We start from the raw sequence: 114,725 nt of genomic DNA, 5'->3' as shown, positions 1-114,725 counted from the left end.
CCAAATCATTCTCATTAATGATTCCGCCCCTGCCTACATTGACCAAAATCGCATTATCTTTTAAAAGTTTTAACTTCTCATAAGTAAGCAAATTTTTCGTTTTTTCATTTAAAGGAGCGTGAATGCTAACAATATCGCAAGTTCTTAAAAGCTCTTCCAAATTTAAGCATTCAAATTCGGCATTTTGATTGAGTCCGCTTGTTGAATAATAACAAATTTTAGCCCCAAAAGCACTAGAAATTTTAGCCACTTCTTTACCTATACTGCCCAGTCCTATAATACCGTGCTTTTTTCCTTCCATTGAATTTAAAATTCTACCAAAATCTGTAAAGATAGGGCTATCGCACCATTTGCCCTCTTTGCTCCATTTATTATAGTAAGGAATATGATTTAAAAAAGCAAAAATAAATGCAAAAGTATGCTGAACTACGCTCATAGTAGAATATCCAGCAGCATTTTTAACGATAATGCCCTTTTCTTTAGCATATTCAACATCGATATTATTTACACCCGTAGCTGTTTCTAAAATAAGCTTTAAATTAGGGCAAGCATCCATAACTTCTTTATCAATAACAACTTTATTTGTCATAACCACATCCGTATCTTTTAAACGCTCTATGGTTTCTTTTCTATCTGTTAAAGCATAACTTTGAAATTCTCCAAAATTCTTAAAAATACTTAAATCATAATCCCCTAAAGTTGCCGCATCTAAACAAACAATTTTCATTTTTCAATCCTTTATAATATGTCCTACAAATTTAGAATAATTATCAAGCACAAGTCCTCCTTTTCTAAATCCTAAACCACACCCTTCATAAGCAAAGAAAACACCTGCTTGATAATATTCGTTTTCACATGAATTAAACTCTACATATTCTTGATAAATTGCTTTATTATTCCCATAAGGACCTACATTTTCATGTAAAGTTTTTCCATCTTTAATTATACTGATATTTGCGCCTTCTCTACCAAAAACAGGTTTTTTAACATAGTTTTTACCCTCTAAAGGAGTATCTTTTGTTTCTAAAAGTAATGGATGATTTGGATAAAGCTCCCATAAAATTTTTAAAATTCCCTTAGATTGAAATAAAAGCGTATAAGCAGGATTTAAAATAATCGCTCTTTGATTACGCATGATCTGAGTTAAAAGCATGGCAAGTTCACCCTCTTCTATAGCTATATCTTCCCAAGGAATAAGCTTAAACCAATACTCATAATTTTCACCCTCTTTAAAAATTCCTTCTTCGCTAAATTCTACCTCATCTACAAAGGAAAAATTAGTTTGAAAACCTGCTTCATTTGCAATATGTGCAAGCAATTTTGTAGTGATTTCCTCTTCTTTACTTCCTGCAACACTTGAAAAAAGAATTTTCCATCCTTGATAATGCTCTTCAAACCCTTCAACACTTTCATCAAGAGTAATAAGTCTTTTAAAATTATCCATCAAACTTTCATAAATACTGTTAAATTGTGCACTTTCATCCATTCCATTTTGTTTTAAAAGCGCCCATTGTAAAATCGCACTTTCAAAAAGAGCAGTAGGGGTATCAGCATTAAATTCTATAAGTTTTATAGGCTTGCCATCAAGCCCACCCGCTAAATCAAAACGCCCATATAAATGCCAATGCACTTCATTTTCCCAACTCATCTTAATCGCATCAATAAGATTAAAAGGAATTCCAAGTTCATCAAAACGATCATTATCAATCACTTCTTGCGCTGCAGCAATAAACATATCATAAAGCTCATTGACTGCCTCATAATAAGCATTGGCTTCATTTTCACTTACACATACTAATTTATCACTTATATAATCACTTCCATCTTCATCTGTATGCCAAGAAAAACCTATATTCTCTAAATAATCTTTTTGAAGTTTATCCACTTGTAGTAATTGCATTATTTATCCTTAAGAGCCAAAAGAGGAACTAGAACTTGCAGCTTTAGAGCCTCCACTAAAAAAACCTGATTTTTTAGCACTTGAAGCAGAGCTTGTTGTGCCTGCTTTATTAAAACTATTAACACTCCTTTGATAAGCACTTTGATTTGAAAAAGCACCGCGTTGTTGGTTAGCAAAATTTTGATTATTGAAAAGTTTTGAACCTATCCAACTTCCTAAAATAGCACCTGCAGCACTTGCGAGTAAAGTTTCTCCTAAACTCAATCCCCCACTGCTAATTTGTCCATTGTCTTTAGTTAAATTTGAAGTTCCATTATCAATTTTAGCTGCTTCTTCCTTAATTAAAGCATCCATTTCTTCTTTAGATAAAATTCTTTCTGTGCCATTAAGATCTTTTAAAACTACCCTTGTTTCATCACTTGGATATTGATCTTTGATTTTATATTGCCCTGGAGCTATTTCTTCGATAATTACAAAAGCTCCTTGAGCATTAGCTGCTTGATTTAAAGTATCTGCATTGTCATTATTACTTCCACAACCTGCTAAAGCACCCCCAGCAACAGCTGCTAAACCACCTATCATACCAATTTGAATGATTTTTTTGATTTTTTTCATAAGTTTATCCTAAAAACAGAAAATTTAAATTAGAAATTTTAACAAAAAATAATAAATACTTTTTAATACCGAATGAAGATTTGTAGGTATAAAAAAAGCCCTTTCGGGCTTTTGGGTTAGAGTCTTGACTCGTAGCGTCTAAGCATATAAAGTCTTTTAAGCATTTTTTTGCGTGCTGAAATTTTTTGTTTTTTGCGAATTTCAGTCATAGGCTCGAAAAATCTTCTTGCTCTTACTTCAGTTACAACTAGATTTCTATCTACTTGTTTTTTGAATTTACGATACGCTTCATCAAAAGACTCATTAGGATGTACCTTGATTCCTGGCACAGTCCTCACCACCTTTCTGTGTAAATTTTTGTTGTGAAATATAATTATAAAACACTTCTTATTAATTCTAACTTAGAAAGCATTTAAAAATTGTTTTAGTTTTTATCGGTTATAATCCTTAATTATAAAGTGCTAAAAATTATAATTAAGGTCTAAAAATGCAAGGACACATTACAAACTATACAAAAAAACGATATTTTGTATATTTAATTGCAAGTATTATCATATTTGCCCTACCTTTCATAAAAATTAATGAAAACCATTTTTTTCTTTTAAGTTTTGATCACTCTAAATTAAACCTATTTTTTATTTCTTTCTCAACACAAGAATTTTATCTCATGCCTTTTGTTCTTATATTTCTTTTTTTATTTATTTTTTTTATTACAACTTTAGGTGGAAGAATTTGGTGTGCTTGGAGTTGTCCACAAACGATTTTTAGAGTTATATATAGGGATATTATACAAACTAAATTTCTTAAAATTCGCAAAAATATTAATAATAAACAAAAAGAATATGAGGGACAATATTTTAAAAAATTTCTTGGAGTAATAATTTTTTATTTTATATCTTTAGTTGCTATTAGTAATTTACTTTGGTACTTTATTCCTCCTGAAGATTTTTTCAATTATATTCAAAACCCTGGCGAGCATCTACTTTTACTTGGAATTTTATTTTGTGCTAGCTTACTTTTTACTTTAGATATTACCTATTTACAAGAAAAGTTTTGTGTTTATGTCTGTCCTTATGCAAGAATACAATCTGTAATGTTTGATCATGATACAATGCAAGTGATTTACGATGAAAAACGCGGGGGCTTGATCTATGATGGACATACCAAACTTCATAAAAAACCACCTGAGGGAGAATGCATAGGTTGCGAAGCCTGTGTTAGCATCTGTCCAACTCATATTGACATACGCAAAGGAATGCAACTTGAATGTATCAATTGTCTTGAATGCGCCGATGCTTGCTCTAAGGTGCAAAGCAAATTTAATCGTCCAAGTTTGATCAATTGGACAAGTGCAAAAGCTATTGAAACGCGTTCTAAAGTTCATTATTTAAGATTTAGAACGATAGCATATTTTATAGTTCTTTTAATTGCTTTACTGGCTTTAATCATCATGGGAAGCAAAAAAGAAAGCATGCTTTTAAATATCAATCGTAGTAGTGAATTATATAATATTTCAAATGTTAAAGGTGAATTAGTCATTTCAAATGCTTATACCTTTTTGTTTCAAAATACAGATTCTAAACCTCATGAATATTATTTTACAGCAAATTTAGAAGGAATAAATGATGGAATTGAGATCATAAGACCAAACAAACCTTTTAAATTAAAAGCAGGAGAACAAGTCAAAAAAATAGTTGTTATCAGGGCTACAAAAAATTTAGCAAATAATGATAAAAAAGATGTAATCTTTCCTTTACATATAAAAGCTTACGCAAAGGATAATGAAAAAATTTCGGTTTTTAGAAAAAGTATATTTGTATACCCTAAAAGCACTCTTATAAAGGATAAAAATGAACTCAAATAGAACACCATCACAAAAAGTTTTAGCCAGACAAGAAAAAATCAAAGCAGTGGCCTTAGAGCTTTTTTTAACAAAAGGATACCAAGAAACAAGTTTGAGTGATATTATTAAATTATCCGGAGGATCTTATTCTAATATTTATGATGGTTTTAAAAGTAAAGAAGGGCTATTCTTTGAAATTTTAGATGACATATGTAAAAAACACTTTCATCTTATTTATTCCAAAACACAAGAAATTGAAAATGGCACTTTAAAAGAAATTTTAACTTCTTTTGGTTTAGCTTTTATAGAAATTTTCAATCAACCAGAAGCTGTAGCTTTTGGTAAAATTATCTATTCTCAAGTTTATGACAAAGATAGACATCTTGCCAATTGGATAGAAAACAATCAACAAAATTTTTCCTATAACATACTTATGGATTTTTTCAAGCAACAAAATAATTCTTATATGAAAAAAAATGCAGAAAAACTTGCTGTTCTTTTTTGTACTATGTTAAAAGAACCTTATCATCATCTTAATGTTTTAATTAATGCTCCTTTGAAAAATAAAAAAGAACAAAAAGAACATGTTGAATTTGTTGTAAATGTTTTTCTAAATGGAATCAATAGCTCCAAAGCTTAAAAATAATTTTATTAACCAAAATTAAGATATAATTAGCCAAAAATTTTTGTGATAAAAATTACAATTTTTAATTTAATTTTTCAAGGCAAAACCATGAAATTATTTCAAAAAAATACTATTTTAGCTTTAGGTGTTGTGCTTTTACTCACTGCTTGCAGCAAAGAAGAAGCACCTCAAAAACAAACACTCCCTCAATCCGTTAGTACAATGAGTGCTAAAGCTGAAAATTTACCGCTTAACTTTACTTATCCTGCAAAACTTGTTAGTGATTATGATGTTATCATCAAACCTCAAGTAAGCGGTGTTATCGTGGAGAAACTTTTCAAAGCGGGTGATTTAATTAAAAAAGGACAAACACTTTTCATTATCGAACAAGATAAATTTAAAGCAAGTGTAAATTCAGCTTATGGAAAAGCTTTAATGGCTAGAGCAAATTTTGACAATGCCAGCAAAGATTATAACCGTTCAAAAACTCTTTATAATAAAGGAGCAATCTCTCAAAAAGAATATGATAGCGCCTTAGCAAATTTTAACAACACAAAAGCAAATCTCACCAGTGCTAGAGCAGACTTAGAAAATGCACGCATTGATTTAGCTTATACTGAAATTAAAGCTCCTTTTGATGGTATTGTAGGAGATGCTTTGATTAATATAGGAGATTATGTTAGCTCCTCTTCAACTGAACTCGTAAGAATTACAAACCTCAATCCAATCTATGCTGATTTTTACATTTCAGATACGGATAAACTCAATATCGTTCGCAATACTCAAGATGGAAAATGGGATTTAAGCAATATCTATGCAAATTTAAATCTTAATGGAGAAACCGTTCAAGGCAAACTTTATTTTATTGATTCTGTTATAGATGCTAATAGTGGAACAGTAAAAGCCAAAGCTATATTTGACAACAACAACTCAACACTTTTACCAGGTGCTTTTGCAACAATTACTTCAGAAGGTTTTATACAAAAAAATGGCTTTAAAGTGCCTCAAATAGCTGTTAAACAAAATCAAAATGATGTTTATGTTCTTCTTGTTAAAAATGGAAAAGTAGAAAAATCTTCTGTACATATAAGCTACCAAAACAATGAATATGCCATTATTGACAAAGGATTACAAAATGGCGATAAAATCATTTTAGATAACTTTAAAAAAATTCAAGTTGGTAGCGAAGTTAAAGAAATTGGAGCACAATAATGTTTTCTAAATTTTTTATCGAAAGACCTGTTTTTGCTTCCGTTGTAGCCATTATCATCTCTTTGGCTGGAGCTATAGGTCTTACAAATTTACCTATAGAACAATATCCTTCTTTAACCCCTCCTACAGTTAAAGTAAGTGCAACTTACACAGGAGCTGATGCACAAACCATTGCTTCAACAGTTGCAAGTCCTATCGAAGATGCAATCAATGGCGCAGATAATATGATTTACATGGATTCAACTTCAAGTTCTTCAGGAACTATGAGTTTGACTGTTTATTTTGATATCGGTACAGATCCTGATCAAGCCACCATAGATGTTAATAATAGAATTTCAGCCGCAACTGCAAAAATGCCAGATGCAGTTAAAAAACTTGGAGTAACAGTTAGAAAAACTTCCTCAGCAACACTTGCTGCAATTTCTATGTATTCAAGTGATGGCTCAATGAGTGCAGTAGATGTATATAACTATATCACTTTAAATGTTTTAGATGAGTTAAAAAGGGTTCCAGGAGTTGGAGATGCAAACGCTATAGGAAATCGTAATTATTCTTTAAGAATTTGGCTCAAGCCTGATTTATTAAATAAATTTGGAATCACAGCTACTGATGTAATTTCTGCGGTTAATGACCAAAATGCCCAATACGCAACTGGTAAAATTGGCGAAGAACCTGTAACCCAAAAATCCCCTTATGTTTATTCAATCACTATGCAAGGAAGACTACAAAATCCTAGTGAATTTGAAAACATTATTTTAAGAACAAATAATGATGGATCATTTTTAAGACTTAAAGATGTAGCTGATGTGGAAATAGGATCACAACAATACAGCTCACAAGGACGATTAAATGGCAATGATGCAGTTCCAATTATGATCAATCTTCAATCAGGAGCAAATGCACTCAATACAGCAAAACTTGTAGAAGCTAAAATGCAAGAACTATCAAAGAGCTTTCCTGAGGGTTTAGAATATAAGATTCCTTATGATACGACTAAATTTGTTATCGAGTCTATTAAAGAAGTTATAAAAACCTTTGTTGAAGCGTTGATTTTGGTTATTATTGTTATGTATATGTTCTTAAAGAATTTCCGTGCAACGCTTATTCCTATGATAGCTGTACCTGTTTCATTGTTAGGAACTTTTGCTGGACTTTATGTTTTAGGCTTTAGTATTAACCTGCTTACACTTTTTGCCTTGATTTTAGCTATAGGGATCGTTGTAGATGATGCGATTATAGTTGTAGAAAATATTGATAGGATTTTACATGAAAATGAGCAAATAAGCGTAAAAGATGCTGCTATCCAAGCGATGCAAGAAGTTAGCTCTCCGGTTATTTCAATTGTTCTTGTGCTTTGTGCTGTTTTTGTACCAGTTTCTTTTATATCAGGTTTTGTTGGAGAGATTCAAAGACAATTTGCTCTTACCTTAGCTATATCTGTAACCATATCAGGTTTTGTAGCTCTTACTTTAACACCTTCTTTATGTGCACTCTTTTTAAGACGCAATGAAAGCAAGCCTTTTTATATCGTTCAAAAATTTAATGATTTCTTTGACTGGAGCACTTCTATATTTAGTGCAGGCGTTGCTTATATGCTTAAAAGAACCATTCGTTTTGTTTTAATTTTTTGTATTATGCTTGGAGCAATTTTTTATCTTAATAAAGCAGTACCAAATTCTTTAGTTCCTGAAGAAGATCAAGGTTTAATGATAGGTATTATCAACCTTCCTTCAGCTTCAGCACTCCATAGAACAATCTCAGAAGTTGATCACATAAATCAAGAAGTTTTAAAAACTAATGGAGTTAAAGATGCAATGGCTATGATAGGATTTGATCTTTTTACAAGTTCACTCAAAGAAAATGCCGCTGCAATGTTTATAGGCTTGAAAGATTGGAAAGATAGAAATGTGAGTGCTGATGAAATCGCCATGGAGCTTAATAAAAAATTTGCTTTTGATCGCAATGCTTCAAGTATATTTATAGGCTTACCTCCTATACCTGGATTAAGTATCACAGGCGGTTTTGAAATGTATGTTCAAAACAAAAGCGGAAAAAGCTACGATCAAATTCAAGAAGATGTAAATAAACTTGTAGCAGCAGCCAATCAAAGAGAGGAATTATATGGGGTTCGAACTACTCTTGATACGAGCTTTCCTCAATATAAACTCATCATTGATAGAGATAAACTAAAGCATTTTAATTTAAATATGCAAGATGTTTTCAGTACAATGAATGCAACCATTGGAACATATTATGTTAATGATTTTTCTATGCTAGGTAAAAATTTCCAAGTAAATATCCGCGCAAAAGGTGATTTTAGAAATACACAAGATACATTAAAAAATATTTTTGTAAGATCAAATGATGGAAAAATGATACCACTTGATTCTTTCTTAACTTTACAAAGAAGTTCAGGGCCTGATGATGTAAAACGATTCAACCTTTTCCCAGCAGCACAAGTTCAAGGTCAACCCGCACCAGGTTATACTTCAGGTCAAGCTATAGAAGCGATTGCTCAAGTAGCAAAAGAAACTTTAGGGGATGATTATTCGATAGCTTGGAGTGGATCAGCTTATCAAGAAGTTTCTAGTAAAGGAACAGCAAGTTATGCTTTTGCTTTAGGTATGATATTTGTCTTTTTAATTCTAGCTGCTCAATATGAAAGATGGCTTATACCTTTAGCTGTTGTTACAGCTGTACCTTTTGCCGTTTTTGGTTCGTTTTTACTTGTATACTTAAGAGGATTTACTAATGATATATATTTTCAAACAGGACTTTTGCTCTTGATTGGACTTTCAGCTAAAAATGCTATCTTAATCGTAGAATTTGCAATGGAAGAGCGCTTTAAAAAAGGTAAAGGAGTTTTTGAAGCAGCTGTTGCAGCAGCAAAACTTCGTTTTCGTCCTATCATAATGACTTCTTTAGCTTTTACTTTTGGGGTCTTGCCAATGATTTTCGCAACAGGAGCAGGAAGTGCTTCAAGACACTCTTTAGGAACAGGGCTTATTGGTGGAATGATCGCAGCATCAACTTTAGCGATATTCTTTGTGCCTTTATTTTTCTATCTTTTAGAAAATTTTAATGAATGGCTAGATAAGAAAAGGGGTAAAGTTCATGAATAAAATAATTTCAATAAGTGTTATAGCAAGCTTAAGCCTTTTTATTTCAGCTTGTTCTTTAAGTCCAAATTTAAATATCCCAGAAGCAAATTATAGTCTTGATAATAAACTGGGCGCCCTATCTTGGGAAAAAGAAAACAATCATACTCTTTCTAAAGAATGGTGGAAAGAATTTGATGATGAGAAATTAAATCACGTAGTTGATTTAGCTCTTCAGAACAATAATGATTTAAAACTTGCTTTTATTCATATGGAACAAGCTGCTGCCCAATTAGGCATAGATTTTAGTGATTTATTACCAAAATTAGATGGTAGCGCTAGTGCAAATCGTGCAAAAACACCTACAAATGCTCCAAACAACCGCACTGGGGGAGTAAGCTATGGCAATGATTTTAAAATGGGACTGGATTTAAGCTATGAAATTGATCTTTGGGGAAGATACCGCGATACTTATCGCGCTTCAAGATCAGGCTTTAAAGCCAGTCAGTATGATTATGAAGCTGCGAGACTTTCTATAGTTTCAAGCGTGGTTCAGACTTATTTTAATTTTGTAAATGCAAATGAAAATGAAAAAGCTTTAAAAGATGCTTATGAATCTGCACAAGAAATTTATCAAATTAATTATGAAAAATTTCAAGTAGGAGCAGTAGGAGAATACGAAATCGCGCAATCAAGAGCAAATTTAGAAAGTACTGCTTTACAATACAATGAAGCAAAATTAAATAAAGAAAACTATCTTAAAGCTTTAAAAATTCTAACTTCAAATGATTTAAACGATATTCTTTATCAAGATCAAGCTTATCAGGTTTTTAAACTCAAAGATTTTGATATACCGAGCGGAATTTCAAGCACTATACTCTTGCAGCGTCCTGATATTGGATCTTCTTTAGAAAAACTTACTCAACAAAATTATCTAGTAGGAGTAGCTCGCACAGCTTTCTTGCCTAATCTTTCTTTAACAGGCTTATTAGGATTTGAAAGCGGGGATTTAAATACACTTGTGGAAGCGGGCTCTAGGACTTGGAGTATAGGTGGGAATTTCGTAATGCCAATTTTCCACTGGGGAGAAATTTATCAAAATGTGAATTTAGCAAAACTCAACAAAGATGAAGCTTTTGTAAATTATCAAAATACCTTAGTTGCAGCTTTTGGAGAAATTCGCTATGCTTTAATTGCAAGAAAGACTATTCGCTTGCAATACAATAACGCACAAGCAAGCGAATTATCCTACAAAAGAATTTATGAAATAAGTAAAGAGCGTTATGATGTGGGCGAAATGTCTTTGCAAGACTATCTACAAGCGCGTCAAGACTGGTTAAATGCTACAGTTGCTTTTAATAATACCAAATATTCTTATGCTAATTCTATAGTCAATGTTATCAAAGCTTTTGGTGGCGGATTTGAACAAGGTGAAAATATCAGCAAAAATATAGAAGAAGAATCAAAAACTTTAGATATGTCCTTTAGAGAGTAAAACTTACTCTCTAAATTAGAGCTTATTTTTAAAAATCTCTATTTAAATCAGAATCACTAACCTCATATGCTTTATAAATAGCTGGTAATAATTTTCTCATCGCATAATCTAAATGATAAAATTGCTTATAAACTTCCTCTGCATTTAAGTCCTTAGCATTACTAAAGTCAAATACTTCAGTATTGCCAACTTTTGAAATATTCTTATCAAAATAAGAATAAAATTCCGCCCTTTGTTTAAACAATGCGTTTAAATTTTCTACTACTTTTGTTTTATCCATAAGCCATCCTTTCTAATTATTTTGAAAGTTATAGCATTTTTTTGCTAAAAATAAAAAAAATTTACACTTGATTTAATAAAAAATTGATAAAGTTATATTATATTTTCTACTTTAAGGTGGGTTAATGAATTTATTTCAAAATTTGGCTTTAAAATATTCTCATGCTATGATGGAAAAATCTCTACATAAAAGTTTCAATGTCGAACTTTTGAAAAATCCTCAAGAAAAACAAGCCAAAAAAGATAAAACTTATATGCTTTATGCTCACATACCCTTTTGCCATACCTTTTGTCCTTATTGTAGTTTTCATAAATACTATTATGATGAGGAATTGGCTAAAATTTATTTTGAAAATTTAAGAAAAGAGCTTATGCTTATAAAAGATAAAGGTTTTGATTTTAGCTCAATGTATGTAGGGGGCGGAACAACATTGATTAATGAAAATGAATTACTAAAAACTCTAGAACTTTGTAAAAAACTTTTCAATATCAAAGAAATTTCTTGCGAAAGCGATCCTAATCATATAATTCCTGAAAAACTCTCTATGTTTAAAGGTATAATCGATCGTTTAAGCTGTGGAATTCAAAGTTTTGATGATGAAATTTTAAAAAAAATAGCAAGATATAATAAATTTGGTTCTTCTAAACAATTACAAGAAAAAATTTCAAAAGCTTTGGGAATTTTGCCAATTTTTAGCCTTGATTTAATTTTTAATTTCCCCTCACAAACAGAAGAACAGCTTTTAAATGATTTAAAAATCGCTAAAAATTTAGCTCCTCAACAAATCACAACCTATCCTTTAATGAAATCCAATCTAACCAAAGACAATATAGCCAAAAGTCTTGGTGTTGAAACTAAAGATAATGAATTTAAATACTATCAAATGATACGAAATTTTTTCAAGGATTATCAGCAAAATAATGGCTGGAGTTTTTCTTTAGAAAAAAATCAACTCAATGATGAATATGTAAGCTCTCACCATGAATATTTAGGCGTTGGAAGTGGAGCTTTTAGCTTTTTAGATGGGGAGTTGCTTATCAATGCTTTTGATTTAAATGATTATGCAAAGATGATACAAGAAAAACAAAATGCCAATATAGCAAAAGCGAGTTTTACACGAAAAGAGATTATCAAATACATATTTTTAACTGAAATGTTTGCAGGGAAAATACAAATTGATAAATTCAATCAAACCCTTAATTGTGATCTTGAAAAAGAACTCTTCAAAGAACTTTTAGGACTTAAAATAAGCAATGCTATCAAAAAAGAAAATGGCGCCTTAATCACAAGTGAATTTGGACAGTATCTCTTTGTGGTCTTAATGAAGGATTTTTACACAGGAATGGATCTTGTGCGCGCGGTATTTAGAGATAGTAAGCGCTTAAAAAATAAAGATTTTATCAATATAATGAAAGAAAATATAAGTTCTATTTAATTTCTTTTTTTTGAAATTAAATAGAAATGAAAATTAAAACGGACGAATCACCATCATTAAAGCAATGATAATAAACATTAAAGTAGGAAATTCATTATAAATTCTAAAATATCTTCCGCTTTTTGTAGAAGTATCATTCGCCAAAGCTTTTAAGCAAAAATAATTATGTATATGAAAAATGATTAAAAGCGTAGCACAGGTAAGTTTTGCATGCATAAAGCCAGAACCCACCATCAAAACTTCTTTATGAGCATGTAACATTAAACTCCCACTAATAACCGTTGCTATCATCGCTGGATTTTGTATACCAAAATAAAGTCTTCTTTCTTGTATCTTTACAACATCAACAAAACCTTTATTGTTTTTATTTTCTGCATGATATACAAACAAACGAGGCAAATAAAAAAGTCCTGCCATCCAAGAAACAAATGCTAAATAATGCACCCATTTAATCCAAGAATAATACTCATTAATCCATTCTGTCATTTTTTTCCTTTTTTATAAAAATTTCTTTTATTAAGATTAAGGCAACGCTTATGTTTATCATCACATCTGCTACATTAAAAATAGCAAAATGAAACCATTTATGCCAAAAAAACATATCCACTACTCCCCCGTGTATAAAACGGTCAAGCAAATTCGAACACCCCGCCCCTAGCATCATACCAAAAGCCACTAAATGTTCTCTTAAGAATTGTTTTTGCCACAAAAGGTATATAACAAGCGCCAATATCAAGGCTAAATGTAAATATTTTAAATAATGCTCTAAAAAACTAAACATAGAAAAAGCAACTCCTGTGTTTAGAGCATAAGTTAAATCCAAATACTCACTTTGCCAACGCAAACCCGATAAAGTTAAAGATTTTACCCACTGATCAAAAGCAAAAACTGCAATAAAAACTAAAATGAAGATCAAGATAGTTTTATATCTTTTAACCATTTAATGCTTTCTTGAAAAATTCAACTACATTTTTCATTTCTTTTTCTAAAATTTTAGCATCTTTAGCTTCTAGTAAAAGTCTGATCAAATTTTCTGTTCCAGAATAGCGAAATAACACATTAATATTTTTATTTTCCAAATCTTGTTTTAATTCCTTCAAACCTTTAATTTTATCCAAATCTTTTTTTTCTGAAATTTTAAGATTGGTTAAAAGTTGAGGATAAGGTTTGATTTGTCCTAAAATAGTACTTGCGGACTTTTTCTTGCAAAGCATCAAAGCACTAAATTGCAAAGCTGCTATAAGACCATCGCCTGTTTTTGCATAATCGCTAAAAATAATATGCCCACTTTGCTCTCCGCCAAAGTTTCCACCCCTAACTTTTAATTTCTCAAGTACATATTTATCGCCTACATTACAAGTATCGAGCTCTATACCATGTCCATTTAAAAATTCTTTCAAAGCCCCATTGCTCATGATAGTAGCTACCACACTGGATTTTAATTTGCCCTGTTCTTTTAAGAAAAGAGCTAAAACTCCAAGCAGGCTATCTCCATTTGCTACTTCACCCTTTTCATCTACCACTACCAAACGATCCGCATCTCCATCAAAAGCAAAACCAACATCTGCACGCAAACGCTTTACTTCAGCGGCTAAATTTGAAGGATACAAGGCTCCACAATTTTCATTGATATTAAGCCCATTAGGTTTATCACTCATCACTATAACTTCAGCTCCCAGTTCTTTAAAAACAGTCGGAGCTACCTTATAAGCCGCTCCATGAGCTACATCTAAAACTACACGCAATGATTTTAGAGTTAAATCCTTAGGGAAGGAATTCTTAATAGAAACAATATATCTTCCTATAACATCATCAATTCTTTTAGCCTGGCCAATTTTCTCCATATCAACTTTAGAGCTTTGGATAAGCTTATCATCATAATAAATTTCTTCAATCTTTTTTTCTATATCTTCGCTAAGCTTATTCCCATGTGCATCAAAAAATTTAATCCCGTTATCATAATAAGGATTGTGTGAAGCTGAAATCATAATACCCGCATCACAACGCATATCTTCAGTTAAAAATGCAATTGCAGGTGTTGGCATAGGGCCTATTTGTATCACATTATATCCTATAGAAGTAAGACCTGAAACAATAGCATTTTCTATCATATAACCACTTCTTCTTGTATCTTTACCTACTAAAATATTATTTGTAACACTCTTATCTTTAAAATAAATTCCAGCGGCCATAGCAAGACGCATAGCTAAAAAACTATCTAAAAATTCGCCCGCTTTTCCACGAACGCCATCTGTCCCAAAAAGTTTCATCATTAAACCTTTCTCAATGAAATTCTAGAAATTATAGCAAAGCTAGGATAAAGAAATTTAAACAAACCCTAAAAAGATTTAGGGTTTGATAAGCCTTATAGTTCAGGCTTTGGAGTTTTTTCTGTAGAAACAGGGAGTTGAGGATAAACCACTGCTGGTTTAGTTCCAGTTAAAGATTTTAAGAAAGTTTCTATACTTTTTGCCTCTTTATCAGAAATTTGAATGCCAAGTTGCACACTACCCATTTCTTTAATTGCATCGGTTAATTTCCATATCGCACCATTGTGGAAATATGGAGCTGTCTCAACTACATTTCTTAAAGTTGGAGTTTTAACCATGCCATTTTCATCTCCTTTAAAATCACCCAAATTTGCAAATTTATACTTACCTGCAACCTCAAATGCTTGCATATTTCCACCTAAATTCACACCATTATGACAAGCTACACAACCTTTGTCAATGAAAAGTTTTAAACCTTTTTGCTCCTCTTTAGTTAAAGCTTTTTCATCTCCATTTAAGAAATTATCAAAGCGAGATGGAGTGATTAAAGTTCTTTCAAAATTTGCTATCGCATCAGCAATATTGTCAAAATTCACACCGCTTTTGCCATAAATTTTCTTAAATTCTTTAACATATTCAGGTAAAGAAGCGATTTTTTCTACAGCTAATTTTGCTGGAGTTGCCATTTCAGCTTCAGATTCAATAGGTCCTTTGGCCTGATCCGCTAAAGTTCCTGCACGCCCATCCCAAAATTGAGTCGTGTTTAAAACAGCATTATATACAGTTGGGGAATTTAAATGATGAGGGTTTGCAGTCCATTTATGTCCCACTGCCGCACTAATACCATCAGCTCCACCAAGTCCTAGATTGTGACAGGTATTACATGAAATAATTCCACTTTTTGAAAGGCGAGGCTCAAAATAAAGTTTTTTACCAAGCTCAACTTTATCAAGAGTAAATTCAGTAGCCTTTACTCCATTTGCTTTCAAAATCTCATCCACGCCTTTTTGATCTTTTGGTAAGGCAACTAAACCTGAATTTTTAGCCTCTTCTATAAGACTTTGAGCATTTAAACTTGAAAAAGCAACTAATGATGCAATCAATAACGATTTGACTTTCATTTACAAACTCCTTTACTTTTAGATATAAACTTAAACTAAAATAATATAGCTTTATTACTTAAATATTTATAAAAATTATTAAATAATATTAATAATTAATTAATACAAAATATATCCTATTTTTTTGATTTATTTATTTTTTTTGCATATAATGCTTCAATTATTTCTTAAGGTTAATAATGGAAAATTTAATCATTTATGCAATTGCTTATCTTTTAGGCTCTATTCCTTTTGGTTTAATTTTAGCCAAGCAATTTGCTCAAATCAATATACAAAATCAAGGCTCAAAAAGTATAGGCGCAACCAATGTATTAAGGGTTGTTAAAGAAAAAGATCCAGCTTTAGCTAAAAAACTTGCAATCGCTACTATTGTTTTAGACTTTGCAAAAGCAACTATACCCTTACTCGTACTTAAATTTTTAAATTATGATTTAAATTTACTTTGGACTGTCGCAGTTTTAACGGTATTTGGACATTGCTTTTCCATCTATCTTTTATTTGAAGGCGGCAAAGGGGTTGCAACTGGAGCGGGTGCTATGATAGTACTTTTACCTTTGGAACTCATAACAGCATTTATAGTTTGGTTTATCGTGGGTAAAATTTTTAAAATTTCATCCTTAGCGTCTTTATTGGCTTTATTAGTTTTTATAGGAAGTTCTTTTATCTTTAATTATGATATGCAAACTATAAAAACGCATGCACCTGTATTTATTATAGCTTTTATAATCATTTATAAACACTTACCCAATATCAAAAGATTGGTTTTTAAAGAAGAATGCAAAGTCATATAAATATCAAAATGCAGTTTAAATGCATTATAGGAATATTAAAATTTGAACGCAAGAAAAAACAAAAGGTTTGTATTTATCTTACAGCTAAAGCAAATGATTTTTTAGATTATGCCAAGGTATCAAAAAAAATCAAAAAATACTATAAAAAAGAACAATTTCTTACCCTAGAAGAATCTTTAGAATTTGTTTGTGCGAAATTACATAGAAAATTTCCGCAAATTTACTATATTAAAATCAAAACTTATAAACCTGAAATAATCAAAAATGCAAGAGTTGGTGTAAAATTAAAAAAATTTTATTAAATTTTGTTTAAAGATATCTAAACATTTACTTAAACTATGTTATACTTTTTTAAAAATTTCTTAATGAAGGATATAATGATGAGGATTTTAGTTATAGAGGATGAGATTAGCCTTAATAAAACTATTATAGATAATCTTAATGAATTTGGTTATCAAACTGACTCTTCAGAAAATTTCAAAGACGGTGAATATTTTATCGGTATAAGACACTACGACTTAGTACTTGCAAGCTGGAATTTGCCTGATGGCGATGGTGCAGAACTTGTCAATACAATTAAGCATAAGTCTCCAAGAACTTCTGTGATGATCATGTCTGCAAAAGCAGATAAAGATACAGAAATTAAAGCACTCAAAGCTGGAGCAGATGATTTTGTAAAAAAACCTTTAGATTTTGATATTTTATTGGCCAGAATAGAAGCAAGACTTAGACTTGGTGGTACAAATGTAATCAAAATAGAAGATTTAGTTATTGACCCTGATGAAGAGAAAATAACCTATAAAGGCCAAGATATAGAACTTAAAGGAAAGCCTTTTGAAGTTTTAACTCATTTAGCAAGACATTCAGATCAAATTGTATCTAAAGAACAACTTTTAGATGCTATTTGGGAAGAACCTGAACTTGTTACGCCTAATGTAATTGAAGTAGCGATCAATCAAATACGCCAAAAAATGGATAAACCTTTAAATATCTCTACTATAGAAACTGTTAGACGCAGAGGATATCGCTTCTGTTTTCCTAAAAAATCCTAAGCATTTTGCACCCTTTGGTGCAAAATTTTTATCTTTATATTTATTTTTTATATTTTATTTAAGTTTTGTTATTGTATAAACTAAAAATTATTTTTAAAATTTTGAAAGGTGATAATGGCTCTTTTGATTACTAAAGATTGCGTATGTTGTGATGCTTGTAGAGAAGAGTGTCCGGATGAGGCTATTTATGAACATAGTCCTATCTATGTGATTGATGCTGATCTTTGTTCAGAGTGTGTTAATGATTTTTCAGAACCTGCTTGTATAGTGGCATGTCCTTATGAATGTATCATACCTGATCCTGATAATGTTGAAAGCATAGAAGAGTTAAAATTAAAAAATCGTAATAGAGAATTTTAATGGCAAAAAAAACCGCTGTTGTAGACTTAGGATCAAATTCCATTAGAATGGTGGTTTTTGAAAAAACTTCGAGATATAGTTTTTATACTACTTGTGAATACAAACGCAAAGTTAGACTTGGAGAAAATGCTTATAACAATGGCAAAATTCTTCAAGAAGACTCTATGCAAAGGGCTGAAAATGCTCTAGCTTTTTTTAAACAATGTGCGCTCAAACACAAATGTAAAAAAATATTCATTATAGGTACTTCAGCTTTAAGAGATGCTCCAAATTCTAAAGATTTTATTAAAAGAATTAAAGATAAGCTAAACTTAAATATTCGATGTATTGATGGAAAAAACGAAAGTTATCTTGGCGGTCTTGCAACCTTAAATTTATTAAGTCCTTTTAAAGATGGCACCACACTTGACATAGGTGGAGGTTCAAGCGAACTTTGTCTTATAAAAAACAATAAAATCATCTCTTGTATTTCATTAGACTTAGGAACGGTTAGATTAAAAGAATTGTTCTATGATAAAGGTAAAGCAGATGCTTTAGATGATTTTATCAAACCCATTTTAGAACAAATCCCTTCTGAATTTTGCAATCAAAATCTCATTGCAATAGGTGGAAGTTTAAGAGCCATTTCAAATTCCATTATGCAAAAAAACTCTTATCCCTTAAAAAATATACATGATTTTAGATATATGCTCGAAGATGAAAAAGAGCATATCTTGAAGATTTTTAACTCTAAAGCAGATGCATTGATTAATTTTGGTATCAAAAAAGATCGTTTTGATACTATTAAAGAGGGTATTTTTATCTTTCTAAAAATAGCAGAAAAACTCAAAGCCAAACAAATCATTACTAGCGGGGTAGGCATTCGCGAGGGTGTGTACTTGCAAGATTTGCTACGCCCTAAACACACTTTTCCTGTAAATTTTAACCCTAGTTTAAAATCTCTACAAGATAGATTTCTTCAAGGAAATATAAACAACAAAACACCTTATTTTTCTATACAAATTTTTAAAGTCTTACAGGGTCTTCATAAAATCCATGAAAAATATCAACAAAGCCTATTAAATGCCGCAAAACTTTGTCATTTGGGTGAATATTTGAATTTTTACTTTGCTAATGAACACTCTGCATATTTTATTTTAAATGGATTAAATTATGGCTTTTCACACCAAGAAAAAGTGTTGATTGCAACTCTTATTAAATTAAATGGCAAGAAGGTAAATCCTTATAATCTTGAGCCCTATAGACAGCTTTTGCCAAACACGCATATCATTTCTTGGTTGAATTTTATTCTTAGCTTAGCTAAAATACTAAGCACAAATGAAAATAAAATCGAAATTGCTTTTGCCAACAATACACTTTATATTTATAGTGAGTCAAAAATTCTTGATCTACCTAAAGATGAACTGAAAAAAATCACCAAACCAGCCACGATAGCCTTAGCTATCAATCAAAAGCCTTAAGATTTTTTATTCTTTTGGCGTTGCTCTATAAGACTTTGGATACGCTTTTTATTCTCTTCAAAGAAAGAATCAAAATTTTTTTCAGATTTTTCTGTAACCTTTGGCTCATAATCTGGAATTTCAATCTCTTCTAATACAATATTAGAATTGCCCACTATCATAGTATAACGCTTGCTTGCGTATTCAAAAACTATCAATTGATTATTTTTATCTAAAAATCTTTGAAATACCATACGAAAATCTCTAGAAACACCCGTATTTTTAAAAGCTAAAGTTCTCTTAAGCCACCAAAGCACTATAAGCAAGACAAATAAAACCAGCATTACTAAAATGTAATTTGTATAATCATAGCCTTCTAAGCTTGTCTTTTTAGAATTTAAAATCGGCTCTTCATTTGTACTTAAATTGCTTTGTTCAGGATTTATGCTTTCTTTACCTTGCTGAACCGCTCTTATCCTAACTCCAAATTTATCATTAATAGAGCTTAATTCTAAGGAGATTGGCTCTTTGTTCTGTAGCATGATATATGTATTATTATCTTTAGAACTGATACTGATCTTATCCACAAGTCCTGAATTTAAACTTTTGAGTTCTTCTTTGCTGTATTTTAAATCACTCAAGGTTAAAAGAGTAAGATTTTTTTCTTTTTTCTGAGAAATTTTACCCCCATAAGCACTATCAAAAGATAGCATTAAATCTACTCTATCATTTCTATCGTAAATATTATAACTGATTAATTCTACAGCAAAAAGGGGCAGTGCGAGTATGCTCAATAATAAAACTTTCATTAAATTTCTTTTTTGAAATATTGAAGTACGGTTTTAGAATCTAGAATTTCATTAATTCTAATTGCTAAATTTTTCTCATAAACCATAACTTCGCCCTTACCAAAGATGCGCTTATTGATATACAATTCAACACTTTCCCCAGCAGGTTTTTCAAGATCGATAACCGAACCTACTTCAAGTTTTAAAAGTTCAGCTACACTCATATTGGTAGTGCCAAGCTCACTAACAAAATCTACTGTGATATCTAAGATATCTTCATAAGACTGCAAAAGTCCGTGACGATCTCCAAAATCAATGTCACTGCCCATTATTTACAATATCCTATTCTAAAATAATGATTTTCAAAGCTATAAGTTAAAGATTCATCTAATATAATAGATGAAAAATCAACCCTACCTAAATACTCTGGTATGCCAAGTTTATACTCATCATCTCCCTTAGCATCATTGAGTAAATTTTTTGCATAGCCTATGATTTGATTGGCGCATTCTTTACTTAAATCACACCAATCATCTTCTTTAAATTTTTCATCACGAACTAAAACATTAGCAATTGTTTGTAGAAATTCTTTTGGAAAAAATAAATAAAAATGATATTCTCTACCACTTTTTTCCATTACAGGAATACTGGCTCCATAAAGTTCACCTACTATATCTTCAGCCTTTTCGATATGAAGTCTTAGGATATGTTCAAAAAAATGTGTTATTGAATATTCAAGAACTTTCAACATAATATCACCTTTATAAAAAACTTAATTAAAAATTATAGTAAATATAAAATAAAAATATGTTTTAAAAAATTATTTTTCAAAAATTTCTTCTACACCTTTTAAAATTTGATTTACATCATTGCTTGCAAAAAGCTTTACTATATTCGTTCCTACTATCACTCCATCGGCTAGTTTACGCATATTTCTTACATCTGTGTTATTTTTTACCCCAAAACCAACATAAATAGGCAGTTGTGTGAAAGATCGGATTTCTTGTATTTTTTCTTGCAAAAGTTTATTATCCGCACTTTGTCCTCCTGTTATGCCTACACTAGCAAGTAAATAAATAAAACCCTTAGCATTTTTTACAAGTTCTTTAACACGCTCTTTAGGAGTTGTAATGCTTACAAGAGTAATCAAAGCTATGTCATACTTTTGACATTCTTTATACAAAGGCTTACTTTCTTCATAACTTAGCTCAGGAACTATCAAAGCAGAAATTCCCAAAGCCTTGGCTTTTTTAACAAAATTTTCTAAGCCGTAGGAAAAAATTAAATTATAATACACCATAAAAACAAGGGCTTTTTTTGTTTTTATTTTGGCTAAAAGCTCAAATATTTTATGAATGTCTGCGCCTTGTTCTAAGGCAATTTTTGCAGCATTGGCGATGATCTCACCATCAGCAATAGGATCACTATATGCGATTCCTAATTCCAAAACATCGATCGAACTTTCATCCAAACGCTTTAAAAACTCTTCACTAATTTTTAAATTTGGATAGCCTAAAACCATATAAGCTACATTTGCCTTATCCTTGTAAAATTTTGTAAAATCAACCATAAATTGTTCCTTTTTTATATTCTCTAATCGTTTGCATATCTTTATCGCCTCTACCTGATAAATTAACCACTATCACGCTCTTTTTGTTTAACTTAGGACAAAGTTTTTCCAAAAATGCCAAAGCATGAGAACTCTCAATAGCAGGGATAATCCCCTCTTCCTTACAAAGCATTTTTAAAGCCATCATGCATTCTTCATCGGTAATGGCATAATATTTTGCCCTACCGCTTTGAGATAAAAAAGCATGCAAAGGACCAATTCCTGGATAATCAAGTCCTGCAGAAACACTATGCACAGGTAAGATGTTTCCTAATTCATCTTGCAAAACCTTCGTTTTCATACCATGGATAATACCTGTTTTTCCCTTGGTTAAAGTTGCTGCATGATAAAGGGTGTCAACACCCAATCCCCCTGCTTCAATTCCAATAAGATTTACACTCTCATCTTTGATAAATTCGTAAAAAATTCCACCCGCATTACTTCCACCTCCTACTGCAGCGATGATATAATCTACTTTTTTACCTAATTTTTTAAGTTGACTTTTGCATTCTTTTCCTATAACACTTTGAAAATGTGTAACCATTTTAGGATAAGGATAAGGCCCTACAGCACTTCCAACTACATAAAAAAGATTTTTAATATCCCCCACCCAAGCTTGGATAGCAGCAGTTGTAGCTTCTTTTAAGGTTTTAAGTCCACTTTGTATAGCATTAACCTTAGCTCCTAAAAGCTCCATTTTATAAACATTTAAAGCTTGTCGTTGCACATCAGTCGCTCCCATGTAAATTTCACACTCAAGTCCTAAAAGTGCTGCAGCAGTAGCAGTTGCTAATCCATGCTGCCCTGCCCCTGTTTCGGCAATGATTTTTTTCTTACCCATTTTTTTTGCTAAAAGTGCTTGAGCTATAGCATTGTTGATTTTATGTGCTCCTGTATGGTTTAAATCTTCACGCTTAAAATAAATTTCATGTCCGTATTTTTTACTTAAATTTCGAGCAAAATAAAGCGGAGTGGGGCGTCCTACATAAGTAGCTAAAAGGCCTTGAAGCTCTTTTTTAAAGGCTTTATCTTGTGCAAATTTTAAAAAAGCATCTTCAAGCTCATTTAAAGCAAACATCGCACTCTCAGGCAAAAACTGCCCACCAAATTCACCATAATACGCCTTTTTCATTTTCTCATCTCCTTTAAAATATACTTGATTTTTTCCACATCTTTTAAATGATTTTCCTTTTCTATCTTTGAATTTAAGTCTATGATTTTTGGTTTTAAACTTAAAGCTTCATTGATATTATGAGTTCCTATGCCTCCTGCTAAGGCAAAATCTTTTTTAAAGTCTTTCAAAAGATCCCAGTTAAAACTTTCCCCATTGCCTCCATGAAATTTTCCCTTAGTATCAAATAAAATTAAATCCGCATAAATATTTTCTTCCAATTCCAAACGATCCCCTACACTTAAAACCTGCCAAACAAAAACTCCACTTTCTTTTAAGGTTTTAAACTCAAATTCACTGATTTTTCTATGAATTTGCACTCCATCAAGCTTTGCTTGTTTGATTGCTTTTAAAATAAATTCCAAATTTTCATCGACAAAAACTCCTACACTCTTTTTAAATCCCGCATGGATGATATCGCTTAAATTCATTGCTTGTTCTAAACTAAGCTGTCTAGGGCTTTTTGCAAAAATAAGCCCCATGAAATCGACATTTAATTCAGCGATTTCCTTGGCATTATTTTCATCCTTAATGCCACAAATTTTAAGCTTTGTCATTTAGACTCCTAAAATACTCCATCACCTTGCCAGAATATATAGCCTCTAAAATAATATCTTTTGCTTTTAAAGGTGTTGAAACTTTGTTGGCTGTATAAAGTGCGAACATAGAATTTAAAACCACGATATCAAATTTAGCCCCTTGTATTTTTCCACTTAAGATATCTTTTAAATCCTTAGCATTTTCATAAGCATTGCCACCCATAATCTCACTATGAAAAGCTCGCTTAAAACCAAATTGTTCGGGTGTAACGCCGTATTCATAAATTTCACCCTCTCTTACTTCAAAAATCTTTGTTTCATCGCAAATACTGATCTCATCCATGCCATCATTGCCACGCACCACCAAAGCTCTTTTTCGTCCTAGTGATCTTAAAACTTCAGCCAAAAGCTTATGCACAGGTGCATGATAATTTCCCATCATTTGATATTTAAGCTTTAAATTAGGATGAAGTAAAGGTCCTAAAACATTAAATACAGTTCTTATGCCAAGCTTTGCCCTAAGCTCTCTTAGCTCACCTACTAAAGGATGAAAATACGGGGCATGAAAAAAGGCTAAATTTTTATTTTGCAAATCATTTAAAGCACATTCTAAATTATCAGGAATTTTTACATCTAAAGCATCTAAAACATCGGTGCTTCCACTTGAACTAGAAATCGCTCTGTTTCCATGTTTTGCTACTTTTACCCCCAAAGCTGCTAAAATAAAAGCACTTGCTGTTGAAACATTGATACTTTTAAAATTATCTCCTCCAGTACCACATATATCTATCATATCGCTTTCATCACTAAAGGTTTTAGAATAACGCAAAATTTCACGCACAAGACTGCTTAATGATTTTTGATTGAGGGATTTTTCACTGATTAAAACAAGTAAAGCAGCCGCTTGTAAAGGCTCATAATCCCTGCTCATAATAATCTTGCAAATTTCTGAAAAATCTTCACTTTCTAAATAATGATTTTCACTCATTTTTTGCAAATAAAATCCAAGAGTATGTTTTTTATCCTGAACTGCTTTTTCTTGATTTAAAAAATTAGCAAAAATTTTGATTCCGTATTCGCTAAAATAACTTTCAGGATGAAACTGCACGCCAAAATAAGGTAAAGTTTTATGTTTTATAGCCATGATAACATTATCATCACTCAAAGCCAAAATTTCAAAATCATCGGGCAAATTTTTAACTTCTAAAGAGTGATAACGCATCACACTTACCTCATCTTCAAAATCTTTAAAAATTGTATCTTTATTATAAATTTTAATTAAGGAATTTTTTGCATGCATAGGGTTTTGCAATTTAGCAATTTCGGCCTTAAAACTAAAACCCAAAGCTTGATGTCCTAAGCAAATTCCAAGCGTAGGGATGTTGAGTCGTGATTTAAAAATTTCAAGACACACTCCACTATCTTTTGGGTGTTTTGGACCAGGACTTAAAATGATATAGTTTGGATTTAAAGCTTTGATTTCATCAAGAGTGATTTTATCGTTTCGAACAACTAAAATTTCACCCTTGTATACATTTTCGAGCATGGATTTGATATTGAAAACAAAAGAATCATAATTATCAATTAAAAGTATCATCTTAACTCCTTTTAGCCATTTTTTCAAAACTTACTAATAAAGCTTTACGCTTAGCGCAAATTTCTTCATATTCTTTTTGTGGATCACTTTGTAAAACTATACCCGCTCCACTTGCTATAAAAGCTTTATTTTCTTTAAAAAAAGCCGATCTTATGATAATAGCTAAAACCACATCTTCATTAAAATTTAAAAACCCAACAGCGCCTCCATAAACTCCTCTGTCTAAATTTTCAAGCTCATTGATAATTTCTAAAGCTCTAATCTTTGGGGCACCACTTAAAGTTCCTGCTGGAAAAACCGCTCCTATAATATCAAAAATATTGGCTTGCTTATCCATCGTCGCATAAACTTCACTGACTATATGCATGACAAATTTATTTCTTGTTATACTAAAAAGATTTTCAACTCGCGTATTTGTACCGAATTTAGATGCATCATTTCTAGCTAAATCAACAAGCATTTTATGCTCACTCAATTCTTTTTCATCGCTTAAAAGATCTTTTTCTAATTTTAAAATATCTGAATTTTCATCCAAATTTCGAGTACCTGCTATAGGAGCTAAAAAAATTTCTTTGTTTTTTATTTTCAGTAAAAACTCTGGAGAAGAACCTAACACAACCCCATATTGAGTCGGAAAATAAAACATATAAGCACTAGGATTTAACTCACTTAAAGTTTCATAAAATTCAAAACTATCAAAATTATGCTCTATGCAAAGCTGCTTGCTTAAAACCACTTGAAAAATATCTCCGCTTAAAAGATATTCCTTGGCTTTTTCCACACTTTGGATAAAATCTCTTTTTTCTTCTTGAAAATCCTGCAAGATTTTATATTCGCAAACTTTTTTATCGAAAACAAAATCTTCTTTTAAAAAATCAAAATACTTATTTTCTCCGTATTTAAAAAACATTTTGCTAGTTTTTTCATAAACCAAATAAGCTTTAGCATTGGCAAATAAAAAATTTGGAAAATCATAATTTTTATTTTCATTTGAGGGTAAATTCTCAAACAAAGAAATAAAATTTGCACTAAAAACACCAAAAAATCCAGAATATTTGCAAATTTGCTCCCTTGAAGCATTTTCATAAAATTTCGCCTTTAATTCGCTAAGAGTGATATCCTTAGCATCATAAAAATCGCAATCAATACCTATAATAACCCTAGTAGAATCTTCAGCAAAGTAAGAAGAAGGAAATTCTTTTAAAATTTGCCTATAATATAAATTTGCTTTCATTTCAAGCATAATACAACCTTTATAAAAAATAAAATAAAAAAATATTGAGAAGTTAAAAAAGAAGCTTAGAAGCGCCAAAAACGAAGAGTGTGTGTTGATACTAAAATTAAAGAATTATTTAAAAAATCGTTTTTATTCATCTTCTACCTTTCAAAAAATTAAGCCTCATTTTAAACTATGATGACTTTTATTAATTTTAGAGAAAAAAACATAAAATTATCCTTTAATATTTATTTCATTTTCAAAAAAATAAATCCATGTAACTCTGTGGAAAATATTTTGTCAAAATAAGCCTTGTAAAACATTATAAAAAATTTTAAAACTAAGATAAGCTTGATAAGATAAAATTACTCCTTATTTAATCAACAAACGATATAAATTTAGGAAAAAGTATGAATTTTACAGATTTGCCTTATATCTTTATAGGTATATTTTCAGGTATTACTTCAGGACTTTTTGGCATAGGTGGGGGAATGATTATCGTGCCCTCAATGTTTGCTTTAGGAGCAAGTGCTCATCATGCTATTGGAATTTCTGTATTACAGATGATCTTTGCGGCCATTTTTGGTTCTTATATTAATTATAAAAAAAAGAATTTAAATCTCAAAGATGGTATTGTTATAGGACTGGGCGGTCTTTTGGGGGCAAGTTTTAGTGGAATTTTATTACAAGCCTTAAGCGATGTAGCTCTTACTGCTATATTTTTAGGAGTAAGTTGTGTATTTTTTATCAAATATGCCTTTGGCATCAAAGAAAGTGTTGTAAAAAGCCATAAAAGCGTATGGGTTAAAAATGGAATTTTATTTATAGCGGGAGCTTTTACGGGAATTTTTGCTATTTCTTTAGGTATAGGCGGAGGGCTTTTAATCGCTCCAATTTTAGCTTATTTCTTAGGCTATGATAGCAAAAAAGTGGTTTCGCTTTCTTTATTTTTTGTTATTTTTGCTTCAATCTCTGGTATCATCTCTTTTGCAAATTCAGGTGTAATTGACGCTGAAGTTATCCACAAAGGTGTTTTAGTAGGTTTTGCTTCTATGATAGGTGTTTTTATAGGTATAAAAATCATAGAAAAAATGCATATTTCAGCTCATAGAAAAATTTTACTTTGCGTATATGCTTTATCCATACTTGCAACCACTCTTTCTCTGCTTAGAAAACTTGGAATTTTAGCATTTTAATCCATTAAAATGCTAAAAAATTTAAAAACATAATTTTTATATTTTTATGTTAAAATGTTAAATTTATTTAATGCTTAGGAAAAACTTATGAATGATACGATAAAAATCATTGGCGCAAAGGAAAATAATCTTAAAAATATTCATCTTGAAATTCCAAAAAATAAACTCATTGTTTTTACAGGATTAAGCGGTAGTGGAAAATCAACCCTTGCTTTTGGCACACTCTATGCCGAAGGTCAACGCCGTTATATAGAAAGTTTGAGTGCTTATGCAAGACAATTTTTAGACAAGGTAGGCAAACCCGATGTGGATAAAATCGAAGGTTTAACCCCTGCTATTGCGATTGATCAAAAAACCACTTCTAAAAATCCGCGTTCTACAGTCGGAACCATCACTGAAATTTATGATTATTTAAGACTTTTATATGCAAGAGTGGGCATTCAGCATTGCCATCAATGCGGACAAAAAATCTCATCTATGAGTGCAAGTGATATAGTAGGAGAAATTTTAAAATTTCCAAAAGGAGCTAAAATCATCATCTACGCTCCTTTGGTGCGTGAAAAAAAAGGAACTTATGCGGATTTACTTGAAAATTTGCGCAATAAAGGCTATGTAAGAGCGCAAATTGATGGGGTTTTAGTAAGACTTGATGAAGATATAGAACTTTCAAAAACTAAAAAACATACGATAAAACTCGTCATTGATAGACTCGAAATACAAGAAGATCTACTTTCTCGCCTTGCAAGCGATATAGAAAAAGGTTTGGAAGAAAGCTTTGGAGAAATCGAGATAGAAGTCTTAAATCCCGATGAAGTAGGACTTAATAAGCACTATCACTTTAGCGAACACTCCGCTTGCTTTGCTTGTAAAATTTCCTTTGTTCCTCTTGAGCCTTTAAGTTTTTCTTTTAACTCTCCAAAAGGGGCTTGTGAAGCCTGTGATGGACTTGGAATTCGCTATACCCTAGATATGAAAAAAATCATCGATGAAAGCCTAAGTCTTGAAAATGGCGCGGTAAAAATAATGTATGGATTTAACAAAAGCTATTATTATAAATTTTTAATTGCTTTTTGCGAGCAAAATGAAATTCCTATTAAACTCCCTTTTGCTGAACTTAGCGAAGAACAAAAACGCCTTGTGCTATACGGAAATGCAAAAACCATTGACTTTTTTTGGAAAAGAAATCGCCTCAAACGCACCTTTGAAGGTGTGGTAAAAATGGCTTATGAAATGCTAAAAGATGAAAAAGACTTAGCAGAATACATGAGTGAAAAAATTTGCAAAGATTGTGCAGGTCATCGTTTAAAACCTGAAAGTTTAGCCGTAAAAATAGCCTCTAAAGGACTAGGCGAAATTTTAGATATGAGTATAGAAGATAGCACTAGCTTTTTTGCAAATAAGAAAAATTTCTCTTATTTAAGCGAGCAAGAAAGACTTATCTCTGAACCCATATTAAAAGAAATCAACGAAAGACTTTTCTTTTTATATGATGTAGGACTAGGCTATTTATCTTTAGGACGCGATGCAAGGACGATTAGCGGAGGTGAGGCACAAAGAATTCGCATCGCTTCACAAATTGGCAGTGGTTTAAGTGGGGTGATGTATGTTTTAGATGAACCTAGTATCGGACTTCATGAAAGAGATACAGCAAAACTCATTAAAACCTTAAGAAATTTACAACAAAAAGGCAATACTCTAATTGTCGTAGAGCACGATAAAATGACTATAGAAGAAGCTGATTTTATCGTAGATATTGGCCCAAAAGCAGGAAAATTTGGAGGCGAAGTGGTATTTGCTGGAACTTATAAAGAACTTTTAAAAAGCAAAAGTGAAACCGCACTTTATATGAACGGCAAGAAGCAAATTTCACAGCTTCAAAACAGAGAACAAAAAGAATGGCTAGAACTTAAAAATGTAAATATCAATAATATCAAAGATCTAAGCGTTTCTTTTCCTTTGCAAAATTTAGTCGCGATCACAGGTGTTTCAGGATCTGGAAAAAGCTCTCTCATACTTCAAACCTTACTGCCTTTTGCACAAGAAGAATTAAACCGCGCCAAAAAAGTAAAGAAATTAGGTGGGGTGCAGATTGAAGGGCTTGAAAAACTAGATAAGGTTATTTATCTTGATCAAAGTCCTATAGGACGAACCCCGCGATCAAATCCTGCTACTTATACAGGTGCCATGGATGAAATTCGCAATCTTTTTGCTGCTACCAAAGAAGCTAAAATGCGAGGCTATAAAGCGGGGCGTTTTTCTTTTAATGTTAAGGGTGGAAGATGTGAGAAATGCAGTGGCGATGGAGAGATTAAAATAGAAATGCACTTCTTGCCCGATGTAATGGTGGTTTGCGATACTTGCCATGGCAAACGCTATAATGATGCCACACTAGAGATTAAATACAAAGGTAAAAATATCAGTGAAATTTTAAATATGAGCGTTTTAGAAGCAAGTGAATTTTTTGCAGCTGTGCCAAAAATCAAACAAAAACTTGATACCTTAGTAAAAGTCGGACTTGATTATCTTACCCTAGGACAAAATGCAACGACTTTAAGTGGGGGTGAAGCGCAAAGGATAAAACTTGCAAAAGAATTAAGCCGCAGTGACACAGGAAAAACGCTTTACATACTTGATGAGCCGACCACAGGGCTACATTTTGAAGATGTCAATAAACTCATTTTAGTTTTACAACACTTAGTCGATCTTAAAAATTCTGTTTTTGTGATAGAGCATAATTTAGATGTGATTAAAAATGCTGATTATATTATCGATATGGGTCCAGAAGGCGGAGTAAAGGGTGGAAAAATCATTAGTACAGGAAGCGTGGAAAAAGTTGCAAAAGATCATAAGAAAACAAAATCTTATACAGGATATTATTTGGATTTAGAGCTTAAAAACGCAAAGAGTTAAAATGACACAGGAACAAAAAATATCATTTTTTAAGATTAAAAGATTAAGTATTTATATATTTTTTTGTGCTTTATATAATTTTTTTTACTTTTTTTCTTATGAAAATGTGGGAAGTTTACATTGTGAATTTCTTTGTATCAGCGGTAGATTTTTATGCTTTTTTTCTTGGATTTATATAGTTCTTGCTTTTATTTTTATGGTGGCAAGAATTTATTTTTTATTTTCTTCTAAGAAAATTTTAATTTATTTTTTGCTTGCCATTATAAGCCTTGGCTCATCTTTTTTTCTTTTGGAAAATAAAATTTTATTTTTAGGGCTTTTAGCTTTATTTTTCGTTTTTTATTTTTTATTTTCACTCACTCTTGCTTCGCTTTTTAAAGAAGTGAAAATGTCCTTTTATTTTGTGTTTTTATGTATGCTTTTAGCATTTTTATTTTTTGAGAAATTAAGCTTTTTATTTGTCTTTCTTGCTTTACATTTTTTAACTTTTGCTTATGCTTTTGATAGGTATGAAACTTTAAAAAAGCTGTATTGAGTTCAATTTTAAAGGAAAAAAATGTCAAATTTAAACTTTCATCAAATGTTTGAAATTCAAAGACAAAATGATTTTAAAAGTATCAAAAAGCTTGCGTGGGTAGTTTTTATAAGTTTTTTACTTTGTGTTTGTTTTCAGTTTTTACCCATTATTCTTGATTTTGCCTATGATTTAAAATTGTTGAAATTTAATTCTAACACTAATATTTTAGCTATGGTTTTTAATGCAATTTTTTTAATTTCTTATTTGATTATGATTTTAAAACTTTATTTTGTAAGTCAAAGTAAGGTTTTATTGATCAGTTTTTTTATAGCTGCATTTACTCAATTTATCGCTTTATTAAGCTTGAATTATCTTATTGCTAGTCCTGTTGTTGATAAGATATTACGTATTTTTCTATATGGCTTTTCTTTTTTATGTCTTGCAATAGCCATTTTTTGTACTTTTATATTTTTTAAGACTTTAAAAACTTTATGTGAAAATAAGATTTATTTTAAACTTTGTTTTATTTTCAAAAGTGCGATTTTGATAATTATCTATATACTTATGTTTGTTCTAATTTATAGCGAGCATTCTCTTGCTTTAATTATCGCTTATTTTATGATTTTTTTCTTTGCAGGCTTATTATTTACCATTTATTACGCACTATTTGCTTTCGCGCTTAGTAAAAACCAAAATATCAAATTATCCCAAACTTAAAGCTTATATCCAATGAAAAAGAAAATATTTAAATTTAGTATTTTATTTACCATTTTTATAAGTCTAAGCCAGAGTACTTTGGTTTTTATTTTTAATCATTATTTAATTATTGATTATAGTGCTTATGAAACACTGCCACAAAGCTTTGCAATGCTAAATTTAGCCGATCAAAAACTTTATCATTTAACGCAAAATTTACGCTTTTTACATTCTATTTTAGCTTTTTTATTAATAATATCATTTTTCTTTGTGCATTTATTTTTCTTTTATATTTCCAGAAAAGAAAAATTTATACCTTATTCCTTTTTTTGTTTTGTGCTTATGGTAATAAGTGCTATTGCTAATTTACTTGAAGGTATAGAGCAAAAAGAAAGTATTTTTTGGTATTACAAGGCATTTCTTGATGTTGGTGTTTGTTTAATTTATCTTTTGTTTTTAGATAAATTTTTTCAAAGTCACCTTTTTAAAATCTTTTTTGTATGTGCTTGCTTGTGTACAATTTTAACAAAATTTAAATTTATGGATTTTACCACGCCTTTTGTTTTGCCTATTTATCTTTTTATTTTATTGATTTTAATGCGTAAAAAGAGCTTTAATGTTTGATTTTTTATATAATGATATTAGCTACTTAGGGCTTTTTATCGTATGTTTTCTTTCAAGCACGCTTTTGCCTCTTGCAAGTGAAGCCTTTGTTGTAGCTTTTATAAAACTTGATTTTAATGCTCATTTGGTTTTATTTATAGCTACTTTAGGCAATACCCTAGGAAGCTTAAGCACCTATGCTCTAGCCTATCTTGGCAAAGAAAAAATTTTAGAAAAATATTTTTCCAAATCTTTAAAAAAGCTTGATAAATTCAATGCAAATTTTACTAAATTTGGAAGTCTTTATGCTTTTTTAACCTTTTTACCCTTAATAGGAGATATCTTTGCTTTAGGCCTTGGTTTTGCAAAATACCCTTTCATCAAAGCTTGTTTTTTCATAAGTCTTGGCAAATTAAGCCGCTATATTTTTATAATTTTTATCGCTAATTCTTTATAAAAATCATCAATCTTTAAAGTGAATTTTGGGATAATAATTTAAAACCCACTAAGAAAGACAACCATGAAAACTTTAACTATTATCGATACTTTTGGCTTCTTTTTTCGTCTTTATTATGCACTCAAAGGATTTAAAAATTCTCAAGGACAAGCTAGTGGAATGATTAGCGGTTTTGCTAATTTTATCTATAGTCTTAAAAACGAATATAAAAGCGATTATATTATTTTTGCACTAGATTCTAAGGGCAAGACATTTCGTAGCGATATTGATCCAAATTATAAAAAAAATCGCACCCCGCCCCCACCCGAACTTTTGGAACAAATTCCAATTTGTATAGAAATGATAGAAAAAATGGGCTTTATGAGTGCCTCTTACGAGGGTTATGAGGCAGATGATATCATCGCTTCAGTGGTTAAAACTTGTAAAGATAAAGATATTTTTGTACGCATTATAACACAGGATAAAGATCTTTATCAGCTTATAAAAGATGGTAAAACAAGTATTTATAGCCCTATTTCAAAAAATGACTATGATGAAGAAGCTTGCTTTGAGAAATACGGTGTCAAACCTTATCAAATTAAAGATTTTTTAGCCTTATGTGGAGATAGCTCGGATAATATCCCAGGAGTTAAAGGCATAGGAGCAAAAGGTGCTAAAACATTGCTTGATGAGTTTGGAAGTATCGAAGGCATTTATGAAAATTTGACTCTAGTACGCAATGAAAGAAGTCGTAAATTGCTTCTAGAAGGTAAAGAAAATGCTTTTCTTAGTAAAAAACTTGCTTCTTTGTATGAGGATTTAGAAGTAAGCAACTTGTTAGAAAAAGCTGATTTTCCTCAAGATGAGCCTCTTTTAAAAATTCTTGAAATTTTAGAGCATTATGAACTCAATGTCTTACTTAAAAAACTTCGCCAAAACCCCGATAATAAAGATAAAAATTTAGGCTTTAAAGCCACTCTTATCCAAGATGAAGACAAACTCTTTGAAATTTTAAATTCTCTTGAACAAGAAAGTATCATAGCTTTTGATACTGAAACCACAAGCATTGATACCAAAGAAGCAAAAATTGTAGGATTTAGTTTTTGTATGAGTGAAAATGAAGCCTTTTATGTACCTCTTACTCATAATTATTTAGGTGTGGGTAAGCAAGTATCATTACAAAGCGCTAAAAAAGCTATAGAGCTTATTTTTAAACATTTTATCATAGGGCATAATCTTAAATATGATTTTAAAATCATAGAAAATAATTTTAAACTCTCTTTGCCGCAAAAATATGCTGATACTATGATTTTAGCATGGCTTAAAAACCCTTCCTTAAGAGTCAATATGGATGATTTGGCTCTAAGACTTTTTAATTATGAAACCTTACATTTTGAAAGTCTTGTAAAAAAAGGAGAAAATTTTGCAAGCGTAGAGCTTGAAAAAGCTTGCAAGTATGCAGCTGAAGATGCTTATATCACTTTAAGATTTTATCTTTATTTTTTAAAAAATCTTGAACCTCATTTGCTTGATCTTGCTAAAAATTATGAATTTGATTTTATTAAAATTATTATGATGATGGAAGAAAATGGCATAAAACTCGATACGCATGCTCTTGAAATTCTCATGAAAAAATTTGAATCTGAAATTAAAATTTTAAGCGAAGAAATCTATGCTTTATGTGAAGATAGATTCAATCTTAATTCCCCAAAACAAGTAGGCGATATACTTTTTGAAAAACTCAAGCTTCCAAGTGGAAAAAAAGGTAAGACAGGGTATTCTACCGATGAAAAAGTCTTAAATGAACTTCTCGATAAACATCCTGTTATTTCTAAAATTTTAGATTATAGAGAACTGGCCAAGCTTTATTCGACTTATTGCGAGCCCTTGTTAAAACTTGCTTTAAAAGATGAAAATTCAAGAATTTATTCGAGCTTTTTACAAACAGGTACTGCTACAGGCCGTCTTTCATCTAAAGATCCCAATTTACAAAATATCCCCGCGCATGGACAATATGCAAAAGATTATAAATCCTGCTTTATAGCCAAAGAGGGATTTAGTTTTATCAGCCTTGATTATTCTCAAATCGAACTTAGAATGCTAGCGCACTTTAGCGAAGATGAAAAACTTTTAAATGCTTTTAAAAACGATGAGGATATACATGCAAGAACCGCTATAATGATATTTGGCGAGAGTAATTATGAAACAAGAAGTATAGCAAAAAGTATTAATTTTGGCTTGATTTATGGTATGGGTTATAAAACCTTAAGCAAAAATCTAAAAATTGAAGCCAACTTAGCTAAAACCTATATAGAAAAATATTTTGAAAATTTTACTAGCATTAAAAGTTATTTCGAAAAAGTAAAAAATGAAGCCAAGGCTAATGGTTTTATTAGCACCTTAAGCGGACGTAAACGCTATTTTGACTTTGAAAATGCTAAACCCATGCAAGTGGCTATGTATGAAAGAGAGAGTATAAATTCGATTTTACAAGGATCAGCTGCAGATATTATAAAATTTGCCATGCTAGAAATTGCTAAAATTTTAAATCAAGATAAAAGGCTTATCTTGCAAATTCACGATGAACTTATCTTTGAAGTTAAAGATGAATTATGTGAAAATTTTGTGAAAAAAACTAGTGATATTATGGAAAATATAGTAAAATTAAAGGTAAAATTAAAAACAAGCTCAAGTATCGCCAAAAAATGGGGCGATTTAAAATAATCAAGGAGTGATTTAATGGATCTTTCAACCATATTAGGAATGGTTCTTGCAGTAACTAGTATCTCAGTAGGAGATATACTCGAGGGAGGAAATCCTCTGCATGTTATCCACCTTTCTTCTTTTCTAATCGTTATGCCAACGGCAGCTTTTTGTGCCATGACTTCAACTCATAAAAAAATTGTAAAAGCAGCCTATAAAGAACTTAAAATCGTTTTTAAAGGTTCAGGTGTAAATCTACCTGAAAGAATAGCTCAGCTTATCGAATTCGCAATTATTGCACGCCGAGATGGTCTTTTGGCTTTAGAATCAAGAACAAATGAAATTGAAAATGAATTTTTAAGAAATGCTATGATGATGCTAGTAGATGGAAAAAGTTTTGAAGAAATTCATGAAAGTATGGAAATTCAAACCGAACAACTTGAAGAACACTATAAAGAATGTGCAGAATACTGGATAATCTTTGGTGAAACTTGTCCTACTATGGGACTTGTTGGAGCGGTTTTTGGGTTGATTTTAGCACTGAAACTTCTAGATAATCCTCAAGCAATGGCAGCAGGTATTTCAGGTGCTTTTACGGCTACGGTTACAGGTATTTTCGGTGCATATGCACTTTTTGCTCCTTGGGGAAGAAAGATGAAAGCTAATGGTATGGATCTTGTAAAAGAGCAAATTGTCATTACTGAAGCTATAAAAGGAATTGCAGAAGGTGCTAATCCTAGAGATTTAGAAGCTAAACTTTTTAACTTCTTAAGTCACGATGATCCAAGAATTTCACAATTTGACAAAGGTTAAAAATGGCTAAAAAACATAAATGCCCAGAATGTCCAGCAGGTGAAAAATGGGCTGTGCCTTATGCAGACTTTCTAAGTTTGCTTTTGGCGCTTTTTATTGCTCTTTGGGCAATTTCTAAAACAAATCCAGCTAAAGTAGAAGCACTGAAAACCGAATTTGTAAAAATCTTTGATTATACTGCAACCCAAACCGTGCAACAAGAAACACAAGATACTTATAAATATAAGGGTTCTCAAGAAGAAAAAGAAGATGAATTGAGCAAACTTAAACAAATGGCCGTAAATCAACAAGAAGTTATTAAAAAACTTCAAGCCGCTCTTGATCAATCCGAAAATCAAGAAATACTTAACCTACCTTCCAAGGTTGAATTTGAAAGAGGAAGTGCACAAATAGTATCTGCAGATATTCAAGATTATCTTAAACGCATTGCTCAGCTTATTTCATACTTACCTCCTCAAATAGAAATTGAAATCAGAGGTTATACTGACAATAGTGACTCAGCCTTAAGAAGCTATGATCTAGGCTATACAAGAGCAGAAAATGTTTTAAAATATCTTATAGAAGGCGGAGTTAGCACCAAAAATATAAACCTTAAAAGCTATGGATTAAATAGTCCCATCAATGGAAATCCACAAGCTTTAGAAAACAATAGAGTGCAAATTTATTTTAAAGTAGATATTAAGGATAATGACGCAAAACAATCAGTGCTTGATCTTATAGAAAAAAGCAAATAATAAAATTTATTTGCTTAATTATTTTTCTTGACCTGTCCTGCTAAACGACTTTTATTGTTAGTATTGTAAACAAATCCAAGTACCTCTGCTACAGCTTTAAACATTTCTCTAGGAATAAGATCATTAATATCACAAGCCTTATAAAGCTCTCTCGCTAAAGGCGGATTTTCATAAACAACTACATTATTATCATAAGCAACCTGTTTTATACGAAGTGCCAAAAAATCTACTCCTTTAGCCACAACTCTAGGAGCTTGTTCTTTTGTTGTATCATAACGAATCGCTACAGCATAATGCGTCGGGTTTGTAATAACCACATCCGCCCCTGCAACATCTTGAACCATACGGCGGCGTGCTGCTTCCATTTGTAAGCGACGAATCCTCCCTTTTACCTGAGGATCTCCCTCCATTTGCTTGTATTCATCTTTAATTTCTTGCTTGCTCATTCGCAAGCCTTTAAAATACTGAAAACGCACCAAAAAAATATCCAAAACAGCAATCACTAAAAATGCTATGATTACAATAGCTGCCAAAATAATAGCCCTATCCCTAAGCCAAATGAGTTGTCCAATGATATTATAACGCTCAACCAAAGGTAATTCTTGCATAAATTTTAAAAGCACTATAAAAGCTACAGTAAATACTACGCCTACCTTAAGCACGATCTTAACACTCTCGACAAGCTTTTTTAAAGAAAATAAATTTTTTAAGCCTTTTAATGGATTGATTTTTCCTAAATTAGGCATTATAGGTTTGGTCGTAAAAATAAAACCAAACTGCATAACATTACCTAAAATACCTGCGATCATAATACTCAAAACTATAGGTGCTAGCAAAATCAAAACTTCAAAAATGCTTTTAATCATAATGGCTTGGATAATACGCAAATCAAATTCAACACCTATAAAACTTTGATAATATCTATATAGATTAGTAATTCTTTCACCGATAAAACCCATCATAAAAAGTGTAATCACAAAACCAACTATTAAAGTAACAATAGCTGCTGCGTCTTGGGATTTGGGGACATTGCCTTCTTTTCTTGCGTCTTCTATTTTCTTGGACGTGGGTTCTTCAGTTTTTTCTTGATCTTCGCCTGCCATAATTAGCCTAAATTTAAGTTTATAAAATTAGATAAAATTATATAAAAAAATGATGAATTTTAATTAAAGTTAAGAGAAGAAATTTTATCAAGAAGAAAAGCCCTTTTTTAAGGGCTTGTTATTATAGTTTATCTTCGTTTTTATCAAGATACTCAGCAACACCTTTAGGGTTAGCTTTCATACCAGCATCACCTTTGTTCCAGCCTGCAGGGCAAACTTCACCGTGTTCATTAGTGAAAAGCATAGTATCTACCATTCTGATCATTTCATCAATATTTCTTCCAAGTGGTAAGTCATTAACTACAGCGTGGCGAACTGTTCCATCTGCATCAAGCAAGAAAGAACCACGAAGAGCAACTGCTTCTGCATAAAGTACATCAAAATTTCTAGCAATTTGTTTAGTTAAATCTGCAACAAGTGGGAATTTAACTTGACCAATACCCCCTTGATTTACTGGAGTGTTTTTCCATGCAAAATGTGAAAATTCATTGTCGCCTGAAATTCCGATTACTTCAATACCACGATTTTTAAATTCTTGATATCTTTTATCAAAAGCAATTATTTCTGAAGGACAAACAAAAGTAAAATCTTTTGGATAGAAAAATACTACCGCACCTTTTGGGCCTATATTTTTATAAAGATTAAAATCTTCAACGATTTCGTTATTTCCTAATACTGCTGGAGCAGTAAAGTCTAAAGCTTTTTTTGTAACTATCATGTTTTTCTCCTAATTAATAAATTTTATTGATAGCGAAATTATATCGTTTAAATCCTTTAAAGATTTTTAAATGATAATAAATTTTTGAAAATATTTTTTATAGTATTTTATATTATATTATAAATGATAATCAAAATCTAAAAATTATCAAATATATATATTTTTTGATTATCAAAATTATAGTTTTTTAAGAATACTTTGATAAAATGCTTAGTTGAAAAAAGTAAATTTCATATTAATCAAAAAGGAGACAAAATGGCTGTAAAAATTACAGATAGTTGTATTGCTTGTGGTTCTTGTATTGATGAGTGTCCAGTTAGCGCAATCGTTGACGATGCAAACAATCCAGAGGGCGAAGATAGATATTATGTCTATGCGGATAAATGTGTTGAATGTGTAGGACACAATGATCAACCAGCTTGTGCAAGCGCATGCCCAACTGATGGCTGTATAGTATGGAGTGAAATTGCTTCAGGGCAACCAAGTCGTGATAATATCGGTAGCGATATGAGAGATGGAACTACCCCAGTTTTTGCATAATTCTACAAAGGCTAGTTAAAAAGCTAGCCTCTTTTTAACTTTTTTTAAACAAATTCAAGTATAATTTTAAGCTTTATAAAAACCAAGGAGTATAATCAAAATGGAAAAAACCCTATCGATTATCAAACCTGATGCCGTAAAAAAAGGTGTTATAGGTAAAATTTTAGATCGTTTCGAAAGTAATGGATTAAGAATTGCTGCTATGAAAAAAGTTCAACTTAGCAAAGAACAAGCTGAAGCTTTTTATGCTGTTCACAAAGAAAGACCTTTTTTTAAAGATTTGGTTGAATTTATGATCAGCGGCCCTGTTGTGGTTTCTGTTTTAGAAGGCGAAGGTGCTGTTCTTAAAAATAGAGATTTAATGGGAGCAACAAACCCAAAAGAAGCACAACCTGGCACCATTAGAGCAGATTTTGCTGAAAGCATTGACGCAAACGCTGTTCATGGAAGCGATAGCTTAGAAAATGCAAAAATTGAAATTGAATTTTTCTTTAAATCTAACGAAATTTGCTAATGAAAATAGCCTTTTCTAGGATTAACAATACTAACTATCCTTTTAAACTCAATCTTGAAAATGTTGTTTTTGAAGGAAATTTAGTAAAAGTAAATCCTAAACTTGTTAAAATAAATGCCACAATGCAAGGTTTTGTTTATAGACCTTGTGATAGCTGTGGTGAAGAACTTGAGCTTGAAATAAAAGAAAATTTGGATCTTTTTGCAAGTGATGGTATTTTTAAAGATAATACGAATGAATTAAGCAATACCATTGAATTTTTTGATGGTCATATTGATTTAATAGAAGTTGCAGTTAGTGAGCTTGAAGCTTATTTGAGTGATTATTTTTATTGCAATAATTGCAAAAATAAAAGCTAACAAATTTTAAAAAAGGAGATAAAATGGCAGTACCTAAGAGAAGAGTGAGTAAAACTCGTGCAGCAAAACGCAGAACTCACTATAAAGTAAGTCTTCCTATGCCTATAAAAGACAAAGATGGAAGCTACAAAATGCCTCATCGTGCAAATCCAAATACTAAGGAATACTAAAATCAATGATTGACATTGCTATAGATGCAATGGGCGGAGATTTTGGAGAAAAGCCCATTATAGAAGGCGTTATCGAGGCTTTAAAAGAAAGGCCTTTTAATGCTATCTTAGTGGGAAATCCCAATATTTTAAGACCTCTAATACCTAAAAATTTAGAACAATACATTCAATATGAGAATGCCAATGAAGTTTTCTCTATGAATGAAAATGCAACAGATGCCCTAAAAAGAAAAGAAACTACGATTTATAAAACCATCGAACTTGTCAAAAATGGAAAAGCAAAAGCCGCTGTTTCAGCAGGACATAGTGGTGCAAGTATGTCTTTAGCAACTTTAAGATTGGGCAGACTCAAAGGAGTATTACGGCCCGCAATTGCAACCTTAATGCCAAATACTACAAGTAAAACTTTGTTTTTAGATGTGGGTGCAAATACCGACTGTAAAGCCGAAAATTTATTTCAATTTGCTATAATGGGCGATGCTTATGCAAAAGAAATTATGAAAATTTCAAAACCTCGCCTGGCTTTATTGTCTAATGGCGAAGAAGAGTGTAAAGGCAATGAACTTACTAAAGAGGCTCATCAGCTTATGAAACAAATTCCTAGTTTTGTTGGAAATGCTGAAGGTAGAGATATTTTTAATGGTGAAGTTGATGTCTTAGTTTGTGATGGATTTGATGGCAACGTAATCCTAAAAGCCTGTGAAGGCGTAGCTACAGCAATTATCCACATTTTAAAAAATGAAATCAAGCAATCTTTGATATCAAAAATAGGCGCATTGCTAATGAAACCTTCATTTAAAAGACTTAAAAAACATATTGATTGGCAAGAATATGGCGGCGCCCCACTGCTTGGTGTCAACGGCTGCGTTATTATAAGTCATGGAAAAAGCGATGCTAGAGCAATCAAAAATGCTATTTTTCAGGCTATTAACTTTAGTGAATCAAATATCAATCAAATAATAGAAAAGGAGCTTGAGAAATACAATGCCTAAAGCGAGTTTAAAAAGTATAGCTTCTTATATACCTGAACAAATTTTAAGTAATCACGATCTTGAAAAGATTATTGATACAACAGATGAGTGGATCACAAGACGCACAGGTATAAAAGAAAGACGCATTGCAAGCAAAGATGAAAGCACAAGTGATTTAGGCACCAAAGCAGCTATAAAAGCTATAGAAAGAGCGAATTTAAAACCACAAGATATTGATGCGATACTAGTAGCTACCTTAAGCCCTGATTATTTTACCATGCCTTCAACTGCTTGTAAAATCGCAGCAAATTTAGGACTTAATGGAATCAGTGCCTTTGATATTTCAGCAGCCTGCTCAGGTTTTATCTATCTTTTAGAGCAAGCTAAGGCTCTTGTAGAAAGTGGTTTGAAAAAAAATGTTTTAATCATAGGAGCCGAAAAGGCAAGCTCTATCATGGATTATACCGATAGGAGTATTTGTATACTTTTTGGCGATGGTGCAGGTGCTGGAGTAGTAAGTCTTGATGAGAACAATCCTATAATCGATGTACATACAGCAAGCAATGGAAATTATGGTGATTTACTAATGACAGAACGCTCTCAAGAATCAAAAGAAGCTTCAAGCCTAGCAATGAAAATGAAAGGTAATGAAGTCTTTAAAATAGCGGTGCAAACTTTAAGCAATGATGTCGTTGAAATTTTATCTAAAAATCAAATTTTGCCTGAACAAATTGATCTTTTTATCCCACACCAAGCAAATTTACGCATCATTAAAGCTGTGCAAGAAAGACTGAATTTAAGCGATGAAAAATGCGTTGTAACTGTGCACAAATATGGCAATACCTCAGCTGCTTCTATCCCTATGGCGATGAATGATGCCTATGAAGAGGGTCGTCTTAAAAAAGGGAATTTGATCCTGCTTGATGCTTTTGGCGGTGGTTTTACTTGGGGTTCTGCCTTACTTAAATTTGGTGGTGAGAATTTCTCCTAAAACCTTAAATTTACATTTTAACACTGTGTAAAATTTACCTTAAAAAAGATTTGAACCAAATCTAATTAAACTTTCTATATCTTAATACTAGATATTTTATTGGATTAAATTTATTTTGAAAATTTACATATTTCTATTTTTACTTTTTTGGGATTTTTTATTTAAAACTTGAGTAAATTTTCTGCCACCTTTGAGTGAATTTTATGCAAAGTGGCAGAAGGATTAGTTTAGTTATATTTTTTAGCAAATTCTTTCATAAATTCACACAGGGTTTTAACCTGATCTAAAGTAACAGCATTATAAATACTTGCGCGAATTCCTCCTAAAATTCTATGACCTTTAAGTCCTAGCATACCCACTTCTTCAGCTTCTTTTACAAATATTGGTTCAAGTTCTGAATTTTTAGCGATATTAAAGCTTACATTCATCAAGGATCTATCTTTTTTATCAGCATGTCCCTTGTAAAATCCTTCACTTGAATCAATACACTCATAAAGCATCGCAGCTTTTTGAGAATTTTTAGCATCGATAGCATCTAGTCCACCTTGATCTAAAAGCCATTTCATTTCAAGATTAAACATATAAATTGCAAAAGTCGGAGGAGTATTAAACAAAGATTGATTTTGTGCATGTATGGAGTATTTTAACATACTTGGCAAGTTTTTATTTTGAGATCTTTCTAGCATATCTTTGCGTATAAAAAGACAGCTGATGCCCGAAATTCCTGCATTTTTTTGTACTCCGCCATAAAAAAGCGCAATATTTGAAAAATCAACTTTTCTTGAGAAAAAATCACTCGAAGCATCGACGATTAAAGGGGCTTTGGTTTTAGGATAGTTTTTAAATTGTGTGCCATAAATAGTATTATTTGAGCAAATATAGGCATAATCGGCATTATCACTAAACTCAACTTGAGGTATGTGATCAAACTTACTTTCTTCACTACTAGCAACAACCTTGACATTTACCCCTAAAATTTGAGCTTCTTTTATAGCTTTTTGAGTCCAAACTCCTGTATTTGCATACTCACAAACCCCGCCTAAAGATAAATTCATAGGTATCATAGCAAATTGCAAACTCGCACCACCTTGCAAAAATAAAACCTCATAGTCATCATTTAAGCCATAAAGTTCTTTTGCTTTTTGCATTGCTCCAAAATGCACTTCTTCAAATACTTTTGAACGGTGAGAAATTTCCATGATAGAATAGCCCTTGCCCTGATAATCACAAAGCTCATTTTTGGCATATTCTAAAAGCTCCAAAGGTAAAGTAGATGGACCTGCGCTAAAATTAATTTTTCTCATTATTTTTCCTTATAGAATTTTTGCTTCTTTTTGTAAAGTTTGAGAACTCAAAGTGATGATATCTTCACTTTTTAGCTCTTCTAAATTTGCTATTTTACCATTTTTTTTAATGGAAATTAGGTTTTTGCTTTTTTTAAAAAAATTTTCATGCTGAAAAAAAGCATTTTGGAGTTTTTGCAGTTCTAATTCAGCTTTTTGAATTTTGCTTTCTATTATGATTTTTGCTTGCTTAAGCAAAAATGCAAGCTGTTTTTCTTTTGCCTCTATCATAGTTTCTAAAGATTTTGCTTTAAAAAATTTGTGTAGATTGCTGAGTAAATTTTCACAATATTCTAATTTACTTTCCCAAAGCTTTGTCAATTTTTCTTCCAAAAGGTCAAGTCCTTGTTCTAAATCAAGTCTAGAATAAAGCAAAGTATCGATAGCAGCTGATGGAGTGGGTGCTCTAAAATCAGCTACAAAATCACTGATCACATAATCAATCTCATGACCAATTGCCGAAATAATAGGTGTTTTAGCTTTAAAAATTTCCCTTGCTAAGCCCTCATCATTAAAACAAAAAAGATCCTCTCTGCTACCACCCCCTCTAGCGATAATGATAACATCTAATCCTATCTCATCAGCTTTTTTTAAAGCTTGAATCAAAGAATAAGCTGCGCCACTTCCTTGCGTAAGTGCGTTAAAAACATAAATTTTAGCTAGAAAATATTCTTTTTGATTGATAAGTTTTAACATATCTTGCAAGGCCGCTGAAGTCTTTGAAGTGATGATTCCGATTTTTTTAGGGAATTGAGGCAAGGTTTTTTTATACTCACTATTAAACAATCCTTCTTTTTGCAAGCGCTCTTTTAATGCTAGAAATTGAGCCTCTAAATCTCCCATTCCCGCTTTTTTCATACTACTTGCAATAAATTGATAACGCCCACTTTCAGCATACAAACTCACACTTCCAACAAGCTCTAAAAAATCACCCACCTTAGGCTGAAAATCAACTTTTAAATTTGCACCCTTAAACATAGCACAAGCTATACTTGATTTTTCATCTTTTAGATCAAAATACCAATGTCCTGATCCGTGCATGGTGATTTTTGAAAGCTCTCCGCTTAAAACAATATCATTAAGATGTGTTTCCAATAAAGCCTTGGCTTTTAAATTTAATTCGCTTACTTTCATGATTTTCCATATATAAAGTATTACAAAAAGTATCAATTTAACTATATTTTGTATAATAAAGTTACATTTTTTTAAGAATTTTAATCTTTATCTTATAAAAATAGTAAATTTTATAAAAAAGATTATATATAATACTTATATATTTCAAACTTAAAAATTAAAGGATTTTATCATGAAATTAAAAATTTTTTGTTCTGTTTTGATTTTTGGTTTTTCGTTAACTTTTGCTAAAGAACCTAACCGTCCCGAGTGTATTGCCCCAGCTCAACCTGGAGGCGGTTTTGATCTAACATGTAAGCTAATTCAAGTAGGTATGCTTAAAGCTAACATTATTTCAACTCCTATGAGAGTTACCTATATGCCCGGAGGAGTAGGTGTTGTAGCTTATAACACTATGGTTAATAATAGATCTAAAGATGGTAATGTTGTTGTAGCTTTTTCAAGTGGGACATTACTGAATATAGCCACAGGAAAACATGGAAAATATAATGAAAATAATGTCAAATGGCTTGCTTCAGCGGGTGTAGATTACGGAATGATAGCCGTCAAATCAGACTCTCCTTATAAAAATTTAGAAGATCTAATAAATGCCTTGCATAAAGACCCAAATTCTATTAGTATAGGTGCGGGAGGTTCAATAGGAGGACAAGACTGGATGCAAACAGCATTACTTGCAAAAACTATTAATATCGATGTAAAAAAGATACGCTATGTGGCTTTTGAAGGAGGAGGAGATGCTTTAACTTCTCTTTTAGGAAATCATATTGATGTGATTAGCGCAGGCATAGCTGAACTTGTACCTCAAATCGAAACAGGAACTATTAGAGTATTGGCTATCTTTTCCCCAAAGAGACTTCCGGGCACTTTAGCAAATATTCCAACCGCTAAAGAATTGGGCTATGAGGTAGAATGGCCAGTAATTAGAGCTTACTATATGGGGGCAAAAGTTTCAGACGAAGCTTATAATTGGTGGCTTGATGCATTTGATAAATTTCAACAAACCCAAGAATATAAAGATCAATTAAAACAAAGATCTCTATTTGAATTCGATAAAAAAGGTAAAGAGTTAGAAGATTTTGTCAAAAAACAAACTGATCAATACAGAATTTTAGCCAAAGAATTCGATCTTATAAAGTAAAATCATGTCAAGTATAAGAATTGTCGCTGGAATTTTATTGGTTATAAGTTTAATTGGAATTTACATAGGGTGGAATATACATTCAGATTTTAATTATGAGCCCTTAGGACCGCGTCCTTTTCCAGTAGGTACTTTAATTTTAATCGCCCTTTGTTCTATATTTCTTGTTTTTTTCTCTGAAGATACTAAGGTTAAATGGGGTGATTTTATTCTTTGGAAAAAGCTCATCGTTTTAACTTTAGCTTTTTTAATTTATGCGCTTTTTTTTGAGTTTTTAGGCTTTATAATTTGCACAATCTTTTTAATTTTTACAATAACTTTACTTTTTGGGGCAACTTTAATTAAAGCTATTGTTTTTTCTATCTCAAGTAGTATTATTTTATACTATCTCTTTAATACTTTATTGCAAATTACTTTGCCGTTTGGTTTTATATTTGATAATTTTTAATTAAAGGAAATTTATGGATACTTGGATGTATTTAATGCAAGGATTTAGCATAGCCTTAGATCCTTATAATATTCTTATAGCCTTAATCGGTTGTTTTATAGGTACTATTGTAGGTATGCTTCCAGGACTTGGACCCATTAATGGAGTAGCCATTTTACTTCCTCTAGCTTTTGCAATGAATTTACCTGCAGAATCCGCAATTATTTTACTTGCAACGGTTTATATGGGTTGTGAATATGGAGGTAGAATTTCTTCCATACTACTTGGAATACCCGGAGATGCAGCAGCTATTATGACAACCTTAGATGGACATCCTTTGGCTAAAAAAGGTCAAGCAGGAAAAGCTCTTAGCATCTCAGCTCTTAGTTCTTTTATTGGTTCATTTATAGCAATTTGCGGTATTATACTTTTTGCTCCACTTATTGCACAATGGTCGTTAAAATTTGGTCCTGCTGAATATTTTGCTCTTATTGTCTTTGGTTTAGCAACTTTAGGAAGTATGTTAGCCCAAAAACCTATAAGATCTTTTCTATCAGCTTTGATAGGACTTTTTTTAACCACTATAGGTATAGATGGAAATACAGGTGTTTATCGCTTTACTTTTGATAGTCCACATTTATATGATGGAATTTCTTTTGTTGTTTTAGTAATGGGACTTTTTTCTGTTAGTGAAATTTTTCTAATGTTAGAGCATACTCAAACAAGTCAAAACATCATCAATAAAACAGGTAAGATTTTGGTAAATATCAAAGAATTCTTCTTTTGCTTTTGGACCATTATAAGATCCTCTATTATAGGATTTTTTGTAGGAGTTTTACCGGGTGCTGGAGCAACTATAGCTAGCGCCATTACTTATATGAGTGAGAAAAAAATAGCCGGTGAAAAGGGTAAATTCGGCCAAGGAGATTTAAAAGGTGTGGCAGCCCCTGAAGCAGCTAATAATGCTTCAGCCTGTGGTTCTTTTATCCCAATGTTAACACTTGGTCTTCCAGGTTCAGGAACAACTGCGGTTATGATGGGCGCATTAACACTTTATAATATTACTCCAGGTCCTACAATGTTTACTGATCAAGTAAATATAGTGTGGGGACTTATAGCTTCCTTGTTATTTGCAAATGTAATTTTACTTTTAATGAATTTGCCCTTGGTAGGAATTTTCGTAAAAATTTTAAGCATACCTATGTGGAGCTTGGCTCCAATTATAGCAATTGTTTCAATTATAGGTGTTTATTCTATCAATAGTACTGATTTTGATATCATTTTAATCTTAATTATTGGTATTTTAGGCTATTTTTTAAGAAAACTTGAATTTCCAATGGCTCCACTTATACTCGGTTTTGTATTAGGAGAACAATTAGAAACCAATCTAAGAAGAGCTTTATCTATCAGCAATGGAGATTTTTCAATACTTTGGAGTGGGATCATAGCTCAAAGTTTACTGATAGGAGCTGTGCTAATTATACTAATACCCCTTTTAATAAAAAAGCTAAGAAAGTCTAAATTTTAGACTTTCTTAGCTATAAACATAGAACTTACGCCGAAACTAAAACTTTTAAATTCAAGCATTTCAAAACCTACCTGTTTAAGTTCGGCGATAAATTCCTCTTTACTTAAAAAACCTTCTATAGAATTAGGCAAGTATTCGTATGCACTTTTATTTTTGCTTATCATTCCTCCCAAGCTTGGTAAAATATTTTTAAGATAAAAATCCCTACAAGAGGCTACAAAACCTCCTTTTTCTCTTTTAGTAAATTCTAAAACTACAAAAATTCCATCTTGTTTAAGCACTCTTGAAAATTCTCTCAAGGCTTTTTTTCTCTCCACTACATTGCGTATCCCATAGCTTATACTTACGATATCAACACTTTCACTTTGCAAAGGCAATTCTTGCGCTCCAGCTTCTATAAATTCGATATTTGGGAATTTTTGTTTTGCTATATTTAACATACCCTCACTTGGATCAATACCTTTGATGTGGGCTATATTTTTATTTAATTTTTTCGCACTTTCTTGCCAAATTTCTATCATATCTCCTGTGCCACAAGCCACGTCAACTATGTTTAAATTATCCTTTTGGTAAAGCTTTAAAACTCTTTTACAAGCAAATTTACGCCAACTTACATCAACACCAAAACTCAAAATTCTATTAGCCTTATCATAGGTCGGAGCTATTTCATTAAACATTTTTATGATTTTATCTTGCTTTTGCATTAATATCCTTTATAAATTTTCAATTTCTTACTTGCTTTATGGATTAATTTTCCAAGTTTTTCTTTTTTCTTGGTTAATTTTAAAAGCGTCTTTTTTTCAAGATCGCAAATAAAATATTTATTATATAGTTTGCTCAAAATTTTCAAATTATATAAATTATGAAAATATTCTAAAAAAACTGAGAGTCCTAAAAAATTTTCTTCAAAAGTTTCGATTTCAAAATTTTTCAATAAATTTTTCTTAAACAATACAAGTCTTTTTCTTAACTGCATGGCAATCATTTGCTTAAAAAAATATTTTTCTTGCTCGCTCTTATAGAATGAATCTTCTTTGATAAAAAAATCAAAATCACTCAATAAATTTTGTAAATCTTCACTACCTAAAAATAAAAGTAAATTTTCATCTAGCTCATTATTTGCCAAAATACAATAAGATTGCTTTACCAAATCTTCAAATCTAAGAGCTAAATTTTTATTTAACTCCTCATCAAAAATTTCTTCTGTACTCATTAAGATAATGTAAATCTTTCTCGCATAAGAAAAAAACTCACAAAAAACCTCTCTTTGCCGGTTTTCTAAAGCTAAATTCCAATACAATTTTAATTTTCTAAATAGATAAAATAAAAAAATTCTATATCCATCAAAAGCTAAAATAGAACTTGGAAAATCTAGAGTAAAATTTTGATTTTTTTCTATAATTTTAAAACATTTTTCTATATCTATTTCTAAATTATTAAAACCATAAAGTATTATATTTTTAGAATCCAAAACCCCGCAAAGCTCTCTTTGAATTCTAAATTCTTTAGGTGGTGTGAAAAGATTTGCCATCTCTAAAGTCGGAAAAAAAACCTTTAAAACATACAAATTAAAATCCTCATATACATCAATAAGGCTTTTAAAAGAACAAAGTTTAAATTCATAGCGTTTTTTCTTGATGCTTTTTTCTATGAGTTTTTTACGAGCTTTTTCATAATCCTTTTTAGAAATCTTTTCTTCTTGATTTTGCTCTAAAATCGGGTTATTTAATCGGGTTATTTTATAAAAATTTCCATTTAAATTTTGAAATTTTACATCATAAAAATATGTTATCTTAGTATAGAATGTTTCAATTTCATAAATTTCAAAAACAATTCCATCTTTTTGTAATTTTTCTAAAAGAGTAGCATCAGGAAGTAAAAAAGTCTTCTGAATTTCATGAACCATTAAAATAACCCTTAAATTCTTTGGGTTATTTTAACTTTATTTTGCTTAATGGCACTTTTTACAAGTGCTAATATGAGCACAAACTGCTAAATGATCGATGATATTTCCCATTTTTTTCTCTAATTTTTCTTGATATTCATCAAGTTCAGCATCTTGAAAACTCATATCTTCGATATTGCCACATTTGTTGCAAATTATATGTATATGTCTTTCTTCATAGATATCATAACAAGTTTTTTGATTTGCTACATTGATTTCTACAACTAAGCCTTGTTCTTGTAAAGTGTTAAGATTTTTATAAACTGTAGCAAGAGAAATGGAAGGGTATTCTTTTTTGATTTCCTCATAAAGCTCTTCGATATTTGGATGTTCATGTCTTTTTAAAATTTTTAAAACACACAATCTTTGTGGGGTTGCCTTCAATTCATGTTTTTTAAGTATTTGTAACAATTCCATTCTTTTATCCTAGTTCTTTTTAACTAGGAATAATAATAAATTTTTTATTAAAAAAAGTTTATATCAAATGATATTTTTTATTAGATAATAAGAAGCTATGAAATTTTAAACATTTTTTTGTTGTTTTGGTTCAAATTTAAAGGATGTTATCGACCCAATTTATTTTTACCCTTTGCACCAAACCATCAATGTCAAGTTTTAAAGCTTTTTCCACTTCATTGGTTTTGCCGTGCTCAATAAAACTATCTTCATATTCAAAAGAAACAATTTTAATTTTTAAATCATTCTCCTGTACAAAGCTCTCTAGCAAACTCGCCACACCACCTATCCTTGCATTTTCGCTAAAAACAAACCAAATTTGACTCTGTTTTGCTAACTCTTTTAAAAGTAGTTTATCTAAGGGTTTAGCAAAAATCAAATCAATCAAATTAGCATTTTGCCCCTCATCTTGCAATTTTCTTAAAACCTTCCAAGCCTTACCCACCCCTTGTCCATAACCTAAAAAAGCGATATTGCTTTGATTTTTTACAAGCCATTGCGCCTTTCCAAGTTCTATCTTGGTAGGGTTAAATTCCTCATCTAAAATAAAAGATCCTCTAGGATAACGAAAAGCCAAACATCCCTCATGGGTATAAGCATACTCCATAATATTTTTCATCATAAGCTCATCTCTTGGAGCTATAAGGGTTAAATTAGGCAAGGGAGCTAAAAAACTTACATCAAAAGCTCCTTGGTGGGTTTCTCCATCTTCTCCTACTATACCTGCCCTATCCATAGCAAAAACCACATTTAAATTCATAATCGCACAATCATGGATAACTTGATCGTAAGCGCGTTGTAAAAAAGTGCTGTATATAGCAATAAAAGGTTTAAATCCTTCTTTAGCCATAGCCGCCATAGAAGTAACAGCGTGCTGCTCAGCAATACCAACATCCCAAAAACGATTTGGATATTTTTCTATAAGCTTATCAAGACCTGTTCCACTTGGCATAGCCGCCGTAACTCCAACAATATTTTCATATTTTGAGACTAAATCAAGCAAATTCTTAGAAAAAATTTCAGTAGCAGATTTTTTAGTATCACTTTTTTTAACACTCTCTCCACTATCTACATCAAAAGCACTGACCCCATGCCATTTAGCATTTTTTCCTTCGGCTAAACTATAACCTTTTCCTTTTAAAGTTTGCGCATGAACAATACAAGGTTTTTGCATAGCCTTTGCTTGTTTTAATGCAGAAATAACCTCACTTAAATTATGTCCATCAATAGGTCCTATATATTCAAGACCCAATTCTTCAAATAAGAGTCCTGGGGTTATTAATTTAAAGCTTTCTTCAAAACGCTTAGCCATATAAGTAGCAGAATCAGGTAATGCATCTAACATTTTAGCCACGCGTTTTTTGAAATTTTGATAAAACTGCGTTGCCATGGCTTGAGAGAGGTATTTTGAAATTGCACCTATGGGTTTTGAAATACTCATTTCATTATCATTTAAGATAACTACACAAGGAAATTTAGAATCTCCTAATTCATTCAAGGCCTCATAAGCCATACCTGCACTTAGAGCTCCATCGCCTATCAAAGCTACAGGAGTGCGTTTTTCGCCTTTTAGTGCTATGGCCTTACAGGCTCCTACAGCTAAAGAAATAGAAGTACTTGAGTGTCCTGCTACAAAATAATCCCCATCATTAGGCTTGGTATACCCACTAAGCCCACCAAATTGACGCAAAGACTCAAAAACATTTTCTTTTCCACTTAAAAGCTTATGTGTGTAAGATTGATGGGATACATCAAATATAAGAGGATCTATCCCATTATCAAATACCGTGTGCATAGCTATAGTAAGCTCAACTGCTCCCAAATTGGAGCTTAAATGCCCTCCATTTTTACTTACTACATCAATAATTTTTTCTCTAATGCGAGCCGCTAAATCTTCAAGCTGGGTTAAATTTAGCTTTTCTAACTCTTCTTTAGTATAAGCAAATTGATAATCTTTTTTAATTATTTCATTCATTATTAACCATTTTTTTGATTTTAATAAGACGCGCATTCAAATTGGATTCTATATTGCCACTATCGCTTAAAATGATAACACTACCCTTGCTAATAGCATCATCAAGAGTGATTTTAATATGAGAATTCTCACTAAAATGCTCTTTTAGATAATTATAATCTATAGAATTTACTTTTATTTCAATAGAACCTGCTCCTTTAAGCTCATTGATGAGATCTTTAGCTAAAGCATAAGCAATTTTGCTTGAGTTATTTTCAAGCTCTTTTAAAATAACCTCTTTGGCAATATCTATAGCTGTATCAGCAAGTTCTTTTTCATTTTTTTCAATAAAAGCATTAAGATTTACACAAGCTTCTTCTAACTTTGAAACACTTTTTAAATACTTATCGCGCAAGTCATTTAATTCTTTTTCAAATTCAGCTCTAGCCTGTTCATAACCCTCTTTAGAAAATTTTTCCTTAGCGCTTTCAAGCTCTGAATTTAAGCGGTTATTAAACTCATTTTCTTGACTTTCAATTTGCATTTGAAGCTTAATGATATTGCTTGACATTTCATCTGTTTTTTTAAGCAAATCCTCAACAAAACTAGGTTGAAATGCAGGAGTTTGCACCTCTTGTACTACTTGAGAGGGTGCGGGGGTTTGACTTTCTTCGACAGGACTTTCATCTTTTGAAGATGTAGTTATATTTTCTTCATTTGAAATCTGTGAATGCTGCTTCTCTTCTGCATGGTTATCAAATTCTGAAATTACCTTAAAACGATATCCTTCAACAACATGTTGATCAGAAGTTCCTCCTGAAATAACATTACTACGATTAACCATCACTCACCTACTCTATCATTTCATCAGCATCGCCTGTTTGTACAAGTCCTTGCTCTGCAAGTTTTTGCACCACTTCAACCACTTTTCTTTGGGCATCTTCAACATCTTTAACACGCACCGCACCTAAAAAGCCCATTTCTTCAAGGAAGGCTTCACTTGCACGCGTAGACATATTGGCTAAGAATTTTTGCTTTAATTCTTCGCTTGCACCCTTTAAACCTATCATTAAATCGCGCTTATCTGCAACTTTTAAAATTTCTCTTATAGCTTGAGTGCTAAGTTTTTGTATATCATCAAAAGTAAACATCAATTCTTTAATCGTTTCAGCCAAACGTTCATCGCTTTGTTCGATGTAAGTAATGGTAGATTTGCTTGCTTTTTGTCCTAAGCGATTAAGTACTTCTGCAACTGCTCTTGGGCCTCCCACTTCAACCTTATAAGAAGTAAGACTTTCGAGTTTGCTTTCAAGTACTGCAGACACTCTTTTAATGATACTTGGAGAAATATCACCTAGATTTGCCATTCTTATAACAACCTCAGCTCTTAACTCATCACTAAAATACTCTAAGGTTTCAGCTGCATGAATTGAATCCATATGAGCTAAAATAAGTGCAATGGTTTGCGGGTGTTCCTTAGTGATGAAGTCAGCAAGTTGTTGAGGTTTAATCTGAGCCAAATAAGCAAAGTTTTGGTTATTCTCCATACTTTTGGTAAGTTTTTCAAGAATTTTATTGGCAATTTCTGGACCAAAAGTACGGAAAAGTATTTCTTTAGCGTATTCCAAACCACCGCTTTTAATGTATTGATTAGATTGAAGCAGGGTATAAAATTCTTCCAAAACCGCAGTAGCTACAGCGCGGTCAACATTTTTTGCCGTAGCAATATAGCGTGAAATTTCGGTAATAACATCAATTTCCATATGTGAAAAAACTGAAGTCGTTGCATCCTCGCCAAGTTGTATGAGAAATATCGCTACCTTTTCAGGCATCGATAAATCATCATAAAGCATTTTTTGTTCTTCGCTAAGTTTTATCATCACATATCCTTTTCGCCGAATTCGGTATCATTTTGGATTAAGTTTTGCAAAAGTGCTGCAATTTCTTCGCTTTTATCACTTACTAAGCCTCTTAGTTTTTCAAGTAAAACTTCATATTGGATAGAATCCTCATTGAAATTCTCCCCAAAACCAAGCTGCTCTTCAACCTTTTTCCTAGCTGCATTAAATTTCTCTAACGCATCCTCAGCATCATCTAAAACAGCATTTGGACCTTGCTGCACTTCCTCTTGTGCTGCAACATCTTCAAGCATTTTTTGCGTAAATGGAGCAATAACTTTTTTGTAAAAAATAAAAAGCAAAATAGCCGCAATAATATATTTAACCGGTGGGATAAATGGCTCGATAAAACGGCCATAGAAAGTTTTAACCTTGCTTTCTACTCTAATAGACTCACGATGGAAAGGTAAATTCTGCACGACTACACTATCCCCTCTATTAGCACTATAATTAATAGTATTTTTAACTATGCTTTCTACACTTGCAAGCTCTTCTTTACTTAAAGGAACATATTCACTTTTCACATCCCCATTTTCATCCACAACATCTTGATATTTTCCATCTATTGTTACTGCTGCTGAAGTACGCACAACGGTTGCAAATTGTTTTTTGGTATTTGTGATAGTTTTTGAAAGCTCATTGTTTGTAGTAACTTGATTTTTCTTATAGGTATCAATTTGTCCTTTATTATCAAGTCCTTCTACTGGACCTATATTTGAAACCGCACCTGGCACACCTTGAATTTCAGGCTCTTTTCTGCCTGTTCTTTCTTCATTAAGAGTTTGCTCACTTCGAACTATAGGGTTTGGATCATAAATTTCACTTTGGGATTCTTGCTTAGAAAAGTCAAAATCTATATTGACACTTACCCTTACTTTATCTGTGCCTCCTGCATAAGGAGCTAGGGTTTCTATGATTTTATCTTCTAAAGCTCTTTCTTGATCGCTTTTATATTTAATTTGAGCACGAACCAAATCATCTTCATAAGCTTCTTGCTCATCTAAAGGCACACCACTTTGATCACTAATTCTTACATTTTCTTTGGTTAATTTCGGAATAGCAGCTGAAACTATATTTTTAATCCCATCGATTTGTTTTCTAGTAAGTTTTAATCCCTCGCGCACATTTACAACGACTGAAGCTGTAGGAGGAATTTGTCTTTCGGTAAAAACACTGTCTTTTGGAAAGGCTATATGCACTACCGCACTGCGTATAGGCTCTAGGGTTTCAATCGTTCTTGCAAGCTCTCCTTCTATAGCTCTTTGATACTTTACTCTTTGTTCTTCATTTGTAGCTCCAAAACTTTGCGTATCAAAAGCTTCAAAACCCACGCGACTATCTTTTATCAATCCTTCGCTAGCGATAAACATTCTTTGACGATATACCTGATCTTGTGGAACTAAAATTTTACTTTCGCTTTCTAGTATATAAGGTACATTATTTTGTTCAAGTTTAGCTACAATAGCTGCAGAAGAACTTGGATCAACATTATCAACTAAAACAGCATAGCCATTATTAGCACCACTGCCACTTCCACGAAATAGTGCCAAAAATACCAAAAATCCAACAACCACAACGATAGAAGCTGCGATAACTATACGTTGCTTTCGAGTCAAATTTTGATAAAGCTGTCCAATTTGGTGAAGCATATTTTTAAAATCCATTAATTCTCATCCCTTAGTTTAGTGAATCTTACCCATTTTATTCTAAATACCATAAAAATTATCCTTGATTTGAAAAATCAAGACTATTTTAAAATTCCTTCAAATTCTGTAAAAAATCTTTCATTTTCATAAGGCGTTCCTATGGTAATTCTCATAGCATTTAAACCATAACTTTTTAAATTTCTTACTATTATACCCTTTTTAAGCAATTTTTCAGACAAATCTGTGCTATTTTTTTCCTCAAAAAAATAAGTGATAAAATTTGTATAGCTTTCGATAAATTTAATATGATGCTTTTTGGCAAATTCCTTATAAAGCTCCATTTGAGAAAAATTATTTTCCAAAGTTTTTTTAGCAAATTCTTCATCATGTAAAGCCGCAACCGCTGCTTTTAATGCTAAATTGCTTACATTAAAAGGGGCACGAAGTTTATAAAATGCACTGATAATTTCTGCATTTGCTATACCATAACCTATACGCAACCCACCCAATCCATAAAGTTTAGAAAAAGTTCCTAAATAAAGCACATTTTTAAATTCTTGCACAAGATCACAAGGCTTTAGATACTTATTTTGATCCTTAAAACTTGCAAATTCATTATAAGCTGCATCAATTATCACTAAACAATTCTCATCAATACCGCGTATAAACTCAAACACCTCGTTTGTATCTAAGCACTCGCCCAAAGGATTGTTAGGCAAACATAAGAATATGATCTCAATCTCATCCTTATGTGCTTCATAAAGTGTTTTAAATTCAGATAAATCATGAGTGATACTTTGAGTTTTATAGCATTTTGCACCGCATTGCTTAGCATAAATTTCATACATAGCAAAGCTTACCCCTGCTTGCAAAAAAGCATTTTGAGGGTTAAGTTTAGAATGTATAGCAAATTCAATAACCTGATCGCTGCCCGCACCAATGATGATATTTTCATTTTTTACATTGTATTTTTGTGCTAACTCACCTTTTAGCTCTACCATACTATCATCTGGATAAAGATTTGCTTTAAAAGCATTTTCTTGCAAAACTTTAACCGCTTTAGGTGGAGCACCAAAAGGGTTTTCATTGCTTGCTAATTTTATCACTTCTTTTACGCCATATTCTCTAGCGATAACTTCAATATCCTTGCCCGGCTCATAATTGCTTAAATGATTTAAAAAGTCATTGAATTTCATTCTTTTCTCCTGATAAATAAGATCCAAGCCAAACTACCTCATCTGCGTTTTTCAAAGCGCGTTGAACATTTTCATCATCAATATGCCCTTCAAAATCTATATAAAAACTATGTAAAAATTCTTTTGATTTTACGGGACGAGATTCGAGTTTGGTAAGATTGATATTTTCTTTTTTAAATTGCTCCAGTAAAGAACTAAGACCGCCAGGCTTATGTGCAGTGTGAGCTAAAATAGAAGTTTTGCAATTTGGCATTTTTGGATTTTTAATATCACTTAAAATCAAAAATCTTGTACGATTTGCCGCATTATCTTCTATCTTATCAAAAAGTACAGGCACATTGTAAAGCTTTGCAGCTATTTTAGAACAAATTGCAGCCGAGTACTTATCTTGAGAGGCTAAATAAGCAGCATTTGCTGTAGATTTTGAAGGCACAAATTCTATATTGCTTAATTCGTGGCTTTCTAAAAATTTGCGACATTGATTATAACCTTGTGGGTGGGAATAAATGCGTTTTATCTCTTTTAAATTTTCATTAATTCCTACAAAAGAATGATGAATATCCATATAAATTTCACCAAAAATTTTAAGCTCATTATACTTACCTAAGCAATCTAAAGTTACACCTACAGCGCCTTCTGTATTATTTTCTATAGGAACAACGCCGTATTTTGCTTCTTTATTGCTAAGCTCTTTAAAAACATCCTCTATGGTTGCAAGTGCGATATAGCGACTCATAGCACCAAAACGACTTCTTGCTGCTTGATGAGTATAAGTACCTTCAGGCCCCAAATAAGCAACAATTTGAGGCATTTCTAAATTCCTTGAAACAGCAAAAATTTCTTGATAAATTGCCTCTATGGCATTTTGATCCAAAAGTCCTAAATTTGCATTTTTTAAGCGATTGATAATCGCTCTTTCACGTTCAGGACGATAAATCGCTCCACCACTTGTTTGCTTGATCTCTCCTATGCTTTTAACATAGCTCATTCTTTCATTTAAAAGTTCTAAAATTTTATCATCTACCATATCGATTTTATTTCTAAAATCTTCTAAGTTTAAATTTGGCATTTCAAATCCTTTAAAATTTCTAAAACACTAGGATAAACTCCATCAAGCAAATCCGTATCAAGCCCTTTTGTGTCGCTTATCTTTCCGCTTAAAACCAGCAAGGTTTTCATGCCAAGTTCTTTTGCCTTAAGCAAGTCACCCCTAAAATCATCACTAATGATTTTAATATCTTCAAAATCGATTTTTGAATTTTGTCTTCTTATTAAATTTAAAGCTTCTTTATAAAAAGCAATGCTAGGCTTACCCACAACCTCATATTCAAAATCAATAGCATTTTTAAGCATAGCCATAATGCTACCTACACCAGGATAAGGCCTACCATCTTTTTTATAAATACTAGTTTCGTGCATAGCTATAAATCTAACTTCTCTTCTAGCCAATTCTATCATAGTGGCAAAATCTTTAAATTTAAAATCATCATAACTAGCCACAAGCACAGCACTAGGATTTACAAAATCGAGCTCAAAACCAAGATTTTCAAGACTTTTTACAAACTCATCTGCACCAAAAGCCGCAACTTTACAAGGTCTTAAAAGGTGTTTTAAAACGCTGAAAGGATCAATATAAGCATTTTCTTTTATAGCCAATCCTTTTTGCTGTAATTTTTCTAAAAAATCAAGTTTTTTTGTATTGTTAGTGATGATAAGATAAGGAAGATTTTTTGCATTTAAAAAATCGATCAGTTCTTTAGCACCATGGATTAAAGATTTATCATGATCAGAAATTAAAGTCCCTTGAACATCTAAAAAAAACATTTTAAGCCTTTAAAAATTTCTCTTCTAAAGCGATTTGATCTTCAAAATTTTCTCTTTGACGGATCAATCTTACCTGTCCTTCTTCAAGGGCTAATTCGCAAACTTTATTACGAGTATTGTAATTACTACTCATGCTAAAACCATAAGCTCCAGTATTTTTAATAACCATTATATCACCACTTTGAGTGCTAGGCAAAGACCTTGCCTTGGCAAAAAAATCTCCACTTTCACAAATTCCACCCACAACATCGCAAGGACTTTCTTCTCCTTGATTATAAGGCAGTAAAATTTCATGATAAGCTTCATACAAACTTGGGCGAATTAAATCATTCATAGCCCCATCTACTATAACAAAACGCTTTGTTTTATTGTGTTTTTCATAAAGCACAGAGCATACAAATTCTCCACTATTGGCAACCAAAAATCTTCCTGGCTCCATTCCTATAGTTACATCCAGTCCGTGTAGTTGAGCAAGTATTCCTTGTGCATAATCATAAAGATCAGGCTCTACATCTTCTTTTTCATACCTTACTCCAAGTCCACCGCCTATATCAAAGAATTTAAGCTCTATTTGCAAGGCCTTAAGCTCTCTTACTAATTTTGCAACAATCGCAGCCGCTTCATGGATAGGCGAGATATCTAATAATTGAGAACCTATATGAAAATGCACTCCAATAGGCTCTAAATGGGGTGAATTTTTAGCATAAAGATACATTTTTCTTGCAAGGTCAATTTCTACGCCGAATTTATTTTCATTTAAACCTGTAGAAATATAAGGATGAGTTTTAGCATTTACATTTGGATTGACACGGATACTTATCCTTGCCTTTAAATTTAACTCTTTAGCTACACTTTCTAAAAGCATCATTTCAGCTTCGCTTTCAAGATTGATATATAAAATATCGTATTCTAAAGCAAGTCTTAATTCTTCTTGAGTTTTTCCTACGCCACTAAAAATTATCTTATAAGATTTTGCACCTGCTTTTAAAGCGCGTTTAACCTCTCCTATGCTTACACAATCAAACCCGCTGTCAAGCTTTACAAGCATTTGTAAAAGACTTAAATTTGAGTTTGCTTTTACCGCATAAAAAATTTGAGATTTTCTAGCTTTAAAAGCATTTTTAAGCTTTAAAAAACGCTCTTTAATAAAATCAAAATCATAAATATAAAAAGGGGTTTGAAATTCATCTTTGAGTTTTTTATAATCCATTTTTCACCTTTATTTTTAATTTTACTATATTAAAGCTTAATTTATCGGTGCTTGTAAAACATAAAACCACCTAAAAAAATTAACAAAACAATAGGCATAACAATGCCTAATTCACTTAAAATCACACCATTTTCGCTCAATCTTGATAGTAAAAATAACATACCCCAAGTAAGCAAAGTGACTACAAAAGCTACAAAAGCTACAAAAGCTAAATTAAAAAATCTTGCAATAACTGGGAAAAAATAATACATAATAAGCATTAAAAAGGGTGCAAAAAACGGCATAAATACAAGCTTATAAAGACTAATTTTAAGCGATTCTATGCTGATATTTTGTGTTTTAAAAAGCTCCAAACTTTCAAGTATATCTAAGATAGAATAATCACTATCACTAGCTACCCCTTCGATGATCTTAGGCTTAAAACCTTCAAGAGTATTAAGCTCTTTAAATTCGCTGATATTTAACCCCTTATTGCCAAGCTCATATTCTTTAGGAAGTAAGGTTAAATTTCCTTCTTTTAAAATCCAATTTTTCTTTTCAAAAATACCGCTCTTAGCTTCGATAAAAGAACTTAAATTTAAATCCTTAATATTAAAAATTTTAATATTTTGTGCGGTACTTTGTCCATTATTAACCTTAGAAATATAAATAAATTCGTTATTAAATTTTAAAAAAACTTCACCGCTTTGTTTTAGCATAGTGCCATTTTTTAGAATATTTCTTTTATAATCATTTGCATAAGCAAAAGGAGTAAAATTTAACCCCACATACACAAAACAAAAAAATAAAGCCCACAAAAAAGGAAATATTATGACCAAATTTTTACTAAGCCCTAAAGCATAAAGGCTTACAAATTCATTAGCCCTTATCATAGAAACCAAAGAAAGCACCAAAGCAAAGATTAAAGAAACAGGCAAGACATAAGTAACAGCAGAAAAAGCCAAAAAAATCACATAAAGCAAGCTAAGATTTGCTGCATCGGGTAAATCATTGAAATTTAAAAGCAAATCAATACCACAATAAAAACCCAGTAAAGACAGAAAGATAATAAAAAAATTCTTAAGATAAATTCCTGAAATAAAACGAAAAAATATCCACATCTTAAGCCTTTAAGCTATACTTTGAAGATATGGCTGATAAATCATCATTGCGGATAAGCTCAAGTAAAGCTTTTTTAGAATGCTCTAAAACCTTACTTAAAATTAACTCTTCTTCGGCTCTAAATTTACCTAAAACATGAGAAATAACATTCTCACCCTTGCCCACTCCTATACGCACTCTTTCATAATCACTTCCGCATAGATTATCTATGCTTTTAAGTCCATTATGTCCTCCGCTAGAACCGCCTCTTTTAAAACGCAAAGCGCCTAAATTGATATCGATATCATCATGAACGACTATGATTCTTTCACATTTGTAAAAATCATTTACCGCTTTTACGCTTAATCCAGAATTATTCATATAAGTATGAGGTTTAAGAAGTAAAGAAGAGCCCATTTTGAAAAGCTCTCCTTTGAATTTTGAGTTTGTGAGATTTGTGAAATTGCCTTCTTTTAAAAGCAAGTCAATAAGCATAAAGCCGACATTATGGCGAGTATCTTCATACTCTTTGCCTATATTGCCAAGCCCTACGACTAAGATCATCTAGCTTTTTCTACGCCCACTACCGCTACTCTATCAGCATCTATCATAGTTACTCCCGCAGGAACTACAATATCACGAACAAGTAAAGCATCACCCACATCAAGCTTACTTACATCAAGTTCGAAGAAATTTGGTAAATTTTCAGCTGCACATTTTACTTTTAATCTTCTTTTTGATTGGATTAAAACACCTTTATTTTTAAGACCTATAGCTGTTCCTGTGATTTTAACTGGAACCATGTATTTAGAAATCACACCTTTTTGTGCAACTTTTAAATCCACATGTTTAAGTTCTGCAGTCACAGGATCTTTTTGATAATCCACTACAACAACATTTAAAGTTTGCGAACCTACTTTTACATCAAAAGCTAAAGTTGTTTTTTTGCGAACTTCTTTGATAAAATCATTTACTTTGAAAGCAGCATTGATGTTTTCTAATCCTTTTCCATAGATGTTTGCGATTAGATAACCATCTCTTTTTAAAGCTTTAGCCGCTTTTCTACCGATACTCTCTCTAACGATACCTTCTAACATCTTTTTCCTTTCTTAAAAAATAAGCTTATAATTGTATCTAATCTTGGCTTAGGTAAAAGTAAATTTATGGTAGTTTTTTATTTACTTTGTTTTGGTTATAATTGCCGCGCAAAAAATATTAAGGAGCGCATAATGAATACCAATATCGCGTGGTTTATGGTTATTTTTGGTGGGCTTATAGAATGCTTTTGGGTAAGTGGACTTAAATATTCTACAGAAATTTGGCACTATATTTTAACAGCCATTGGGATTTGTATTTCTTTTACTTGCTTTTTAAAAGCTTGTGAAAGACTTGAAGTAAGTATTACTTATAGTGTTTTTGTAGGCATCGGCACTATTGGGGTGGTTTTAAATGAAATGTTTATTTTTAACGAAGCTGTTTCTATAATTAAACTTGTGCTTATAGCAATTTTACTTTTAAGTATTATAGCCCTTAAATGGGTAAGCAAGGAAACTTAATCTATGGAATGGTTTTATTTGTTTTTAGCTACCGCCTGTGAAATTTTTGGCGTGGTGATCATGAAAGAACTTGTAAGCACTAAAAACAAACTTTACCTTTTAGTTTTGATAGTGTGTTTTGGATTTTCTTTTACTTTTTTAAGCTTAAGTATGCAAAATATCGCTATGAGCGTTGCTTATGCTATATGGACAGGAGCTGGAACCGCTGGTGGGGTAATGATAGGAGTGCTTTTTTATAAAGAAAGTAAATGTTTTTTGAAACTTTTTTTAATCGCTGTGATTATTACTTGTACAGCGGGTTTAAAATTTCTTTCTTGAGGATTTTTTGTGCAAATTTATGTAAGTGGAATACATACTGATGTAGGAAAAACACATTTTAGCGCAGCTTTTTGTGCGAATTTTAGCTATGATTATTTTAAACTCATTCAAGCAGGAACTCCAACAGATAGTGAGTTTATTGCAAAATTTAGCCCAAAAACAAAGATTTTTAAAGAAGGTATTTTTTTGCAAACTCCAGCTTCTCCTCATCTTGGAAAAATCAAAGAAAAGCTTGATTATAAATCCTTAGATATCATTTTACCAAAAAGCAAAAACCTACTTATTGAGCTTGCGGGTGGGCTTTTTTCTCCTATGGATGAAAATTACACTATGATTGATTTTGTGAATATTTTCAAACACCCTACGATTTTGGTAGCAAAATACTATCTTGGAAGTATTAATCATATCTTGCTTAGCATTGAAGCTTTAAAGCAAAGAAATATCAATCTTTTGGCCCTTGTAATGATGGGTAAAAAAGATATCTTACAAGATGATTTTATAAAAAATTATGCAAAAATTCCTATAATCAATCTTGATTTTTTTGATGAAAATAGCATTTTAAATAAAGATTTTAAAGAGCAAATGCAAGAAATTTTACAACTTAAAATTCCTTAAAAATCTGCTCTAAACTCTCTAGTACATAAACGATTTGTTCTTTTGTGATGATGTAAGGAGGCATAAAATAAATCGTATTTGCTAAAGGTCTTAAAAGCAAACCTTTTTCTAAGGCTTTTTGAAATACAAAAAGTCCTACGCGTTTATACTTGGTGCTTAAAATATCAAAAGCACTGATCATCCCGCAAGTTCTAAAATTACCCAAAAAGTCAAATTTTTCAAGTCTTGAAAATTCTTTTTTGATAAACTCGCTTAAAATTTGATTTTTTACTAAAATATTTTCATCCTCAAAGATATCTAAAACCGCATTTGCTGCCGCGCAAGCTAAGGTATTTCCCGTATAGCTATGAGAATGTAAAAAAGCCTTTTGGCTTTCATAAGTATCATAAAAAGCATTATAAATTTCATCTCTTGTAAGCACTACAGAAAGTGGCATAAATCCACCCGTTATCCCTTTTGAAAGGCAGATAAAATCGGGGCTTTGTTTGCATTGATGTAAGGCAAACAAAGTTCCTGTGCGTCCAAAGCCCACTGCAATTTCATCAAAAATCACTTGCACTCCAAATTTATGGCAAAGCTTTATGGCCTCATCAATAAACCCTGCTTGATACATATGCATATTTCCTGCACATTGCACCAAGGGTTCAAGTATAAAAGCACAAATTTCACTTGCATTTTTTTCTAAAATATCTTTTAAAATTTCAAGCTCTTTAGTGTAGTCTTTGCCTTGTGGCACAGGCGTGCTTAAACACTCTAAAAGTAAAGGCTTATAAGTATCTTTATAAAGCGCAACATCGCCCACACTTAAAGCCCCTAAGGTTTCACCATGATAAGAATTGCTTAAAGATAAAAATTTACTTTTTTTCATCCCCTTATTTAAATGATAATGAAAACTCATCTTAAGTGCGACTTCAATAGCGCTTGAGCCATTATCTGCATAAAAACATTTGTTAAAATTCCTGCCTACTTTTTCGCAAAGTCTTGCAGAAAGCTTGATGATGGGCTCATGTGTAAAGCCTGCTAAGATCACATGCTCTAGCTCATCAACTTGTTTTTTAATGGCATTTGCGATTTTTTCATTACAATGCCCAAAAAGATTTACCCACCACGAGCTCACACAGTCCATATAAGCCTTATCATCAAAATCATAAAGCCACACTCCTTTAGCTCTTTTTATAGGAATGAGTGGCAAATTTTCATGATCTTTCATTTGCGTACAAGGGTGCCAAATATGTTTTAAGTCTAGTTCTTTTAAATTCATTTTCATTTCTTTATTTTTTTAATACAATAATACTACAATTTTTAGTTAAAATCATACATTTATAACTAAAAAGAATTATTTAGGAAATATTTATATAATTATTATTTTGAGTCAGAAATTTCTTAATAGGGTAAGCTATGAAAAAAGTATTAATTATCTTGGGATTTATATTTTTAAATTTCGCATGTTCTCAAGAAGATTTAATAGAAAAAGGTGAAAATGCTTATAAAAATAAGGATTATACAAACGCTATAAAATATTTTCAACAAGCTTGTGATTTAAATAATGGAAATGGCTGCAATGAACTTGGTACTATGTATACACTAGTCAAAAAAAACAATTTTAAAGCAATGGAATCATATCAAAAAGCTTGCGATTTGAATTATAAGCAAGGTTGTAGCAACTTAGGATTTATGTATATGCTAGGCATGAGAACTAAAGATGATAAATTTAAAGCGATAGAACTTTATGAAAAAGCATGTAATTTAAACGAAGGAAGCAGTTGCGGTGTTGTCGGTGCCATGTATGCAAATGGTACATATGTAGAAAAAAATGATTTTAAAGCGGTAAAATTTTTAAAAATAGCATGCGATATGGACTACGCAAATAGCTGCGTTAACCTTGGCGGTATGTATGAAAATGGCTATGGTGTTAGAAAAGATATTTCTAAAGCTCTAAAATTTTATGGTAAGGCTTGCGATCTAAAATATGATACAGGTTGTAAAAACTACGCAAGACTTAAAAGATAAATTCGAGTTAAAACATGCAAATCAAACAAATTTTAGATAAATTAAAAGAACAAAACAACCTTAGAAAACTTACAAGCCTCAAACACGAAGGAAATTTTGTTTTTAAAGAGGGCAAAAAGCTTTTAAATTTAGCGGGGAATGATTATTTAAATTTAAGCTCTTGCAAATCTTTAAAAGATGAATTTTTAGACAATATCAAAGAACAAGACTTATTTTTTTCAAGCTCAAGTTCAAGGAGCTTGAGTGGAAATTTTACAATTTATGAAGAATTAGAAAGCTTTTTAAAATCCAAATTTAAAGAAAAAGAAATCTTACATTTTAACAGCGGTTATCATCTTAATATCTCTTGTATAGCTGCACTTGCAAGCATTCCAAACACACTTTTTTTAGCAGATAAATTCATCCATGCAAGTATGATTGATGGACTAAAACTTGGCGGAGCAAAATTTTTTCGCTTTTATCATAACGATATGAATCATTTAGAAAATTTAATTCAAAAACATTATGATCATTATGAAAATATCATCATTTTAAGCGAAGCGTTATTTAGCATGGATGGTGATTTTTCTGATTTTAATACACTCATCGCCTTTAAAGAAAAATACCCTAAAATCAAACTTTATATCGATGAAGCACACAGCGTGGGTTGCTTTGATGAGGAGGGCTTGGGACTTGTTAAAGCTTTAAATTTGGAAGAAAAGGTTGATTTTATAGTTTTTACCTTTGGCAAGGCTCTTGCTTCTATGGGTGCTTGTATGATTTGTAATAATCTTTATAAAAGCTTTTTTATCAACAAGGCTAGAGCTTTTATTTATTCTACAGCATTGCCTCCTATCAATATAGCTTGGACAAAATTTATTTTTGAAAAAATGAGCGAACTAAAAGAAAAAAGAGAAAAACTACAAATCATAGGCAATTTTTTTAAAAATCAACTCATAGAAAAAAGTCATCAAATTTTAGGCGATGCTTACATCATCTCCTTGGTTTTAGGAGAAAATCAAAAGGCTATAGAATTAGCAAAAAAACTTGAAGTAAATGGCATTTTTGCACCCGCTATAAAAGAACCTACTGTGCCTAAAAATACAGCTAGAATTCGTTTTTCTTTGCATGCAGGACTTAGCAAAGAAGACTTAAAGAAAGTGGTAGAACTTTTATGAAAATAAGCAATTTAATTCAAAATGAAAACTCACAAGAACTTATCTTGGTATTTGGTGGTTTTGCTTCACATCCTAGTCATTTTGCACATTTAAAAAGCGATAAAAATGTAGTTTTGGTTTATGATTATGAAAATTTAGACTTTAAATTTGATTTAAACTCTTTTTCTAAAATCACTCTCATAGCTTTTTCTATGGGAGTTTGCGTGGCAAGTAGAGTTTTAAAAAATATAGAGTTTTCGCAAAAAATAGCTATCAATGGTACTCCTTTTGGTATAGATAAATTAAAAGGAATTCATCCTGCAATTTTTGCTAAGCAAATTAAAAAATTTGATCTTACAGCTTTTAAAAAATCTTTATTTAAAGAGCGCGAAAATGAAGCAAAAGATTTTATCTTTAAAGATGAAAAAGATTTAAAAACCGAGCTTGAAAAACTTTTCGAATTTGCCTTAAAAGAGCGTAATGAAAGCTTTATTTGGGATAAAATTTACTCAAGCAATCATGATGAAATTTTTCCTCAAAATGCTTTAAAAAATACTTTTTCAAAGCTTATTTTTTTAGATGAGCCGCATTTTGCTTTTTTTCATTTTAAAACTTGGGATGAAATTTGAATTTTTTAAAAGCAAAAGATTATCAAAAACACGCAAAAGTGCAAGATTTAATGGGCTTAAAACTTTGTGAAATTTTAAAAAATTTAGAAATTTCGCATTTTAAAAAAGTGTTTGAATTTGGTTGTGGCAGGGGCGAATTTAGCGACAAACTTTCAAAAATTATCACTTTTGATGAATATTTAAAAAATGATATTTTGGATTATCCTGATAATCTTAATGTAGAAATTTTTGATATGAATACCCTAGCTACACAGAATTTAAGCAAGCAAAAATTTGATCTTATCACTTCTAATGCAAGTTTGCAATGGCTTGATTTAAAGCAGGTTTTGCCCACGCTAGCAAATATGCTAAATAAAAAAGGAATTTTACTTCTTTCTACTTTTGGAGAAATGAATTTAAAAGAGATCAAACAAAGCACAAGCTTGGGTTTAAAATATTTTAGCACAAAAGAACTTGAACAAATTTTCAAACCCTATTTTTCCGATATTAAAATCACAGAAGAAATTGTAAATTTGGAATTTCAAAACGCTTTAGAAGTTTTTAGACATTTAAAATTAAGCGGAGTAAATTCTTTGGGATTTTATCGCTTAAACAAGCAATTCTTAAAAGAATTTGAAGAAAAATTTCAAAATAAACTCACTTATCATCCTATTTTTATTTTATGCAAAAAAGATACAAAATAAAATTTCTTATGTTATAATACAAAAAATCAAGATTATCGACAAAGGAAAGTGCAATGAAAAAGCTCGTGTTATGTTTTATAGTGTTGTTTTTATCTTTAAATTTAAATGCACAAAATTTAAGTGTTTTCGTAGCTTCTTCGGCTTCAAAAGCTATGGAAGAGGTCAAAAATGAATTTTTAAAATCACACCCTAATGACAATATAGATCTTGTTTTTGGCGCTTCAGGAAAGTATTATCAACTTTTGAAACAAGGGCGGGAATTTGATCTATTTTTTTCAGCCGATACAAAATACGCGCAAGCAATTTATGAGGATCAAAACGCTTTAGATAAACCAAAAGTTTATGTTTTAGGTATCTTAGCCCTATATAGCTTAGATGAAAGCTTACTTGAAGGTGGGATAGAAAAGCTAAAAGATAAAGCAAATAAAATTCATCACCTAAGCCTTGCAAATCCAAAGGTTGCTCCTTATGGAGTAGCTGCTAAAGAAGTGCTTGAAAATTTAAATTTAGACAAACTCTTTGAAGATAAAATTGTTTTAGGTGAAAATATCTCCGTGCCTGTTTTACATGTCGATAGCAATAATGCGGATTTGGGTATTGTGGCTTATTCTCTAGTATCTTCTATCAATCATCCTAAAGGCAAAGCTATTTTAATTGATCAAAAATACTTCACTCCTTTAAAACAAAGCTATGTCATCACAAAATACGCTAAAGATAAAAAATTAGCCTTTGAATTTAGCGATTTTATCAGTTCGCAAAAAGCAAAAGAAATCTTTAAAAAATACGGATTTGACACACCTTGAATATCTTAAATGGTAAGATTATAGAGCTTTTAAATGAGGGTGAGATTGTCATCGTTAAGATCAGTATTAAAGAGCAAATTTTTAAAGTTTTAATGCTTGATCTTCATTCTTTGCAAGATCTTAAAATAGGTACAAAAATTCAAGTACTTTTCAAAGAACACGAACTTGGCTTTACTTTACCCCATTCTATTTTAAGTGTGGAAAATTCATTTCTAGCAAGGATTAAAAGTATCAAAAAAGGCAAAATTCTATATCATATCTTTTTTGATTTTGAGGGTGATGAAATTTCTAGCATTATCACCAAAGAAAAAGCCTTAGAGCTCAAACTTGAAGAAGGACAAGAATGGCTCTGCTTTGTCAAGGAAAATGATATCATTTTAAAGGCTGTTTATGGATAATGATTTTTTACAAACCCTTTATCTTACCTTTAAACTTGCATTTATCACCACCTTTATGCTCTTTTTCATCGGAGTATTTTTAGCCTATCTTTTAAGCTTTGTGAAATTTCCTTTTAAAAGCTTGGTGCAAACCTTTGTAGCTTTGCCCTTGGTTTTGCCTCCAAGTGTTTTGGGTTTTTATTTGCTCATAAGCTTTTCACAAAACAGCTTTTTAGGACAATTTTTAAAAGAATATTTTAACCTTTCTTTGGTTTTTAGCTTTGAAGGTTTGGTATTTGCTTCTTTGATTTTTTCCCTACCCTTTATGGTAAATCCTTTACAAAGCGCTTTTTCATCGATCAATCAAAACCTACTTGATGCTTCTTATACTCTAGGAAAGGGTAAAATTTACACACTTTTTAGAGTAATTTTGCCCAATTCTAAAGTAGGGATTTTTAGCGCTTGTGCGATGAGTTTTGCACACACTATCGGTGAATTTGGAGTGGTGATGATGATAGGTGGACATAAAAAAGGTGAAACTTTGGTCGCAAGTATTGCTATTTATGATGAGCTTGAAGTTTTAAACTATACTTTAGCACATCAATACGCTTTTACTTTATTTGCAATTTCTTTTACCATACTCTTAAGTCTTTATTTTGTAAATAAAAAAATCGCTCTATAGGCCACTTTTATGATAAAAATCGATATAAAACTTCCCATCAACACAGCAAAAGGCAAGAAGCAACTAGAATTAAACACTTGCTTAAAAGCAAATGAAATCACTGCTATTTTTGGGGAAAGCGGTGCGGGAAAAACAACTCTACTTAAAATCATTGCAGGACTTATAAAACCTGAATTTGGACGCATAGAAGTAGGAGATGAGCTTTGGTTTGATACCCAAAAAAATGTCAATTTAGCCATACAAAAAAGAAAAATCGGCTTTGTTTTTCAAGATTACGCTCTTTTTCCAAATATGAGCGTAAAAGAAAACATTTCTTATGCTGCGACTTCAAAACAAAAAGCAGAAGAGCTTTTAAGCTTAATGAATTTGGAAAATTTAGCCAAAATTTATCCCAAAAATTTAAGTGGCGGACAAGCACAAAGAGTGGCTTTAGCAAGGGCTTTAGCAAGAGAGCCACAAATTTTACTTTTAGATGAGCCTTTGAGTGCATTGGACTTTAAAATGCGATCTTTTTTACAAGATGAGCTTGTGAAAATTTTACAACATTTTAAAATCACGACTTTATTAGTAAGTCACGATTTGGCTGAAATTTACAAATTGAGCCATAGAATTTTAGAGCTTAGTGATGGAAAAATCATCAAAGATGCAAGAACAAATGAATTTTTTACCTCATCAAATTTAAGTGCGAAATTGCGCTTGAGCGCGACTTTGCTTGAGATGAAAAAAAGTGATATTTTAGTTATTTTTACTTTGCTTTTAAATCAAGATATCGTTAAAATCACACTTAGCGAAGAGGAATTTTTAAAATCTTATAAAGATGTAAAAATCGGCGATACGCTTTTGCTATCCATAAAAGCCTTTAACCCTATCATCGTAGGAAAACTTGATAAATAAGAGCAAAAATTTAATTTTTTAATGAGTACTTTAAGTGTACGCAAATCATACAATTAAGTATTTTTGCATTTTACGAAATACTCACTAGCCATCATTTTTAACTTTTTTTACAAGTTCATCTAAATATTTTTCTAAAATTTTTTCTCTTTTATATAAATCTTCAAATTTATCAATATCTAAATTTAGCGCGAAAGCCTTATATTTATTTTCATCTTTTAAATACACAAAACCTACAATCCAAGCAATTTTTTGCTCATCATTAAAACCTGTTTTTCCAAAAAGCTCTAAATTTTCCATATTTTTTAAATAAATCATTTCCTTAACACTATTCATTGCTTCTTGAGAAAAAGGTAAGCTATTTTGTGAAAGTCTAAAAAGCAAAATTGCTTGTTCTTTAGCGCTTATTTTTAGTGAGTTGTCAAGCCAAAAAGTATCGATCTTGGAAATTTTAGCATTACCATAATGAAGCTTGTCTAAATATTCTTGCATAGTTTTGATACCAATTCTTCTTGCCACTTCTTTAAAAGCAAGAACATTAGAATATTTTATAGCTGAACTTAAATTCATATCTTGCGCCCAAGAAGATAAAAATACTTTTTCACCTCTATAGTGATAAAAAATTTCTTTTTTAGTTTTTATCACACCACTATCAAGTGCAATTAGAGCATTAAAAATTTTAAAAGTGGAAGCGGGAGAGAAAGTCTCCATAGCCCTTGAAAAGTCGTTACTCGCCCAAGTTTTTCCATCATAAAAAACAAAAGTGCCGCTTGTATTATACTCTTTAAACCAATTATTTAATATCTTATCTTGCCCAAACACTAAATTTAAGAAAAGTAAAAATAAAGTTATTTTTTTCATAAAATATCTTTCTATTTAAATAATTTTAAACAAAATACTTTTTAAAGCTTTATTTTATTTAAATATCCTTTAACATGAACTGAAATTTTCTAAAATTGTAACCATTAAAGCAATCCATCGATTAAATATAACTTACTTTATCATTCATTTACTATTTATGAAAAATTATATGCTAGTTTTTTGCTTATTATTTTATAGCTAAAAATTGAGGTATGCAAAATGAGAAAAAGTATGATTAGTTTTTTGGAAAAAAAGGCCAAAAATGAAAAAATAACCATGGTAAGTGCGTATGATTATCATAGTGCAAGAATTTTAGACAATAGCGATATAGATATTATATTGGTTGGAGATTCATTAGCCATGACGGTACTTGGTATGCAAGATACTTTAAGTGTTACTATGGATGAAATGTTGATTTTTACCAAAGCTGTTTCTCGCGGAGCTAAAAAGTCTTTCGTACTTGCTGATATGCCTTTTATGTCTTATCAAAGTTCAGATCGTGACGCTATCTTAAATGCCTCAAGATTTATCAAAGAAAGCCACGCAAATGGGGTAAAAGTGGAAGGGGGTATAGAAATCGCAAGCAAGATTAAATTGATTTCCCAATCAGGAATACCCGTCGTTGCTCACCTAGGTTTAACCCCACAAGCTGTAAATATGCTAGGTGGCTATAGGGTTCAAGGTAAAGATTTACAATCGGCCCAAAAAATTATAGATGATGCAAAAGCTGTGCAAGATGCGGGTGCTTGTATGTTGGTTTTAGAATGTGTGCCTGTAAAACTAGCACAAAAAATAAGCTCTATTTTAGAAATTCCAACAATCGGCATAGGTTCAGGCAAATACTGCGATGGACAAGTTTTAGTTTATCACGATCTTTTGGGTTTAAATAAAGATTTTAAAGCAAAATTTGTAAAGCATTTTGATAAAATTGATCCTCAAGTAGGAGTTGAAAAATATAGAGATGAAGTTAAAAGCAGTATTTTTCCTTCCCAAGAGCACAGCTTTGATTATTTAGATGATGAATTATTAGATAAATTATACTAAGGATACAAATATGCAAGTCATTACTTCTGTCAAAGAAGCAAAACAAATTGTAAAAGATTGGAAATCACATCAACTTAGTATAGGCTATGTTCCAACCATGGGTTTTTTACACGATGGACATTTAAGTTTAGTCAAACATGCCAAAACACAAGATAAGGTTATAGTAAGTATCTTTGTAAATCCTATGCAATTTGGGCCTAATGAAGATTTTTCTAGTTATCCAAGAGATTTAGAACGCGACATTAAAATGTGTCAAGATAATGGCGTTGATATGGTTTTTATCCCCGATGCAACTCAAATGTATCTTAAGAATTTTAGTACCTATGTAGATATGAATACGATCACTGATAAACTTTGCGGGGCTAAAAGACCGGGGCATTTTAGAGGCGTTTGCACGGTTTTAACTAAATTTTTTAATATCCTAAACCCTGATATAGTCTATATGGGGCAAAAAGACGCGCAACAATGCGTAGTCGTTAGGCATATGGTTGATGATTTAAATTTTGATTTAAAAATTCAAATTTGTCCTATCATTAGAGAAGAAGATGGCTTAGCTAAAAGCTCTAGAAATGTATATCTTAGCAAAGAAGAAAGAAAAGCGTCACTAGCTATATCTCAAAGCATTTTTTTGGCTGAAAAATTAGTCCGAGAGGGAGAAAAAAATACTTCTAAGATCATCCAAGCTATGAAAGATATTTTAGAAAAAGAAAAACTAATCAAAATCGATTATATAGAATTAGTCGATTTTAACACCATGGAAAATATCGAAAATATCACTGATAATGTTTTAGGAGCGGTGGCTGCTTTTGTTGGAAAAACAAGACTCATTGATAATTTTTTAGTACAAGGATTAAAATGAATATCACTTTACTCAAATCAAAAATACATCGCGCAAGCGTAACAGAAGCTAGGCTTGATTATGTAGGAAGTATAAGTATAGATGAAAAATTATTGCAAGCGAGTGGAATTTTAGAATACGAAAAAGTCCAAGTAGTCAATGTCAATAATGGCGCTAGATTTGAAACCTATACCATAGCCACGCAAGAAGAAGGAGTTGTATGCTTAAATGGTGCTGCGGCTCGTCTTGCAGAAGTGGGAGATAAGGTGATCATCATGTCTTATGCTGATTTTAATGAAGAAGAAGCAAAAACATTTAAACCAAAAGTTGTTTTTGTGGATGAAAATAACACTGCTACAAAAATAACAAATTATGAAAAACACGGAGCTATTTTCTAACATCTAGCTATTTTTGTAATTTTTTCTATCTTAGATAAATTCATTTATCTAAGATAAGTAAAAAATGATTTTTATATCTTTTAATCCATTATTTTTGCTTATCTTAACTTCTAGTTTTTATAAACCACATCTTTTTTCATTAAAAATTTTTTTAAATTTTGTCCCTCTTTGATAACCTTGTTTTCCCTTATAAGTTCAAAACCATTTTTTAAGAAAAAATCTTTAGCACTTAAGGATGCGAAAGTGTAAATTTCATTATGCAAATAAGTTTTTAAAATAAAATCAAGTAAATTTTGTGCTAAACCTTGTCTAACAAAATCAGGATGAGTAAAAAGCAAATCAAGCAATTTCTGCTCTTGTTTAACACTTATAAAACTTGCGATTTTTCCTCTTTTTTCATAGACAAAGATCTCATCATATTTAAATTTTTCTTCCCATTGTTGTCTATCAATTTTAATCCAAGCACAAATTTGATCTTTTGTATAATCCTTAGCACAAAGTGTTTTTACGCTTTGCTCAAAAAGCGACAAACAAGCATTTAAATCTTTAATATCAGCTTTTCTTAGCAAGAACTTTTCTTAATGCCAAGCTGGCTAGGGCTAAACCAAAAGATGCAGTCACACCCATAAAAGATCCAAGATCTTTACAATGCGCTTCCTCATCTGAAAATACCACATCAAAATTTCCTTTAAAGCCTGATTTTCTAAGTTCATAACGGAATTTTTTCGCTAAAGCATCTCCGTGGGTTTTAAATATACTTGTAGTTTTTATACGCGTAGGATCAAGCTTTCTAGCCCCACCCGTAGAAGAGATAAAAATTTGACGCTTAAAATCGATCAAATTTGCAAGCGCTACTTTTGCAGGAATATCATCAATTGCATCGATGATTAAATCAAATTCACTTAAATCAAAATTCGCTAAAAATTCATTATCTATTTTACTTACTATACCCTTAGCATTGTAAATTCTAGCAAAAACCTTAGCTTTTTCTTCGCCCAAATTTTCACTATGAATTTGGCGGTTTTGATTGGTGATTTCAAATTTATCCGCATCGATTAAAGTAAGTTTTTGAAAACCGCTACGATAAAGTGCGTCTACACACATCCCACCTACTCCACCAAGTCCGCATACGAGCACCTTGGTTTGTGAAATTTTATTGAAGTTTTCCTCGCTTACTAGCCATTTTATACGCGTAAATCTATCATTCATTATTTGCCTTTAACCATTTTTTAACTTTTTTCATTTTGTCATAAGCACTTAAATCAAGCATTATAGGAGTTATAGTCACATAACCCTTTTTCAATAAAGCTATATCGCTATCTTTCTCATCTTCAAAATCCAAATTTGCTGCTGCTAGCCAATAATACTCCACTCCGCGTGGATTGATATTTGAATGCGCTTCAAAATTATACACTCGCTTACCTGCTTTACAAATTTTAATGCCTTTTATATTGGATTTTGCTGGAAAATTAATGTTTAAAAATTCTTTTTTTCCTAAAGGAAAGCCTTTATCAAAAATATTTTGAACGATTTTTTTAGTAATTTTTAAAGCATTTTTAAAATCAAGCTCTTTTTCACTTTTTTTGTAAAATTGCGAAAGAGCTATGGCTGGAATTCCTTGTAAAACTGCTTCCATAGCACCCGCACAAGTACCTGAATATGTGATATCTTCACCCACATTTGCACCTTTATTAATCCCACTTATCACAAGATCAGGCAAACGCGTTTTATAAAGCGCATGAAGAGCAAGATAAACACAATCTGCAGGGGTTCCATCATCAAGCTTGTAAAATCTTTTTCCTACTTTGATAAAACGCAAGGGTTTTGTAAGGGTTATAGAATGTGAACAAGCTGATTTTTCAGTAGCAGGCGCAACTATGGTAATTTTTGCTTTAAATTCTTTTTTTAACATTTTAATGAGTTTTTTAAGTCCCTCACTTTCAAAACCATCATCATTGGTAATAAGAATTTCTTTCATTGCTCTTCCTTGCAAAAGATAAAATTTGGATTGTAGCATATTTTTGTAATATAAATTTTGATTTTAAAATATTAATTTTAATACTATTTTTAATTATATTTTTATTTAATATTTATTAATATATTTACATAATAAATTACAAAAAAGGGAGGCGGAGCATGCATGTTTGATTTTTTCAAACCTAAGGCAAAAGCTATTAAATTTCCTAAAGAGGAAATTTTACCTAGATATTACAAAATGAGAACTTGGAGTTTAAGTGGGGTTTTTATAGGATATATGGGATATTATCTTGTGTGAAATAATATCACTCTTTCAACTCCATTTATACAAAATCAACTTAATCTCAGTAAATCAGACATCGGAACAATCACAGGCTCAATGCTTATAACTTACGGGATTAGCAAAGGTGAAATGAGCGTTATAAGCGATAAAGCTGATCCTAAAAATACATGGCTTTAGGTCTTATTTTATGTGCTCTTGTAAATGTTTTACTTGGTTTTTCAAATTCTTTTTACGCTTATGTAGGTTTTGTTATCGCGCTTGGGGTTTTTCAAGGTATGGGGGTAGGTCCTTCTTTTATCACTCTTGCAAACTGGTATCCTAAAAAGAACGGGGAATTTATACAGCTATTTGGAATATCTCGCACAATTTAGGAGGAGGTATAATCGCTCCTATAGTGTCGCTTTCTGGATTTGCTTTAGCAGCATTTTTAGGCGTAAGCTTGGCAGATTTTATGAAACACATTAGCATATCAATCATTTTTATGTTCCTGCTTTTTGTGCTGTGCTTATTAGCCTTTATGTGTTTTATGCAGTCAAAGGAAGTCCTAAAAATGAAGGTTTGGTTGATATTACTGAAATCAATGAAATGCGAGGGATTAAAACAGAAGAAATCAAAGCTATAGAAACTCCAAATTTAAGCAGTTTTGAAATTTTTTATCATTATGTACTTAAAAACAAAAATGCTTAGTATGTGGCTTGGATGGATACTTTTGTTTATATGGTGCGTTTTAGGCTTATTTCTTGGCTTCCTATTTACTTGCTAGAAACAAAAGGCTTTAATAAAGAACAAATGGGTATTGCCTTTTGGCTTTTTGAATAGGCTGCTATACCTTCTACTTTACTTGCAGGATATATTTCAGATAAAATTTTTAAAGGCTATAGAATGCCTCCTGCTATAGGTGCTATGGTGATTATTTTCTTTATGATTATTGGATATTTTACTTCAAATAATCTTTATATGGTTACTTTCTTTGCAGCTATGGCGGGGTGTTTGGTCTATATACCACAATTTTTAGCAAGTGTACAAACTATGGAAGTCGTTCCTGCTTTTGCAGTAGGATCTTGTGTAGGACTTCGTGGTTTTATGAGTTATGTAGTCGGCACTTCACTTGGAACAAAAGCTATAGGCTGGGCTGTGGATTACTATGGTAGTTGGAATGCTGGACTTATAATGCTTCTAAGCGCTTGTATACTTTGTATACTTTGCTCTATCTTGTGTCATTTTGGTGCTAAGAAAAAAGAGGATATATGCAAAAAATAAAATTAAGCCTAATGTTTTTGATTGTAACAATCATTTTTTTCAGCTTGTTCTTCAAAAGAACAACAAATCAATCATTTAGGAAGATCTTATGGTAAATTTAACGATAACGATCCTTTAAAACTTGGTTCAAAACCTACACCCCCTGTCAAACAAAAAACACCAAGCTTGGTAGAAGGTAAAAAATTTCCCGCCATACCACTTGTCCCACCTGTAATCACTCCTAATACCTTTAAAGGAGATAATGCCGTCAAAGGTCCATTGCCAAGGCTAAAATCTCCAAACGAATTTGCTTCAAATGCTTTATACGAAAACACAGGTATGGTAAGTGATTTTGTCACTATTATGAATCCTAATGGAGCATCTTTAACAATCTGGGCTTTAAATCCTGGCAATTGGATATGGGGATATAGTTTATTTGCTAGTAGACCTTTTGGAGATGCAAGAGCTTGGCAGCTTATTGAATTTCCAAACAATACAGTAATGATTAAAAATGCAAAAACATTTACTTGCTTAAACGCCTATAGAAATGGCATCGTTCATTATCCTTGTGATCAAACAAATTTTGCGCAGTTTTGGAGACTTTATCCGATGACTAATGGAGCTTATCAAATTCAAAATTTTGCCACCCAACAATGTATACAAACACCTGTTTCAAATGTAATGGAAGAATTTAATTTGAGCTTTTATAATATTTATTTAACCGATTGTTTGAAAGAAAAAGAAAAGAATTTGGATAGACAGTGGTATATAGGCGCTCCTATTTAATTTTTTCGCTATGAAAGGAAGATAATGAAAAAAATAGTATTTTTGATTTTAAGTTTTAATGTATTATTTGCCGCTTTAGAAAATTACAACACCGGAACTTGGAATTTGCAAGGCTCATCAGCTGCAACTGAAAGCAAATGGAATGTTAGTATAAGACAACTCATAACCGGTGCAAATCCTATGGATGTTTTAGCTGTTCAAGAAGCGGGGGTTTTACCTAGTACAGCCATAATAAACAAATCAATTTAATATATTTTAAAGAATATAATTTATATAAATTATTGAAATTTTATTTCAAAAGCAAATAAGAATGAAATCAAATGAAGTTTTAAAAATTCTAAAAATTAGTAGAGTAACACTTTGGAAATATGTTAAAAGCGGTAAAATAAGAGTAACAAAAGAGCCAAATGGTTATTACAAGTATAACGATGAAGATGTTTATAAAATAGCTGGTATTGAAGATAATAGACTAAATGTAATCTATGCAAGAGTAAGCACAAATAAACAAAAGCAAGACCTACAAAACCAAATTGACAACAACATAGCTTATTTAAACTCTAAAGGCATAAAAGTAGATAAAATCTACAGCGACATAAAAAGTGGTATGAGCCTAGATAGAAAAGGCTTTATGGATTTATTAAGCGATGTTATGGATTATAAAATAAAAGTTGTTTATGTATCTTATAAAGATAGACTTGCTAGACTTAGCTATGAGCTTGTAACAAAGCTATTTAATGATTATGGCACTAAGATTGAGATTATCAATAATTGCGAGAGCAAAAGCTTAGAGCAAGAATTATTTGAAGATATAATGCAAACAATCCACGCTTTTTCAATGAAAATGTATTCTAAGCGTAGAATTGCTAAAAAGTTACTCATTGAGAGTAAAATTAACAAAGACGAAGTTAATAGGATTTGCGGAGATGATGAGTGCAACGAGTAGAAAGACACATTATTAAACCAAACGATAAACGCTTTAATAGTATAAAAGAGATTTGCCATAAATCTAAAAATCTCTATAACTATGTTAATTACATTATTAGACAAGATTTTATTGCAAATAAATCTATTCCAAAAGAGTATGATTTAACAACAAAATTAGCTAAAGAAAAACAAGCCGATTATATTTCTTTACCAGCACAAAGTAGCCAACAAACAATAAAACTCTTATACAAAAACTACAAGAGCTTTTTTAAGGCTTTAAAATCTTATCAAAAGGATAAAAGCAAATTTACAAGTAATCCAAAACTACCAAAATATAAAGCTAAAAATGGAGTAAGCATTGTTGTTTTTACAAATCAACAAGCTAAAATCAAACAAGGCAAATCACTAAATAAAATTCATTTTCCAAAAAGCACAAATTTAAAACCATTCATCACAAAAATAGACAATCAAACTTCTACACTAAAGCAAGTTAGATTCATTCCAAAATCTACTTGTTTTATTGTGGAAGTTGTTTATGAGTGCTTAGAGCTAAGGCTACAAATTTAATTGAAAATAGCTTTTTAAGCATTGATTTAGGACTTAATAACTTTGTAACTTCAATAGATAATCAAAGCAAACAGCCTTTTATTATCAACGGCAGAGCGATTAAAAGCGTCAATCAATTTTTCAACAAATTAAGAGCTAAATACACACAAACGCTAAAACTCTCAAATAACAAATTTCACTCAAAAAAACTAGCAAATCCAGCTTTAAAAAGAGATTGCAAGATAAATGATTTTATGCATAAATCAAGCGATTTCATTATAAAGCATTGTGTAGAGCATAAAATCGCTAATATCGTAATTGGCAAGAATAAAGAATGGAAACAAGAGATGAATTTAGGTAAAAAAACAAATCAAAACTTTGTTTCAATTCCTTATAACTCTTTTATTGAAAAAATGGCATATAAATGTGAAAACTATGGCATAAAACTTCATTTAACCGAAGAGAGCCATACTAGCAAATGCGACCATTTAGCCAATGAGCCTTTGGGGCATAGAGAGAATTACTTAGGCAAACGCGTTAAGCGTGGATTATTTAAATCAAGCACTGGCAAATTCATAAATGCGGATTTAAATGGTGCAATAGGTATTGCTAGAAAAGTATTCCCTAATGCAGTGCAAACTCTAAGGGATAGCGGAACAGCGTTCGTTCCAATAAAAATTTCAATAGGTTTTTAACCTATGAAAAAGTTTATGAAAGAAAACTATTTAAATTCTAATATAAAATTAAATAGATTTAATGGTTTTTTGAGCGTGATGACTCCTAGACAGGTACAACCCGTGGGCGTGGGTATTCCTATACATGAATACATATGGAATTTAGGCTCTGTATCAAGACCTAGCTCTGTTTATATATATTATTCTAGAGTGGATGTAGGAGCAAATCGTGTGAATTTAGCTATCGTTAGCAGAGTGCAAGCGGATGAAGTTTTTGTTTTACCCCCTCCAACAGTTGCTTCAAGACCTATTATAGGCATACGCATAGGCAATGATCCTTTTTTCAATATACACACTCTAGCAAGTGGGGGAAATGACGCAGGAGCCATTGTCGCTGCTGTGGATATGTTTTTTAGAAATAGACCTGATATTAATTGGATGATTTTAGGCGATTTTAATAGAGAATCAGGCGCCTTAGTAACCTTGCTAGATCCTGACTTAAGAGCGCGCACTCGCGTAGTTGTTCCGCCTTCTTCTACGCAAACAAGTGGAAGAACGATTGATTATGCTATCACTGGAAATTCCAACACTGCAGCTTTATACAACCCACCACCGATAGTTGCGATTTTAGCTTTAGCAGGATTAAGAACCTTTTTGGCTTCAGATCATTTTCCTGTAAATTTTAGAAGACCTTAGGAGCTTAATATGAAAAAATTTTTATTTTATTTTTTGCCCTTTTGAGCTTTTTGAAAGCAGAGCCTAGCTTGGATGAATTAGCAGACTTTACTCCTATGTTTGCTATAAGATCTTTAGAAACAGGAATTTCTTTAAGTCCTTTTAGAAAAACTTCAAAAAGGTTAGAAGATCAAAATTGGTTTTTAAAAGAGATTGTAGCAAATGATGAGCTAAAAGCTAGGGATATGCACGCAAAAGATTTGCCTTTTGGCTATGTTCAGTTTATAAGCCCTAGGGGCGATGATATATGCCTAGCTGTTTTAAGTGAAAAAAGTTTTGGCACCAAATCTTGCAAACAAGATTTGCAAGATGGAACAATGCAGACTATTTTTTCTATCATACCAATGACAAATGGTTCTATACAAATTAGATCTTTAACCAATGGTGGCAATCAATGCATGAGCACTTTTCCTGACTCTAGTATCGCCATAGAAAATCGCTTTGGTTTAGGAGAATACCTTTTGGATCGTTCTATCGTAACTGTATTAAGCAAACTTTTCTTTTTCTCCCCTGCTATAATCGAAGCAAGCGCAATTTACTAACACTTTTCTAACAAAACCAAGCTTTCATGGCTTGGTTTATAACTTGATTTAACTCAAGGATTTAACAAAATCAAACTCACCGCCATTACCGCCATTCCTAAAACAAGTCCATAAAGGCTATCGTGGGCTTTATCATAAGTCTTTGCCGCAGGCAATAACTCATCAAAAGAGATAAACACCATGATCCCAGCCACTACAGCAAAGGTGATGGCTAAAGTAAGCTCATTCATGATAGGCAAGATCAAAAACGCTCCCACAATCGCTCCCATAGGCTCGGCTACACCCGAAAGTGCAGAGTAAATAAAGGCTTTTTTCTTATCCTTTGTAGCATGATAAATCGGTAAAGAAACTGCCATTCCTTCAGGGATATTGTGTATAGCTACAGCCACAGCGATAGCCACACCAAAGCTAAGATTATCAAGGCTTGAGATAAAAGTCGCAAAACCCTCAGGAAAATTATGTATCGCTATGGCAAGTGCAGTAAATATCCCTGTTCTTTTCAATGCCTTTACATTGATCTTTTTTAAAGGTTCACCTGCATGAAAAGCGGGTGCTTTTTCATTTTTTTGAGGCAAGGGGCAAATTTTAAGCTCACTTAGATCTTCTTTAGGATCGTGAGGGTTGACATCTTCTGGGATAAATTTATCGATGATGGCTGATAAAAAAATTCCACCGAAAAAACACAAAAGTGCTAAAAGTTCTCCATAGTTTGAATTATAGTATTTTTTAAAATCTGTAAAAGCAGAGGGTAAAATTTCCATAAAAGAGATATATATCATCACTCCAGCAGAAAAACCAAGGCCAAAAGAAAGAATTCTAAGATTGTCATTTCTGCTAAAAAATGCTATCACAGAACCAATAGCGGTTGAAAGTCCGGCAAGGATGGTCAAAGCCATCGCTACTAAAATTTGTTCTAATGTAAATTCCATAAAAAGCATTATAGCAAAAATCAGTAAATAAATTTTATTTAATAATAATTTTTATTAATTATTATTAAACTTAAAACAATAAAAACTAACAAATGCTAAGAAAAATTTAGATATTATTTTACTTTAAAAATTGTATAGAGAGTGAAAATGAAAAATCTTTTAGTATGCGCCTTAGAACCTTCGGCAAACCTACATTTAAAAGAAGTTTTAAAAGCTTATAAAGAAGAATTTGGCGAATTTAAACTTGATGGAATTTATGATGAAAATTTATGCAAAGAATTTGCCCTAAATTCTACGCCACTTTATAGCTCGCATGAATTTAGTGCCATGGGTTTTGTAGAAATTTTACCTTTGATTTTTAAAGCAAAAAAAGCAATTAAAGAATTGGTAAATTTGACTTTAAATCAAACAATAGACGCGGTTTTATGTATTGACTCTCCCGCTTTTAATATCCCTTTTGCTAAAGCTTTAAAAAAAGCAAATTCAAAAACAAAAAGAATTTATTATATCTTGCCTCAAGTTTGGGCTTGGAAAAAAGGGCGCATTCCTATTATAGAAAGCCATTTTGATGTTTTAGCCTCTATCTTGCCTTTTGATGAGCAATTTTTTAGTAAAAGCATATATGTAGGACATCCTCTTTTGGATGAAATTAAAGATTTTAAAAATGAAAACGATATTAAAATTTTACTTAGCAAAAACGAAAGTGAAAAGACTATAGCGTTTTTACCAGGCTCAAGACGCAGTGAAATCAAGCGTTTAATGCCTGTTTTTAGAGAATTATCACGCAAATTTGAAGGAGAAAAAATCCTTTGTGTGCCACCTTTTAATCTCGAAAGATTAGAAATTTATGGCGATGTAAAGGATTTTAAAATACAAAGCAATACACCCCAAGTGCTTAAAAAAGCTGATTTTGCTTTTATTTGTAGTGGAACTGCTACCCTAGAAGCAGCTTTGGTAGGAACTCCTTTTGTGCTTGCTTATAAAGCAAAGACTATTGATATATTTATCGCAAGACTTTTTGTAAAATTAAAACACATTGGGCTTGCAAATATTTTTTGTGATTTTGCTGGAAAAGAAGCTTTAAATCCTGAATTTTTACAAGATGAAGTCAATGTTTTAAACCTTTATGAAGCTTATAATAAATATGATTATAAGGCATTTTTTGATAAAGTACATTTTCTAAAAGAATATTTAAAATTTGGAAGTGCGAAAAATCTCGCTAAAATATTAAATCAATAATAATTAAGGATATATAAATGCAAAAAGAACCGATGAGCCAATTTGGCTATGATAAATTAAGCGCTGAATTAAAAGATTTAAAAGATAACCAACGCCCTGCTGTTGTGATAGAAATCGACACCGCAAGAAGTCATGGGGATTTAAAAGAAAATGCAGAATACCATGCCGCAAGAGAAAAACAAGCCTTGATAGAAAGTCGTATCGCAGAACTTAGCGATTTAATCGCAAGAGCACAGATCATCGATCCTTCAAGCTATGAACATGATAGCGTTAAATTTGGATCTTCTGTGGTGATTATGGATTTAGATACTGAAAAAGAAAGCAAATATACCCTAGTAGGTATTTGTGAGGGAAATTTGGATAAGGGTTATATTTCTATTGCTTCACCTATTGCAAAGGCTATGCTTGGTAAAAAAGAGGGAGATGAATTTAAAGTGCGTTTACCAAAAGGAGAAAGCGAATTTGAAATTATCTCTATCAACTATGAACCTTTAAAATTTTAAGGATAGAAAATTTTACTACAAAATGGAGCGATTTTAATCGCAGATGCTCATGAAAATGATAAAAGAAGAGGCTTTTGGGAATTTTTACAAGCTTTAAAAAGGAGTGAAATTACCACACCTCAACTCATTTTAATGGGAGATATTTTTGACTTACTTATAGGTGAAATCTCTGCTACGCATGAATTTGCGAAACCCTATATTAAACTTCTTGAAGAACTCGCTTTAAAAATGGAAATTATTTATCTTGAAGGAAATCATGATTTTAATCTCGCTCGTTTTTTTCAAAGGGTTAAAATTTTTAATCTACAAGAACAACCCTTAAAACTTAATTTACATACAAGTAAAGGTAAAAATACCGATTTTAAAAATTCTTTTATCACTCTAGCTCATGGGGATATTTTTTTATCTCCACCTTTACAATTTGCTCTTAAAAGCTTGAGAAATCATTACTTGCTAGTATTTTTAAATTTTTTAAATCAAATAAGTTTCAATTCTATCTCAAATAAAATTCTTAAAAATCAAAATAAAAAAAATCTTTTTTATAAAATTGAAAATTTTAAAAATTTAGCCAAAGAAAGATATAAAAAATATGAAAATTTAGGCTTTTGGGTATGTGAAGGGCATTATCATCAAAATTTAATATTAGATGAAAAAGATGTTAAATATTTCAACTTAGCTAGTTTTGCATATGAGAGAAGTTTTTTTGTAGTAGAATGCTGTCAAGAAATCAAATTTCGAGAACAGAAATTGAGGGGTCAAAATGTTTGATGAAAATATCGTGAAAACGGGTTCAAATGAAATGGAGCTTGTCGATTTCCGTATCTTTAAGCAAGGACACGATAAAGTCTATGAGGGAATTTATGGGGTAAATGTCTCTAAGGTTAGAGAAATTATCAAAATTCCAAGCCTCACAGAACTTCCTGGTGTGCCTGATTATATCGAAGGAATTTTCGATCTTCGAGGCGTAGTTATACCGGTAATAAATCTTGCTAAATGGATGCAAATCACAGAGCCAGAAAGCACTATGCTAAAACCTAGAGTTATTATCACTGAATTTAGTAATATTCTTATAGGCTTTATAGTACATGAAGCTAAAAGAATTCGCCGTATCAATTGGAAAGATATAGAACCAGCTACTTTCTCTACAGGTTCAGGTGCCTTAGATAAAGGAAAAATTACAGGTGTCACTCGTATAGAAAATGATGAAGTTCTTTTGATACTTGATTTGGAAAGTGTTGTTGAAGATTTAGGAATTTACTCTCCTAAAACCGATATAGATTTTAGTAAAATTGAAAAATTCAGCGGATCAGCACTTATTTTAGATGATAGTATGACAGCTAGAAAACGCGTTAAAGAAATGATGCAACAAATGGGCTTCCAAATAATTGAAGCTAAAGACGGAGTTGAAGGCTTAAATAAACTTGAAGAACTCAGTCAAGTTTATGGAGAAAACTTAAGCTCTGTATTAAAAATTATCGTAAGTGATGTTGAAATGCCTCAAATGGATGGATTTCATTTTGCTGCACGCATCAAAGAAGATGCAAGATTTAAAGATATTCCTATAGTCTTTAACTCATCTTTATCTAACGAATTTATGAATGAAAAAGGTGTTCATGAAGCCGGTGGCGAAAGCTATTTGGTTAAATTTAATGCAAGTGATTTCTTCAATGAAATTGCTAAAGTCATCAAAAAACACCAATCTCAAGAACAGGGGTAAAATATGGAAGATATGCAAGAAATACTTGAAGACTTTTTGGTTGAAGCTTTTGAGCTAGTTGAGCAAATCGACCATGATTTAGTGGAGCTTGAAACAAATCCAGAAGACTTAGAATTATTAAACAGAATTTTCCGTGTAGCACACACTGTAAAAGGCTCTTCAAGCTTTTTAAATTTTGATGTTTTAACAAAATTAACACATCATATGGAAGATGTTTTAAACAAAGCAAGACATGGAGAATTAAAAATCACTCCAGATATTATGGATGTTGTTTTAGAATCCATCGATAGAATGAAAACCTTACTTAACTCTATACGCGATAACGGCAATGATACAGCTATAGGAATGGATATAGAACCAATTTGTGCAAGATTAACAGCTATATCAGAAGGAGAATCTCCAAATGGCGTTGAAAATGAAACTCCTGTAGAAGCTCCTCAAAAGGAAGAACCAGCTCCTACACCAGAACCTGAAGTAGATGTTAATCAATTAAGCGATTCTGAAGTTGAAGCCGAAATAGAAAGATTACTAAAGGCTAGGAAAGCAGAAGATCAAGCACGTCGTGCTCAGAAAAAGCAAAATACTGCAGCTTCTACAACTTCTAAACCAGCAGCAAGCACACCAAAAGCTGAAAATATGGAGAAAAAAGTTCCTGCTAGTGGAGGCGGTGGAGGCGGTATGGATCAAACCATACGCGTTGAAGTAAAAAGATTAGATCACTTAATGAATCTAATTGGGGAGCTTGTTTTAGGCAAAAACCGTTTGCTTAAAATTTACGATGATGTTGAAGAGCGTTATGAAGGAGAAAAATTCCTTGAAGAACTTAATCAGGTTGTAAGTCAATTAAGTATTATTACAACTGATGTTCAGCTTGCTGTGATGAAAACAAGAATGCAACCTATAGCAAAAGTTTTCAATAAATTCCCAAGAGTTGTTCGTGATTTAAGTCGTGAATTAGGAAAGCAAATAGAACTTGAAATTACAGGTGAAGAAACTGAACTTGATAAATCTATCGTAGAGGAAATTGGCGATCCTATCATGCATATGATTAGAAATTCATGTGATCATGGTGTTGAGGATCCAGCAACTCGTGCAGCGAATGGAAAACCTGAAAAAGGTATAGTCCAACTTAAAGCTTACAATGAAGGAAACCATATAGTTGTAGAAATTACCGATGATGGTAAGGGACTTGATGCAAATAGCCTAAAAGCTAAAGCTATAGAAAAGAATTTGATTACCGAAAGAGAAGCAGATCAAATGACAGACAAAGAAGCTTTTGCTTTGATTTTCAAGCCTGGTTTTTCAACTGCGACTAAAGTAACAAATGTTTCAGGTCGTGGCGTAGGAATGGATGTTGTTAAAACCAACATCGAAAAACTTAATGGGGTAATTGAAATTGATAGTGAGTTAGGTAAAGGAAGTTCGTTTAAACTTAAAATTCCTCTTACCTTGGCAATCATTCAATCTTTACTTGTAGGAACTCAAGAGGAATTCTATGCAATTCCACTTGCAAGCGTTCTTGAAACAGTTAGAGTGCCAATTGATGATATTTACACTATTGAAGGCAAAAATGTATTGCGCCTTAGAGATGAAGTACTTTCTCTTGTAAGACTTTCTGATGTCTTTGGAGTTAAACAAGTGCTTGAAAGCGGTGATCAAACTTATGTCGTTGTTATAGGGGTAGCAGAAAGCAAGCTTGGTATTATAGTAGATACTCTTGTAGGACAAGAAGAAATAGTTATTAAATCTATGGGCGATTATTTACAAAACATCCAAGGTATAGCAGGTGCTACTATCCGTGGTGACGGTAGAGTAACACTTATCATAGATGTAGGCGCTATGATGGATATGGCAAAAGAAATAAAAGTTGACATCAAAGCTCAGATTGAATCAAGTGCTAAAAAACCAAAAGAAAAACCAAGTGATTACAAGGTCTTAATCGTTGATGATTCTAAAATGGATAGAACTTTAATGCAAAAAGCTTTAGAACCGCTAGGAGTTAGTCTTATTGAAGCTACCAATGGCGTTGAAGCATTAAATATTATAAAATCGGGCGATCATGATATTGATGCGATATTAATTGATATCGAGATGCCAAGAATGGATGGTTATACCTTAGCGGGTGAAATTAGAAAATATTCTAAATATCGCAATTTACCGCTCATTGCAGTTACTTCAAGAACAAGTAAAACTGACCGTTTAAGAGGTGTTGAAGTAGGTATGACGGAATACATTACCAAACCTTATTCTCCAGAATATTTGGAAAATGTGGTTAGAAAAAATTTGAAACTAGGATAAGAATATGAGTAATGAAAAATTAGAGCAAATATTGCAAAAACAGCAAACTCAGATAGCTGGTCCTGTTGGTGATCAAAAAGAAGATGATATCATACAACTTGTAGGTTTTGTCGTAGGAGATGAGGAATATGCTATTCCAATTCTTAACATACAAGAAATCATCAAACCTATAGAATATACAAGGGTTCCAAGCGTTCCTGATTATGTTTTGGGTGTATTTAATATGCGTGGAAATGTTATGCCATTAATTGATTTGGCACAGCGTTTTAATCTAGGAAGTTCTAAAATGACTCCTCAAACTCGTTATATTGTTTTAAGAGGCGAATCCAATGGAAGTGGTGTTGGAGGAAATGCGGGCTTTGTAATAGATAGACTAACCGAGGCTATCAAAATTCATAGAAACCGTATCGATCCGCCACCTGAAACTTTGGTAAAAGATAAGGGTATGATCTATGGTATAGGCAAAAGAGATGAAAATATCCTTACCATACTTAAAGTTGAAGCCTTACTTAAGCGTGAATTTTAATGATAAAACTTTGTGTTTTTGATTTTGATTCCACTTTGATGGATGGAGAAACTATTGATATATTAGCTAAGGCTTACGACAAAGAAAAAGAAGTGGTGGATATCACTCATCGCGCTATGGCGGGTGAACTTGATTTTTTTGAAAGTCTGCAAGAGCGTGTCAGTTTTCTAAAGGGAATGCCTTATGATCTTGTTCTTAAAATAGGACAAGATCTTCCATTGATGAATGGAGCTTATGAGCTTATTGAATTTTTAAATTCTAAAAATATTTTTGTTGTTATTTTTAGTGGGGGTTTTCATGAAGGTATTGATCCTGCTATGAAAAAACTAAAAGTAAATTTAGGCTTTGCAAATTATCTACATCATAAAAATAATACTTTATCAGGACTAGTGGGCGGAGAAATGATGTTTTCAAATTCAAAGGGTTTAATGCTGCAACGCCTCAAGAACTTTTTAAATTTGCAAACTCATGAAGTCATGTGTGTGGGCGATGGAGCAAACGATATCGCTATGTTTAATGAAAGCGGTTTAAAAGTCGCATTTTGTGCTAAAGAAATTTTGCGATCAAAAGCAGATATTTGCGTAGACAATAAAGACTTGAAAGAAATAATAAAGGTAATATAAGATGAAAAAATTTTCTCTTTGGTGTGATTTTATAGAAAATAGTTTTTTAGATGATGATTTTTTAAATTTACTATCTCGCGGTGTCAATGGAGCAACTTCAAATCCCGCTATTTTTAAAAATGCTATTTTAAATTCGCCTATCTACAAAGAAAAAATAGCCAAATTAAAAGGAAAAAAGGCAAAAGAAATTTATGAAGAACTTGCTATTGCTGACATACAAAAAGCAGCAGACAAGCTTGCTCCTTTATATCACACGGGAAATGATGGTTTTATAAGTCTTGAAATCGATCCGAGATTTTATGATAATACAAGCTTAAGTTTGGGCGAAGCAAAAAAACTTTATAGTGCCATTGGTAAAGACAATGTGATGATTAAAGTTCCAGCAACCAATGCTTCTTATGAAGTAATGTATGAATTGATGAAAAATGGCATCAGCGTAAATGCTACTTTAATTTTTTCTTTAGAGCAAAGCCAAAAATGCTTTGAAGCTTTAAATGCAGGTTTGATTGAATTTAGAAAAAACAATATAGCCTTGCAAGGAAAAAATACTCACTTAAGAACTCCGCAAGCTGTTATAAGCATCTTTGTAAGTCGTTTTGATAGACTTTTAAATTCTAAAGCAAAAGAACAAAATCGTATAGGAATTTTAAATGCAAATTTAGCCTATAATAATATCATCTCCAAAAACGAACCTAATATCCGAGCTTTATTTGCAAGCACGGGTGTAAAAGGCGATGATTTACCAAAAGATTATTATATCAAAGAACTTCTTTTTGAAAATAGCATAAATACTGCCCCACTAGATGCTATCAATGCATTTAAAACCGAAATTGAATTTAAAAAACCTTTAATGAATTTTGAAATTTACACACAACTTAATGCTATTATTTCACAAAATGAAAGAGAAAAAGCTTGTGATGAATTACTAAAAGATGGTTTAGAGCAATTTTGCATAGCTTTTGAAGAAATTTTACAAGCACTAAACTAACGAATTTTTTTAAGCTTCTTACGATGAAGTTTTATTATTTTTGATGGGGTATTTTCAACAAATATCTCATCAACCACAACATCTGCGACACTTCTAGCCCAAAGCTCATCAAATTTTTGTCCGTGCTTGTTTGCAGAACTTGAATAAAAACAACCCATTTTTTCTAAGAATTGTGCGTGTTTGCAATCTTTGACAATTCTTACTGCTTGATTGTTTGGATAAATAAAAGTTGTTTTTTTGGCACGACGCACCCAGTTTTTAAATTGATTTGGAACTCTTACGATTTTTTTTAACTCGTCAAATTTTGCAGAAGTGATCAAGCAGGGCTGATCTTTAGCCCTGCCTTTTAAAGCATTGATTTCTTCTAAATTTTTACTTAAAAATCCTGCTGTAGTATCTGTTTGCGCTAGATAAATCAAGCTTTTAAATACTCCTGCAGGCTTTTAACTTCTAAATAACTTTGATTTTGTATCGCTTTAATCGATTTTGCACCCGCAAGAGCTGAACGCAAATTTGTAAAATAAGGGATTTTAAAACGGATAATATTTTCACGAATTTTTTTCGTATCCCCTGCAAAAGTATGACTATCACTTGTATTTATCACTAGCTGAATTTCTCCATTTTTCAGCTTGTCTTCCACATTTGGACGCCCTTCTGAAATTTTATGTACAAGCTCACACTCAAAACCAGTTTCTACAATTTCTTTACAAGTTCCACTTGTAGCCATTAGTTTAAAACCTAATTTAGAGTATTCACTCGCAAGTTTTTTAGCATACTTTTTATCTTTTTCTTTTAAAGAAATGAAAACCACTCCACTTTCTGGCAAATGATTAAAAGATGAAATTTGACTTTTCGCGTAAGAATTGGCAAAATCCTTACTTATGCCCATAACCTCACCTGTTGATCTCATCTCAGGTCCTAGCTCTAAATCACTTCCACTAAGCTTAGCAAAAGGAAATACCGCTTCTTTTACGCTGATATATTTTGAAGGCTTAGGACGCAAAATCGCATTATCAAAATTCACCACACCAAAAGCATCATAAAATTTTAAAGCTTCTTTTAAATTCCCCTGCCACATTACGCGTGTTGCAACTTTTGCCAAAGGTATACCTGTAGCTTTGCTTACAAAAGGTACGGTACGACTTGCTCTAGGATTTACTTCTATCATATAAAGTTCGTTATTGTAAATTGCAAATTGTATATTTAAAAGTCCTACAACGCCTAAATTTAAAGCAATATCTGCGGTTTTTTGTACGATTTGTTCTTGCATTTTTTCATCAATATTGCAAGGTGGCAAAGAACATGCGCTATCACCTGAATGAATTCCTGCTTCTTCAATATGCTCCATAATTCCTGCTACATAAACATCTTTACCATCACTGATAGCATCAACATCGATTTCAGTCGCATTATCTAAATACTGATCGATCAAAACAGGACTTTTATCGCTTACATCCACAGCTTCTTGCATATAAAGTCTAAGTTCACTCTCATCAGTAACCACACGCATAGCTCTTCCGCCTAAAACATAACTTGGTCTTACAAGTACAGGATAACCTATCTCGCTCGCTTTTAAAACCGCTTCTTCTACGCTTGTAGCGGTAGAATTTTTAGGTTGATTGATACCAAGTTTTGTAATAAATTCAGCAAATTTCTTTCTATCTTCTGCCATATCGATCACTCTTGCGCTTGTGCCTATGATTTTAGCCCCAAAAGCACTCAAGCGTTTAGCAAATTTAAGCGGAGTTTGACCACCAAAATGCACTATAACTCCATCTGGCTTTTCGCGTTCAATTACACCACGCAAATGCTCAAAATCAATAGGTTCAAAATACAAAATATCACTCGTATCATAATCTGTAGAAACGGTTTCTGGATTGCAATTATACATAATAGTTTTTACGCCTAAATCCTTTAATGCAAAAGAAGCATGCACACAAGCATAGTCAAATTCTATCCCTTGTCCTATACGATTTGGCCCCCCGCCTATAATCATCACTTTTTTTTCTTTTTTATCTCTTGCTTCATTTTTGCTTTGAGTAAGTTCACTTACATTGATACTAGAATAAAGATAAGGAGTTAAAGCTTCAAATTCCCCTGCACAAGTATCTACTTCGCTAAATTCTGCTATGATTTTTTGCTTCATTCTTGCATAATAGATATCATTTTGACTTAATTCTAAATTATCTTTTAGATTCACAAGCAAGGCGATCATCTTGTCTGAAAAACCCATAGTTTTTGCTTTTCTTAAAAGGGTTTTGTTATGCAAGATATCCATATCAATTTGCTCTTCAAAATCTACGATTTCTTTAATTTGGGATAAAAACCAAGGATCAATTTTACAAAGCTCATAAAGCTCTTTTACATCAAAACCCTCTCTAAAAGCTTGCGCTACATAAAGCAAACGCTTTTCGTTAGCATTGCGAATTTTAAAGATAAGATCGTTTTTATCTTCAAATTTCACTCTATCAAAACCACTTAAATTTCTTTCCAAAGAACAAAGTGCTTTTTGTATACTTTCTTTAAAAGTTCGGCCAATCGCCATTACCTCACCCACGCTTTTCATCGCTGTGCCTAAAGTTGTATTGGCTCCTGGGAATTTCTCAAAAGTAAAACGAGGAATTTTTGTAACAATATAATCAATCACAGGTTCAAAACTAGCAGGAGTGCCGGTAATATCATTTTTTATCTCATCTAAGCTAAATCCAATCGCCAAAAGTGTTGCAACCTTTGCTATAGGATAACCCGTTGCTTTAGAAGCTAGGGCGCTTGATCTTGAAACCCTTGGATTCATTTCAATAACTATCATTCTACCATTTGTTGGATTGACAGCAAATTGCACATTTGATCCACCCGTATCGACGCCTATTTCACGCAAAATGGCAAAAGAGGCATTACGCATAACTTGGTATTCTTTATCAGTTAAAGTAAGAGCAGGTGCAACCGTGATACTATCTCCTGTATGCACTCCCATAGGATCAAGATTTTCTATACTACACACGATAATGCAATTATCATTTTTATCGCGGATAACCTCCATTTCATACTCTTTCCATCCAAGCAAACTTTCTTCGATAAGAATTTCATGGATTGGCGAAAGTGCTAAGGCAGTATTAGCGAGTTCTTTAAATTCATCCATATTATAAACCACACCGCTTCCCGTACCACCTAAGGTATAAGAAGCACGGATCATTAAAGGAAAGCCGATTTCATCTACAGCTTTTAAAGCTTCATCATAATTATACGCGTACATAGATTTTGACAAATCCATGCCGATTTTTTTCATACATTCTTTAAAAACTTGACGATCTTCGCCTTTTTTAATCGCTTCAGGGTTTGCACCCAAAAACTTCACATCACCTAAAAGTCCGCTTTCATAAACTTCCATAGCTACATTTAGAGCCACTTGTCCACCCATGGTTGGCAAAATGGCATCGATTTTCTCTTTTTTAATAATACTTAAAATACTTTCCTTGGTTACAGGCTCTATATAAGTAGCATCAGCAAATTCAGGATCAGTCATAATAGTCGCTGGGTTAGAATTGATTAAAACTACGCGATACCCTTGTTCTTTTAAAGTTTTTGCTGCTTGAGTTCCTGAATAATCAAATTCACAAGCTTGACCTATAACGATAGGACCACTTCCTATAAGTAAAATATTTTTAATATCTGTTCGTTTTGGCATGAATTTTCCTAAGAGCATAAATTTGGGCTGATTATAACAAATTTTAGTTTTACAAACTTTGAAATTCTGTTATAATTTTAAAAAAATAGGCAAGAAAGAAATACTCATGAAAAAAATTAAAATTTTAGTTTTTTTAATATTTTTTTGTCAATTTTCCGTTTTAGCAAATAATTTACCCCAAAATATAAAAGAAAATTTAGGCATTAATCAATTCTTGGACGAGAGTTTAAAAGAAATTTTAAATCAGCCCTTAAAGGAAAAATTTGCTCTTACTCCAAAGGGGGAATATTTTTTCGAGGGTAATTTAAGTCTTTTTCAAAAACAATGCTTAGAAAATAATGCCACCGCATGTGCTTATTAGGAAGAGAATTTGCAGCAAACACGAGACTTCCTTTGGATTTAAACAAAGCTTTATTGCTTTTCCAAAAAGCTTGTAAACTTGGGAGATTGGACTCTTGTGCGAGAATCAACAATATAAAATTTAAATTACTGAAAAAGCTAGATGAAGAAACTTATCAAAGCAATTTAAAATATTTTTTAGATCAAAACTCAAGTTTTGCTTTATTAGAACATATCGCTACGCTTAGTAAAAAAGATATAAAATCAGCAATTATACTAGCCAAAAAAAGCTGCGAGCAAGGGCATGATGCTATTTGTACAGGACTTTCTTATATGTATGCATGCGGACAAGGGGTAGAAAAAGACTTAATCAAAGCTAAAGAATTAAGCTCTAAAGCTTGTGAAAAAGATACAAAGTTGTGCTTTGCGCAAGGCTGGGTTGAATTATTTAATCAAAATGATATTTTAGCCCAAAAACTTTTTTATAAATCTTGTCAGGCCGGATATTATACTGATTGTAATATGGCAGTTGATAAAAATTCCAAAGATCAAGCTATGCAATTATATCTTATTAAAATCACACAAAAAAATAGTCAAAATCAATGTCAAAACTCAAGCAATAAACAATCTTTTGCTTGCCATAAAGCATCTGCTCTTTCTAAAGAAATTTTAAAAATCCAATTGAAAAAAATTTCTGAAAAACTGCTTTTTACAATTTTAATTTAAATTCATGAACAAAAATAGCAAAAAGTATAAAAACTCCACCTAAAATTTGCAAAAACGAAATACTTTGAGCCAAAAACAAAGACCCAAAAAGCATAGCAAACAAAGGTTCACTAAGTTCTATAAGCTGGACTGAATTTGACTTTGCAAGACTTAAGGCTCTAGTAGTGCAGTAAAATCCCCCTATAGTAGGCAAAAACGCCAAAGCTAAAAGCAAAATAAGACTTTCTAAAGAAAAATTAAGATTTAAATTTGCTCCAAATAAAGGAATACTCAAATACAAGCTTCCTATAAAAAGCAAAGCACAAAGAGGAACTAACCCAAAACCCAGTTTTAATTTTCTAGTAAAAAATAAAAATAAAGCATAGCCAATCCCTGCTAAAATAGCATTTACAAGGCCTTTTAAATGAGTAAAATTTTCCAAAGTCCCACCTTCAGCCAAAAAAATCATCCAAAGTCCCAAAAGCGCAAAAACCATAGCCAAAAGCTCATTTAAATGAAAAAAGCGTTTAACATCCAATGCTTCACAAATAAAAGTGATAATCATCCCCACACCAAAAAGCACAAAAACTACATTAGCCACACTCATACTCGTGTAAGCAGCACTCTCAAAATGATAAAGCATAAAAAATCCAAAAAAAGCAAGAAGCAAAAGTGTGAAAATTTTCTGCTTGATAAAAGCCAACAAAGTGGTCAATTTTCTCATATAAATTAACATCACAAACAAAATCACACTAGCCACAAAGCACTTATAAAAAGCTACTTCTGAACTCATAAAACCTTTTTTAAAAAGAAAAACACTAAAAATTCCAACAAAAGCGTTAAATATTGCAGCTAAAAAAGCAAAAAAGAAAGCTTGAAACTTAGGATTTTTTAGCATATTTTAAGCTCCTTTTTAATTATTTTTTTCCATAGAGAGGAAGCTTGATTTGAAGAGCTAAAAATACCTCCCATATTAGAGTTTAAAAGTCTGTATTCTTCATTTTTACATAAAATATTATGAGCTTTATCTAAATTCCAAAAAGGAATATTTGCAAACAAATGGTGGATTAAATGATAATTTTCTTTATGTAAGCCAGTAAAAAATAATTCAATTTTATTGCCAAATCTATTCCAAGATTTTTCTATTTCTCTTTTATTTTTTATAATAGGAAAGTGTTCTGCCATCTCTATAAAATGTCCTACCATAGGAAAACTTGTAAGTAAAGGCACAAACCAATACATTAATAAAATATCAAGAACATTAACATAAAAACAAATACCAAAAATAACAATCCAAAATAAAATAAGATATTTAATTTCTTTATCCTTAAAATCACCCAAGCGATTTTTTATAAGATAAGAAATAAAATCAAAAGTCTTACTCAAAAACAAGGGTAAGATAAGGTGCCTAAAAATAAATTCTTTTAAAGAATAAGAAGCGAAAAGCTTTGATTGTATATAAAAATCATAATCAGGATCTTTATTTTCAATTCCTAAAAAACCATGATGTTTAATAACATGGCTTTGTCTGTATTTTTTAAAAGTTTGAAAAATAAGATATCCGCTTGGATATTTACCTAAAAAATCATTTAATTTTCTATTTTTTGCCAATATTCTATGGGCTGACTCATGTAAAATAGTCGCTAAAGCCCTTTGTCTCGTGCCAATAAATAAAACTGCAAATAAATACATAAAAATGTTTTGCATAAAACAAGAAATGACTATTATCAAAATAATTTGTAAATAATCCCATAATACAGCAAAAATTCCATGATAGTTATCAAGTTTATAAAGTACTTTAAGTTCTTTTAAAATAGTATTTTCAAATAGCATTTTTAATCCTAAAAATTATTCATTGTTTTAATTGTATTTTGTTTTAAATTAAACAAGACTGAAACAGTCTTGTTTTTTTATTTTTAACCCAGCCAAAAAAGATCGCTGAATTCATTAAAATTCATTTGCTCTAAGCTCTTTTGATCTTCGCAAATTTTCATTATTTTTTCGCATTGTTTTGGACTTAAACTCGTAGCAAGATTGGCTTTAAATTTGGCGATTAAAAGAGGAATTCCTTCGCTTCTACGTCTTTTGTGTCCTATAGGATACTCAACTTCGACTTTTTTTGTACTTGTGCCATCTTTAAAGAAAACTTGCACGGCATTAGCTATGCTTCTTTTATCGCTTTCTAAATACTCTTTTGTATAGCGATCATCCACTTCTACTTGCATTTTAGCCCTTAAAGCATCGATTCTTTCATCGCTTGCAACACTATCTTCATAATCATCTGCATTCAAACGCCCAAATATAAGTGGCACAGCAACCATATATTGGATACAATGATCCCTATCGGCAGGGTTTGCAAGCTCGCCTACTTTGTTAATGATGCGATGTCCTGATTCTTGAGTTGTGATGATGATTTTTTCTATTTGATCCAAACGATCTTTTACCTCATCATGTAAAGCTAAAGCTGCTTCTACTGCAGTTTGTGCGTGAAATTCAGCTGGAAAAGAAATTTTAAATAAAACATTTTCCATTACATAAGAACCAAATTCTTGAGGAATGGTAAGTTTTTGTCCTTTCATTTTCACATCTTCATAACCCCAAAATTTAGCGCTTAAAGCCGAAGGATAACCCATCTCTCCTGTTTTAGCTTTTAAAGCAAGATCCACACCGCGACTTGAAGCATCACCTGCTGCCCAGCTTTTTCTACTGCCTGTATTTGGCGCATGGCGATAAGTTCTTAAAGCTCCACCATCGATAAAGGCATGAGAAATAGCATTGCGAATTTCTTCAAAATCACAACCCAAAAGCTTTGCAGCTACTGCAGTGCTTGCTATTCTTACAAGTAAAACATGATCCATTCCTACTTTATTAAAACAATTTTCAAGCGCCAAAACTCCTTGAATTTCATGAGCTTTTATCATGGCTTTTAGGACACATTTTACTTTTAAAGGCTCTTTTCCTTCGCTGATATTTTTACGACTTACATAATCAGCTACCGCCCAAATCGCGCCTAAATTATCACTTGGATGCCCCCATTCAGCCGCAAGCCATGTATCATTAAAATCAAGCCATCTTACCATAGCACCCACATTAAAAGCTCCACGGATTGGCTCTAATTGATAAGAAGTTCCAAACACTTTTGCGCCTAAAGGTCTAAATTCAGCCCCTTCAACACTTGGCCCTAAAAGCTTGGTGCAAGCAGGATATTTAAGCGCTAAAAGTCCACAACCTATAGTATCCATCAAACAATATCTAGCCGTTTCTAAAGCCAAATCACTTGTAATTTCAAATTCATCAGCATATTTTGCAATTTTTGTTAAAAGTTCATCAAATTCAGGGCGTTTTGCCTCTAAAATTCCCATATCACTCATTTTTTCTCCTTATCTATCTTGAATTTTTACAAATTTTCTTGGTTCAACGCCTATATATTCGCTATTTGGGCGTATAAGCTTATTGTTTGCTCTTTGCTCTTTAATGTGCGCACACCAACCACTTACGCGACTCATAATAAAAATCGGCGTAAAATACTCAGTTGGAATTCCCATAAAATGATAAGCTGATGCACTATAAAAATCTGCATTAGGTGGCAAACTTGGGCGTTTTTCTTTCATCAAAGCTTCTATGGCTTCACTGATTTTAAAAAGCAAATCATCGCCCCCTAAATGCTTACTCCAAACCTTAATAAGTGCATTTCTAGGATCACCTCCAAGTCCATAAACACGGTGACCAAAACCCATTAAAAGCTCTTTATTTTCTAATTTTTTATTCACACCCTCAATGGCATCCTCAACACTTTTAAAACTTTCTATTAAGTGCATCGCTGCTTCATTTGCTCCTCCATGCAAAGGCCCTCTTAAAGCTCCAATAGCCGCAGCAACCGCACTAAAAATATCACTTTTTGTAGAAGCACAAATTCTAGCTGTAAAAGTTGAAGCATTAAATTCATGCTCTGCATAAAGGATTAATGAGCATTGCATAGCCTTGATAAAATCTTCTTTTGGAGCTTCAAGTTTTAATTTTTCCAAAAAATATCCCGCTATACTTGTTTGATTGGAATCAAAATCAATTTCTTTACCAAAATTCACATAATGATGCCAATAACAAAGCATGCTCGGTAAAATTCCCAAAAGTCTGATGATTTTTTCATCTTGATCGCTAAAATCCTCATTTTCACCCTCTAAAGCTCCCAATGCTGCAACAGCTGTTTGCATCAAATTCATAGGATGAACTTCTTTAGGTATAGCTTTTAAAACGTTTTTTAAATTTTCACTCAAAGCTCTTTGAGCAATGATTTTTTCTTTATAATTTTCTAATTCTTTTGCGTTGGGTAATTCTCCAAACTGAAGTAAATAAGCTATTTCTTCAAATTCTGCATTTTGCGCTAACTCTTCTATGCTATAACCATAATAATTTAGTCCATTTCCAAGCCCGCAAGTACAAATTGCACTTTGTCCTGCGATAACTCCTGCCAATCCACCCGTTTTTTTAGTTGCTTCACTTATACTCATTTTGCACCCCTTTTAAATAATTCGTCTAATTTTTGCTCATAAGAATAATAATCTAGCATTTCATAAAGCTCTTCTCTAGTTTGCATAATCTCAAGAACATCTTTTTGATGTCCATTTTTCAATATGCTTTCATAAACTTGCACTGCAGCTTTATTCATCGCACGATTTGCACTTAAAGGATACAGCACCATAGACACTCCTGCTCTATTTAATTCTTCTTTGGTAAAATAAGGAGTCTTTCCAAATTCTGTGATATTTGCAAGAATTGGAACTTTTACATTTTTAACAAATTCTTCATATTCTTCTAAACTTGTAATAGCTTCAGCAAAAACCATTTCAGCTCCAGCCTCAACATATGCTAAAGCCCTTTCAATGGCTTTTTGTTGACCCTCGATTGCATGCGCATCTGTTCTTGCCATAATCACAAAATCAGGATCGATTTTTGCATCTACTGCTGCTTTAATACGATCACACATCTCTTCAGTGCTTACTAATTCTTTATTAGGACGATGTCCGCACCTTTTTTGAGCTACTTGATCTTCAATATGAGTTGCCGCTGCACCCGCACGAATTAATTCTTTTATCGTTCTTGCAATATTAAAAGCACCTCCAAAACCTGTATCTGCATCAACTAATAAAGGCGTATCCACTCTAGAGCAAATGCGTCTTACATCAATGCATACTTCTTCAAGTGCGATAATCCCCAAATCAGGCAAGCCATAACTCGCGCTTGCCACGCCACTTCCCGAAAGATATAAAGCTTTGTGTCCTATTTTAGTAGCTTGTAAAGCACTATAAGCATTGACAGCTCCTACTATGGTCAAAGGTTTGCTTGTCTTTACTAATTCTTTAAATTTTTTTCCTGCACTCATTATTTTTCTCCTTTATTTTTTGGGTATCCTAAAGCATTAATAGCTTTTTCACAAGCTTTTAAAACATTACTATCCTCTATAGTAGCTGGAACATTTAAGGTTGAACCATCAGCTATTTCTCTTAAATTTTTACGCAAAATTTTTCCACTTCTTGTCTTAGGTAAAGCACTAACAACTGTGGCAATTTTAAACGAAGCTACGGCTCCAATTTCTTGACGCACCAAAGCTACAACTCCTTCAACTATACCCCTATGATCTCGCTCTATACCCTCTTTTAAAACGATAAAGCCCATAGGTATTTCACCTTTAAGCTCATCATTTACACCTATAACCGCACATTCTGCAACATCAGGATGTTTTGCTATAATCTCTTCCATTTCTCCAGTTGAAAGTCTATGGCCTGCAACATTGATGATTCCATCCATTCTTCCTAAAACATACACATAGCCATCTTTGTCGATATAGCCTGTGTCTCCTGTTAGATAATAGCCTGGAAATTGATCTAAATATCCCCTACGATATCTTTCATCATTCTCCCAAATTCCCATTAAACAAGCTGGAGGTAAAGGAAGTTTTAGGCACAAAATTCCTTTTTTTCCTGCTCCAAGCTCTTGACCTTTTTCATCTAAAACCTTAAGATTAAATCCTGGCATAGGTTTTGTAGGACTTCCTGCTTTAACAACTTGTGCTTCCAAGCCCAAAGGATTAGCCGCGATCGCCCAACCTGTTTCAGTTTGCCACCAATTATCAATCACAGGTTTTTTTGTAAGCTTTTCTATCCATTTAAGCGTATCGCTATCGCATCTTTCACCTGCCACAAAAATAGATCTTAAGCTATCAAGATTAAATTTTTTAATCCATTCTCCTTTAGGATCTTCTTTTTTAATCGCCCTAAAAGCAGTTGGGGCTGAAAAAAGCACATTCACTTTATATTCTTCAATAATTCTCCAAAATGCTGAAGGATTAGGCGTTCTTACAGGTTTTCCCTCATAAACTATAGTTGTACATCCATTCATCAAAGGTGCATAAACTATATAAGAATGTCCCACAACCCAACCTACATCAGAAGCGGTAAAAAAGACATCTCCTGCTTTAGCATTATAAATATTATCCATCGACCATTTCATAGCCACAGAATGACCTCCATTAGAGCGGATTACTCCTTTTGGAGAACCTGTGGTGCCTGAAGTATAAAGTATATAAAGCGGATCGGTAGCTAAAACAGGTACAGGATCTACACCCCGAGTTTTTTCCTCTTCAAGCTCCCAATCAATATCCCTCCAAGGAAGCATATTTGCTCTATATTGTGGGCGTTGCCAAATCAAACAAGTCGTAGGCTTATGAGTACATTTTTTAATAGCCTCATCTAAAATAGGTTTATACTCGATAATGCTACTTACTTCTATCCCGCAACTTGCACTGATAATCATTCTAGGTTTAGCATCTTCTATCCTCGTAGCAAGTTCATGTGCTGCAAAGCCTCCAAATACAACACTATGAATAGCCCCAAGCCTAGCACAAGCAAGCATAGCTATAAGTGCTTCAGGTATCATTGGCATATAAATAACAACGCGATCCCCTTTAACCACGCCCTTGTTTGCTAAAATTCCGGCTACTTTTGCAACACGATCACGAAGTTGCTTATAAGTATATTTTTTCTTTGTATCCGTAACAGGAGAATCATAAATCAGTGCTAATTGATCGCCCCTGCCATTGTGTACATGTAAATCAAGCGCATTATAACAAGTATTCATACACCCGCCAACAAACCATCTGTAATGCCCATCGCTATCATCAAGCACCCTATCCCATTCATTATACCAATGCACTTTTTTAGCTGCTTCAGCCCAAAATGCTTCAGGATTTTGAAGAGATTCTCGATAAGTCTGCTCATAAACAATACCCATAATCCATCCTTTCTTGATAAGTTGAATTTGCATTATAGAGTTTTTGTTTGAAAAATAAAATGCCAATTTTTTGGTTTAATTGTGTGATTTTGTAGCTAAAAAAATAAATTTTGTATATTTTTTGAACAAAATTTTAATTTTTGTATATATATTTACCTATATTTTTAATAATTAGAAAATATAAAAAATAATGAAAAAAATATATTTGTATCAAAAAGTAACAAAAATAATTTTTAAGAGTGAGACAATGTTAAATTCTAAAGATAGAACACAAGTAATTTTGGAAAAATCAGGCTTAAGTTTGAGCAAATTTGCAACAATTTTGGGCAAAGATCGTAGAACGCTTGCTAAATTTATAGAAAATGACACAGTAAAAGAACTCGATACCAAAAGTAAAGAAAAAATTTGTGAATTTTTTCGCTATCCTTTTAAAATATGGGAAAGCAATGAAAACGAATTTTATACACTCTTAAATCAAATAGAAAATAATGAAATTCGCATCATTGACGAAGGATACATCGGAGGATTAAAATATATTTTTGAAAATGAAAATGAAGGTTCACTTATATTACACCCTGCTTTTCCAAATCCCGCTTATAGGGATTTTATCGTGCCTTTAGTATATCAAAATAACGACAGCGAAGAGGCTAGAATATATCGCATAAAAAGGGGTGAAAAAATGAGAGCATATTCTTTTAATGCAAGCGAGTGGTATTCTATCAAGTCTTTACTTGAATTTTGTTTTTCGCCTATAGGAAATTTTTATACAAAAGAACAAAAAATTCAAATTTTAGAACTCATGATTAATACCTTTAAAGATAATCTTAACAAATCTTTATATTTCTTTGATTCTTATGATAAAAAAATTTATGGGCTTGATGTGTTTTATCTTTCTATCAATGCTAAAGAAAATACAATGTTTTTTAAAGCCCCTTTGGAAATGCTATTAGTCGAGATTAAAAACTCAACCCTAGTTCATAAAATTCACGAGCATTATACCCATGCAAAAAAATGTCCTGCGCATATTTTAACTCAAGATGCATGTTTTATCATGGAAATTTTATTACAATGTTTAAAAGACAATTTAGACATTAAAGAAAGCTGTGATATCCTAGATAAAAAAAGCCCATATGGAAATTTATTTAAAAAGAGTCTAAGTGTTGATTTATAAACTATCGATTATATAAAGATAGGCAGGGATATTGATGTTAGCATAAGGTTTTACTTCAACACTTTGATACATATCCTCATCTTTGATTGCACTTACAATACCCACTGGAACATCTGAAAAAAAGATATTGTCAAGGCCACTTGTTAAAATCTCATCTCCTATATTAATTTTTGCCCATTTGGGTATAAATTTAACCTTAAGTTTATCATCTTCGCCTTGGATAAGGCCAGGAATTTTATTTTTACCTATATATACAGAAAAAACACATTGTTCATCACCCTGTAAAAGTGCCATAGCTCTGCCATCTTTATTGATCGCAATGCCTATAGTGTATCCTTGATGAATCAAACCTTTATTTTTATTAGGAGATACTTTGGCAAAATCAAGCCACAATCTTTTATAATCATTTAATTTTACATAAGAAATAACTCTTACTAAAGAAACTTGAGGTAAGTATCTTGTTGAATTTTTATCCTCTAAAATACGATTTAATTGGTTTGCAAAGCTTGTAGTTAATACAGCTGCATATTCTAGCTCTTGATTTCTTGCTTTTAATTGTTCAATTTGATCTACTTGATCAAAATGCTTGGAAAAAAATTCGGTGATAGCATCCTTAATTCCATAAAATTTTTCTAAAACCGTATCATTTACCAAAAGAACATTTTTTTTTACCAAGCCCCCATAGTAAAAAGATATAAAAACTAAAAAAAATAAAACAAGGACAAAGATAAGCTTATTCTTCATTCGTCAATTGTTGCAATAGTGAAATTTCCTCCAAAGCTTTACCCGTTCCCTTAGCCACGGCTAAAAGTGGTTCATCAGCAATATATACTGGCAAGCGAACAATTTCACTTAAATATTTATCAAGTCCACGAATCAATGCTCCACCACCTGTTAAGACAACACCATTTTCTACTATATCACTTGCAAGATCAGGTGGCATCATTTCAAGTACCATTTTTAAAGCATCTGCTATTTCTTTTAAATATTCCCTCATCGCCTCTCTAACATCTTCACTTGTAAGCTCGATACGACTTAAAAGTCCACTCACTTGATCGCGCCCCTTTACAACCATAGAAAGTTCTTTTGGAAGCTGGATAGCTGAACCAATAGCGATCTTAATCTCCTCGCCCGTTCTTTCGCCAATGATAAGATTGTATTTTTCTTTGACATAATTTACTATACTTGTATCAAGCTTATCACCTGCAGTACGAATAGACTTTGAAATAACAAGCCCACCTAGTGAAATCACACCAATTTCAGTTGTTCCACCCCCTATATCTACAACTAAATTTCCTTTAGGTTCTTGTATAGGTAAATTTGCCCCAATAGCTGCTGCCATAGGTTCTTCTATCAAAAATACTTCTCTTGCACCTGCACTTAAGGCACTTTCTCTAACAGCCTTTCTTTCAACTTGAGTTAAGCCATAAGGGACTGAAATGATGATTCTAGGTCTTAAAAAACTTTTCCTGCGGTGAGTTTTTTCTATAAAGTAACGAATCATTTTTTCTGTCATATCAAAATCAGCAATAACTCCATCTTTCATCGGGCGAATAGCTTCGATGTTACCTGGAGTTTTTCCCACCATATCTTTAGCTTCTTTACCTACGGCTAAAATTTTAGCCCTAGAACCATACCTTTCTCTTTCAACTGCCACAACAGAAGGCTCATTGATAACTATGCCCTTATCTTTTACCAAAACAAGAGTATTAGCAGTTCCTAAGTCTATACCCATATCGCTTGAAAAAAATCCTATAAGTTGATCTAAAATCATTTTTATCCCTTTTTTAGCTTATTTTCTTTTTGATTAATAACGCTTTTGCACCATCTCTTACCACTTCTTTGGTGATAACGATATCATAATTTTTATATTCTGGTAACTCAAACATCAAATCCACCATTATTTCTTCTATAATACTTCTAAGTCCTCTAGCGCCCGTTTTTCGTTCTAAGGCTAATTTTGCAATTTCTCTTAAAGCATCATCTTCAAATTTTAAGTTCACGCCATCAATAGCAAAAAGTTTTTGATATTGCTTTACGATAGCATTTTTTGGCTCGGTCAAAATTCTTACCATATCATCTTCATTAAGCTCGTTTAAAGAAGTTATAACATGTAAGCGCCCTATAAGTTCAGGTATAAGGCCAAAATGCACTAAATCATCAGGCTCTATCTTTTCAAGCAAAGCTTTGCTATTTTCTTTTTCATTATCGAAAAAGCCTACGACCTTATCGCCTAATTTTCTCTTAAGTATAGTTTCTAAGCCATCAAATGCACCACCACAAACAAATAAAATATTTGAAGTATCAATTTGAATAAAATCTTGATTAGGATGTTTTCTTCCTCCTTTAGGCGGAATATTAACCAAGCTTCCTTCTATAATCTTAAGCAAAGCTTGCTGCACGCCTTCTCCACTCACATCACGAGTGATAGAGCGATTTTCACTCATTCTAGCTATTTTATCAATCTCATCGATAAATACTATGCCCTTTTGAGCTCTTTCTACATCTCCATCAGCAGCTTGCAAAAGACGGGTTAAAATATTTTCTACATCCTCGCCCACATAACCTGCTTCGGTTAAAGAAGTCGCATCGCAAATGGCTATAGGTACATCCAAAAATTTAGCTAAAGTTTGAGCAAGTAAGGTTTTTCCGCTACCTGTAGGACCTATAAGAAGGATATTGGATTTAAAAAGCTCCACATCATCATCTTGAAGTTCAGATTTGAAAAGTCTTTTATAGTGATTATAAACCCCTACACTAAAAACTTTTTTAGCCCTATCTTGCCCTATGACATAGCGATCCAAATAAGCTTTTAATTCTTTTGGGGTAATATCTTTAAAATCAACGCCATGTTCATGTTTTGGCTCTTTAAATTCTTTTTCTTCCCCATAGATAATACTATAAGCCCCCTCAACACAATACTCACAAATAAATGCATCATCGTTTTCATTGGCTAAAATTCTTCTTTGTGGATTTTCCACTTCATTACAAAAACTGCATTTTCTAGGCATTATTTTTACCTCTATATACAGGGATTCCGCGTTTTGTTTCTAATATAAATTTACACATTTTATTAACATTTTCACTTTCATTATTTTCTAATAATTTTTGAGCATTTTCTTTTAAATCCCCCTGTCTAAACAAGAATTTAAAAGCTTTACTAAGCCTATCTACTTCATCCTTATCAAAACGACGACGAATTCCTACTAAATTCAAACTTCTAATACTTGCACGATTTCCTTCAGCTAAACAAAAAGGTACTATATCTTGCGAAAGCGCACTCGCACCTGCTATCATACAGCCCTCACCCACTTTAACAAATTGATGAATAGGAGTAAGACCACCCACAACGGTAAAATCTCCTAGTTCTACATGCCCTGCTAAGGTTGCGTTGTTGGCTAAAATAATATTATCCCCTAAAAGGCAATCATGTGCGATATGACAATACGCCATTATAAAAGCATTGTCTCCTATACGAGTAAAACCATCGCCTTTAGCTGTACCCGAATTTATCGTAGCAAATTCTCTAATAGTAGAATTTTGCCCTATAATTACTCCGCTTTTTTGCTCGTCCTTATAAGATATATCTTGAGGAATATCACCTACTATAGCATATGAAAATACACGAGAATGATCACCTATGGTAGTATCTGAAAGTATTCTCGCCCCTTGCTTGATAACAACCCCATTGCCTATCTTAGCTTCTTTGCTTACATATGCATAAGCCTCAATAACAACATCATCACCTAAAATAGCTCCATCTTCTATTACAGCACTAGGATGAATTTTTTTCACTGATTCTCTCTTATTTGTCTACTATCATAGCTTTAAGTTCTGCTTCTGCAACCAAATTTCCATCTACAAAAGCTTGACCCTTAAAAATCCACATATTGCCACGATTTTTAACTACTTGCATTTCATAATCAAGTCTATCTCCAGGGCGAACAGGATTTCTAAATTTAGCTCCATCAATACCTGTAAAATATACAACCTTACTTTTTGGATCTACCTTAGCATCCATGCTTTCAAAAGCCAAAACCCCACCCGTTTGCGCCATACCTTCTAAAATCAAAACTCCAGGATAAATAGGATGACCTGGGAAATGTCCCATAAAAACATGATCGCTTATGCTGATATTTTTATATCCTCGAACAACTTCTCCAACTTTTAACTCTGTGATTTTATCAACAAGCAAAAAAGGATAACGGTGAGGTAAAATTTCTTGAATTTTCATTACATCTATCATTAAATCGGCCTTAAAAACAATTAAAAAACATAATTATATAAAAAAATCATTAAAAATTATGTTAATCCAATCAATTTTAGTCAAAATTTTAAGTGATTTTAAAATATTTTAAATCTATGTTCTTTTTATAACTTCCTTAACATCATAGTAAATTTCACTCTTGGCTACAATCTCATATCTTGTAGGTAAAATTTTTTCAAGCACTATAACAGGGCTAAGATCATAAGCTCCAAAATGTTTATTTCGCCATTTAATTTCTTCTTCTATTTTTAAAGGATGTTTTAAAAAATCTTCAAAACTTTTCCATTTGTTTTTAAAATCAGAATTAAAGCGCCAAAATTCTATAAAGCTGATTTCATCTTTCGTGCTTTTATAGATTCCATTCTTTAAATTTTCATTTAAATTTTTCTCATCTAAACTAAATCTTGTATAATGATTTTTAAAATGAGAATAAAATAAAATATGACTCTTAACGGCTTTTTTATCAAGCTTTATTAAAGCACTTAAAAGTCGGTAGTTTAAGAATTTTTGTCTTATGATTTCAAATTTTATACCCTTTTTTTCTAATAAATTAACTTTTTTATAAAGAGCTATTCTAGCTTCTATGCTTGCGGGTAAAATTTGAGCATTAATAGGTGACATTAATTCATCAATAAAGTTTTTATCTTGCTTTTGCTTTTTAAGCCCATAAATACAACCACAATAATTTTGATGATAAAGCATTTCTTTTTTTGCTAAAGCAAATTGCCTTTGAGTGCCTCCATTTTTACGAAAATCAGGAGCTAAAAATTCCACCCCATAAGGCTCACACTCTTTTTGCAAAGCATTTTTTAACTGCTCTAAATCCTTCTTAGGGCTTGTTAAAAGTGTTGTTGTAAGCTTTTTTTCTCCTATTTTGGCTGCAAATTCTACACTTGAACCCATTCTTAGATCAAAACAAATTTCACATCTTGCACCTTTTTCTGGCTCATCTTCATAGCCTTTTACAGCTTTTAGCCATTTTTCATACTCATACTCGCCCTTATAAAGCTTGATACCGAGCTTATCACAAGATCTTTTTACATCTAAAAATCTTAATTCATATTCGCTTAAAGGATGGATATTAGGATCATAGAAATATCCTATAATTTTTTCTTTAGGATATTCTTTTCTAAGCTCTTCTATAAAATAATGACTGTCTACACTACAACAAATATGCACCAACATTAAAGACTTTCAAGCACTTTTAGTGCATGATCTTTTACGCGGACATTGCTATAAATTTGGGCAATTTTTCCCGCTTCATCGATAACAAAAGTCGATCTTATAATGCCTTCATATTCTTTACCATAATTTTTCTTAAGTCCCCAAGCTCCATAAGCTTTTGCCACTTCTTTTTCGCTATCACTTAATAATATGTGCTTTAAATTAAATTTAGCAATAAATTTATCATGACTTGTCACACCATCAGGACTTACACCGATAATCACTGCATTTTTATCACAAAACTTATCATAATTTGCACTAAAATCGCAAGCTTCTGTGGTGCAACCTGGAGTATTGTCCTTAGGATAAAAATATAAAATCACTTTTTTACCAATAAAATCTTTAAGAGCGATTTTCACCCCATCTTGATTTAAAAGTTCAAATTGTGGCGCCTCATCCCCTACTTTTAAAACACTCATTTATTTGCCTTTGCCTTAATGGCCTCTACGCTTTCACCACCAAAACCTATGTCATAACTTTCGATATCTTCTAACATCACCACTACCCTTTCTTTGCTTTTGTTGTATTTTGTGCTTAAAAGCTCAGTTATATCGGCTATCAATTCAGCTTTTTGCTCCTTACTTAAAGCTGGCTTTGCTAGTTTAATATTTACAATTGGCATTTTTTCTCCTTTGATTTTTATAATTATTTCAAACTTTAATAAATAAATTTTTAAATTTACACTAAATTCTATAAAAAATTTAATTCAGTTTTTCACAATCTTGACTTAAAAATCGTGGTATTAAATTTCTCATTCTTATTTTAATCATCAGAAAAAGGCCATATCCTTAATAAAATCGACTCGATAAATTCTAAAAGTTTGATTTTATTTTTTATTAAAATCCTTCATAAATGTTTAAATTTATACTTTATATATCAAGCTATCATTAATTTACTTTTGCTAAAATTAAAAGTTTTTTAACAAAAATATGACTATTAAGGCTAAAAATGATCTCAGCAGATAAAATTTGGATGGATGGAAAATTAGTTGATTTTAAAGATGCAACCTTGCACTTTTTAACCCATTCTTTACATTATGGTAATGCTGTTTTTGAAGGAACAAGAGCTTATAAAACAGATAAAGGCTTAGCGATTTTCAGACTTGAAGATCACACTAAAAGACTTTTAGAATCTGCTAAAATTACTCTTTTAAACTGCCCTTTTTCTCAAAAAGAGCTTGAAAAGGCACAAATTGAACTTTTAAAAGTAAATGATTTTAAAAACAATGTCTATATTCGCCCTGTAATCTTCTTAGGAGATGGAGTAATGGGACTTTATCATGTAAAAGCCCCTGTACGCGTTGGCATCGCTGCTTGGGAATGGGGTGCTTATTTGGGTGAAGAAGGTTTAGAAAAAGGTATTAAAGTAAAAATTTCATCTTTTGTAAGAAATAGTGTAAAATCTTGTATGGGTAAAGCAAAAGCGAGCGCAAACTATCTTAACTCTCAAATTGCAAAATTTGAAGCTATTGAAGCAGGATATGAAGAAGCTTTGATGCTTGATGAAGAGGGTTTTATAGCAGAAGGTACGGGAGAGTGCTTCTTTATCGTAAAAGATGGAGTTTTAATCACTCCACCTAATGATTTTTCTTTAAAAAGTATCACTCAAGACACAGTTCTTAAAATCGCTCACGATCTTGGTTTAACTGTACTTCGTCAAAGAATTTCAAGGGATGAGGTTTATACTGCTGATGAAGCATTTTTTACTGGAACTGCTGCAGAAATCACTCCTATTAATAATGTTGATGCAAGAATTATAGGCAGTGGTATAAGAGGTTCTATTACTAAAAAACTTCAAGATGCTTATTTTGATGTAGTTTATGGACGCAATGAAAAATACGCATCTATGCTAACTTATATTTAAAGATAAAGGAAATAAATGCCAGCTGATTTGAATGATTATTTCAATAAAAAAAATGGAAATTCTAATAACAATAACAACCGACAAAATTTCAATTTCAAAGCTCCTGAATTTAATTTCAAGGGTTTTGGAAAATTTTCTCCTTTTGTTTATGGTGTAATTATTATTGTTTTGTTTTTAATTATCGCAAAACCTTTTATGGTGATAAATTCTGGAGAAATGGGGATTAAATCCACTACAGGTAGATACGACCCAAATCCTTTAGAGCCAGGACTCCATTTTTTTATACCTTTTATACAAAAAATAACTACAATTGATACGAGAGTAAGACAAATCAATTATGCTTCTATAGAAGGAAGTAATGAGAATTTAACTTCAGGTTCAGGTGTGATTAATAAAAACAGCATTTCCGTGCTTGATTCACGCGGCTTGCCTGTTTCTATTGATGTAACAGTTCAATACCGCTTAAATCCTTTACAAGTTCCTCAAACTATAGCAACTTGGAGTTTAAATTGGGAAAATAAAATCATAGATCCTGTGGTGCGTGATGTGGTTCGAAGTGTTGTAGGAAAATATACTGCTGAAGAGTTGCCAACAAATCGTAATGCAATCGCAACCCAAATCGAAGAAGGGATAAGAAAAACCATAGAAGCACAACCTAATGAGCCAGTGGAACTTCGTGCGGTTCAACTTAGAGAAATTATATTGCCTTTGAAAGTAAAAGAGCAAATTGAACGCGTGCAAATTGCAAAACAAGAAGCAGAAAGAACTAAATATGAGGTAGAAAGAGCAAATCAAGAAGCTTTAAAAAAAGCTGCTTTGGCTGAAGGGGAAGCAAATGCAACCATCATCAGTGCTAAAGGTAAAGCAATGGCTGTAAAAATAGAAGCAGATGCGCAAGCTTATTCTAATAAAGAAATTGCGAATAGTTTAAATACTCCTTTGCTTAACTTAAAACAAATTGAAACCCAAAAAGAATTTAATGAAGCCTTGAAAGTCAATCAAGATGCTAAAATTTTCTTAACTCCTGGTGGAGCAGTACCAAATATTTGGGTGGATACTAAGGATGCTAAAAAACAAAGTTCTACTAACATGAACTAGGATATATAAAGTGGAAAGACTAAAAGAAATTGTGCATTTTTACACTACTCACTTATATTTAGTGGATTATATGCTGATTTTATTTGTCTTTTTCCTCTTTACTTGCGTTCTACTCTTGTGTATCTTTTTACGCCACAAACCTGTGGCGGCTCTTTTGATCATCGCACTTAATATAATTATTTGTTTTTTGATTTATACATATGGATATAAATTCATAGATAGCGAAGTAAGGAGTAGAAAAACAACCATTGTAGAACAAAAATTCATCCAAAGCTCTGAAGCTTTAATTATTGATTTTAATATCACAAATACTTCTAAAAACGACTTTAAACAATGTAAAGTGATTGCTAGAATTTTCAAGGATAAATTACCCGAAGATAATCTCATCAATGAATATAAAAATCAACTCATTCCCTTTAGGCAAAAAAGCAGGGAAATTTTTAATCTGAAAAAAAATACAACTCAATTTCAAAGAATTTCTTTTGATAATTTCAACTATGACAATAATTACACCATACGCCTCAATTCGGAGTGTTTTTAATGCAATTTACAATTTTTCATATTTTGGCTTTTGTTATCTTGCTTCTTTGCTTTATTTTAGTTTGTATTTTAATTTTTTTAAAAGTGAAGCAAAAAGAATTTGCTCTTATTTCCTATACTATCGCGACCATTTTCACCGCACTTTTAATTTATTCTGTATTTCTCACTATCAATCAATTCACAACCCAAGCTAGTCTTAGCAAACTTACCTTTTCTAGAGATTTAAGACATGAAAGTATTATTATTACAGGAAGAGTGCAAAATCTTACCAAATTTAATATTCGTAAATGCTATTTAATGCTAAGTATACTAAATAAAAAGCGAGTTGGAGGTGAAATTTTCAATGATAAAAATATCCGTAACGCTAAAATGCAAAATACAAGTGTTTCTTATACTATAGAAATCATAGACACACTCCCGGGTAATACCTATAAAGAATTTAGAGCTAGCGTTCCTTTTCCTCCAACTTTTAATAATCCTGAATTTTATCACACCTTAAAATGTATTTGATATTGTTAAATAGTTTTAAAACATCTATAAAAAATAATTTTATATTAATTTTATTTTTTTTTGATATGCTAACGAGCTTTATTTTTAGTAAAAAATTTATGTGAGGTTTTTCATGTTTAGACTATCGAGCGTTAGTTCAAAACTCTTATTATCAGTTGCTATTAGTGTTATTTTAGCTACAGCTCTTATGATTGCTATTGTTTCTTTTCAAGTTGCTTCATATTCAGAAAAAGAAGCCAGAAATACTATTTTATTATCTTCAAAAAGATATGTGAATTATATACAAGGTATGTTAAATGAAGAAGTCACACTAACCAAAGGAGTTGCTACATCGTTAAATGAAATGTTTCAAAATAATGATCATATAGATATCGATTTAATTGAAAGTCTTATAAAAAATACTTTTGATAGTAGTCACTATGCAGCATATACATTTCTCTATTTAAAAGATACTACTGTATTAAGTGATATGCAGAATGTAGATAAAAAATATATTAGCCCAGATGGAAAAACTTTTTCTATGATATTTTTTGATCAAATAGTAGAAAAATCTGGTGGAATAACTACTATTTCAACTCCAAACAATTTCTCTCAATTAAATCTAATACAAAATATCGAACAAAATGCAAAATATGGAGATAAAGACTCTGTTTTTGTAGATTCTCCTAGAAAACTTAATTATGATAATAATGAATTTTTAGGTATAAATTTCGGTATGCCTATTTTTAACAATAAGGGCAAATTTATTGGAGTTATAGGATATACTATAGATTTACTAGAAATTTCCGAGACTATATTGGATCCAAAATTCGACTTTTTTGAAGGGGATCTAAGATTCTTAATGAACGATCAGGGTATTATTGCTATTCATAAAAATAAAAATGCAATTTTAAAAACTTTATTTGATATTAACAAAGATCAATCTGCTCAATTAATTGTTGAGGCAGTTAAAAACCATAAAGATGAAATCTTAGATAATTATATTGCCTCAACAGGAGATCTTAGTTATGCTAGTATCTCTTCATTTAGCACTTTAGGTAATTCTAGTCATTGGAGTGTAATTGTAACAGCTCCTAAAAAATCAGTTTTAGCCCCTTTATATAAACTACAATATATTATTATTAGTGTTGCCATAATAGCACTAATTGCTATTTTGGCTGTTGTGTACTTTTTTATAAGAAAAATCATAGGCTCTAGAATTCCTCTTATACTTAAGTCTTTGGAAAATTTCTTTCGCTTTTTAAATCATGAAAAAATAGAAGTTCAGACAATTGAAATTAAAGCTAATGATGAATTGGGCAAAATGGGTAAAATTATCAATGAAAACATTCTTGCTACTAAACAAGGTTTAGAACAAGATGCTAAAGCAGTAAAAGAAAGTGTTGAAACTGTAGGAGTAGTAGAAAGTGGTAATCTTACTGCAAGAATTACTGCTAATCCAAGAAACCCACAACTGA

Annotated in this window: 124 protein-coding genes and 4 pseudogenes (1 of these 128 running past the window's edge); 71 read left to right on the top strand and 57 right to left on the bottom strand. The window is 31.8% G+C overall.

Annotated features, from left to right (window positions below):
• From KAR88_RS06365 to rpsU, 4 genes are all read right to left on the bottom strand, one after another.
• On the bottom strand, window positions 1-727 hold the 5' portion of the coding sequence (locus KAR88_RS06365; protein WP_060785345.1) for a D-2-hydroxyacid dehydrogenase. The gene continues 209 nt to the left of window position 1, outside the view; 727 of the gene's 936 nt are visible here — the first part of the coding sequence; its start codon is at window positions 725-727; its stop codon lies off the left edge, out of view.
• A 3-nt stretch (window positions 728-730) separates the two neighbouring features.
• On the bottom strand, window positions 731-1,900 hold the full coding sequence (locus tag KAR88_RS06360; RefSeq protein ID WP_134162882.1) for a glutathionylspermidine synthase family protein: 1,170 nt from the start codon (window positions 1,898-1,900) through the stop codon (window positions 731-733).
• 9 nt (window positions 1,901-1,909) lie between these two features.
• Window positions 1,910-2,515 (bottom strand): UPF0323 family lipoprotein, encoded by a 606-nt coding sequence (locus KAR88_RS06355; protein WP_052791371.1) that lies wholly within the window; start codon window positions 2,513-2,515, stop codon window positions 1,910-1,912.
• Between the two features lie 116 nt (window positions 2,516-2,631).
• Entirely contained in the window at window positions 2,632-2,844 is a 213-nt protein-coding gene (rpsU, locus tag KAR88_RS06350) for a 30S ribosomal protein S21 (RefSeq protein ID WP_002780697.1), read from the bottom strand.
• A gap of 158 nt (window positions 2,845-3,002) precedes the next feature.
• Between rpsU and ccoG the strand changes: the two genes are divergently transcribed.
• From ccoG to cmeC, 5 genes are all read left to right on the top strand, one after another.
• Window positions 3,003-4,379, top strand: coding sequence for a cytochrome c oxidase accessory protein CcoG (gene ccoG / locus KAR88_RS06345; protein ID WP_182579341.1), 1,377 nt, complete (start codon window positions 3,003-3,005; stop codon window positions 4,377-4,379).
• The gene (gene cmeR / locus KAR88_RS06340; RefSeq protein WP_002886252.1) at window positions 4,366-4,998 is read left to right on the top strand and encodes a multidrug efflux system transcriptional regulator CmeR; all 633 of its coding nucleotides are present in this window, start codon (window positions 4,366-4,368) and stop codon (window positions 4,996-4,998) included. The genes ccoG and cmeR overlap by 14 nt, the downstream gene beginning before the upstream one ends.
• 93 nt (window positions 4,999-5,091) lie before the next feature.
• Window positions 5,092-6,195 carry an efflux RND transporter periplasmic adaptor subunit gene (locus tag KAR88_RS06335; RefSeq protein ID WP_192801873.1) on the top strand — a complete coding sequence of 368 codons (1,104 nt, stop codon included), beginning with the start codon at window positions 5,092-5,094 and terminating at the stop codon, window positions 6,193-6,195.
• Entirely contained in the window at window positions 6,195-9,317 is a 3,123-nt protein-coding gene (cmeB, locus tag KAR88_RS06330; RefSeq protein ID WP_151014658.1) for a multidrug efflux RND transporter permease subunit CmeB, read from the top strand. Before KAR88_RS06335 ends, cmeB begins: the two co-directional genes overlap by 1 nt.
• The gene (gene cmeC, locus KAR88_RS06325; RefSeq protein ID WP_002778278.1) at window positions 9,310-10,788 is read left to right on the top strand and encodes a multidrug efflux transporter outer membrane subunit CmeC; all 1,479 of its coding nucleotides are present in this window, start codon (window positions 9,310-9,312) and stop codon (window positions 10,786-10,788) included. Before cmeB ends, cmeC begins: the two co-directional genes overlap by 8 nt.
• Window positions 10,789-10,816: 28 nt before the next feature.
• Here the strand turns inward: cmeC and cmeU are convergent, their stop codons facing one another.
• The gene (gene cmeU, locus KAR88_RS06320; RefSeq protein ID WP_002778275.1) at window positions 10,817-11,068 is read right to left on the bottom strand and encodes a CmeU family protein; all 252 of its coding nucleotides are present in this window, start codon (window positions 11,066-11,068) and stop codon (window positions 10,817-10,819) included.
• Window positions 11,069-11,192: 124 nt separating this feature from the next.
• Here cmeU and KAR88_RS06315 point away from each other — a divergent pair, with 124 nt between their 5' ends.
• Window positions 11,193-12,503, top strand: a complete 1,311-nt coding sequence (locus KAR88_RS06315) for a coproporphyrinogen III oxidase family protein (RefSeq protein ID WP_002778274.1) — start codon at window positions 11,193-11,195, stop codon at window positions 12,501-12,503.
• A 33-nt stretch (window positions 12,504-12,536) separates the two neighbouring features.
• Here the strand turns inward: KAR88_RS06315 and hemJ are convergent, their stop codons facing one another.
• From hemJ to KAR88_RS06295, 4 genes are all read right to left on the bottom strand, one after another.
• Window positions 12,537-12,989 (bottom strand): protoporphyrinogen oxidase HemJ, encoded by a 453-nt coding sequence (hemJ, locus tag KAR88_RS06310; RefSeq protein ID WP_002778272.1) that lies wholly within the window; start codon window positions 12,987-12,989, stop codon window positions 12,537-12,539.
• Window positions 12,973-13,443: a signal peptidase II gene (gene lspA / locus KAR88_RS06305; protein WP_002778269.1), complete on the bottom strand. Its 471-nt coding sequence runs from the start codon at window positions 13,441-13,443 to the stop codon at window positions 12,973-12,975. The genes hemJ and lspA overlap by 17 nt, the downstream gene beginning before the upstream one ends.
• On the bottom strand, window positions 13,436-14,773 hold the full coding sequence (gene glmM, locus KAR88_RS06300) for a phosphoglucosamine mutase (RefSeq protein ID WP_002780681.1): 1,338 nt from the start codon (window positions 14,771-14,773) through the stop codon (window positions 13,436-13,438). The genes lspA and glmM overlap by 8 nt, the downstream gene beginning before the upstream one ends.
• Before the next feature lie 95 nt (window positions 14,774-14,868).
• Window positions 14,869-15,894: a cytochrome-c peroxidase gene (locus tag KAR88_RS06295; RefSeq protein WP_002778252.1), complete on the bottom strand. Its 1,026-nt coding sequence runs from the start codon at window positions 15,892-15,894 to the stop codon at window positions 14,869-14,871.
• 179 nt (window positions 15,895-16,073) lie between these two features.
• Between KAR88_RS06295 and plsY the strand changes: the two genes are divergently transcribed.
• The 5 genes from plsY (at window position 16,074) to KAR88_RS06270 (ending at window position 19,557) form a co-directional block, all read left to right on the top strand.
• Window positions 16,074-16,685 carry a glycerol-3-phosphate 1-O-acyltransferase PlsY gene (gene plsY / locus KAR88_RS06290; RefSeq protein ID WP_002778250.1) on the top strand — a complete coding sequence of 204 codons (612 nt, stop codon included), beginning with the start codon at window positions 16,074-16,076 and terminating at the stop codon, window positions 16,683-16,685.
• The gene (locus tag KAR88_RS06285) at window positions 16,670-16,987 is read left to right on the top strand and encodes a dihydroneopterin aldolase (protein WP_002780678.1); all 318 of its coding nucleotides are present in this window, start codon (window positions 16,670-16,672) and stop codon (window positions 16,985-16,987) included. Before plsY ends, KAR88_RS06285 begins: the two co-directional genes overlap by 16 nt.
• 78 nt (window positions 16,988-17,065) lie before the next feature.
• Window positions 17,066-17,737, top strand: coding sequence for a homeostatic response regulator transcription factor HsrA (hsrA, locus tag KAR88_RS06280; protein WP_002778246.1), 672 nt, complete (start codon window positions 17,066-17,068; stop codon window positions 17,735-17,737).
• A gap of 114 nt (window positions 17,738-17,851) precedes the next feature.
• On the top strand, window positions 17,852-18,097 hold the full coding sequence (locus KAR88_RS06275; RefSeq protein WP_002778244.1) for a YfhL family 4Fe-4S dicluster ferredoxin: 246 nt from the start codon (window positions 17,852-17,854) through the stop codon (window positions 18,095-18,097).
• Window positions 18,097-19,557 carry a Ppx/GppA phosphatase family protein gene (locus KAR88_RS06270; RefSeq protein WP_002791342.1) on the top strand — a complete coding sequence of 487 codons (1,461 nt, stop codon included), beginning with the start codon at window positions 18,097-18,099 and terminating at the stop codon, window positions 19,555-19,557. The genes KAR88_RS06275 and KAR88_RS06270 overlap by 1 nt, the downstream gene beginning before the upstream one ends.
• Here the strand turns inward: KAR88_RS06270 and KAR88_RS06265 are convergent.
• From KAR88_RS06265 to KAR88_RS06230, 8 genes are all read right to left on the bottom strand, one after another.
• The gene (locus tag KAR88_RS06265) at window positions 19,554-20,345 is read right to left on the bottom strand and encodes a hypothetical protein (RefSeq protein ID WP_002780673.1); all 792 of its coding nucleotides are present in this window, start codon (window positions 20,343-20,345) and stop codon (window positions 19,554-19,556) included. The genes KAR88_RS06270 and KAR88_RS06265 overlap by 4 nt on opposite strands.
• The gene (gene fliN, locus KAR88_RS06260; RefSeq protein ID WP_002778241.1) at window positions 20,345-20,653 is read right to left on the bottom strand and encodes a flagellar motor switch protein FliN; all 309 of its coding nucleotides are present in this window, start codon (window positions 20,651-20,653) and stop codon (window positions 20,345-20,347) included. The genes KAR88_RS06265 and fliN overlap by 1 nt, the downstream gene beginning before the upstream one ends.
• Complete coding sequence (locus KAR88_RS06255; RefSeq protein WP_002778240.1) at window positions 20,653-21,075, bottom strand: chemotaxis protein CheX; 423 nt, start codon at window positions 21,073-21,075, stop codon at window positions 20,653-20,655. The genes fliN and KAR88_RS06255 overlap by 1 nt, the downstream gene beginning before the upstream one ends.
• 69 nt (window positions 21,076-21,144) lie before the next feature.
• On the bottom strand, window positions 21,145-21,894 hold the full coding sequence (trpA, locus tag KAR88_RS06250) for a tryptophan synthase subunit alpha (RefSeq protein ID WP_002778239.1): 750 nt from the start codon (window positions 21,892-21,894) through the stop codon (window positions 21,145-21,147).
• On the bottom strand, window positions 21,887-23,065 hold the full coding sequence (gene trpB, locus KAR88_RS06245) for a tryptophan synthase subunit beta (protein WP_057037111.1): 1,179 nt from the start codon (window positions 23,063-23,065) through the stop codon (window positions 21,887-21,889). Before trpB ends, trpA begins: the two co-directional genes overlap by 8 nt.
• Entirely contained in the window at window positions 23,062-23,661 is a 600-nt protein-coding gene (locus KAR88_RS06240; protein ID WP_002778236.1) for a phosphoribosylanthranilate isomerase, read from the bottom strand. Before KAR88_RS06240 ends, trpB begins: the two co-directional genes overlap by 4 nt.
• Window positions 23,648-25,240 carry an anthranilate phosphoribosyltransferase gene (gene trpD / locus KAR88_RS06235; protein ID WP_002778234.1) on the bottom strand — a complete coding sequence of 531 codons (1,593 nt, stop codon included), beginning with the start codon at window positions 25,238-25,240 and terminating at the stop codon, window positions 23,648-23,650. Before trpD ends, KAR88_RS06240 begins: the two co-directional genes overlap by 14 nt.
• 1 nt (window position 25,241) lies before the next feature.
• Complete coding sequence (locus KAR88_RS06230) at window positions 25,242-26,483, bottom strand: anthranilate synthase component I family protein (RefSeq protein WP_002778232.1); 1,242 nt, start codon at window positions 26,481-26,483, stop codon at window positions 25,242-25,244.
• 383 nt (window positions 26,484-26,866) lie between these two features.
• Between KAR88_RS06230 and KAR88_RS06225 the strand changes: the two genes are divergently transcribed.
• From KAR88_RS06225 to motB, 9 genes are all read left to right on the top strand, one after another.
• Complete coding sequence (locus KAR88_RS06225) at window positions 26,867-27,652, top strand: sulfite exporter TauE/SafE family protein (RefSeq protein ID WP_002778230.1); 786 nt, start codon at window positions 26,867-26,869, stop codon at window positions 27,650-27,652.
• An 87-nt stretch (window positions 27,653-27,739) separates the two neighbouring features.
• Window positions 27,740-30,562: an excinuclease ABC subunit UvrA gene (uvrA, locus tag KAR88_RS06220; RefSeq protein ID WP_002778228.1), complete on the top strand. Its 2,823-nt coding sequence runs from the start codon at window positions 27,740-27,742 to the stop codon at window positions 30,560-30,562.
• A gap of 1 nt (window position 30,563) precedes the next feature.
• Entirely contained in the window at window positions 30,564-31,097 is a 534-nt protein-coding gene (locus tag KAR88_RS06215) for a hypothetical protein (protein ID WP_134162879.1), read from the top strand.
• 21 nt (window positions 31,098-31,118) lie between these two features.
• Window positions 31,119-31,796: a hypothetical protein gene (locus KAR88_RS06210; RefSeq protein WP_002778226.1), complete on the top strand. Its 678-nt coding sequence runs from the start codon at window positions 31,119-31,121 to the stop codon at window positions 31,794-31,796.
• Between the two features lie 12 nt (window positions 31,797-31,808).
• Complete coding sequence (locus tag KAR88_RS06205) at window positions 31,809-32,399, top strand: hypothetical protein (RefSeq protein ID WP_002778225.1); 591 nt, start codon at window positions 31,809-31,811, stop codon at window positions 32,397-32,399.
• Window positions 32,392-32,835, top strand: coding sequence for a YqaA family protein (locus tag KAR88_RS06200; protein WP_002778224.1), 444 nt, complete (start codon window positions 32,392-32,394; stop codon window positions 32,833-32,835). Before KAR88_RS06205 ends, KAR88_RS06200 begins: the two co-directional genes overlap by 8 nt.
• A gap of 63 nt (window positions 32,836-32,898) precedes the next feature.
• Window positions 32,899-35,538, top strand: coding sequence for a DNA polymerase I (polA, locus tag KAR88_RS06195; protein ID WP_002780668.1), 2,640 nt, complete (start codon window positions 32,899-32,901; stop codon window positions 35,536-35,538).
• 15 nt (window positions 35,539-35,553) lie between these two features.
• Entirely contained in the window at window positions 35,554-36,330 is a 777-nt protein-coding gene (motA, locus tag KAR88_RS06190) for a flagellar motor stator protein MotA (RefSeq protein ID WP_002778220.1), read from the top strand.
• 2 nt (window positions 36,331-36,332) lie between these two features.
• Window positions 36,333-37,064 (top strand): flagellar motor protein MotB, encoded by a 732-nt coding sequence (gene motB / locus KAR88_RS06185; RefSeq protein ID WP_002778217.1) that lies wholly within the window; start codon window positions 36,333-36,335, stop codon window positions 37,062-37,064.
• A 14-nt stretch (window positions 37,065-37,078) separates the two neighbouring features.
• Here the strand turns inward: motB and flhB are convergent, their stop codons facing one another.
• Window positions 37,079-38,167 carry a flagellar biosynthesis protein FlhB gene (gene flhB, locus KAR88_RS06180; protein ID WP_002778215.1) on the bottom strand — a complete coding sequence of 363 codons (1,089 nt, stop codon included), beginning with the start codon at window positions 38,165-38,167 and terminating at the stop codon, window positions 37,079-37,081.
• 121 nt (window positions 38,168-38,288) lie between these two features.
• Window positions 38,289-38,885 (bottom strand): peroxiredoxin, encoded by a 597-nt coding sequence (locus KAR88_RS06175; protein WP_002778213.1) that lies wholly within the window; start codon window positions 38,883-38,885, stop codon window positions 38,289-38,291.
• A 255-nt stretch (window positions 38,886-39,140) separates the two neighbouring features.
• Here KAR88_RS06175 and KAR88_RS06170 point away from each other — a divergent pair, with 255 nt between their 5' ends.
• From KAR88_RS06170 to KAR88_RS06145, 6 genes are all read left to right on the top strand, one after another.
• A complete protein-coding gene (locus tag KAR88_RS06170) occupies window positions 39,141-39,425 on the top strand; it encodes a 4Fe-4S binding protein (protein ID WP_002778210.1) in 285 nt (94 codons plus the stop codon).
• A gap of 100 nt (window positions 39,426-39,525) precedes the next feature.
• A complete protein-coding gene (gene ndk / locus KAR88_RS06165; RefSeq protein ID WP_002778209.1) occupies window positions 39,526-39,939 on the top strand; it encodes a nucleoside-diphosphate kinase in 414 nt (137 codons plus the stop codon).
• Window positions 39,939-40,298 carry a hypothetical protein gene (locus KAR88_RS06160; protein ID WP_002778207.1) on the top strand — a complete coding sequence of 120 codons (360 nt, stop codon included), beginning with the start codon at window positions 39,939-39,941 and terminating at the stop codon, window positions 40,296-40,298. The genes ndk and KAR88_RS06160 overlap by 1 nt, the downstream gene beginning before the upstream one ends.
• A 23-nt stretch (window positions 40,299-40,321) precedes the next feature.
• On the top strand, window positions 40,322-40,468 hold the full coding sequence (gene rpmF / locus KAR88_RS06155; protein WP_002778205.1) for a 50S ribosomal protein L32: 147 nt from the start codon (window positions 40,322-40,324) through the stop codon (window positions 40,466-40,468).
• A 5-nt stretch (window positions 40,469-40,473) separates the two neighbouring features.
• Window positions 40,474-41,460, top strand: coding sequence for a phosphate acyltransferase PlsX (gene plsX, locus KAR88_RS06150; protein ID WP_002786211.1), 987 nt, complete (start codon window positions 40,474-40,476; stop codon window positions 41,458-41,460).
• Window positions 41,453-42,430: a beta-ketoacyl-ACP synthase III gene (locus tag KAR88_RS06145; protein ID WP_002778202.1), complete on the top strand. Its 978-nt coding sequence runs from the start codon at window positions 41,453-41,455 to the stop codon at window positions 42,428-42,430. The genes plsX and KAR88_RS06145 overlap by 8 nt, the downstream gene beginning before the upstream one ends.
• 227 nt (window positions 42,431-42,657) lie before the next feature.
• Here the strand turns inward: KAR88_RS06145 and serC are convergent, their stop codons facing one another.
• Window positions 42,658-43,734 carry a phosphoserine transaminase gene (gene serC / locus KAR88_RS06140; protein ID WP_002778200.1) on the bottom strand — a complete coding sequence of 359 codons (1,077 nt, stop codon included), beginning with the start codon at window positions 43,732-43,734 and terminating at the stop codon, window positions 42,658-42,660.
• A gap of 9 nt (window positions 43,735-43,743) precedes the next feature.
• Window positions 43,744-44,907 (bottom strand): exodeoxyribonuclease VII large subunit, encoded by a 1,164-nt coding sequence (gene xseA, locus KAR88_RS06135; protein ID WP_002778198.1) that lies wholly within the window; start codon window positions 44,905-44,907, stop codon window positions 43,744-43,746.
• Window positions 44,908-45,079: 172 nt separating this feature from the next.
• On the opposite strand from xseA, the gene KAR88_RS06130 reads away from it, so the two are divergent.
• From KAR88_RS06130 to KAR88_RS06120, 3 genes are read left to right on the top strand one after another with little or no spacing between them, the layout of a single operon-like run.
• Window positions 45,080-46,045 carry a tripartite tricarboxylate transporter substrate binding protein gene (locus KAR88_RS06130; protein WP_002787974.1) on the top strand — a complete coding sequence of 322 codons (966 nt, stop codon included), beginning with the start codon at window positions 45,080-45,082 and terminating at the stop codon, window positions 46,043-46,045.
• Window positions 46,046-46,049: 4 nt separating this feature from the next.
• On the top strand, window positions 46,050-46,493 hold the full coding sequence (locus tag KAR88_RS06125; protein ID WP_002778194.1) for a tripartite tricarboxylate transporter TctB family protein: 444 nt from the start codon (window positions 46,050-46,052) through the stop codon (window positions 46,491-46,493).
• A 13-nt stretch (window positions 46,494-46,506) separates the two neighbouring features.
• Complete coding sequence (locus tag KAR88_RS06120) at window positions 46,507-48,000, top strand: tripartite tricarboxylate transporter permease (RefSeq protein WP_002794034.1); 1,494 nt, start codon at window positions 46,507-46,509, stop codon at window positions 47,998-48,000.
• Here KAR88_RS06120 and ubiE read toward each other — a convergent pair.
• The 14 genes from ubiE to KAR88_RS06050 all read right to left on the bottom strand — a co-directional run bounded on the left by ubiE (window position 47,997) and on the right by KAR88_RS06050 (window position 62,306).
• Window positions 47,997-48,704, bottom strand: coding sequence for a bifunctional demethylmenaquinone methyltransferase/2-methoxy-6-polyprenyl-1,4-benzoquinol methylase UbiE (gene ubiE / locus KAR88_RS06115; protein WP_002787978.1), 708 nt, complete (start codon window positions 48,702-48,704; stop codon window positions 47,997-47,999). The two genes, KAR88_RS06120 and ubiE, sit on opposite strands and share 4 nt — an antisense overlap.
• Window positions 48,704-49,906 carry a hypothetical protein gene (locus tag KAR88_RS06110; protein WP_002787980.1) on the bottom strand — a complete coding sequence of 401 codons (1,203 nt, stop codon included), beginning with the start codon at window positions 49,904-49,906 and terminating at the stop codon, window positions 48,704-48,706. Before KAR88_RS06110 ends, ubiE begins: the two co-directional genes overlap by 1 nt.
• Before the next feature lie 45 nt (window positions 49,907-49,951).
• Window positions 49,952-50,362 carry a peroxide-responsive transcriptional repressor PerR gene (gene perR / locus KAR88_RS06105; protein ID WP_002829769.1) on the bottom strand — a complete coding sequence of 137 codons (411 nt, stop codon included), beginning with the start codon at window positions 50,360-50,362 and terminating at the stop codon, window positions 49,952-49,954.
• A gap of 136 nt (window positions 50,363-50,498) precedes the next feature.
• Complete coding sequence (gene dxs / locus KAR88_RS06100) at window positions 50,499-52,376, bottom strand: 1-deoxy-D-xylulose-5-phosphate synthase (protein ID WP_002778183.1); 1,878 nt, start codon at window positions 52,374-52,376, stop codon at window positions 50,499-50,501.
• Window positions 52,369-53,199: a flagellar assembly protein FliH gene (gene fliH, locus KAR88_RS06095; RefSeq protein ID WP_002778181.1), complete on the bottom strand. Its 831-nt coding sequence runs from the start codon at window positions 53,197-53,199 to the stop codon at window positions 52,369-52,371. Before fliH ends, dxs begins: the two co-directional genes overlap by 8 nt.
• 7 nt (window positions 53,200-53,206) lie before the next feature.
• Entirely contained in the window at window positions 53,207-54,235 is a 1,029-nt protein-coding gene (fliG, locus tag KAR88_RS06090; RefSeq protein ID WP_002778179.1) for a flagellar motor switch protein FliG, read from the bottom strand.
• Window positions 54,235-55,917: a flagellar basal-body MS-ring/collar protein FliF gene (gene fliF, locus KAR88_RS06085; protein WP_002778177.1), complete on the bottom strand. Its 1,683-nt coding sequence runs from the start codon at window positions 55,915-55,917 to the stop codon at window positions 54,235-54,237. Before fliF ends, fliG begins: the two co-directional genes overlap by 1 nt.
• 83 nt (window positions 55,918-56,000) lie before the next feature.
• Window positions 56,001-57,095 carry a histidinol-phosphate transaminase gene (gene hisC / locus KAR88_RS06080; protein WP_002778170.1) on the bottom strand — a complete coding sequence of 365 codons (1,095 nt, stop codon included), beginning with the start codon at window positions 57,093-57,095 and terminating at the stop codon, window positions 56,001-56,003.
• A complete protein-coding gene (gene pheA / locus KAR88_RS06075; protein WP_002778168.1) occupies window positions 57,082-58,164 on the bottom strand; it encodes a prephenate dehydratase in 1,083 nt (360 codons plus the stop codon). The genes hisC and pheA overlap by 14 nt, the downstream gene beginning before the upstream one ends.
• On the bottom strand, window positions 58,152-58,919 hold the full coding sequence (locus tag KAR88_RS06070) for an HAD-IIA family hydrolase (RefSeq protein ID WP_002778166.1): 768 nt from the start codon (window positions 58,917-58,919) through the stop codon (window positions 58,152-58,154). Before KAR88_RS06070 ends, pheA begins: the two co-directional genes overlap by 13 nt.
• A 1-nt stretch (window position 58,920) precedes the next feature.
• Complete coding sequence (gene lysA / locus KAR88_RS06065; protein WP_002778164.1) at window positions 58,921-60,129, bottom strand: diaminopimelate decarboxylase; 1,209 nt, start codon at window positions 60,127-60,129, stop codon at window positions 58,921-58,923.
• Between the two features lie 41 nt (window positions 60,130-60,170).
• Window positions 60,171-61,229 (bottom strand): LptF/LptG family permease, encoded by a 1,059-nt coding sequence (locus KAR88_RS06060; protein WP_002778162.1) that lies wholly within the window; start codon window positions 61,227-61,229, stop codon window positions 60,171-60,173.
• A 1-nt stretch (window position 61,230) separates the two neighbouring features.
• Window positions 61,231-61,773, bottom strand: a complete 543-nt coding sequence (pth, locus tag KAR88_RS06055; protein WP_002778160.1) for an aminoacyl-tRNA hydrolase — start codon at window positions 61,771-61,773, stop codon at window positions 61,231-61,233.
• A complete protein-coding gene (locus KAR88_RS06050) occupies window positions 61,770-62,306 on the bottom strand; it encodes a 50S ribosomal protein L25/general stress protein Ctc (RefSeq protein ID WP_002778158.1) in 537 nt (178 codons plus the stop codon). Before KAR88_RS06050 ends, pth begins: the two co-directional genes overlap by 4 nt.
• Window positions 62,307-62,423: 117 nt before the next feature.
• On the opposite strand from KAR88_RS06050, the gene KAR88_RS06045 reads away from it, so the two are divergent.
• Genes KAR88_RS06045 through bioD form a run of 3 tightly spaced genes read left to right on the top strand, consistent with a single transcriptional unit; the run spans window position 62,424 to window position 63,698 of the window.
• Window positions 62,424-62,765 carry a multidrug efflux SMR transporter gene (locus tag KAR88_RS06045; protein WP_031263585.1) on the top strand — a complete coding sequence of 114 codons (342 nt, stop codon included), beginning with the start codon at window positions 62,424-62,426 and terminating at the stop codon, window positions 62,763-62,765.
• Window positions 62,766-62,768: 3 nt separating this feature from the next.
• Window positions 62,769-63,083, top strand: coding sequence for a multidrug efflux SMR transporter (locus KAR88_RS06040; protein ID WP_002778153.1), 315 nt, complete (start codon window positions 62,769-62,771; stop codon window positions 63,081-63,083).
• A 9-nt stretch (window positions 63,084-63,092) separates the two neighbouring features.
• On the top strand, window positions 63,093-63,698 hold the full coding sequence (bioD, locus tag KAR88_RS06035) for an ATP-dependent dethiobiotin synthetase BioD (protein ID WP_002778151.1): 606 nt from the start codon (window positions 63,093-63,095) through the stop codon (window positions 63,696-63,698).
• On the opposite strand, the gene KAR88_RS06030 is transcribed toward bioD, so the two are convergent.
• Window positions 63,685-64,959 carry an adenosylmethionine--8-amino-7-oxononanoate transaminase gene (locus KAR88_RS06030; RefSeq protein WP_002790388.1) on the bottom strand — a complete coding sequence of 425 codons (1,275 nt, stop codon included), beginning with the start codon at window positions 64,957-64,959 and terminating at the stop codon, window positions 63,685-63,687. The genes bioD and KAR88_RS06030 overlap by 14 nt on opposite strands.
• 137 nt (window positions 64,960-65,096) lie before the next feature.
• On the opposite strand from KAR88_RS06030, the gene KAR88_RS06025 reads away from it, so the two are divergent.
• From KAR88_RS06025 to KAR88_RS05990, 8 genes are read left to right on the top strand one after another with little or no spacing between them, the layout of a single operon-like run.
• A complete protein-coding gene (locus tag KAR88_RS06025; RefSeq protein ID WP_002778147.1) occupies window positions 65,097-65,708 on the top strand; it encodes a tetratricopeptide repeat protein in 612 nt (203 codons plus the stop codon).
• Window positions 65,709-65,722: 14 nt separating this feature from the next.
• Window positions 65,723-66,865, top strand: a complete 1,143-nt coding sequence (locus KAR88_RS06020) for a pyridoxal phosphate-dependent aminotransferase family protein (protein WP_002778145.1) — start codon at window positions 65,723-65,725, stop codon at window positions 66,863-66,865.
• On the top strand, window positions 66,862-67,473 hold the full coding sequence (locus KAR88_RS06015; RefSeq protein WP_002778143.1) for a pimeloyl-ACP methyl esterase BioG family protein: 612 nt from the start codon (window positions 66,862-66,864) through the stop codon (window positions 67,471-67,473). The genes KAR88_RS06020 and KAR88_RS06015 overlap by 4 nt, the downstream gene beginning before the upstream one ends.
• Complete coding sequence (gene bioC, locus KAR88_RS06010; protein WP_002778141.1) at window positions 67,470-68,156, top strand: malonyl-ACP O-methyltransferase BioC; 687 nt, start codon at window positions 67,470-67,472, stop codon at window positions 68,154-68,156. Before KAR88_RS06015 ends, bioC begins: the two co-directional genes overlap by 4 nt.
• Window positions 68,157-68,209: 53 nt before the next feature.
• Window positions 68,210-68,959 carry a molybdate ABC transporter substrate-binding protein gene (gene modA, locus KAR88_RS06005; protein WP_002778139.1) on the top strand — a complete coding sequence of 250 codons (750 nt, stop codon included), beginning with the start codon at window positions 68,210-68,212 and terminating at the stop codon, window positions 68,957-68,959.
• Window positions 68,956-69,357, top strand: a complete 402-nt coding sequence (locus tag KAR88_RS06000; RefSeq protein WP_002778137.1) for a TOBE domain-containing protein — start codon at window positions 68,956-68,958, stop codon at window positions 69,355-69,357. The genes modA and KAR88_RS06000 overlap by 4 nt, the downstream gene beginning before the upstream one ends.
• A complete protein-coding gene (gene modB / locus KAR88_RS05995; protein ID WP_002778136.1) occupies window positions 69,350-70,018 on the top strand; it encodes a molybdate ABC transporter permease subunit in 669 nt (222 codons plus the stop codon). The genes KAR88_RS06000 and modB overlap by 8 nt, the downstream gene beginning before the upstream one ends.
• Window positions 70,019-70,027: 9 nt before the next feature.
• Entirely contained in the window at window positions 70,028-70,912 is an 885-nt protein-coding gene (locus tag KAR88_RS05990) for a sulfate/molybdate ABC transporter ATP-binding protein (RefSeq protein ID WP_002778133.1), read from the top strand.
• An 84-nt stretch (window positions 70,913-70,996) separates the two neighbouring features.
• On the opposite strand, the gene KAR88_RS05985 is transcribed toward KAR88_RS05990, so the two are convergent.
• Complete coding sequence (locus KAR88_RS05985) at window positions 70,997-71,770, bottom strand: OXA-61 family class D beta-lactamase OXA-489 (RefSeq protein WP_002791310.1); 774 nt, start codon at window positions 71,768-71,770, stop codon at window positions 70,997-70,999.
• A 219-nt stretch (window positions 71,771-71,989) separates the two neighbouring features.
• Between KAR88_RS05985 and panB the strand changes: the two genes are divergently transcribed.
• The 3 genes from panB to panD are packed head-to-tail and all read left to right on the top strand — an operon-like array spanning window position 71,990 to window position 74,050.
• Window positions 71,990-72,814 (top strand): 3-methyl-2-oxobutanoate hydroxymethyltransferase, encoded by an 825-nt coding sequence (panB, locus tag KAR88_RS05980; protein WP_002791309.1) that lies wholly within the window; start codon window positions 71,990-71,992, stop codon window positions 72,812-72,814.
• Between the two features lie 10 nt (window positions 72,815-72,824).
• Window positions 72,825-73,673, top strand: a complete 849-nt coding sequence (gene panC / locus KAR88_RS05975; RefSeq protein ID WP_002778123.1) for a pantoate--beta-alanine ligase — start codon at window positions 72,825-72,827, stop codon at window positions 73,671-73,673.
• Window positions 73,670-74,050 carry an aspartate 1-decarboxylase gene (gene panD, locus KAR88_RS05970; protein WP_002810707.1) on the top strand — a complete coding sequence of 127 codons (381 nt, stop codon included), beginning with the start codon at window positions 73,670-73,672 and terminating at the stop codon, window positions 74,048-74,050. The genes panC and panD overlap by 4 nt, the downstream gene beginning before the upstream one ends.
• A 110-nt stretch (window positions 74,051-74,160) precedes the next feature.
• Here the strand turns inward: panD and KAR88_RS05965 are convergent, their stop codons facing one another.
• Genes KAR88_RS05965 through surE form a run of 3 tightly spaced genes read right to left on the bottom strand, consistent with a single transcriptional unit; the run spans window position 74,161 to window position 76,028 of the window.
• Complete coding sequence (locus KAR88_RS05965; protein WP_002857453.1) at window positions 74,161-74,619, bottom strand: GNAT family N-acetyltransferase; 459 nt, start codon at window positions 74,617-74,619, stop codon at window positions 74,161-74,163.
• The gene (locus KAR88_RS05960; protein ID WP_072226882.1) at window positions 74,603-75,262 is read right to left on the bottom strand and encodes a ThiF family adenylyltransferase; all 660 of its coding nucleotides are present in this window, start codon (window positions 75,260-75,262) and stop codon (window positions 74,603-74,605) included. The genes KAR88_RS05965 and KAR88_RS05960 overlap by 17 nt, the downstream gene beginning before the upstream one ends.
• On the bottom strand, window positions 75,252-76,028 hold the full coding sequence (gene surE, locus KAR88_RS05955) for a 5'/3'-nucleotidase SurE (protein WP_002781752.1): 777 nt from the start codon (window positions 76,026-76,028) through the stop codon (window positions 75,252-75,254). The genes KAR88_RS05960 and surE overlap by 11 nt, the downstream gene beginning before the upstream one ends.
• A 162-nt stretch (window positions 76,029-76,190) precedes the next feature.
• Here surE and KAR88_RS08970 point away from each other — a divergent pair, with 162 nt between their 5' ends.
• From KAR88_RS08970 to cdtC, 11 genes and pseudogenes are all read left to right on the top strand, one after another.
• Window positions 76,191-76,325, top strand: a complete 135-nt coding sequence (locus tag KAR88_RS08970; protein WP_002788014.1) for a hypothetical protein — start codon at window positions 76,191-76,193, stop codon at window positions 76,323-76,325.
• A gap of 152 nt (window positions 76,326-76,477) precedes the next feature.
• Window positions 76,478-76,681: a hypothetical protein gene (locus KAR88_RS05945; protein ID WP_209757914.1), complete on the top strand. Its 204-nt coding sequence runs from the start codon at window positions 76,478-76,480 to the stop codon at window positions 76,679-76,681.
• A gap of 148 nt (window positions 76,682-76,829) precedes the next feature.
• Window positions 76,830-76,997, top strand: coding sequence for a hypothetical protein (locus tag KAR88_RS05940; protein WP_004284787.1), 168 nt, complete (start codon window positions 76,830-76,832; stop codon window positions 76,995-76,997).
• A 195-nt stretch (window positions 76,998-77,192) separates the two neighbouring features.
• Window positions 77,193-77,570 (top strand): hypothetical protein, encoded by a 378-nt coding sequence (locus KAR88_RS05935; RefSeq protein WP_004284785.1) that lies wholly within the window; start codon window positions 77,193-77,195, stop codon window positions 77,568-77,570.
• A pseudogene (gene cdtA, locus KAR88_RS05930) lies at window positions 77,558-78,335 on the top strand (cytolethal distending toxin subunit Cc-CdtA). The gene KAR88_RS05935 and the pseudogene cdtA overlap by 13 nt, the downstream one beginning before the upstream one ends.
• 24 nt (window positions 78,336-78,359) lie before the next feature.
• Window positions 78,360-78,569: pseudogene (cdtB, locus tag KAR88_RS05925) on the top strand (cytolethal distending toxin nuclease subunit Cc-CdtB); the annotation flags it as partial.
• Between the two features lie 76 nt (window positions 78,570-78,645).
• Window positions 78,646-79,278 carry an IS607 family transposase gene (locus KAR88_RS05920; protein ID WP_002846149.1) on the top strand — a complete coding sequence of 211 codons (633 nt, stop codon included), beginning with the start codon at window positions 78,646-78,648 and terminating at the stop codon, window positions 79,276-79,278.
• Window positions 79,266-79,826: a Mobile element protein gene (locus tag KAR88_RS08880; RefSeq protein WP_225982050.1), complete on the top strand. Its 561-nt coding sequence runs from the start codon at window positions 79,266-79,268 to the stop codon at window positions 79,824-79,826. The genes KAR88_RS05920 and KAR88_RS08880 overlap by 13 nt, the downstream gene beginning before the upstream one ends.
• Window positions 79,799-80,500, top strand: coding sequence for a transposase (locus KAR88_RS08875; RefSeq protein ID WP_318831458.1), 702 nt, complete (start codon window positions 79,799-79,801; stop codon window positions 80,498-80,500). Before KAR88_RS08880 ends, KAR88_RS08875 begins: the two co-directional genes overlap by 28 nt.
• A gap of 72 nt (window positions 80,501-80,572) precedes the next feature.
• Window positions 80,573-81,175, top strand: a pseudogene (gene cdtB / locus KAR88_RS05910) (cytolethal distending toxin nuclease subunit Cc-CdtB); the annotation flags it as partial.
• A 17-nt stretch (window positions 81,176-81,192) separates the two neighbouring features.
• A complete protein-coding gene (cdtC, locus tag KAR88_RS05905) occupies window positions 81,193-81,756 on the top strand; it encodes a cytolethal distending toxin subunit Cc-CdtC (RefSeq protein ID WP_032685037.1) in 564 nt (187 codons plus the stop codon).
• Window positions 81,757-81,809: 53 nt separating this feature from the next.
• Here cdtC and zupT read toward each other — a convergent pair whose 3' ends face one another.
• Window positions 81,810-82,685, bottom strand: a complete 876-nt coding sequence (gene zupT, locus KAR88_RS05900; RefSeq protein ID WP_002783252.1) for a zinc transporter ZupT — start codon at window positions 82,683-82,685, stop codon at window positions 81,810-81,812.
• Window positions 82,686-82,832: 147 nt separating this feature from the next.
• Between zupT and lpxB the strand changes: the two genes are divergently transcribed.
• Genes lpxB through KAR88_RS05860 form a run of 8 tightly spaced genes read left to right on the top strand, consistent with a single transcriptional unit; the run spans window position 82,833 to window position 90,579 of the window.
• Window positions 82,833-83,924, top strand: a complete 1,092-nt coding sequence (gene lpxB / locus KAR88_RS05895; RefSeq protein ID WP_002778080.1) for a lipid-A-disaccharide synthase — start codon at window positions 82,833-82,835, stop codon at window positions 83,922-83,924.
• Between the two features lie 17 nt (window positions 83,925-83,941).
• Complete coding sequence (gene greA / locus KAR88_RS05890) at window positions 83,942-84,427, top strand: transcription elongation factor GreA (RefSeq protein ID WP_002778078.1); 486 nt, start codon at window positions 83,942-83,944, stop codon at window positions 84,425-84,427.
• A 9-nt stretch (window positions 84,428-84,436) separates the two neighbouring features.
• Window positions 84,437-85,195 carry a metallophosphoesterase gene (locus tag KAR88_RS05885; RefSeq protein ID WP_323321445.1) on the top strand — a complete coding sequence of 253 codons (759 nt, stop codon included), beginning with the start codon at window positions 84,437-84,439 and terminating at the stop codon, window positions 85,193-85,195.
• Window positions 85,188-86,144: a chemotaxis protein gene (locus tag KAR88_RS05880; protein WP_192801264.1), complete on the top strand. Its 957-nt coding sequence runs from the start codon at window positions 85,188-85,190 to the stop codon at window positions 86,142-86,144. Before KAR88_RS05885 ends, KAR88_RS05880 begins: the two co-directional genes overlap by 8 nt.
• A 3-nt stretch (window positions 86,145-86,147) precedes the next feature.
• Window positions 86,148-88,442, top strand: coding sequence for a chemotaxis protein CheW (locus KAR88_RS05875; RefSeq protein WP_072231969.1), 2,295 nt, complete (start codon window positions 86,148-86,150; stop codon window positions 88,440-88,442).
• Window positions 88,443-88,446: 4 nt separating this feature from the next.
• A complete protein-coding gene (locus KAR88_RS05870; protein WP_002778071.1) occupies window positions 88,447-88,968 on the top strand; it encodes a chemotaxis protein CheW in 522 nt (173 codons plus the stop codon).
• Entirely contained in the window at window positions 88,968-89,591 is a 624-nt protein-coding gene (gene serB, locus KAR88_RS05865) for a phosphoserine phosphatase SerB (protein WP_002778068.1), read from the top strand. The genes KAR88_RS05870 and serB overlap by 1 nt, the downstream gene beginning before the upstream one ends.
• Window position 89,592: 1 nt before the next feature.
• Entirely contained in the window at window positions 89,593-90,579 is a 987-nt protein-coding gene (locus tag KAR88_RS05860; RefSeq protein ID WP_002778066.1) for a transaldolase, read from the top strand.
• Here the strand turns inward: KAR88_RS05860 and KAR88_RS05855 are convergent.
• Together KAR88_RS05855 and carB are read right to left on the bottom strand one after the other, a co-directional pair.
• Window positions 90,576-90,998 carry a Sua5/YciO/YrdC/YwlC family protein gene (locus tag KAR88_RS05855; protein WP_002778064.1) on the bottom strand — a complete coding sequence of 141 codons (423 nt, stop codon included), beginning with the start codon at window positions 90,996-90,998 and terminating at the stop codon, window positions 90,576-90,578. The two genes, KAR88_RS05860 and KAR88_RS05855, sit on opposite strands and share 4 nt — an antisense overlap.
• Entirely contained in the window at window positions 90,995-94,264 is a 3,270-nt protein-coding gene (carB, locus tag KAR88_RS05850) for a carbamoyl-phosphate synthase large subunit (RefSeq protein WP_002778062.1), read from the bottom strand. Before carB ends, KAR88_RS05855 begins: the two co-directional genes overlap by 4 nt.
• Before the next feature lie 106 nt (window positions 94,265-94,370).
• Here carB and KAR88_RS05845 point away from each other — a divergent pair, with 106 nt between their 5' ends.
• The 3 genes and pseudogenes from KAR88_RS05845 (at window position 94,371) to KAR88_RS08870 (ending at window position 95,329) form a co-directional block, all read left to right on the top strand.
• Complete coding sequence (locus tag KAR88_RS05845; RefSeq protein WP_002778060.1) at window positions 94,371-94,625, top strand: hypothetical protein; 255 nt, start codon at window positions 94,371-94,373, stop codon at window positions 94,623-94,625.
• Window positions 94,613-94,961, top strand: a pseudogene (locus KAR88_RS05840) (hypothetical protein). Before KAR88_RS05845 ends, KAR88_RS05840 begins: the two are co-directional and overlap by 13 nt.
• On the top strand, window positions 94,937-95,329 hold the full coding sequence (locus tag KAR88_RS08870) for a hypothetical protein (protein WP_002808731.1): 393 nt from the start codon (window positions 94,937-94,939) through the stop codon (window positions 95,327-95,329). Before KAR88_RS05840 ends, KAR88_RS08870 begins: the two are co-directional and overlap by 25 nt.
• On the opposite strand, the gene KAR88_RS05830 is transcribed toward KAR88_RS08870, so the two are convergent.
• The 6 genes from KAR88_RS05830 to KAR88_RS05805 all read right to left on the bottom strand — a co-directional run bounded on the left by KAR88_RS05830 (window position 95,313) and on the right by KAR88_RS05805 (window position 102,595).
• Window positions 95,313-96,206, bottom strand: a complete 894-nt coding sequence (locus KAR88_RS05830) for a DMT family transporter (RefSeq protein ID WP_002790315.1) — start codon at window positions 96,204-96,206, stop codon at window positions 95,313-95,315. The genes KAR88_RS08870 and KAR88_RS05830 overlap by 17 nt on opposite strands.
• Entirely contained in the window at window positions 96,200-97,141 is a 942-nt protein-coding gene (locus tag KAR88_RS05825; protein ID WP_002778054.1) for a fatty acid desaturase family protein, read from the bottom strand. The genes KAR88_RS05830 and KAR88_RS05825 overlap by 7 nt, the downstream gene beginning before the upstream one ends.
• Before the next feature lie 83 nt (window positions 97,142-97,224).
• Window positions 97,225-98,679 (bottom strand): 2-methylcitrate dehydratase, encoded by a 1,455-nt coding sequence (gene prpD, locus KAR88_RS05820; RefSeq protein WP_002788042.1) that lies wholly within the window; start codon window positions 98,677-98,679, stop codon window positions 97,225-97,227.
• Window positions 98,680-98,688: 9 nt separating this feature from the next.
• Window positions 98,689-99,816 carry a citrate synthase/methylcitrate synthase gene (locus KAR88_RS05815; protein WP_057030652.1) on the bottom strand — a complete coding sequence of 376 codons (1,128 nt, stop codon included), beginning with the start codon at window positions 99,814-99,816 and terminating at the stop codon, window positions 98,689-98,691.
• Window positions 99,813-100,688: a methylisocitrate lyase gene (gene prpB, locus KAR88_RS05810; RefSeq protein ID WP_002778052.1), complete on the bottom strand. Its 876-nt coding sequence runs from the start codon at window positions 100,686-100,688 to the stop codon at window positions 99,813-99,815. The genes KAR88_RS05815 and prpB overlap by 4 nt, the downstream gene beginning before the upstream one ends.
• The gene (locus KAR88_RS05805) at window positions 100,688-102,595 is read right to left on the bottom strand and encodes a propionyl-CoA synthetase (RefSeq protein ID WP_002778051.1); all 1,908 of its coding nucleotides are present in this window, start codon (window positions 102,593-102,595) and stop codon (window positions 100,688-100,690) included. Before KAR88_RS05805 ends, prpB begins: the two co-directional genes overlap by 1 nt.
• Window positions 102,596-102,842: 247 nt before the next feature.
• On the opposite strand from KAR88_RS05805, the gene KAR88_RS05800 reads away from it, so the two are divergent.
• The gene (locus KAR88_RS05800; protein ID WP_002790321.1) at window positions 102,843-103,766 is read left to right on the top strand and encodes a hypothetical protein; all 924 of its coding nucleotides are present in this window, start codon (window positions 102,843-102,845) and stop codon (window positions 103,764-103,766) included.
• Here KAR88_RS05800 and mreC read toward each other — a convergent pair.
• The 8 genes from mreC to KAR88_RS05760 all read right to left on the bottom strand — a co-directional run bounded on the left by mreC (window position 103,761) and on the right by KAR88_RS05760 (window position 109,879).
• A complete protein-coding gene (gene mreC / locus KAR88_RS05795) occupies window positions 103,761-104,510 on the bottom strand; it encodes a rod shape-determining protein MreC (protein WP_002778048.1) in 750 nt (249 codons plus the stop codon). The two genes, KAR88_RS05800 and mreC, sit on opposite strands and share 6 nt — an antisense overlap.
• The gene (locus KAR88_RS05790; protein ID WP_002788045.1) at window positions 104,500-105,540 is read right to left on the bottom strand and encodes a rod shape-determining protein; all 1,041 of its coding nucleotides are present in this window, start codon (window positions 105,538-105,540) and stop codon (window positions 104,500-104,502) included. The genes mreC and KAR88_RS05790 overlap by 11 nt, the downstream gene beginning before the upstream one ends.
• A gap of 13 nt (window positions 105,541-105,553) precedes the next feature.
• On the bottom strand, window positions 105,554-106,777 hold the full coding sequence (gene clpX, locus KAR88_RS05785; protein WP_002778039.1) for an ATP-dependent Clp protease ATP-binding subunit ClpX: 1,224 nt from the start codon (window positions 106,775-106,777) through the stop codon (window positions 105,554-105,556).
• Window positions 106,770-107,561: an acyl-ACP--UDP-N-acetylglucosamine O-acyltransferase gene (gene lpxA / locus KAR88_RS05780; protein WP_002778038.1), complete on the bottom strand. Its 792-nt coding sequence runs from the start codon at window positions 107,559-107,561 to the stop codon at window positions 106,770-106,772. The genes clpX and lpxA overlap by 8 nt, the downstream gene beginning before the upstream one ends.
• A gap of 10 nt (window positions 107,562-107,571) precedes the next feature.
• Window positions 107,572-108,012, bottom strand: a complete 441-nt coding sequence (gene fabZ / locus KAR88_RS05775; RefSeq protein WP_002782472.1) for a 3-hydroxyacyl-ACP dehydratase FabZ — start codon at window positions 108,010-108,012, stop codon at window positions 107,572-107,574.
• Window positions 108,013-108,126: 114 nt separating this feature from the next.
• Window positions 108,127-109,218: an epoxyqueuosine reductase QueH gene (locus KAR88_RS05770; protein WP_002778036.1), complete on the bottom strand. Its 1,092-nt coding sequence runs from the start codon at window positions 109,216-109,218 to the stop codon at window positions 108,127-108,129.
• Window positions 109,218-109,676, bottom strand: coding sequence for a thioredoxin-dependent thiol peroxidase (gene bcp / locus KAR88_RS05765; RefSeq protein ID WP_002778035.1), 459 nt, complete (start codon window positions 109,674-109,676; stop codon window positions 109,218-109,220). Before bcp ends, KAR88_RS05770 begins: the two co-directional genes overlap by 1 nt.
• Window positions 109,673-109,879, bottom strand: coding sequence for a 4-oxalocrotonate tautomerase family protein (locus KAR88_RS05760; protein ID WP_002778034.1), 207 nt, complete (start codon window positions 109,877-109,879; stop codon window positions 109,673-109,675). Before KAR88_RS05760 ends, bcp begins: the two co-directional genes overlap by 4 nt.
• Window positions 109,880-110,205: 326 nt before the next feature.
• Here KAR88_RS05760 and ilvE point away from each other — a divergent pair, with 326 nt between their 5' ends.
• From ilvE to KAR88_RS05735, 5 genes are all read left to right on the top strand, one after another.
• On the top strand, window positions 110,206-111,120 hold the full coding sequence (ilvE, locus tag KAR88_RS05755) for a branched-chain-amino-acid transaminase (RefSeq protein WP_002782466.1): 915 nt from the start codon (window positions 110,206-110,208) through the stop codon (window positions 111,118-111,120).
• Window positions 111,121-111,135: 15 nt separating this feature from the next.
• A complete protein-coding gene (locus KAR88_RS05750; protein ID WP_002778030.1) occupies window positions 111,136-112,218 on the top strand; it encodes a prohibitin family protein in 1,083 nt (360 codons plus the stop codon).
• 10 nt (window positions 112,219-112,228) lie between these two features.
• Entirely contained in the window at window positions 112,229-112,759 is a 531-nt protein-coding gene (locus tag KAR88_RS05745) for a DUF2393 family protein (protein ID WP_002782463.1), read from the top strand.
• On the top strand, window positions 112,759-113,268 hold the full coding sequence (locus KAR88_RS05740) for a DUF2393 family protein (protein WP_002778025.1): 510 nt from the start codon (window positions 112,759-112,761) through the stop codon (window positions 113,266-113,268). Before KAR88_RS05745 ends, KAR88_RS05740 begins: the two co-directional genes overlap by 1 nt.
• A gap of 112 nt (window positions 113,269-113,380) precedes the next feature.
• A partial coding sequence (locus tag KAR88_RS05735; RefSeq protein ID WP_192801265.1) for a cache domain-containing protein occupies window positions 113,381-114,725 on the top strand: 1,345 nt, incomplete at its 3' end.

The organism is Campylobacter sp. JH23, assembly GCF_017846595.1.
GTDB classification, from domain to species: domain Bacteria; phylum Campylobacterota; class Campylobacteria; order Campylobacterales; family Campylobacteraceae; genus Campylobacter_D; species Campylobacter_D coli.
The sequence above is the reverse complement of the archived record's forward strand: the minus strand, read 5'-3'. Positions and strand labels throughout refer to the sequence as shown.

Coding starts and splice junctions, on each gene's coding strand:
- KAR88_RS06360 (WP_134162882.1), bottom strand. CDS start 1,900: ATGCAATTACTACAAGTGGATAAACTTCAAAAAGATTATTTAGAGAAT.
- KAR88_RS06355 (WP_052791371.1), bottom strand. CDS start 2,515: ATGAAAAAAATCAAAAAAATCATTCAAATTGGTATGATAGGTGGTTTA.
- ccoG (WP_182579341.1), top strand. CDS start 3,003: ATGCAAGGACACATTACAAACTATACAAAAAAACGATATTTTGTATAT.
- cmeR (WP_002886252.1), top strand. CDS start 4,366: ATGAACTCAAATAGAACACCATCACAAAAAGTTTTAGCCAGACAAGAA.
- KAR88_RS06335 (WP_192801873.1), top strand. CDS start 5,092: ATGAAATTATTTCAAAAAAATACTATTTTAGCTTTAGGTGTTGTGCTT.
- cmeB (WP_151014658.1), top strand. CDS start 6,195: ATGTTTTCTAAATTTTTTATCGAAAGACCTGTTTTTGCTTCCGTTGTA.
- cmeC (WP_002778278.1), top strand. CDS start 9,310: ATGAATAAAATAATTTCAATAAGTGTTATAGCAAGCTTAAGCCTTTTT.
- cmeU (WP_002778275.1), bottom strand. CDS start 11,068: ATGGATAAAACAAAAGTAGTAGAAAATTTAAACGCATTGTTTAAACAA.
- KAR88_RS06315 (WP_002778274.1), top strand. CDS start 11,193: ATGAATTTATTTCAAAATTTGGCTTTAAAATATTCTCATGCTATGATG.
- hemJ (WP_002778272.1), bottom strand. CDS start 12,989: ATGACAGAATGGATTAATGAGTATTATTCTTGGATTAAATGGGTGCAT.
- lspA (WP_002778269.1), bottom strand. CDS start 13,443: ATGGTTAAAAGATATAAAACTATCTTGATCTTCATTTTAGTTTTTATT.
- glmM (WP_002780681.1), bottom strand. CDS start 14,773: ATGAAACTTTTTGGGACAGATGGCGTTCGTGGAAAAGCGGGCGAATTT.
- KAR88_RS06295 (WP_002778252.1), bottom strand. CDS start 15,894: ATGAAAGTCAAATCGTTATTGATTGCATCATTAGTTGCTTTTTCAAGT.
- plsY (WP_002778250.1), top strand. CDS start 16,074: ATGGAAAATTTAATCATTTATGCAATTGCTTATCTTTTAGGCTCTATT.
- KAR88_RS06285 (WP_002780678.1), top strand. CDS start 16,670: ATGCAAAGTCATATAAATATCAAAATGCAGTTTAAATGCATTATAGGA.
- hsrA (WP_002778246.1), top strand. CDS start 17,066: ATGAGGATTTTAGTTATAGAGGATGAGATTAGCCTTAATAAAACTATT.
- KAR88_RS06275 (WP_002778244.1), top strand. CDS start 17,852: ATGGCTCTTTTGATTACTAAAGATTGCGTATGTTGTGATGCTTGTAGA.
- KAR88_RS06270 (WP_002791342.1), top strand. CDS start 18,097: ATGGCAAAAAAAACCGCTGTTGTAGACTTAGGATCAAATTCCATTAGA.
- KAR88_RS06265 (WP_002780673.1), bottom strand. CDS start 20,345: ATGAAAGTTTTATTATTGAGCATACTCGCACTGCCCCTTTTTGCTGTA.
- fliN (WP_002778241.1), bottom strand. CDS start 20,653: ATGGGCAGTGACATTGATTTTGGAGATCGTCACGGACTTTTGCAGTCT.
- KAR88_RS06255 (WP_002778240.1), bottom strand. CDS start 21,075: ATGTTGAAAGTTCTTGAATATTCAATAACACATTTTTTTGAACATATC.
- trpA (WP_002778239.1), bottom strand. CDS start 21,894: ATGGTTGATTTTACAAAATTTTACAAGGATAAGGCAAATGTAGCTTAT.
- trpB (WP_057037111.1), bottom strand. CDS start 23,065: ATGAAAAAGGCGTATTATGGTGAATTTGGTGGGCAGTTTTTGCCTGAG.
- KAR88_RS06240 (WP_002778236.1), bottom strand. CDS start 23,661: ATGACAAAGCTTAAAATTTGTGGCATTAAGGATGAAAATAATGCCAAG.
- trpD (WP_002778234.1), bottom strand. CDS start 25,240: ATGATACTTTTAATTGATAATTATGATTCTTTTGTTTTCAATATCAAA.
- KAR88_RS06230 (WP_002778232.1), bottom strand. CDS start 26,483: ATGCTTGAAATGAAAGCAAATTTATATTATAGGCAAATTTTAAAAGAA.
- KAR88_RS06225 (WP_002778230.1), top strand. CDS start 26,867: ATGAATTTTACAGATTTGCCTTATATCTTTATAGGTATATTTTCAGGT.
- uvrA (WP_002778228.1), top strand. CDS start 27,740: ATGAATGATACGATAAAAATCATTGGCGCAAAGGAAAATAATCTTAAA.
- KAR88_RS06215 (WP_134162879.1), top strand. CDS start 30,564: ATGACACAGGAACAAAAAATATCATTTTTTAAGATTAAAAGATTAAGT.
- KAR88_RS06210 (WP_002778226.1), top strand. CDS start 31,119: ATGTCAAATTTAAACTTTCATCAAATGTTTGAAATTCAAAGACAAAAT.
- KAR88_RS06205 (WP_002778225.1), top strand. CDS start 31,809: ATGAAAAAGAAAATATTTAAATTTAGTATTTTATTTACCATTTTTATA.
- KAR88_RS06200 (WP_002778224.1), top strand. CDS start 32,392: ATGTTTGATTTTTTATATAATGATATTAGCTACTTAGGGCTTTTTATC.
- polA (WP_002780668.1), top strand. CDS start 32,899: ATGAAAACTTTAACTATTATCGATACTTTTGGCTTCTTTTTTCGTCTT.
- motA (WP_002778220.1), top strand. CDS start 35,554: ATGGATCTTTCAACCATATTAGGAATGGTTCTTGCAGTAACTAGTATC.
- motB (WP_002778217.1), top strand. CDS start 36,333: ATGGCTAAAAAACATAAATGCCCAGAATGTCCAGCAGGTGAAAAATGG.
- flhB (WP_002778215.1), bottom strand. CDS start 38,167: ATGGCAGGCGAAGATCAAGAAAAAACTGAAGAACCCACGTCCAAGAAA.
- KAR88_RS06175 (WP_002778213.1), bottom strand. CDS start 38,885: ATGATAGTTACAAAAAAAGCTTTAGACTTTACTGCTCCAGCAGTATTA.
- KAR88_RS06170 (WP_002778210.1), top strand. CDS start 39,141: ATGGCTGTAAAAATTACAGATAGTTGTATTGCTTGTGGTTCTTGTATT.
- ndk (WP_002778209.1), top strand. CDS start 39,526: ATGGAAAAAACCCTATCGATTATCAAACCTGATGCCGTAAAAAAAGGT.
- KAR88_RS06160 (WP_002778207.1), top strand. CDS start 39,939: ATGAAAATAGCCTTTTCTAGGATTAACAATACTAACTATCCTTTTAAA.
- rpmF (WP_002778205.1), top strand. CDS start 40,322: ATGGCAGTACCTAAGAGAAGAGTGAGTAAAACTCGTGCAGCAAAACGC.
- plsX (WP_002786211.1), top strand. CDS start 40,474: ATGATTGACATTGCTATAGATGCAATGGGCGGAGATTTTGGAGAAAAG.
- KAR88_RS06145 (WP_002778202.1), top strand. CDS start 41,453: ATGCCTAAAGCGAGTTTAAAAAGTATAGCTTCTTATATACCTGAACAA.
- serC (WP_002778200.1), bottom strand. CDS start 43,734: ATGAGAAAAATTAATTTTAGCGCAGGTCCATCTACTTTACCTTTGGAG.
- xseA (WP_002778198.1), bottom strand. CDS start 44,907: ATGAAAGTAAGCGAATTAAATTTAAAAGCCAAGGCTTTATTGGAAACA.
- KAR88_RS06130 (WP_002787974.1), top strand. CDS start 45,080: ATGAAATTAAAAATTTTTTGTTCTGTTTTGATTTTTGGTTTTTCGTTA.
- KAR88_RS06125 (WP_002778194.1), top strand. CDS start 46,050: ATGTCAAGTATAAGAATTGTCGCTGGAATTTTATTGGTTATAAGTTTA.
- KAR88_RS06120 (WP_002794034.1), top strand. CDS start 46,507: ATGGATACTTGGATGTATTTAATGCAAGGATTTAGCATAGCCTTAGAT.
- ubiE (WP_002787978.1), bottom strand. CDS start 48,704: ATGCAAAAGCAAGATAAAATCATAAAAATGTTTAATGAAATAGCTCCG.
- KAR88_RS06110 (WP_002787980.1), bottom strand. CDS start 49,906: ATGGTTCATGAAATTCAGAAGACTTTTTTACTTCCTGATGCTACTCTT.
- perR (WP_002829769.1), bottom strand. CDS start 50,362: ATGGAATTGTTACAAATACTTAAAAAACATGAATTGAAGGCAACCCCA.
- dxs (WP_002778183.1), bottom strand. CDS start 52,376: ATGAATGAAATAATTAAAAAAGATTATCAATTTGCTTATACTAAAGAA.
- fliH (WP_002778181.1), bottom strand. CDS start 53,199: ATGGTTAATCGTAGTAATGTTATTTCAGGAGGAACTTCTGATCAACAT.
- fliG (WP_002778179.1), bottom strand. CDS start 54,235: ATGATAAAACTTAGCGAAGAACAAAAAATGCTTTATGATGATTTATCG.
- fliF (WP_002778177.1), bottom strand. CDS start 55,917: ATGGATTTTAAAAATATGCTTCACCAAATTGGACAGCTTTATCAAAAT.
- hisC (WP_002778170.1), bottom strand. CDS start 57,095: ATGAAATTCAATGACTTTTTAAATCATTTAAGCAATTATGAGCCGGGC.
- pheA (WP_002778168.1), bottom strand. CDS start 58,164: ATGCCAAATTTAAACTTAGAAGATTTTAGAAATAAAATCGATATGGTA.
- KAR88_RS06070 (WP_002778166.1), bottom strand. CDS start 58,919: ATGTTTTTTTTAGATGTTCAAGGGACTTTAATTTCTGATCATGATAAA.
- lysA (WP_002778164.1), bottom strand. CDS start 60,129: ATGGATTATAAAAAACTCAAAGATGAATTTCAAACCCCTTTTTATATT.
- KAR88_RS06060 (WP_002778162.1), bottom strand. CDS start 61,229: ATGTGGATATTTTTTCGTTTTATTTCAGGAATTTATCTTAAGAATTTT.
- pth (WP_002778160.1), bottom strand. CDS start 61,773: ATGATCTTAGTCGTAGGGCTTGGCAATATAGGCAAAGAGTATGAAGAT.
- KAR88_RS06050 (WP_002778158.1), bottom strand. CDS start 62,306: ATGTTAGAAGGTATCGTTAGAGAGAGTATCGGTAGAAAAGCGGCTAAA.
- KAR88_RS06040 (WP_002778153.1), top strand. CDS start 62,769: ATGGAATGGTTTTATTTGTTTTTAGCTACCGCCTGTGAAATTTTTGGC.
- KAR88_RS06030 (WP_002790388.1), bottom strand. CDS start 64,959: ATGAATTTAAAAGAACTAGACTTAAAACATATTTGGCACCCTTGTACG.
- KAR88_RS06025 (WP_002778147.1), top strand. CDS start 65,097: ATGAAAAAAGTATTAATTATCTTGGGATTTATATTTTTAAATTTCGCA.
- KAR88_RS06020 (WP_002778145.1), top strand. CDS start 65,723: ATGCAAATCAAACAAATTTTAGATAAATTAAAAGAACAAAACAACCTT.
- KAR88_RS06015 (WP_002778143.1), top strand. CDS start 66,862: ATGAAAATAAGCAATTTAATTCAAAATGAAAACTCACAAGAACTTATC.
- modA (WP_002778139.1), top strand. CDS start 68,210: ATGAAAAAGCTCGTGTTATGTTTTATAGTGTTGTTTTTATCTTTAAAT.
- modB (WP_002778136.1), top strand. CDS start 69,350: ATGGATAATGATTTTTTACAAACCCTTTATCTTACCTTTAAACTTGCA.
- KAR88_RS05990 (WP_002778133.1), top strand. CDS start 70,028: ATGATAAAAATCGATATAAAACTTCCCATCAACACAGCAAAAGGCAAG.
- KAR88_RS05985 (WP_002791310.1), bottom strand. CDS start 71,770: ATGAAAAAAATAACTTTATTTTTACTTTTCTTAAATTTAGTGTTTGGG.
- panB (WP_002791309.1), top strand. CDS start 71,990: ATGAGAAAAAGTATGATTAGTTTTTTGGAAAAAAAGGCCAAAAATGAA.
- panC (WP_002778123.1), top strand. CDS start 72,825: ATGCAAGTCATTACTTCTGTCAAAGAAGCAAAACAAATTGTAAAAGAT.
- panD (WP_002810707.1), top strand. CDS start 73,670: ATGAATATCACTTTACTCAAATCAAAAATACATCGCGCAAGCGTAACA.
- surE (WP_002781752.1), bottom strand. CDS start 76,028: ATGAAAGAAATTCTTATTACCAATGATGATGGTTTTGAAAGTGAGGGA.
- KAR88_RS08970 (WP_002788014.1), top strand. CDS start 76,191: ATGTTTGATTTTTTCAAACCTAAGGCAAAAGCTATTAAATTTCCTAAA.
- KAR88_RS05945 (WP_209757914.1), top strand. CDS start 76,478: ATGGCTTTAGGTCTTATTTTATGTGCTCTTGTAAATGTTTTACTTGGT.
- KAR88_RS05935 (WP_004284785.1), top strand. CDS start 77,193: ATGCCTCCTGCTATAGGTGCTATGGTGATTATTTTCTTTATGATTATT.
- KAR88_RS05920 (WP_002846149.1), top strand. CDS start 78,646: ATGAAATCAAATGAAGTTTTAAAAATTCTAAAAATTAGTAGAGTAACA.
- zupT (WP_002783252.1), bottom strand. CDS start 82,685: ATGGAATTTACATTAGAACAAATTTTAGTAGCGATGGCTTTGACCATC.
- lpxB (WP_002778080.1), top strand. CDS start 82,833: ATGAAAAATCTTTTAGTATGCGCCTTAGAACCTTCGGCAAACCTACAT.
- greA (WP_002778078.1), top strand. CDS start 83,942: ATGCAAAAAGAACCGATGAGCCAATTTGGCTATGATAAATTAAGCGCT.
- KAR88_RS05880 (WP_192801264.1), top strand. CDS start 85,188: ATGTTTGATGAAAATATCGTGAAAACGGGTTCAAATGAAATGGAGCTT.
- KAR88_RS05875 (WP_072231969.1), top strand. CDS start 86,148: ATGGAAGATATGCAAGAAATACTTGAAGACTTTTTGGTTGAAGCTTTT.
- KAR88_RS05870 (WP_002778071.1), top strand. CDS start 88,447: ATGAGTAATGAAAAATTAGAGCAAATATTGCAAAAACAGCAAACTCAG.
- serB (WP_002778068.1), top strand. CDS start 88,968: ATGATAAAACTTTGTGTTTTTGATTTTGATTCCACTTTGATGGATGGA.
- KAR88_RS05860 (WP_002778066.1), top strand. CDS start 89,593: ATGAAAAAATTTTCTCTTTGGTGTGATTTTATAGAAAATAGTTTTTTA.
- carB (WP_002778062.1), bottom strand. CDS start 94,264: ATGCCAAAACGAACAGATATTAAAAATATTTTACTTATAGGAAGTGGT.
- KAR88_RS05845 (WP_002778060.1), top strand. CDS start 94,371: ATGAAAAAAATTAAAATTTTAGTTTTTTTAATATTTTTTTGTCAATTT.
- KAR88_RS08870 (WP_002808731.1), top strand. CDS start 94,937: ATGTATGCATGCGGACAAGGGGTAGAAAAAGACTTAATCAAAGCTAAA.
- KAR88_RS05830 (WP_002790315.1), bottom strand. CDS start 96,206: ATGCTAAAAAATCCTAAGTTTCAAGCTTTCTTTTTTGCTTTTTTAGCT.
- KAR88_RS05825 (WP_002778054.1), bottom strand. CDS start 97,141: ATGCTATTTGAAAATACTATTTTAAAAGAACTTAAAGTACTTTATAAA.
- prpD (WP_002788042.1), bottom strand. CDS start 98,679: ATGAGTGATATGGGAATTTTAGAGGCAAAACGCCCTGAATTTGATGAA.
- KAR88_RS05815 (WP_057030652.1), bottom strand. CDS start 99,816: ATGAGTATAAGTGAAGCAACTAAAAAAACGGGTGGATTGGCAGGAGTT.
- prpB (WP_002778052.1), bottom strand. CDS start 100,688: ATGAGTGCAGGAAAAAAATTTAAAGAATTAGTAAAGACAAGCAAACCT.
- KAR88_RS05805 (WP_002778051.1), bottom strand. CDS start 102,595: ATGGGTATTGTTTATGAGCAGACTTATCGAGAATCTCTTCAAAATCCT.
- KAR88_RS05800 (WP_002790321.1), top strand. CDS start 102,843: ATGTTAAATTCTAAAGATAGAACACAAGTAATTTTGGAAAAATCAGGC.
- mreC (WP_002778048.1), bottom strand. CDS start 104,510: ATGAAGAATAAGCTTATCTTTGTCCTTGTTTTATTTTTTTTAGTTTTT.
- KAR88_RS05790 (WP_002788045.1), bottom strand. CDS start 105,540: ATGATTTTAGATCAACTTATAGGATTTTTTTCAAGCGATATGGGTATA.
- clpX (WP_002778039.1), bottom strand. CDS start 106,777: ATGCCTAGAAAATGCAGTTTTTGTAATGAAGTGGAAAATCCACAAAGA.
- fabZ (WP_002782472.1), bottom strand. CDS start 108,012: ATGATAGATGTAATGAAAATTCAAGAAATTTTACCTCACCGTTATCCT.
- KAR88_RS05770 (WP_002778036.1), bottom strand. CDS start 109,218: ATGTTGGTGCATATTTGTTGTAGTGTAGACAGTCATTATTTTATAGAA.
- bcp (WP_002778035.1), bottom strand. CDS start 109,676: ATGAGTGTTTTAAAAGTAGGGGATGAGGCGCCACAATTTGAACTTTTA.
- KAR88_RS05760 (WP_002778034.1), bottom strand. CDS start 109,879: ATGCCAATTGTAAATATTAAACTAGCAAAGCCAGCTTTAAGTAAGGAG.
- ilvE (WP_002782466.1), top strand. CDS start 110,206: ATGATCTCAGCAGATAAAATTTGGATGGATGGAAAATTAGTTGATTTT.
- KAR88_RS05750 (WP_002778030.1), top strand. CDS start 111,136: ATGCCAGCTGATTTGAATGATTATTTCAATAAAAAAAATGGAAATTCT.
- KAR88_RS05740 (WP_002778025.1), top strand. CDS start 112,759: ATGCAATTTACAATTTTTCATATTTTGGCTTTTGTTATCTTGCTTCTT.